Annotated in this window: 107 protein-coding genes, 2 tRNA genes, 3 rRNA genes, 4 pseudogenes and 1 riboswitch (1 of these 117 cut by a window edge); of the genes and pseudogenes, 82 read left to right on the forward strand and 34 right to left on the reverse strand. The window is 62.5% G+C overall.

The features are described from left to right. Window positions 1-184: the 5' portion of a dolichyl-phosphate-mannose--protein mannosyltransferase gene (locus O6R08_RS02290; protein WP_271418564.1), read on the reverse strand. 1,346 nt of this gene lie to the left of the window's left edge; the window shows 184 of its 1,530 coding nt (coding positions 1-184); its start codon is at window positions 182-184; its stop codon lies beyond the left edge, outside the window. Window positions 185-298: 114 nt separating this feature from the next. On the opposite strand from O6R08_RS02290, the pseudogene rsmI reads away from it, so the two are divergent. The 5 genes and pseudogenes from rsmI to O6R08_RS02315 all read left to right on the forward strand — a co-directional run. Continuing rightward, a pseudogene (rsmI, locus tag O6R08_RS02295) lies at window positions 299-1,132 on the forward strand (16S rRNA (cytidine(1402)-2'-O)-methyltransferase); the annotation flags it as partial. Window positions 1,133-1,242: 110 nt separating this feature from the next. After that, complete coding sequence (locus tag O6R08_RS02300; RefSeq protein ID WP_271418565.1) at window positions 1,243-2,151, forward strand: TatD family hydrolase; 909 nt, start codon at window positions 1,243-1,245, stop codon at window positions 2,149-2,151. Next, window positions 2,148-3,044, forward strand: coding sequence for a 16S rRNA (adenine(1518)-N(6)/adenine(1519)-N(6))-dimethyltransferase RsmA (gene rsmA / locus O6R08_RS02305; protein ID WP_271418566.1), 897 nt, complete (start codon window positions 2,148-2,150; stop codon window positions 3,042-3,044). Before O6R08_RS02300 ends, rsmA begins: the two co-directional genes overlap by 4 nt. Before the next feature lie 23 nt (window positions 3,045-3,067). After that, window positions 3,068-4,036, forward strand: a complete 969-nt coding sequence (locus tag O6R08_RS02310; protein WP_271418567.1) for a 4-(cytidine 5'-diphospho)-2-C-methyl-D-erythritol kinase — start codon at window positions 3,068-3,070, stop codon at window positions 4,034-4,036. After that, the gene (locus O6R08_RS02315) at window positions 4,033-4,554 is read left to right on the forward strand and encodes a MarR family winged helix-turn-helix transcriptional regulator (RefSeq protein WP_271418568.1); all 522 of its coding nucleotides are present in this window, start codon (window positions 4,033-4,035) and stop codon (window positions 4,552-4,554) included. The genes O6R08_RS02310 and O6R08_RS02315 overlap by 4 nt, the downstream gene beginning before the upstream one ends. Here O6R08_RS02315 and O6R08_RS02320 read toward each other — a convergent pair. Next, window positions 4,536-5,168 (reverse strand): TetR/AcrR family transcriptional regulator, encoded by a 633-nt coding sequence (locus O6R08_RS02320; RefSeq protein WP_271419177.1) that lies wholly within the window; start codon window positions 5,166-5,168, stop codon window positions 4,536-4,538. The two genes, O6R08_RS02315 and O6R08_RS02320, sit on opposite strands and share 19 nt — an antisense overlap. Window positions 5,169-5,298: 130 nt before the next feature. Between O6R08_RS02320 and O6R08_RS02325 the strand changes: the two genes are divergently transcribed. The 5 genes from O6R08_RS02325 (at window position 5,299) to pth (ending at window position 9,182) form a co-directional block, all read left to right on the forward strand. Further along, a tRNA-Gln gene (locus tag O6R08_RS02325) sits at window positions 5,299-5,377 on the forward strand. A gap of 126 nt (window positions 5,378-5,503) precedes the next feature. Beyond that, entirely contained in the window at window positions 5,504-6,802 is a 1,299-nt protein-coding gene (glmU, locus tag O6R08_RS02330; RefSeq protein ID WP_271418569.1) for a bifunctional UDP-N-acetylglucosamine diphosphorylase/glucosamine-1-phosphate N-acetyltransferase GlmU, read from the forward strand. Window positions 6,803-6,834: 32 nt separating this feature from the next. Next, entirely contained in the window at window positions 6,835-7,767 is a 933-nt protein-coding gene (locus O6R08_RS02335) for a ribose-phosphate diphosphokinase (RefSeq protein WP_271419178.1), read from the forward strand. Window positions 7,768-7,971: 204 nt separating this feature from the next. Then, complete coding sequence (locus tag O6R08_RS02340) at window positions 7,972-8,583, forward strand: 50S ribosomal protein L25/general stress protein Ctc (RefSeq protein WP_271418570.1); 612 nt, start codon at window positions 7,972-7,974, stop codon at window positions 8,581-8,583. Further along, a complete protein-coding gene (gene pth, locus O6R08_RS02345) occupies window positions 8,580-9,182 on the forward strand; it encodes an aminoacyl-tRNA hydrolase (protein WP_271418571.1) in 603 nt (200 codons plus the stop codon). The genes O6R08_RS02340 and pth overlap by 4 nt, the downstream gene beginning before the upstream one ends. 3 nt (window positions 9,183-9,185) lie before the next feature. Here pth and O6R08_RS02350 read toward each other — a convergent pair whose 3' ends face one another. Further along, window positions 9,186-10,340: a PrsW family intramembrane metalloprotease gene (locus tag O6R08_RS02350; RefSeq protein WP_271418572.1), complete on the reverse strand. Its 1,155-nt coding sequence runs from the start codon at window positions 10,338-10,340 to the stop codon at window positions 9,186-9,188. Window positions 10,341-10,429: 89 nt separating this feature from the next. On the opposite strand from O6R08_RS02350, the gene mfd reads away from it, so the two are divergent. From mfd to O6R08_RS02415, 13 genes are all read left to right on the forward strand, one after another. Then, window positions 10,430-14,002: a transcription-repair coupling factor gene (mfd, locus tag O6R08_RS02355; RefSeq protein WP_271418573.1), complete on the forward strand. Its 3,573-nt coding sequence runs from the start codon at window positions 10,430-10,432 to the stop codon at window positions 14,000-14,002. A 233-nt stretch (window positions 14,003-14,235) separates the two neighbouring features. Then, entirely contained in the window at window positions 14,236-14,958 is a 723-nt protein-coding gene (locus O6R08_RS02360; protein WP_271419179.1) for an ATP-binding cassette domain-containing protein, read from the forward strand. Beyond that, window positions 14,955-16,223: a DUF7224 domain-containing protein gene (locus O6R08_RS02365; protein WP_271418574.1), complete on the forward strand. Its 1,269-nt coding sequence runs from the start codon at window positions 14,955-14,957 to the stop codon at window positions 16,221-16,223. The genes O6R08_RS02360 and O6R08_RS02365 overlap by 4 nt, the downstream gene beginning before the upstream one ends. A gap of 88 nt (window positions 16,224-16,311) precedes the next feature. After that, window positions 16,312-16,830 carry a hypothetical protein gene (locus O6R08_RS02370; RefSeq protein ID WP_271418575.1) on the forward strand — a complete coding sequence of 173 codons (519 nt, stop codon included), beginning with the start codon at window positions 16,312-16,314 and terminating at the stop codon, window positions 16,828-16,830. A 75-nt stretch (window positions 16,831-16,905) separates the two neighbouring features. Beyond that, window positions 16,906-17,436 (forward strand): hypothetical protein, encoded by a 531-nt coding sequence (locus tag O6R08_RS02375; protein WP_271418576.1) that lies wholly within the window; start codon window positions 16,906-16,908, stop codon window positions 17,434-17,436. A gap of 9 nt (window positions 17,437-17,445) precedes the next feature. Further along, complete coding sequence (locus O6R08_RS02380; protein ID WP_271418577.1) at window positions 17,446-18,078, forward strand: MazG family protein; 633 nt, start codon at window positions 17,446-17,448, stop codon at window positions 18,076-18,078. A 126-nt stretch (window positions 18,079-18,204) separates the two neighbouring features. After that, a complete protein-coding gene (locus O6R08_RS02385; protein ID WP_271418578.1) occupies window positions 18,205-18,741 on the forward strand; it encodes a hypothetical protein in 537 nt (178 codons plus the stop codon). A gap of 80 nt (window positions 18,742-18,821) precedes the next feature. Continuing rightward, the gene (gene eno, locus O6R08_RS02390) at window positions 18,822-20,102 is read left to right on the forward strand and encodes a phosphopyruvate hydratase (RefSeq protein ID WP_271418579.1); all 1,281 of its coding nucleotides are present in this window, start codon (window positions 18,822-18,824) and stop codon (window positions 20,100-20,102) included. A gap of 299 nt (window positions 20,103-20,401) precedes the next feature. Beyond that, complete coding sequence (locus tag O6R08_RS02395) at window positions 20,402-20,854, forward strand: FtsB family cell division protein (RefSeq protein WP_271418580.1); 453 nt, start codon at window positions 20,402-20,404, stop codon at window positions 20,852-20,854. A 7-nt stretch (window positions 20,855-20,861) separates the two neighbouring features. Continuing rightward, entirely contained in the window at window positions 20,862-21,386 is a 525-nt protein-coding gene (locus O6R08_RS02400; protein ID WP_271418581.1) for a DUF501 domain-containing protein, read from the forward strand. Window positions 21,387-21,398: 12 nt separating this feature from the next. Continuing rightward, entirely contained in the window at window positions 21,399-22,331 is a 933-nt protein-coding gene (locus O6R08_RS02405) for a Ppx/GppA phosphatase family protein (protein WP_271418582.1), read from the forward strand. Window positions 22,332-22,342: 11 nt separating this feature from the next. Beyond that, window positions 22,343-22,415: transfer RNA gene (locus tag O6R08_RS02410), tRNA-Leu, on the forward strand. A gap of 142 nt (window positions 22,416-22,557) precedes the next feature. Next, window positions 22,558-23,388, forward strand: coding sequence for a Bax inhibitor-1/YccA family protein (locus tag O6R08_RS02415; RefSeq protein WP_271418583.1), 831 nt, complete (start codon window positions 22,558-22,560; stop codon window positions 23,386-23,388). A 51-nt stretch (window positions 23,389-23,439) separates the two neighbouring features. Here the strand turns inward: O6R08_RS02415 and O6R08_RS02420 are convergent, their stop codons facing one another. Further along, complete coding sequence (locus O6R08_RS02420; RefSeq protein ID WP_271419180.1) at window positions 23,440-24,069, reverse strand: NUDIX hydrolase; 630 nt, start codon at window positions 24,067-24,069, stop codon at window positions 23,440-23,442. A 142-nt stretch (window positions 24,070-24,211) separates the two neighbouring features. Beyond that, window positions 24,212-25,051, reverse strand: coding sequence for a hypothetical protein (locus tag O6R08_RS02425; protein ID WP_271419181.1), 840 nt, complete (start codon window positions 25,049-25,051; stop codon window positions 24,212-24,214). Between the two features lie 801 nt (window positions 25,052-25,852). On the opposite strand from O6R08_RS02425, the gene O6R08_RS02430 reads away from it, so the two are divergent. The 3 genes from O6R08_RS02430 (at window position 25,853) to rrf (ending at window position 30,984) form a co-directional block, all read left to right on the forward strand. Continuing rightward, a 16S ribosomal RNA gene (locus O6R08_RS02430) occupies window positions 25,853-27,377 on the forward strand. 285 nt (window positions 27,378-27,662) lie between these two features. Beyond that, window positions 27,663-30,749, forward strand: a 23S ribosomal RNA gene (locus O6R08_RS02435). A 118-nt stretch (window positions 30,750-30,867) separates the two neighbouring features. Next, a 5S ribosomal RNA gene (gene rrf, locus O6R08_RS02440) occupies window positions 30,868-30,984 on the forward strand. The 16S, 23S and 5S rRNA genes sit together here, the layout of an rRNA operon. Window positions 30,985-31,114: 130 nt before the next feature. Here rrf and O6R08_RS02445 read toward each other — a convergent pair. After that, a complete protein-coding gene (locus O6R08_RS02445) occupies window positions 31,115-31,618 on the reverse strand; it encodes a GNAT family N-acetyltransferase (RefSeq protein ID WP_271418584.1) in 504 nt (167 codons plus the stop codon). A gap of 259 nt (window positions 31,619-31,877) precedes the next feature. Here O6R08_RS02445 and O6R08_RS02450 point away from each other — a divergent pair, with 259 nt between their 5' ends. Further along, entirely contained in the window at window positions 31,878-33,806 is a 1,929-nt protein-coding gene (locus O6R08_RS02450; RefSeq protein ID WP_271419182.1) for an OPT family oligopeptide transporter, read from the forward strand. A 62-nt stretch (window positions 33,807-33,868) separates the two neighbouring features. Here O6R08_RS02450 and rarD read toward each other — a convergent pair whose 3' ends face one another. From rarD to msrA, 3 genes are read right to left on the reverse strand one after another with little or no spacing between them, the layout of a single operon-like run. After that, window positions 33,869-34,759, reverse strand: coding sequence for an EamA family transporter RarD (gene rarD, locus O6R08_RS02455; RefSeq protein ID WP_271418585.1), 891 nt, complete (start codon window positions 34,757-34,759; stop codon window positions 33,869-33,871). Between the two features lie 57 nt (window positions 34,760-34,816). Beyond that, entirely contained in the window at window positions 34,817-35,680 is an 864-nt protein-coding gene (locus O6R08_RS02460; protein WP_271418586.1) for an aldo/keto reductase, read from the reverse strand. Window positions 35,681-35,712: 32 nt separating this feature from the next. After that, window positions 35,713-36,345, reverse strand: a complete 633-nt coding sequence (gene msrA, locus O6R08_RS02465; RefSeq protein WP_271418587.1) for a peptide-methionine (S)-S-oxide reductase MsrA — start codon at window positions 36,343-36,345, stop codon at window positions 35,713-35,715. Window positions 36,346-36,494: 149 nt separating this feature from the next. On the opposite strand from msrA, the gene O6R08_RS02470 reads away from it, so the two are divergent. Both O6R08_RS02470 and O6R08_RS02475 read left to right on the forward strand, forming a co-directional pair. Continuing rightward, on the forward strand, window positions 36,495-38,114 hold the full coding sequence (locus tag O6R08_RS02470) for a sodium-dependent transporter (RefSeq protein ID WP_271418588.1): 1,620 nt from the start codon (window positions 36,495-36,497) through the stop codon (window positions 38,112-38,114). Then, complete coding sequence (locus tag O6R08_RS02475; RefSeq protein WP_271418589.1) at window positions 38,111-38,215, forward strand: methionine/alanine import family NSS transporter small subunit; 105 nt, start codon at window positions 38,111-38,113, stop codon at window positions 38,213-38,215. The genes O6R08_RS02470 and O6R08_RS02475 overlap by 4 nt, the downstream gene beginning before the upstream one ends. A 23-nt stretch (window positions 38,216-38,238) precedes the next feature. Here the strand turns inward: O6R08_RS02475 and O6R08_RS02480 are convergent, their stop codons facing one another. Beyond that, window positions 38,239-38,922, reverse strand: coding sequence for a uracil-DNA glycosylase (locus tag O6R08_RS02480; protein WP_271418590.1), 684 nt, complete (start codon window positions 38,920-38,922; stop codon window positions 38,239-38,241). A 101-nt stretch (window positions 38,923-39,023) separates the two neighbouring features. On the opposite strand from O6R08_RS02480, the gene O6R08_RS02485 reads away from it, so the two are divergent. Beyond that, window positions 39,024-40,259, forward strand: a complete 1,236-nt coding sequence (locus O6R08_RS02485; RefSeq protein ID WP_271418591.1) for an AI-2E family transporter — start codon at window positions 39,024-39,026, stop codon at window positions 40,257-40,259. A 27-nt stretch (window positions 40,260-40,286) separates the two neighbouring features. Then, window positions 40,287-41,270 carry a hypothetical protein gene (locus tag O6R08_RS02490; protein WP_271418592.1) on the forward strand — a complete coding sequence of 328 codons (984 nt, stop codon included), beginning with the start codon at window positions 40,287-40,289 and terminating at the stop codon, window positions 41,268-41,270. A 70-nt stretch (window positions 41,271-41,340) separates the two neighbouring features. Here the strand turns inward: O6R08_RS02490 and greA are convergent, their stop codons facing one another. Both greA and O6R08_RS02500 read right to left on the reverse strand, forming a co-directional pair. Beyond that, the gene (gene greA / locus O6R08_RS02495; RefSeq protein WP_271418593.1) at window positions 41,341-41,847 is read right to left on the reverse strand and encodes a transcription elongation factor GreA; all 507 of its coding nucleotides are present in this window, start codon (window positions 41,845-41,847) and stop codon (window positions 41,341-41,343) included. Window positions 41,848-41,868: 21 nt separating this feature from the next. Beyond that, complete coding sequence (locus tag O6R08_RS02500; RefSeq protein WP_271418594.1) at window positions 41,869-42,306, reverse strand: DUF4307 domain-containing protein; 438 nt, start codon at window positions 42,304-42,306, stop codon at window positions 41,869-41,871. A 26-nt stretch (window positions 42,307-42,332) separates the two neighbouring features. Here O6R08_RS02500 and O6R08_RS02505 point away from each other — a divergent pair, with 26 nt between their 5' ends. Together O6R08_RS02505 and O6R08_RS02510 are read left to right on the forward strand one after the other, a co-directional pair. Then, the gene (locus O6R08_RS02505) at window positions 42,333-42,542 is read left to right on the forward strand and encodes a GNAT family acetyltransferase (protein ID WP_271418595.1); all 210 of its coding nucleotides are present in this window, start codon (window positions 42,333-42,335) and stop codon (window positions 42,540-42,542) included. Between the two features lie 57 nt (window positions 42,543-42,599). Beyond that, window positions 42,600-44,615 carry a thioredoxin domain-containing protein gene (locus O6R08_RS02510; RefSeq protein ID WP_271418596.1) on the forward strand — a complete coding sequence of 672 codons (2,016 nt, stop codon included), beginning with the start codon at window positions 42,600-42,602 and terminating at the stop codon, window positions 44,613-44,615. Window positions 44,616-44,634: 19 nt separating this feature from the next. Here the strand turns inward: O6R08_RS02510 and uppS are convergent, their stop codons facing one another. Further along, window positions 44,635-45,456 carry a polyprenyl diphosphate synthase gene (gene uppS, locus O6R08_RS02515; protein WP_271418597.1) on the reverse strand — a complete coding sequence of 274 codons (822 nt, stop codon included), beginning with the start codon at window positions 45,454-45,456 and terminating at the stop codon, window positions 44,635-44,637. Window positions 45,457-45,609: 153 nt separating this feature from the next. On the opposite strand from uppS, the gene trhA reads away from it, so the two are divergent. The 3 genes from trhA to O6R08_RS02530 all read left to right on the forward strand — a co-directional run bounded on the left by trhA (window position 45,610) and on the right by O6R08_RS02530 (window position 48,383). After that, window positions 45,610-46,278, forward strand: a complete 669-nt coding sequence (trhA, locus tag O6R08_RS02520; protein ID WP_271418598.1) for a PAQR family membrane homeostasis protein TrhA — start codon at window positions 45,610-45,612, stop codon at window positions 46,276-46,278. Between the two features lie 146 nt (window positions 46,279-46,424). Continuing rightward, the gene (locus O6R08_RS02525; RefSeq protein ID WP_271418599.1) at window positions 46,425-47,774 is read left to right on the forward strand and encodes a PhoH family protein; all 1,350 of its coding nucleotides are present in this window, start codon (window positions 46,425-46,427) and stop codon (window positions 47,772-47,774) included. A gap of 93 nt (window positions 47,775-47,867) precedes the next feature. After that, window positions 47,868-48,383, forward strand: coding sequence for a DUF4245 domain-containing protein (locus O6R08_RS02530; RefSeq protein WP_271419183.1), 516 nt, complete (start codon window positions 47,868-47,870; stop codon window positions 48,381-48,383). 17 nt (window positions 48,384-48,400) lie between these two features. Here the strand turns inward: O6R08_RS02530 and O6R08_RS02535 are convergent, their stop codons facing one another. The 3 genes from O6R08_RS02535 to O6R08_RS02545 form a co-directional block, all read right to left on the reverse strand. Continuing rightward, window positions 48,401-48,637, reverse strand: a complete 237-nt coding sequence (locus O6R08_RS02535; RefSeq protein WP_271418600.1) for an exodeoxyribonuclease VII small subunit — start codon at window positions 48,635-48,637, stop codon at window positions 48,401-48,403. Further along, entirely contained in the window at window positions 48,634-49,881 is a 1,248-nt protein-coding gene (gene xseA / locus O6R08_RS02540) for an exodeoxyribonuclease VII large subunit (protein WP_271418601.1), read from the reverse strand. Before xseA ends, O6R08_RS02535 begins: the two co-directional genes overlap by 4 nt. A gap of 305 nt (window positions 49,882-50,186) precedes the next feature. Continuing rightward, window positions 50,187-53,039: an alkaline phosphatase family protein gene (locus O6R08_RS02545; RefSeq protein ID WP_271418602.1), complete on the reverse strand. Its 2,853-nt coding sequence runs from the start codon at window positions 53,037-53,039 to the stop codon at window positions 50,187-50,189. Between the two features lie 148 nt (window positions 53,040-53,187). Between O6R08_RS02545 and O6R08_RS02550 the strand changes: the two genes are divergently transcribed. Then, window positions 53,188-54,159 carry a 4-hydroxy-3-methylbut-2-enyl diphosphate reductase gene (locus O6R08_RS02550; RefSeq protein WP_271418603.1) on the forward strand — a complete coding sequence of 324 codons (972 nt, stop codon included), beginning with the start codon at window positions 53,188-53,190 and terminating at the stop codon, window positions 54,157-54,159. A 5-nt stretch (window positions 54,160-54,164) separates the two neighbouring features. Here the strand turns inward: O6R08_RS02550 and rmuC are convergent, their stop codons facing one another. Further along, on the reverse strand, window positions 54,165-55,376 hold the full coding sequence (gene rmuC / locus O6R08_RS02555; protein WP_271418604.1) for a DNA recombination protein RmuC: 1,212 nt from the start codon (window positions 55,374-55,376) through the stop codon (window positions 54,165-54,167). Between the two features lie 78 nt (window positions 55,377-55,454). Here rmuC and O6R08_RS02560 point away from each other — a divergent pair, with 78 nt between their 5' ends. From O6R08_RS02560 to O6R08_RS02570, 3 genes are all read left to right on the forward strand, one after another. After that, window positions 55,455-56,735, forward strand: a complete 1,281-nt coding sequence (locus O6R08_RS02560; protein ID WP_271418605.1) for a M18 family aminopeptidase — start codon at window positions 55,455-55,457, stop codon at window positions 56,733-56,735. A gap of 55 nt (window positions 56,736-56,790) precedes the next feature. After that, entirely contained in the window at window positions 56,791-57,864 is a 1,074-nt protein-coding gene (gene ychF, locus O6R08_RS02565; RefSeq protein ID WP_271418606.1) for a redox-regulated ATPase YchF, read from the forward strand. 413 nt (window positions 57,865-58,277) lie between these two features. Beyond that, window positions 58,278-59,462 carry a hypothetical protein gene (locus tag O6R08_RS02570; protein WP_271418607.1) on the forward strand — a complete coding sequence of 395 codons (1,185 nt, stop codon included), beginning with the start codon at window positions 58,278-58,280 and terminating at the stop codon, window positions 59,460-59,462. 199 nt (window positions 59,463-59,661) lie between these two features. Here O6R08_RS02570 and O6R08_RS11385 read toward each other — a convergent pair whose 3' ends face one another. Continuing rightward, on the reverse strand, window positions 59,662-59,988 hold the full coding sequence (locus O6R08_RS11385) for an IS3 family transposase (protein ID WP_408640123.1): 327 nt from the start codon (window positions 59,986-59,988) through the stop codon (window positions 59,662-59,664). A gap of 97 nt (window positions 59,989-60,085) precedes the next feature. Then, window positions 60,086-60,247, reverse strand: a complete 162-nt coding sequence (locus tag O6R08_RS11390; RefSeq protein WP_408640124.1) for a hypothetical protein — start codon at window positions 60,245-60,247, stop codon at window positions 60,086-60,088. Between the two features lie 916 nt (window positions 60,248-61,163). Between O6R08_RS11390 and O6R08_RS02580 the strand changes: the two genes are divergently transcribed. The 16 genes and pseudogenes from O6R08_RS02580 to O6R08_RS02650 all read left to right on the forward strand — a co-directional run bounded on the left by O6R08_RS02580 (window position 61,164) and on the right by O6R08_RS02650 (window position 74,686). Next, the gene (locus tag O6R08_RS02580) at window positions 61,164-62,180 is read left to right on the forward strand and encodes an autoinducer 2 ABC transporter substrate-binding protein (protein ID WP_271418609.1); all 1,017 of its coding nucleotides are present in this window, start codon (window positions 61,164-61,166) and stop codon (window positions 62,178-62,180) included. A gap of 84 nt (window positions 62,181-62,264) precedes the next feature. Further along, a complete protein-coding gene (locus O6R08_RS02585; protein ID WP_271418610.1) occupies window positions 62,265-63,818 on the forward strand; it encodes a sugar ABC transporter ATP-binding protein in 1,554 nt (517 codons plus the stop codon). After that, window positions 63,808-64,812 (forward strand): ABC transporter permease, encoded by a 1,005-nt coding sequence (locus tag O6R08_RS02590; protein ID WP_271418611.1) that lies wholly within the window; start codon window positions 63,808-63,810, stop codon window positions 64,810-64,812. Before O6R08_RS02585 ends, O6R08_RS02590 begins: the two co-directional genes overlap by 11 nt. Next, the gene (locus O6R08_RS02595; RefSeq protein ID WP_271418612.1) at window positions 64,809-65,882 is read left to right on the forward strand and encodes an ABC transporter permease; all 1,074 of its coding nucleotides are present in this window, start codon (window positions 64,809-64,811) and stop codon (window positions 65,880-65,882) included. Before O6R08_RS02590 ends, O6R08_RS02595 begins: the two co-directional genes overlap by 4 nt. A 1-nt stretch (window position 65,883) precedes the next feature. Then, window positions 65,884-65,979 (forward strand): annotated as a pseudogene (locus tag O6R08_RS11395) (hypothetical protein); the annotation flags it as partial. Then, window positions 65,980-66,897, forward strand: a complete 918-nt coding sequence (locus O6R08_RS02600) for a LacI family DNA-binding transcriptional regulator (protein ID WP_271418613.1) — start codon at window positions 65,980-65,982, stop codon at window positions 66,895-66,897. 17 nt (window positions 66,898-66,914) lie between these two features. Then, window positions 66,915-67,868 (forward strand): sugar phosphate isomerase/epimerase family protein, encoded by a 954-nt coding sequence (locus tag O6R08_RS02605; protein WP_271418614.1) that lies wholly within the window; start codon window positions 66,915-66,917, stop codon window positions 67,866-67,868. A gap of 1 nt (window position 67,869) precedes the next feature. Further along, complete coding sequence (locus O6R08_RS02610; protein WP_271418615.1) at window positions 67,870-68,571, forward strand: L-ribulose-5-phosphate 4-epimerase; 702 nt, start codon at window positions 67,870-67,872, stop codon at window positions 68,569-68,571. A gap of 30 nt (window positions 68,572-68,601) precedes the next feature. Next, on the forward strand, window positions 68,602-70,209 hold the full coding sequence (locus tag O6R08_RS02615; RefSeq protein WP_271418616.1) for a xylulokinase: 1,608 nt from the start codon (window positions 68,602-68,604) through the stop codon (window positions 70,207-70,209). A 75-nt stretch (window positions 70,210-70,284) separates the two neighbouring features. Next, on the forward strand, window positions 70,285-70,644 hold the full coding sequence (locus O6R08_RS02620) for a hypothetical protein (protein ID WP_271418617.1): 360 nt from the start codon (window positions 70,285-70,287) through the stop codon (window positions 70,642-70,644). Window positions 70,645-70,922: 278 nt separating this feature from the next. Continuing rightward, complete coding sequence (locus O6R08_RS02625) at window positions 70,923-72,197, forward strand: ATP-binding protein (RefSeq protein WP_271418618.1); 1,275 nt, start codon at window positions 70,923-70,925, stop codon at window positions 72,195-72,197. Window positions 72,198-72,352: 155 nt separating this feature from the next. Then, a complete protein-coding gene (locus O6R08_RS02630; RefSeq protein ID WP_271419184.1) occupies window positions 72,353-72,580 on the forward strand; it encodes a type II toxin-antitoxin system RelE/ParE family toxin in 228 nt (75 codons plus the stop codon). Further along, window positions 72,577-72,705, forward strand: a complete 129-nt coding sequence (locus tag O6R08_RS02635) for a helix-turn-helix transcriptional regulator (protein ID WP_271418619.1) — start codon at window positions 72,577-72,579, stop codon at window positions 72,703-72,705. The genes O6R08_RS02630 and O6R08_RS02635 overlap by 4 nt, the downstream gene beginning before the upstream one ends. A 135-nt stretch (window positions 72,706-72,840) precedes the next feature. After that, window positions 72,841-73,002, forward strand: coding sequence for a hypothetical protein (locus O6R08_RS02640; protein WP_271418620.1), 162 nt, complete (start codon window positions 72,841-72,843; stop codon window positions 73,000-73,002). A gap of 628 nt (window positions 73,003-73,630) precedes the next feature. Next, entirely contained in the window at window positions 73,631-74,419 is a 789-nt protein-coding gene (locus tag O6R08_RS02645; protein WP_271418621.1) for an acid phosphatase, read from the forward strand. A 9-nt stretch (window positions 74,420-74,428) separates the two neighbouring features. Continuing rightward, the gene (locus O6R08_RS02650) at window positions 74,429-74,686 is read left to right on the forward strand and encodes a hypothetical protein (RefSeq protein WP_271418622.1); all 258 of its coding nucleotides are present in this window, start codon (window positions 74,429-74,431) and stop codon (window positions 74,684-74,686) included. Window positions 74,687-74,989: 303 nt separating this feature from the next. Here the strand turns inward: O6R08_RS02650 and O6R08_RS02655 are convergent, their stop codons facing one another. Beyond that, window positions 74,990-75,208 carry a cupredoxin domain-containing protein gene (locus tag O6R08_RS02655; protein WP_271418623.1) on the reverse strand — a complete coding sequence of 73 codons (219 nt, stop codon included), beginning with the start codon at window positions 75,206-75,208 and terminating at the stop codon, window positions 74,990-74,992. On the opposite strand from O6R08_RS02655, the pseudogene O6R08_RS11400 reads away from it, so the two are divergent. From O6R08_RS11400 to O6R08_RS02665, 3 genes and pseudogenes are all read left to right on the forward strand, one after another. Further along, window positions 75,166-75,354 (forward strand): annotated as a pseudogene (locus O6R08_RS11400) (transposase); the annotation flags it as partial. The gene O6R08_RS02655 and the pseudogene O6R08_RS11400 overlap by 43 nt on opposite strands. A gap of 71 nt (window positions 75,355-75,425) precedes the next feature. After that, window positions 75,426-76,022 carry a hypothetical protein gene (locus O6R08_RS02660; protein WP_271418624.1) on the forward strand — a complete coding sequence of 199 codons (597 nt, stop codon included), beginning with the start codon at window positions 75,426-75,428 and terminating at the stop codon, window positions 76,020-76,022. A 240-nt stretch (window positions 76,023-76,262) separates the two neighbouring features. Beyond that, a complete protein-coding gene (locus O6R08_RS02665; RefSeq protein WP_271418625.1) occupies window positions 76,263-76,691 on the forward strand; it encodes a hypothetical protein in 429 nt (142 codons plus the stop codon). 54 nt (window positions 76,692-76,745) lie between these two features. Here O6R08_RS02665 and O6R08_RS02670 read toward each other — a convergent pair whose 3' ends face one another. Continuing rightward, complete coding sequence (locus O6R08_RS02670; RefSeq protein ID WP_271418626.1) at window positions 76,746-77,138, reverse strand: NUDIX hydrolase; 393 nt, start codon at window positions 77,136-77,138, stop codon at window positions 76,746-76,748. A 373-nt stretch (window positions 77,139-77,511) separates the two neighbouring features. Here O6R08_RS02670 and O6R08_RS02675 point away from each other — a divergent pair, with 373 nt between their 5' ends. The 3 genes from O6R08_RS02675 (at window position 77,512) to O6R08_RS11405 (ending at window position 78,345) form a co-directional block, all read left to right on the forward strand. Continuing rightward, a complete protein-coding gene (locus O6R08_RS02675; RefSeq protein WP_271418627.1) occupies window positions 77,512-77,715 on the forward strand; it encodes a CopG family transcriptional regulator in 204 nt (67 codons plus the stop codon). Beyond that, entirely contained in the window at window positions 77,712-78,143 is a 432-nt protein-coding gene (locus O6R08_RS02680; RefSeq protein WP_271418628.1) for a type II toxin-antitoxin system death-on-curing family toxin, read from the forward strand. The genes O6R08_RS02675 and O6R08_RS02680 overlap by 4 nt, the downstream gene beginning before the upstream one ends. Window positions 78,144-78,216: 73 nt before the next feature. After that, window positions 78,217-78,345, forward strand: a complete 129-nt coding sequence (locus tag O6R08_RS11405; protein ID WP_408640145.1) for a hypothetical protein — start codon at window positions 78,217-78,219, stop codon at window positions 78,343-78,345. 165 nt (window positions 78,346-78,510) lie between these two features. Here O6R08_RS11405 and O6R08_RS02685 read toward each other — a convergent pair whose 3' ends face one another. After that, entirely contained in the window at window positions 78,511-78,762 is a 252-nt protein-coding gene (locus O6R08_RS02685) for a hypothetical protein (RefSeq protein WP_271418629.1), read from the reverse strand. Window positions 78,763-78,813: 51 nt separating this feature from the next. Here O6R08_RS02685 and O6R08_RS02690 point away from each other — a divergent pair. Both O6R08_RS02690 and O6R08_RS02695 read left to right on the forward strand, forming a co-directional pair. Next, window positions 78,814-78,906 (forward strand): annotated as a pseudogene (locus tag O6R08_RS02690) (hypothetical protein); the annotation flags it as partial. 19 nt (window positions 78,907-78,925) lie between these two features. After that, window positions 78,926-79,147 carry a hypothetical protein gene (locus O6R08_RS02695; RefSeq protein WP_271419409.1) on the forward strand — a complete coding sequence of 74 codons (222 nt, stop codon included), beginning with the start codon at window positions 78,926-78,928 and terminating at the stop codon, window positions 79,145-79,147. Window positions 79,148-79,193: 46 nt separating this feature from the next. Here the strand turns inward: O6R08_RS02695 and O6R08_RS02700 are convergent, their stop codons facing one another. Then, window positions 79,194-80,288, reverse strand: coding sequence for a Fic family protein (locus tag O6R08_RS02700; protein WP_271418630.1), 1,095 nt, complete (start codon window positions 80,286-80,288; stop codon window positions 79,194-79,196). A gap of 381 nt (window positions 80,289-80,669) precedes the next feature. Here O6R08_RS02700 and O6R08_RS02705 point away from each other — a divergent pair, with 381 nt between their 5' ends. Then, a complete protein-coding gene (locus O6R08_RS02705) occupies window positions 80,670-80,969 on the forward strand; it encodes a type II toxin-antitoxin system death-on-curing family toxin (protein ID WP_271418631.1) in 300 nt (99 codons plus the stop codon). Window positions 80,970-81,066: 97 nt separating this feature from the next. Here O6R08_RS02705 and O6R08_RS02710 read toward each other — a convergent pair whose 3' ends face one another. Together O6R08_RS02710 and relB are read right to left on the reverse strand one after the other, a co-directional pair. Beyond that, complete coding sequence (locus O6R08_RS02710) at window positions 81,067-81,351, reverse strand: type II toxin-antitoxin system RelE family toxin (protein ID WP_271418632.1); 285 nt, start codon at window positions 81,349-81,351, stop codon at window positions 81,067-81,069. Then, entirely contained in the window at window positions 81,351-81,563 is a 213-nt protein-coding gene (relB, locus tag O6R08_RS02715; RefSeq protein ID WP_271418633.1) for a type II toxin-antitoxin system RelB family antitoxin, read from the reverse strand. The genes O6R08_RS02710 and relB overlap by 1 nt, the downstream gene beginning before the upstream one ends. A 363-nt stretch (window positions 81,564-81,926) precedes the next feature. Between relB and O6R08_RS02720 the strand changes: the two genes are divergently transcribed. The 4 genes from O6R08_RS02720 to O6R08_RS02735 all read left to right on the forward strand — a co-directional run bounded on the left by O6R08_RS02720 (window position 81,927) and on the right by O6R08_RS02735 (window position 86,553). Further along, the gene (locus O6R08_RS02720) at window positions 81,927-83,333 is read left to right on the forward strand and encodes an MATE family efflux transporter (RefSeq protein WP_271418634.1); all 1,407 of its coding nucleotides are present in this window, start codon (window positions 81,927-81,929) and stop codon (window positions 83,331-83,333) included. Between the two features lie 90 nt (window positions 83,334-83,423). Next, entirely contained in the window at window positions 83,424-84,617 is a 1,194-nt protein-coding gene (locus tag O6R08_RS02725; protein WP_271418635.1) for an ABC transporter substrate-binding protein, read from the forward strand. A gap of 2 nt (window positions 84,618-84,619) precedes the next feature. Further along, window positions 84,620-85,720 carry a FecCD family ABC transporter permease gene (locus O6R08_RS02730; protein ID WP_271418636.1) on the forward strand — a complete coding sequence of 367 codons (1,101 nt, stop codon included), beginning with the start codon at window positions 84,620-84,622 and terminating at the stop codon, window positions 85,718-85,720. Window positions 85,721-85,782: 62 nt separating this feature from the next. Continuing rightward, a complete protein-coding gene (locus tag O6R08_RS02735) occupies window positions 85,783-86,553 on the forward strand; it encodes an ABC transporter ATP-binding protein (protein WP_271419185.1) in 771 nt (256 codons plus the stop codon). A 123-nt stretch (window positions 86,554-86,676) separates the two neighbouring features. On the opposite strand, the gene O6R08_RS02740 is transcribed toward O6R08_RS02735, so the two are convergent. Both O6R08_RS02740 and O6R08_RS02745 read right to left on the reverse strand, forming a co-directional pair. Beyond that, the gene (locus O6R08_RS02740) at window positions 86,677-87,081 is read right to left on the reverse strand and encodes a DoxX family protein (RefSeq protein ID WP_271418637.1); all 405 of its coding nucleotides are present in this window, start codon (window positions 87,079-87,081) and stop codon (window positions 86,677-86,679) included. Between the two features lie 54 nt (window positions 87,082-87,135). Beyond that, window positions 87,136-87,816, reverse strand: coding sequence for a hypothetical protein (locus O6R08_RS02745; protein ID WP_271418638.1), 681 nt, complete (start codon window positions 87,814-87,816; stop codon window positions 87,136-87,138). A 340-nt stretch (window positions 87,817-88,156) separates the two neighbouring features. Between O6R08_RS02745 and O6R08_RS02750 the strand changes: the two genes are divergently transcribed. After that, window positions 88,157-88,783 carry a DJ-1/PfpI family protein gene (locus O6R08_RS02750; protein ID WP_271418639.1) on the forward strand — a complete coding sequence of 209 codons (627 nt, stop codon included), beginning with the start codon at window positions 88,157-88,159 and terminating at the stop codon, window positions 88,781-88,783. On the opposite strand, the gene O6R08_RS02755 is transcribed toward O6R08_RS02750, so the two are convergent. Further along, window positions 88,749-89,351, reverse strand: coding sequence for an HAD-IA family hydrolase (locus O6R08_RS02755; protein WP_271418640.1), 603 nt, complete (start codon window positions 89,349-89,351; stop codon window positions 88,749-88,751). The two genes, O6R08_RS02750 and O6R08_RS02755, sit on opposite strands and share 35 nt — an antisense overlap. A gap of 117 nt (window positions 89,352-89,468) precedes the next feature. Here O6R08_RS02755 and O6R08_RS02760 point away from each other — a divergent pair, with 117 nt between their 5' ends. Beyond that, the gene (locus O6R08_RS02760) at window positions 89,469-90,131 is read left to right on the forward strand and encodes a peptidyl-tRNA hydrolase (protein ID WP_271419186.1); all 663 of its coding nucleotides are present in this window, start codon (window positions 89,469-89,471) and stop codon (window positions 90,129-90,131) included. Window positions 90,132-90,154: 23 nt separating this feature from the next. Beyond that, complete coding sequence (locus O6R08_RS02765) at window positions 90,155-90,673, forward strand: glycine cleavage system protein R (RefSeq protein ID WP_271418641.1); 519 nt, start codon at window positions 90,155-90,157, stop codon at window positions 90,671-90,673. Window positions 90,674-90,753: 80 nt separating this feature from the next. On the opposite strand, the gene O6R08_RS02770 is transcribed toward O6R08_RS02765, so the two are convergent. Further along, complete coding sequence (locus O6R08_RS02770) at window positions 90,754-93,051, reverse strand: family 20 glycosylhydrolase (protein WP_271418642.1); 2,298 nt, start codon at window positions 93,049-93,051, stop codon at window positions 90,754-90,756. 344 nt (window positions 93,052-93,395) lie between these two features. Between O6R08_RS02770 and tpx the strand changes: the two genes are divergently transcribed. Then, window positions 93,396-93,899 carry a thiol peroxidase gene (tpx, locus tag O6R08_RS02775; protein WP_271418643.1) on the forward strand — a complete coding sequence of 168 codons (504 nt, stop codon included), beginning with the start codon at window positions 93,396-93,398 and terminating at the stop codon, window positions 93,897-93,899. A 214-nt stretch (window positions 93,900-94,113) separates the two neighbouring features. Next, a complete protein-coding gene (locus O6R08_RS02780) occupies window positions 94,114-95,349 on the forward strand; it encodes an alpha-amylase family protein (RefSeq protein ID WP_271418644.1) in 1,236 nt (411 codons plus the stop codon). Between the two features lie 3 nt (window positions 95,350-95,352). On the opposite strand, the gene O6R08_RS02785 is transcribed toward O6R08_RS02780, so the two are convergent. After that, window positions 95,353-96,483: a nucleotide sugar dehydrogenase gene (locus tag O6R08_RS02785; protein ID WP_271419187.1), complete on the reverse strand. Its 1,131-nt coding sequence runs from the start codon at window positions 96,481-96,483 to the stop codon at window positions 95,353-95,355. 235 nt (window positions 96,484-96,718) lie between these two features. Here O6R08_RS02785 and O6R08_RS02790 point away from each other — a divergent pair, with 235 nt between their 5' ends. From O6R08_RS02790 to O6R08_RS02810, 5 genes are all read left to right on the forward strand, one after another. Then, window positions 96,719-97,681: an alpha/beta fold hydrolase gene (locus O6R08_RS02790; RefSeq protein ID WP_271418645.1), complete on the forward strand. Its 963-nt coding sequence runs from the start codon at window positions 96,719-96,721 to the stop codon at window positions 97,679-97,681. A gap of 70 nt (window positions 97,682-97,751) precedes the next feature. After that, window positions 97,752-98,004, forward strand: a riboswitch (cobalamin riboswitch). A gap of 80 nt (window positions 98,005-98,084) precedes the next feature. Continuing rightward, window positions 98,085-99,995 (forward strand): methylmalonyl-CoA mutase small subunit, encoded by a 1,911-nt coding sequence (gene mutA / locus O6R08_RS02795; protein WP_271418646.1) that lies wholly within the window; start codon window positions 98,085-98,087, stop codon window positions 99,993-99,995. Continuing rightward, window positions 99,992-102,181, forward strand: a complete 2,190-nt coding sequence (scpA, locus tag O6R08_RS02800; protein ID WP_271418647.1) for a methylmalonyl-CoA mutase — start codon at window positions 99,992-99,994, stop codon at window positions 102,179-102,181. Before mutA ends, scpA begins: the two co-directional genes overlap by 4 nt. Before the next feature lie 147 nt (window positions 102,182-102,328). Then, a complete protein-coding gene (meaB, locus tag O6R08_RS02805; protein WP_271418648.1) occupies window positions 102,329-103,375 on the forward strand; it encodes a methylmalonyl Co-A mutase-associated GTPase MeaB in 1,047 nt (348 codons plus the stop codon). A 220-nt stretch (window positions 103,376-103,595) separates the two neighbouring features. Continuing rightward, entirely contained in the window at window positions 103,596-105,116 is a 1,521-nt protein-coding gene (locus O6R08_RS02810; RefSeq protein ID WP_271418649.1) for a S8 family peptidase, read from the forward strand. A gap of 57 nt (window positions 105,117-105,173) precedes the next feature. On the opposite strand, the gene O6R08_RS02815 is transcribed toward O6R08_RS02810, so the two are convergent. From O6R08_RS02815 to O6R08_RS02830, 4 genes are all read right to left on the reverse strand, one after another. Further along, window positions 105,174-105,389: an RNA-binding S4 domain-containing protein gene (locus O6R08_RS02815; protein WP_271419188.1), complete on the reverse strand. Its 216-nt coding sequence runs from the start codon at window positions 105,387-105,389 to the stop codon at window positions 105,174-105,176. Between the two features lie 45 nt (window positions 105,390-105,434). Then, a complete protein-coding gene (locus tag O6R08_RS02820) occupies window positions 105,435-106,196 on the reverse strand; it encodes an amino acid ABC transporter ATP-binding protein (RefSeq protein ID WP_271419189.1) in 762 nt (253 codons plus the stop codon). A gap of 35 nt (window positions 106,197-106,231) precedes the next feature. Continuing rightward, window positions 106,232-106,954 (reverse strand): amino acid ABC transporter permease, encoded by a 723-nt coding sequence (locus O6R08_RS02825; RefSeq protein WP_333907915.1) that lies wholly within the window; start codon window positions 106,952-106,954, stop codon window positions 106,232-106,234. Window positions 106,955-107,201: 247 nt separating this feature from the next. Next, window positions 107,202-108,128 (reverse strand): ABC transporter substrate-binding protein, encoded by a 927-nt coding sequence (locus tag O6R08_RS02830; RefSeq protein ID WP_271418650.1) that lies wholly within the window; start codon window positions 108,126-108,128, stop codon window positions 107,202-107,204. Between the two features lie 468 nt (window positions 108,129-108,596). Here O6R08_RS02830 and O6R08_RS02835 point away from each other — a divergent pair, with 468 nt between their 5' ends. The 3 genes from O6R08_RS02835 to O6R08_RS02845 all read left to right on the forward strand — a co-directional run bounded on the left by O6R08_RS02835 (window position 108,597) and on the right by O6R08_RS02845 (window position 113,077). Next, complete coding sequence (locus O6R08_RS02835) at window positions 108,597-109,280, forward strand: ABC transporter ATP-binding protein (protein WP_271419191.1); 684 nt, start codon at window positions 108,597-108,599, stop codon at window positions 109,278-109,280. 68 nt (window positions 109,281-109,348) lie between these two features. Continuing rightward, entirely contained in the window at window positions 109,349-111,451 is a 2,103-nt protein-coding gene (locus tag O6R08_RS02840; protein WP_271418651.1) for an ABC transporter permease family protein, read from the forward strand. 255 nt (window positions 111,452-111,706) lie between these two features. After that, window positions 111,707-113,077: an alpha-L-fucosidase gene (locus tag O6R08_RS02845; RefSeq protein ID WP_271418652.1), complete on the forward strand. Its 1,371-nt coding sequence runs from the start codon at window positions 111,707-111,709 to the stop codon at window positions 113,075-113,077. Window positions 113,078-113,238 lie beyond the last annotated feature (161 nt).

Consider the following 113,238-nt stretch of genomic DNA (forward strand, 5'->3'; position numbering starts at 1 on the left):
TGGCTTTCGCAGCGTCAGGCCAGGTGCCCTCATAGCCCTGGTGGAGCATTGTCCAGGCGTCCTTGGGGTAGTAGGTCTCGTCAAAGACGAGGTTGCGGGGAAAACCGACATTCCACACCCGCAGCAGGAAAGCCACCGCGGTGATGAGGGCCGTGACGACCCAGCTCGTGTACTCGTCGGTCATTCGTCCGTCATCGAGACGCTCGATGGTCGACAAAGATCTTCTCGCTGCTGCCACATCGCCATCGTAGAGGGTTGGTGGGACGTCACCGTCGCCACGGCGTGGGACGATGGTGAGGTGAACCAGACACAACCGGGACGAGTCATCCTTGCGGGCACCCCCATCGGGGACCGTCGCAGCGCCTCGCCGGCCCTCATCGAGACCTTGCGTGACGCCCGCATCATCGCTGCCGAGGACACCCGTCGACTGCGCGATCTGCTGCGCCGCCTCGACGTCGAGACTTCTGCCCGGGTGGTGTCCTATTTCGAGGCCAATGAATCGGCCCGAACCTCTGAGCTTATCGACTGTCTTCTCGACGGAGACGACGTCGTCGTGGCCACCGATGCCGGGATGCCCTCGGTCTCCGACCCGGGATACCGACTCGTCACCGCAGCGATTGAGCACGGCATCGTCGTCACCTCGGTACCCGGACCCACCGCCGTGACGACCGCCCTGGCCATCTCGGGAATGCCGACTGACCGGTTCTGCTTCGAAGGATTCCTGCCGCGCAAGGCGGGGGAGAGGCGTCGTCGTCTGGCAGAGCTTGCCTCCGAGCCGCGCACCACCGTCCTCTACGAGGCTCCGCATCGGCTCGCCGATCTGCTTGACGATGCTGCCGAGATCCTCGGCACCGACCGACGTGCCGCAGTGTGCCGGGAATTGACGAAGACCTACGAGGAAGTTCGCCGCGGCACCCTGGCAGAACTGGCTGAATGGGCCCGCGGCAACGCTCGCGGCGAGATCACCATCGTCATGGAAGGCGCCAAGGCGCGTGCTGTGAGTCTTGACGAGGCCGTCGAGATGGTTGCCGACCTCACTGACGACGGCGTCAAACCGTCCAAGGCCGTTTCCCAGGTGGCACGGTCCACCGGTATCGACCGCCACGATCTCTACGATGCCGTCCAGAACGCCGCGATCATGCAGACCGCATCGACTAGCCACAGCGCCTCGACCGACCAGAACGCCTCGACCGACCAGAACGCCTCGACCGACCAGAACGCCTCGACCGACCAGGAGGAATCGTGAACGAAGCCATCCGAGAGGTCCTGGCCGAGGCGGGCTTACCGCCCCTGCCTGAGCCTCTGGCTCGACCCGTGGTGGATGCCCACACCCACCTCGACACGGTGGCCGACATCGCCCATCTCGATCCGGAGATCAGCCTGGCGGCCGCCCGAGAAGTCGGGGTGAGCCACATCGCCCAAATCGGGTGCGACGTCGAGGGATCCGAGTTCGCCGAGAACCTGGCGCGTACCCACGCCAACGTCATCGCGGCGGTGGCCATCCACCCCAATGACGCCGCTCGCATGGGGCGCACGAAGATCGGCCCCGCCCTCAAGCGCATCGACGAACTCGCCGGGGCCGGGGACCATGTTCGGGCCATCGGCGAGACTGGCATCGACCACTTCGGCACGGCTGACGAGGAGGGGCAGGCTCTGCAACGCGAGGTTTTCGCCGCCCACATCGCCATGGCCCACGAGCACGGACTGGCCTTGGCGATTCACATGCGCGATGCCCGCAACGGTGGCCAGACAGACGGCCCGACCCAGGGGCGTCAGGCCCATGACGACGTCGTCGACATCCTCAACTCAGAAGGCTGGCCGGAGCGGGTCATCATGCACTGCTACTCCGGCGACGCCGATCTGGCGCGAACCTGCCTCGAGCACGGTGCCTACCTGTCCTTCTCCGGGACCATCACCTTCAACTCGGCAGCTCCCCAGCGCGACGCCCTGGCAATCGCTCCCGATGATCGCATCCTCGTCGAGACCGACGCCCCCTTCCTCACACCGGTGCCACGTCGAGGCAAGCGCAACGGGCCCTACCTGCTGGCCCACACCGTCCGTTTCGTGGCCCAACAGCGTGGTTGGGGCGAGGCCCAGGCCTGCCAACAACTGGCTGACAACGCCTTTGCCGCCTATGGAGGAGCCTGGTGACCGGAACTGGATTGCTTGACCCGGCGTCGATCCGACGCATCGCCGACCAGATCAGCCTGAGACCCACGAAGACTCGCGGGCAGAACTTTGTCCACGACGCCAATACGGTGCGTCGCATCGTCTCCCTGGCCCAGGTGGGTCCAGACGATCGTGTCATCGAGGTCGGCCCAGGGTTGGGATCACTGACCCTCGGTCTGCTGGAGACCGGCGCCCACGTCGTCGCCGTCGAGATCGACGAGGTACTGGCCACGCAGCTTCCCCACACTGTCGCCGAGAGGATGCCCGAGGCCGCTGACAGGCTTGAGGTCATCGTCTCCGACGCCCTCGACGTCGACGCCATCCCCGGCGCCGACCCCACCGCCCTGGTGGCGAACCTGCCCTACAACGTCGCCGTCCCGGTGCTGTTGCACATGTTGGCGATCTGTCCGCAATGGTCGACGGGTGTCGTCATGGTGCAGTCGGAGGTGGCCGACCGTCTGGTGGCTGCCCCCGGATCCAAGATCTACGGGGTTCCCAGCGCCAAACTGGCCTGGTATGCCGAGGCGACCCGGGTGGGAAACGTCCCCCCGACGGTCTTCTGGCCGGTGCCCAATGTGGATTCTGGGTTGGTGCGGATCACGAGGCGACAACCTCCCCAGATCGACGGACAAGACCCCCGAGCCACGCGCTCCCAGGTCTTCCGTGTGGTCGATGCGGCCTTTGCGTCGCGACGCAAGATGCTGCGTTCGGCGCTGGCTGGTCTGTGTGGCGGTTCGACGGCGGCCTCCGAGCTCATCAGCGCTGCCGGGATCGACCCGACCGTGCGCGGCGAAGCTTTGGACATCGTGGACTTGACCCGCGTCGCGCAGACCCTGGCTCAGGCCGGCGCCCTCGGTGAACCCGGCCATGCGTGACCTTCTGCCGGTACAGTAAGTACATGATGATGGACGATCCTTTCGACCTGCTGCGTCCCACGACCGTGACGGTGCGGGTCAGTGCCAAGGTCAATCTGGCGCTGGGGGTCGGTACTCTGGCGCCTGACGGTTTTCACCCGCTCGCCACGGTCTTCGAGGCGATCGGGATTTACGACGACGTGACGGTGACTCGTCGGGCCGACAAGCGCATCACCCTCACTGTGTCGGGAGAGGACGCCGACCAGGTTCCCACCGACGAGACGAATCTCGCATGGCGCGCCGTGGAGATGGTGCGCGAGGGATTCGCCCTGGATTGGGGGGAGAGCGACCACGGCGTCGACATTCACATCGACAAGTCGATTCCGGTCGCCGGTGGCATGGCGGGTGGGTCTGCTGACGCCGCCGGGGCTCTGCTCGCGGCGGCCACGTTGTGCCGTCTTCCCGATTCTCCCGAAAGTTTGCAGCCGTTGGCCGAGGAGCTCGGCTCTGACGTGCCGTTCTGTCTCATGGGCGGGGTCGCTCTGGGGCAGGGACGCGGCGATCAGCTCGCCCCGGTGATCTGCCGTGGCCGGCACCGTTGGGTCATCGCCACCTCGAACCAGGGGTTGTCCACCCCGGCCGTGTACCGACGTTTCGACGAGATGGGTGGCAGTCCGGGGGCAGACGCCGTTCCCAACGACCTCATCTCAGCTCTCACTCGCGGAGACCTCGACGCCGTCGCGGCCACCATGAGCAATGATCTCCAAGCCCCCGCTGTCGACCTGCGTCCTGAACTTGGTGAGGTACTGGCAGTCGGAAAGGAAGCGGGAGCCCTCACCGGACTGGTCTCGGGTTCCGGGCCGACCTGTGCCTTCCTCGTGCGCGACGCAGCCGGGGCCAAGAAGGTCAGCGCCGCCCTGTCTGCCCTGCCGCAGGTCAATCGCACCAGGACGGCCCGCGGACCGGCTGCCGGGGCCCAGGTGCTGCCGGGGCCGGTAGGAAGTTTCGCATGACGAGCTCGCCCCACCATGAGGACCCGACCGACGCCGTTGACGTCATCATCGCGGCATGGGCCAGGGAACGCCCCGACCTGCCCGTCGAGGTGATGGAGGTGTGGTCGCGCGTCACGAGGCTGGCACGCCGTCTCGATCGAGACCGCTCCAAAGCCTTCGCGCAATGGGATCTGGAAGGCTGGGAGTTCGACGTCCTGGCAGCCCTGCGACGCTCCGGAGAGCCTTATCAACTCAGCCCCGGACAGCTCCTCAACGAGCTTGAGGTGGCATCAGGGACGATGACGAACCGGATCACCAGACTGTCCGACCGTGGCCTGGTGCGTCGCCTGCCTCACCCCAAGGACGGTCGGGGGGTCATTGTCGAGCTCACCGACGCCGGACGAGATCAGGTCGACGGAGCTCTGGCAGCCTTGCTGGAATCCGAGGGACGTCTCCTCGACTCGATGGACCCCCAGGCTGTCGAGCACCTGGGGCAAGGGCTGCGCGCGGTGCTGGCTGGTCAGGAAGATCTGGACTGATCGTCGTGCCTCTCCCCGTGGCGGGTCAGACGCGGGTTTTCCGACACCCGTGTCAGCCCGTTGAAGGCCAGGTCCACCAGATGAGCGGCGACAACCTCCTTGGCCGGCTCCCGGGTGTCGATCCAGGCCTGTCCTGCCATGCCCACCATCCCGGTGAGGGCTTGGGCATACAGGGGTGAGAAGGAGGCGTCGAAGCCGTGACGGTTGAAATTGTCGGCGAGGATCCCCTCCGCCCATGCCGCGACATCAGACAGGATCGAGGCATAGGAGCCAGTCGTCGATCCGACTGAGGAATCTCGGGAGATGATGCGGAATCCGTCGGGGCGATCGTCGATGTAGTCGAGCAGGGCCAGTACTGCGGATTCCAGGGTGCGACGTGGCCCTTGCCTCGGTCGCGTCATCGCAGCATTGAGGCACTCCTGCAAGAGTCGAACCTCCCGGTCGACGACGACGGCATAGAGCCCGTCCTTGGACCCGAAGTGCTCGTAGATGACAGGTTTGGAGACCCCCGCGGTGGCAGCGATCTCCTCCACGGAGGTGCCGGCGAGGCCGTTGTCAGCGAAAAGGCGACGCGCCACGCCGATGAGCTGGTCGCGGCGCTGTCCGCTGGTCATCCTGGCCCGGGAGCGCCTGGACGGCGGGGATGCGGGCATCGACATCATGGCATCGAGCCTACTTGGCCCTGGCACATGGCTGAATCGCGGTCCATGCTCTAAGGTTGGATGGTCTCGGTTCGCCGAGCGTTCCCCGGTTGGTCTGCCGGCAGGGCCCGCCTGACTTTGAATCAGGATCAGCGACGCAGGTTCGACTCCTGCCCGGGGAGCCGATGGTTGAGTCATCCCTCGTCAGGACGCTCACCAATCCCTGTCGACCCTCCTGGCGGTGCGGTCCGAGCCAGCGACGGCTAAAGTTGTCCGTGCATGACGCATCCGAGCCTGGGGGGAGCACCGTGACGTCCAGCCCGTCCACCGAACGAACCAAGATCGACGGAGTGGCCGCCGTGATCGTGTTGGCTGCCGGCGGCGGGACCCGCATGAAGTCCTCCACGTCGAAGCTGCTGCACGAGGTCGCCGGTCGTCCCATGCTGTCGTGGGCGGTCGGGGCGGCCCGTGGGCTCAACCCTGAGCACCTCGTCGTGGTCGTCGGACATCGCCGCGACCAGGTCGAGGCCCACCTTGCCGAGGATGCCCCCGACGTCACCACCGCCGTCCAGGCCGAGCAGAAGGGCACCGGACACGCCGTGGCATGCGGGCTCGAAGGTCTGGGCGATCTTGAGGGTGAGGTCGTCGTCACCTACGGCGACGTCCCGATGCTCACCGCCGAGACCCTTCAGCAGATGGTCAAGGCACACCGGGAGGGGCGCAATCTCGTCACCGTCCTCACCGCTGAGGTCGAGGACCCCACGGGGTATGGACGCATCTTGCGCGACGGGGAGGCCGTCGTCGGAATCGTGGAGCACAAGGACGCCAACGAGGCCCAGCGAGCTGTCCGCGAGATCAACTCCGGCATTTACGTCTTTGACGCCCAGGCCCTGCGTGAAGGGGTCTCCAAGCTGTCCAACGACAACGCCCAGGGCGAGTACTACCTCACCGACGTCGTCACCATGGCTGCCGATGGCACCGTCGAGGTCCCCGGTCGCGGCCGGGTTGGTGCCTTCCGTACTGACGATGTGTGGCAGACCGAAGGGGTCAACAACCGGGTTCAGTTGGCCCGCATGAATGCCGAGGTCAACCGACGCATCGTCACCGCATGGATGGGCGCTGGGGTCACCGTCATTGATCCGTCCTCCACCTGGATCCAGCCCGACGTCGATCTTGGCAATGACGTCACGTTGTATCCAGGGGTTTTCCTCAACGGAGCCACGACCATCGCCCCGGGGGTCACCATCGGACCGGACGTCACCGTCACCGACTCGGAGATTCGTCAAGGGGCCAGGGTCACCCGATCCGAGGTCACCCTCGCCGTCGTCGGTGAGGGAGTGCGCGTCGGACCGTTCTCCAATATTCGTCCCGGCTCTGTCCTGGACCGCAACGCCAAGGTCGGGGCTTTCGTCGAGACCAAGAACACCCACGTCGGAACCGAGGCGGCCATACCCCACATGGCCTACGTTGGTGATTCCGAGGTGACCGCAGGATCCTCCGTCGTTGCCGGATCCGTCCTCTCCCGGGAGCAGGCCGCTCCCGCCACCGACTCGGACGCCATGTCCGACAGCCAAGATCACACTCTTATCCCGGAGGCTGACCAGTGAGCGGAACCACCCGTCCGAACAACAAGCACCTCATGATCTGCTCAGGACGGGCTTATCCCGAACTCGCCGAGCAGATCGCCGCCGAACTCGGCGTCGACCTGGTTCCCTCGCGTCAGGTCACCTACGCCAACTCCGAGATCTACGTGCAGTTCCAGGAATCCGTGCGTGGTTGTGACGCGTTCGTCATCCAGTCCCACAGCGCCCCGGTCAACGAGGCCATGATGGAGCAGCTCATCATGATCGACGCCCTCAAGAGGGCCTCGGCCAAGCGCATCACCGTGGTCTCCCCGTTCTACCCCTACGCCCGCCAGGACAAGAAGCACCTGGGTCGTGAGCCCATCTCGGCGCGTCTGATGGCCGACCTCTACCACGCTGCCGGTGCTGACCGGATCATGTCGGTCGACCTGCACGCCGCCCAGATCCAGGGATTCTTCGACGGCCCCGTCGACCATCTGTGGGCCCTGCCGGTGCTGGCCGACTATGTTGCCTCCAAGTACGACAACTCTGACATGGTCGTCGTGTCCCCGGACGCCGGCCGTGTGCGTCTGGCTGACATGTGGACCGACAAGATCGGTTGCCAGCTCGCCATCATTCACAAGCGTCGCGACCCGAACAAGGCCAATGAGACGACCACCCATGAGGTCGTCGGTGAGGTCGAGGGCAAGACCTGCCTGCTCGTCGACGACATGGTCGACACCGCTGGAACCATGTGCCAGGCTGCCTTGGCCCTCAAGAAGCATGGCGCCAAGCGCGTCATCGCCTCCGCCACTCACCCGATCCTGTCGGATCCGGCCGCTGAGCGCATCAACAACTCCCCGATTGAGGAGCTCATCGTCACCAACACCCTCAAGATTCGTGAGGACATCGACATCCCTTCGATGACGGTGCTGTCCATCGCCCCGCTCATCGCCAAGGCGATTCAGGAGGTCTTCGAGGACGGTTCGGTCACCAGCTTGTTCCGCTGACGCCGGTATCGGTGTGCACAGGCCCGGTGACGACGCAGCTCACGGGAGTCAGCCAGGCTGACGGGTGTGTGTTTGGTCTCAGGTCCGACGGTGGCGTAGAGTGGCCCCGCTTGGCGAGGGACCGCAAGGTCCGTGATCGACTGGCCGCCCAACAGGGCATCCTCTCGTCGAGCCGTGTCACGTCAACGAGAAGGAGAAGCCGCCATGGCAGACATCATTCACCTCAAGGCCGAAGAGCGTACCGAATTCGGTAAGGGTGCTGCTCGTCGTATTCGTCGTGAGGACAAGGTTCCCGCCGTCATGTACGGCCACGACCAGGACCCGATCCACGTGACCCTTGAAGGCCACGCCACCCTCCTCGCCCTGCGTACCGAGAACCCGCTGCTGTCGATCGAGATCGAGGGCAAGGAGCCCATGCTCGCCCTGCCGAAGGACATTCAGCGTGACGTTCTCAAGGGCTTCGTCCGTCACGTCGACTTGCTGGCCGTGCGTCGCGGCGAGAAGGTTGACGTCAATGTCGCCCTGCGCATCACCGGAGAGTCGGCTCCTGGCACCATCGCCATGACCGAGTTCAACGAGATCGAGGTCGAGGCCGACCTGCTGAACATCCCGGAGGCCATCGAGATCGACGTCACCGGCCTTGAGGCTGGCGTCACCGTCTACCTCGGCGACCTCAAGCTGCCTGAGGGCACCGTCCTCAAGGGCGACCCGGAGGCCGTTGCCGCTACCGTCGTGTTCCCGGAGACCGAGCCTGCTGAGGACGAGGAGTCCGAGGGTGAGGACGCCGAGGGCGAGTCCGAGGCTGCGAAGGAGTGAGCCGTTCCTGGCTCGTGATCGGGCTCGGCAACCCGGGCCCGCGCTATGACGGTACCCGACACAACGTCGGGGCAGACGTCATCACCGAGTTGTGCCGTCGGGCCGGCGAGAAGCTCTCGTCGGCCCGCGGGCAGCGAGCCGAGCTGGCCCGCATTCGCATCGGCTCGGCTGGCGTCGGTGTCCCGGCTGCCGACGCCCAGGTCGTCACCGTGATGCGCAGCCGCACCTACATGAATGAGTCGGGTGTCGCCGTACGCAAGGTTGCGGATTTCACAGGCATCACCCCCGATCACCTCATCGTCGTTCATGACGAGATCGATCTCGACCCGGGCCGTCTGCGCCTCAAGTGCGGTGGCGGGGACAACGGACACAACGGGTTGAAATCCATTCGCGCCCACCTCCACACCGGTGAGTTCATCCGGGTGAGGGTTGGGGTCGGTCGTCCTCCGGGCCGTCAGGACCCGGCCGATTGGGTCTTGGCTCGTGTGCCTGCCAAGCAGCGCGCTGACCTGGACGTGCAGGTGGCTCTGGCCGCCGACGCCGTCGAGACGATCATCACCGAAGGCCTGACTGCGGCCCAGAACCGCTTCAATTCCTGACTCTCACCAATTCTGCGGGGGCTGCATCGGTGGGAACTGCGGCATGGCGGGCAAGCGGCCCAACTTGTCGGGGCGTGCCCGCAGCCATTCCGAGAGCTGATCGCGCCGACGCACCAGCTCGGGGCCTCCCTGACCCTTGGCGATGCGGTGCTGGCTGAGAGCGGCTTCCGTGACAGCGGTGATGGTCCGCTTCTGGCTGCGCTTGGCCGCCCGACCGTGTTTGCCCGAGTCAGCAAGCACAGCGCGACGCTTCCGCGGATCGGCGACCATGTCTGCCTCGGCGGGAGTCACCAGGCCGGCCTCGACCATGAGTGGAAGCTGGGAGCGCACCGCCTCGGACTCCTTGCGACGGTTACGAGTCGTCATGACGACGGTTCCGACGAACACCGGGACGAAGAGCACCACGTAGATGAGGATCATCGCCGTCAACTGGCCGTTGGTGCCGAGCCCGAGGGCAGATGCGGCCAGCGTTGGGCCACCGTTCCACAGACCGTGCAACAGGCAGGCGACCACATACCCCACGATGACCTTCCAGAATCCGCCCTTGTTGCGCCAAGCCCAGATGCCCACGGCAGTGGCTGTGGTGTAGAGGGGGTGACCGAAGACGCCGAATCCGGTGCGCACCAGGGTCATGACGACGAGGTCTTCTGCCCCTTCGGCGCTGGCGAAATATCCCAGGTTTTCCACGAACGCGAAGCCCAAGGCGCACACCCCCGCGTAGAAGATGTGGTCGGTGAGCGAGGTGAGTTCGAGTTTGCGGTCCCCGGTGGCGATCAGCAGGAAGACCGAAGCCTTGGCGAGCTCTTCGACGATGGGAGCGACGACGGCGAGGGTGGTGAATTTGTCCGCGGGGATCGCTACCTCGACGATTAATGAGAAGATGACGACTGCCGACCCTCCCCAGATCAATGCCATCATGGTGAGACGAATGGGTTCTGGCTCCCATCTGTCAAGCCATCGGTAGCACAGCAGGCACACGATGAGGGCTGCGGTCGAGGGGATCGCGCCGATGATGAAGTGGGAGGGCGATCCGGCGCCGATGACGGCCACCATGAGGAGGATGACGATCGCCCCGACAATGGTGATGACGAGCGGCAGGACTCCGCGGCGACGAACTGGTTTGGGGGCGAGGGGGTATTGAAGCGGTGGGGTGCTCACGGTGTTATGTTAAAGGATGGCCAGTCAGGTAGAACAGCCCAGAATGTGACGGTCGTCTCTTTGTCAGTGGTACCACGTACTCTGTCTGGGTGACTTCTGGCGGATTGACCTCCCTTTTGTCCCGCGAGCCGGTGCTCTCCCGTTGCGTCGAGGATGCTGTGACCCGACGTACCCCCACTCTTGATGTGCAGGTGGCTCCTTCTGCCCGCCCTGCGGTGGCGGCTGTGCTCAGCCAGGGGCTCACTGGTTCTGGGCGGCTGCCAGTGCTGCTGGTGACAAGCACGTTCCGGGAGGCCGAGGAGTCGGTGGCCACCCTCAAGACGTGGCTGCACCCCGATGACGTCTGTTATTACCCGTCCTGGGAGACCCTGCCTCACGAGAGGTTGAGCCCGCGCACCGACACCGTTGGTCGCCGGATGGAGGTGCTGCGTCGGTTGTGCGGCACTGAGGGCGAGATGCCGAAGGTCGTCGTCGCCCCGGTGCGATCCCTGCTCCAGCCCCAGGTGGCAGGTCTGGGACGCATCAAGCCGGTCCGCCTGGCGGTGGGGCAGGAGCACGACCTCACCGAGCTGGCGGCAGAGCTTGTCAATGCCGCCTACAGCCGGGTTGACATGGTGGAACGCCGTGGCGAATTCGCCGTGCGTGGCGGCATCCTCGACGTCTTCCCCCCGGTGCTGGAACATCCGGTGCGTATCGACTTCTTCGGTGACCAGATCGAGGAGATGACCTCCTTCGCGGTGGCCGATCAGCGGTCCACCGATGACACCCATCAGGAACTCATCTGCGCTCCGTGTCGTGAACTCATTCTCACCGACGAGGTCCGTTCCAGGGCCAAGACCCTGCTGCCCGACCATCCCGAACTGGCAGACATGCTGGAGCGGATCGGCGACGGTCAGGCAGTTGAGGGGATGGAGGCCCTCATGCCAGCCCTGGTTGATCAGATGGAGCTGCTCGTCGACGTCCTTCCCGAGCACGCCATGGTCGTTCTGTCCGATCCCGAGATGGTGCGGTCCCGAGCCGCAGACCTGGTCCGCACCTCCGAGGAGTTCCTGGGAGCGGGGTGGGCGGCTGCCGCGGGTGGTGGGCAAGCCCCCATCGACCTGGCAGCTTCCGGTTACCGCAGCCTGGCCGATGTGAGGGCCCACTGTCTCGAGCGAGGCATGGCGTGGTGGTCGATGTCCTCGTTCAGCCTCGACGCTCCTGCGGCCGACGTCATTATTGACGATGTTACTGACGATGACGTGGTCACGAGCGCCCCGCACACCGTCAACCCACATCTGCAGGCCGTCGAGCCGTGGCGCGGAGACGTCGAGGCGGCCGTCAAGGATCTCACCGCCAGGCTCGATGACGGCTGGACGGTCGTGCTGTGCGCCGAAGGTGAGGGCATCGCCAAGCGCATGAGAGAGCTGTTCGGTGAACACCAGGTCGCGGCCAAGCTGGTCGACGAGGTCGACGCCGACATCACCGAGCCATGCGTCCAAATCCTGCGGCTGCATCAGCGGCACGGGTTTGCCGCAGAATCCCTCAAACTGGTGGTGGCCTCCACCGGAGACCTCGTGGACTCCCAGGACCCAGCCGTCAGTGGCGAGCGACGGATGCCCCGACGACGGCGCAATCAGATCCAGCCACTGGAACTGACTTCCGGTGATCTCGTCGTCCATGAGCAGCACGGTGTGGGGCGATATGTGGAGATGGTGCAGCGTACCGTCGGTGGCGCCACCCGCGAGTACCTCGTCATCGAGTACGCCCCCTCCAAGAAAGGCCAGCCCGGCGACCGTCTCTTCGTCCCCGTCAACTCCTTGGACCAGGTGACCCGCTACGTCGGTGGCGACGCCCCGAGCCTGGATCGCATGGGTGGTGCTGACTGGCGTAAGCGCAAGTCCCGTGCCCGCAAGGCTGTCCGTGAGATCGCCGCCGAACTCATCAAGCTCTATGCCGCCCGACAGGCCACCAAGGGCCACGCCTTCGGTCCCGACACCGCCTGGCAGCGGGAGTTGGAGGACGCCTTCGCCTACGTCGAGACCCCTGACCAGCTCACCACCATCGCCGACGTCAAACACGACATGGAGCAGGTCGTGCCCATGGACCGTCTGGTGTGTGGAGATGTTGGTTATGGCAAGACCGAGATCGCCGTGCGGGCCGCCTTCAAGGCCGTCCAGGACGGTAAGCAGGTGGCCGTCCTCGTGCCGACGACGTTGCTGGTCCAGCAACATTTCCAGACTTTCACCGAGCGTTATGCCGGGTTCCCCGTCAAGGTGGCGGCCCTGTCGCGCTTCCAGACCGACGCCGAGGCCCGCGAGACCTTGGAAGGGCTCAAGCGCGGCACCGTTGACGTCGTGGTCGGTACCCATCGTCTGCTGGCCAAGGAGGTCGAGTTCAAGGACCTCGGCCTGGTCATCGTCGACGAGGAGCAGCGCTTCGGCGTTGAGCACAAGGAGGCCCTCAAGCGCATGAGGGTCAACGTCGACGTCCTGGCGATGAGCGCCACCCCGATCCCACGCACCTTGGAAATGGCGGTGACGGGCATCCGCGAGATGAGCACGATCGCCACGCCACCGGAGGAGCGTCACCCGGTGCTCACCTTTGCTGGCCCCTATGACGAGGGACAGGTGGTCGCGGCCATCCGTCGCGAGTTGGCTCGTGAGGGCCAGGTCTTCTACATTCACAACCGGGTGCAGTCCATCGAGAAGACGGCCGCCAAGCTGCGCGAACTCGTCCCGGAGGCGCGGATCGTCACCGCCCACGGGCAGATGAACGAGAAGCAGCTTGAGCAGATCATGGTGGACTTCTGGGAGCGCCGCGCCGACGTGCTGGTCTGCACCACCATCGTCGAGTCGGGTATCGACATTTCCACTGCCAATACCTTGCTCATTGATCGTGCTGACCTCATGGGCCTGTCCCAGCTCCACCAGTTGCGTGGCCGTGTCGGACGCTCCCGGGAGCGCGGTTACGCCTACTTCCTCTACCCGGCTGACAAGCCGCTCTCCCAGACCGCCCATGATCGCCTGGCGACGATGGCCGCTCACACCGATCTGGGAGCTGGCATGGCCATCGCCATGAAGGATCTGGAGATCCGCGGCGCAGGGAACCTGCTGGGCGGCGAGCAGTCCGGTCACATCGCCGATGTCGGATTCGACCTCTACATCCGTCTGGTGGGTGAGGCGGTCGCAGAGTTCCGCGGTGATGCCAGCGGCGCCGAAGAGTCGGAGATGCGTATCGAACTACCGGTTGATGCCAATCTTCCGGTCGACTACGTCGAGACCGAGCGGCTCCGTCTGGAGATGTACAAGAGGTTGGCCGAGGTTCGCAGCGATGAGGAGGTCGACGCCATCGCCGCCGAGCTCGTTGATCGATACGGTCCGATGCCCGAGCCGGTTCAGGCTCTTCTCGGGGTGGCGCGATTCCGCCTCCTGTGTCGCAGGGTAGGTATCCACGAGGTGGTCCCGTCTGGACGCAACATCCGGTTCTCGCCGGTCCATCTGCCGGAGTCAGGAGTCATGAGGCTCAAGAGGCTGTATCCGGGGTCAGTGGTCAAGGAGACGGCCGGGTTTGTCATGGTGCCCAAACCGACTACCGCGCGGATCGGTGGCCAGGTGCTTGGGGGACAGCAGCTCCTCGACTGGGCGGGAGAACTCGTCAGAGGTATACTGCAGATACGGTAGGCGCCACGCCAAGGCGCAAAATAGTTGACAATGCGCCGGAATACTCGTTATTCTTCATGGATCGATGGTCGTATTACAGCAAGGTGTGACTGTGAGACCCAAGTGTTCCTTGATTGAGAGTGATTTTCGATGAATAAACGAGTGCACAGTGGTGTCACTGCCTTCGATGACGATCAGTTGTTGATGTTTCACCAAGGTCGAGTGCTATGAAACGCGCACTGTTGGAATCTGAGGTGAAGATCGAAGGGGTTTACTTTTCCTACGGTCGACGCAATGAGATTTTCCGTGGGTTTGACTGTGAGCTTCATGGTGGGAAAACCGTCCTTCTGGGCCCCAATGGTGCTGGGAAGTCGACGTTGTTTCGAATCATGGCAGGAATCCTTAAACCATCTGCAGGAAGGGTAGTCCTGCCTGATTCCCCGGGACCCGTGTCGCCCTCGCGGTCACAGGTCGCACTCATGCCCCAGGACGTACCACCGATACCCGGACTCCGTGTCGATGAACAGGTGGCCTATTCCGGCTGGCTGGCGGGACTGTCGCGTCGAGATGCGCAGAGTCGGGCCGTGGAGGTGCTGGCAGCGGTCAACCTCTCTGACAAGGCATCCTCGCGGGCCTCGCGCCTGTCAGGGGGACAGTTACGCCGTGTCGGTCTTGCCCAAGCTTTGGCGGTGAACCCGCAGGTTCTCCTGTTGGACGAGCCGACCGCAGGTCTCGACCCAGCTCAACGCCATTCCTTCCGAGAGGTTCTCAAGTCGGTGCCATCTGGAGACCAGGTCGTCGTCGTGTCAACCCATCTGGTCGACGACATCGAGGACCTCTACGATCGTGTGGTCGTCATGAATGAGGGCTGCGTCATCTTTACAGGAACGCCCGATGAGTTCATCAATCTTTCGGAGCCGGGTCCCAACCGTGCCGAACGTTCCTACCTTGGCCTCGTCGGATCGGAGCGGACATGACCTGGTTGACGCGCATCCGGGTCTCACCAGGTATCTGGCTGGCGCCGGTCATGGCTCTCATCTCCATGGTTCACTTCGACGTCCCGGCCACCACGGGATACGCCCTCGCATCGGCCACCCGCGACGCCTACAGTCTGCTACTCGTTGCTGCGCTCTCGTGTGCTGCCGGTGCCTGGGAAGGTCATCGGCTCCAAACCGGTGGGGTGCTTTCCGGAGCAGCGCGTCGGTCTCGGTTTGCGATCATGGCAGCCCCATGGGCCTCTGCGGTGGTCGTTCCCACCGCCTTGGACGTAGTGATCTTCATCCGTGACGGGGCGTTCACCAGTATTGACGCCGTGCCCGTCATCGTGACGACCATCGGCACTGTGTGGGTGTGGGCCTTGGCTGGAATGGCGGTAGGGGTCGCTGTGCGTCCCGCGCTGTCGGTGCCACTCAGTCTCACGGTTCCGGTCCTGTGGCTCATCATGCTTCCAGCCAGTGAGACCTTGTGGCTGCGACATCTGACCGGAGGCTGGCCCTCATGTTGCAGGGTCGACAGCACGCTGTCGTGGCGTGCCATTTTGGCGACGTGGACGGTGCTCGCCAGCGTGCTGGCGGCAAGTCTCCTCGTGTTGTGGACACGTGGTCGTGCCGTGGGTCCCGGTCCTCGTATGGTCGCCGGATTGGTGGCCGTTCTGGTCGCGAGTGGCCTGGTGGGTGGTGCCAGCATGGTTCGGGGGATGGGCCCCGATCCCATCGCGCCGCGAACCCATGGTTTGCATTGTGACGTGGTGGACAAGGCAAAGGTCTGTGTGTGGCCCGAGCACGAGGCTGCCGCCGCCAGGTTCAGGACCGTTGTGGCCACGGTGTTCCCGGTCTGGCGGCAGGCAGGCGTCACACTGCCCGAGGTCATCACCGAGGCGAGCCCCCCGGATTCCGCATCATCGCGTTCGCCCGATGGACGAGTCGCGTACGTCTATCTTGGGCGAGCATCCCCAGCTCCGGACGAACTGTTGGGGGCCTTGACGACTGATCTTGCCACGGCACCATGTCTGGAACGTGAGAACGTCGAGTTCCCAGAGCGGGCCACGGACGACCAAGGGCGTTACCGAGCGTGGCTGCAGTTGTCGGGTGCACGGGCCTTGGGTCTGTCGGAGAAAGACGTGAGGGATGAGAACATTCCCACAGACCAGTGGCACTGGGCGCAGGAAGTCCTTACACAGCCTGATGCCCAGCAGACGAAGGCGGTGAATGTTGTTGCCACGAGATTGTCCTCGTGCCGGTGAAGGTGGTCGGGGCGGTCGGCAGTGAGGTGCCATGATTTGGTGGTGTAAAAACCGCGGCGTCGCAATTGTGTTGGCGTGCTCGGTCGGTATGGCAGTCCTGGTGGTCCTCACCGGAAGGTCGATTCGCGATATTCCGGTCATCTTCGGAGGGGTGGCCCTACGTGCGCCGTTGGTATTCTTCGGGTCGCTCGTCGTCCTCCTCGCCCATGGCTGGTCGGTGGACAGGGCGTCAGTCGAGCCGGAGTTCGTTTCCCGGCGCCCCGTCCGGTGGGCCGACGTGCTGCTCGTCGTGGTGGCGAGTCTGCCTCTGCTGGCCACGTCGCTGGTGCCCGGGCTTGAGGAGGTCGGTCTGGTGACGTCGCGCAATGCCGCGACGGGCATGGGGCTGACGCTCCTGTGCGCTCGGCGCCTACCGAGGGATGTTGCGTCGGTGCCAGGAATCGTCATGTTCCTTGCCGGGGCGCTTACGGGGCGTTCTTATGGACGTGAGGCGTGGTGGAACTGGGCGGTGACGTCCAGTACGAGTCCGGTAGGTGCACTGTGGGCCGCGCTTGCCATCATCGCGGGCTCATGCGTCACGATCGTCCCGCAGGTTCGGCGCCGGTGACCGCCGAGGCGTAGGATCGCGATGGTAGACGTCCCCGCCGCGCCAAGGATGCGGCGTTGATCCCCAGGAGTGTTGATGTCCCTGTCGCGTTCGAAGATGACTCGCGTGGTGGCTGCTGGTGCTGCCGGAGCGCTCGCTGTGGTGGGCTTGTCGGGCTGCAGCAGCCAGAGCCCGTCGACGGCGATCGCCGCCGGGTCCCGGACGATTTCCATGAAGACCTTCGACGAGGCCGTCGATCACTGCGGTGACCTGGCTCAGGGAGGCGCCCTGAGTCCGCGTCAGGTCATCGCATCCACGCTTGCCCAAGGGGCGGTCGGGGAGCAGATCCTGTCCGACACCGGACGCGGCCTCAACACCGCCCAGCGCGACCAGATCATCGCCACCAATGGCCTCACCGTCCTCACGAAGGATCCGGTCTGTCGAGACCTGGGTCGGTCTCTGGCGGCCATGTACCACGTCGTCAACAGCGACGGTCAGGACAAGGCGCTCGAGGAGATAACCGCAGTCGACGTCTCGGTCAATCCGCGGTTGGGTACCTGGGACGCCAGGAACCTTGCGGTTCATGGCAGCTCTTCACTGTCCGACCCCTTCACGTCTGGCTCCTGACCCGCGTCGATGGCATCGCAGGACTCCCGACCGAAGGCTGATTTTGCCGACCTCGTCGCTGTCATGGCGAGGTTGCGTGACGAGTGCCCCTGGGATCGCAGCCAGACCCATCGCTCCCTCGTCACCTACTTGATCGAGGAAACCGGGGAAGTCGTCGACGCCATCGAGGCCGGCACTGACGACGACCTCGTCGAGGAATTGGGAGATCTGCTGCTCCAAGTGGTCTTTCACGCGCGCATCGCCGAGGAGGAGGGCGTCTCCGACATCGCGGAGGTCATCGGCGGGATCGTGACCAAGCTTGTGGCTCGTCACCCGTACGTTTTCTCCGACGAGGAGGTCCCAGACGACCTTGACGCCGCGTGGGAGGCCCGCAAGGCAGTGGCGAAAGGACGTACCTCCAGTCTTGACGGGATCGCACACTCCTTGTCGAGTGTGGCCCGCAGCGCCAAGGTCATCTCGCGTGCGCGCAGCCGCGGTGTCGACGTCGAGTTGCCTGACGATCCCATCACCGCAGAGGAAACCGGCGATGAGCTTCTGTCACTCATCGCCAGAGCCCATGCCAGCGGGGTTGACGCCGACCAAGCCCTGCGTGACCGGTTGCGCAGGCTTGAGGGCGATATCCGAGACGCCGAAAGGCACTGACCCATACTCGGTTCACACCGTCCTTGGTGATCCAGGGGAATCTGATCGCCTCTGTCCGCCGAACCCCCACGTGGTGTCGGGATGCGGACACCACTACGGTTGTCCGAGAGACGCAGGAGGTGAACGATGCGACGAACCCTGGCAATGGTGCTCGCCGTCGTCGTCACCGCGTCTGCATTGACCGGTTGCGAGGGCAATGACAATGACCCCGCTGGACTGACCGAGGTCTCGGACTTGCCGGAAGGCCCTGCGGCCACGGCTTCTGCGTCCACCACGGGCCCAAAACCGACCCCGCAGGAGATCAATCCCAACGCCGAGGCGACGGCAACCCCACGCAGGGGAGGCATGAAGGACTACATGCCAGGCCTGACCGGCATCGTCAGTGATCGCGTCGTCACGGGGACCACCTCCCAGACCATCGTCGGCAAGGCCGGAACCATCACCGACTACTACTTCCTGTGTGACACCACTGACGCTCAAATCACCGTGACCGAGAACGACGATTCCGCCCAGTCCACTCCGTGCCATGAGGGTTATGCCCATCTCAGCTACGGAAAGCGGGCACACGACGAGAAGATCGACGTGCTCATCGAGGCTCCTGATGACGTCACCTACGAATTCGTCATCACCGAAAACCCTGCTGACAGCCACGACAGCAAGTGACGGGCCCTGGGATACCGCTGTTTGGCAGGCTTCGATACGCTTTGAAGCGGACGCAAAGATCCTCTCTGAAAGGTTGGTCCATGGCAACCATCGAATTCATCGAAGCCCGTGAGATCCTCGACTCCCGCGGCAACCCGACCGTTGAGGTCGAGATGATCCTCGACGACGGCACCGAGGCTCGCGCTGCGGTTCCCTCCGGCGCATCGACCGGCCAGTTCGAGGCCGTCGAGCTGCGTGATGGCGACAAGAAGCGCTACTCCGGCAAGGGTGTTCTCAAGGCTGTTGAGAACGTCAACGAGAAGATCGCCGAGGAGGTGCTCGGCTGCGACGCCAGCGAGCAGCGCATCATCGACCAGATCATGATCGAGCTCGACGGTTCTGACAACAAGGGCACGCTGGGCGCCAACGCCATCCTCGGCGTCTCCCTGGCTGCTGCTCATGCCGCCGCTGACTCGGCTGGCCTTCCGCTCTACCAGTACCTGGGCGGACCGAACTCCCACGTGCTCCCCGTTCCGATGATGAACATCCTCAACGGTGGCGCCCACGCCGACTCCGACGTCGACATCCAGGAGTTCATGATCGCTCCGATCGGCGCTGAGTCCTTCAAGCAGGCTTACGAGTGGGGCGCTGCCGTCTACCACTCCCTCAAGAAGGTCCTCAAGGACAAGGGCCTGGCCACCGGCCTGGGTGACGAGGGCGGCTTCGCCCCGAACCTGCCCAGCAACGCTGCCGCCCTGGACCTCATCATCGACGCCATCAAGGCTGCCGGCTTCGAGCCCGGCAAGGATGTCGCCCTCGCCCTCGACGTCGCCGCCTCCGAGTTCTTCGAGGACGGCAAGTACAACTTCGAGGGTCAGGCCAAGTCGTCTGCCGAGATGATCGAGTACTACGAGGGCCTTGTCGCCAAGTACCCGCTGGTCTCCATCGAGGATCCGCTGGACGAGGAGGACTGGGACGGCTGGGCTGAGTTCACCAAGAAGCTCGGCGACAAGATCCAGATCGTCGGCGACGACCTGTTCGTCACCAACCCGAAGCGCCTCGCGAAGGGTATCGAGACCAAGGCCGCCAACGCCCTGCTCGTCAAGGTCAACCAGATTGGCTCCCTCTCGGAGACCATCGACGCCGTCGAGCTGGCCCACCGCAACGGCTACCGTTGCATGATGTCGCACCGTTCCGGTGAGACCGAGGACACCACCATCGCTGATCTCGCCGTCGCCCTGTCGACCGGCCAGATCAAGTCCGGTGCCCCGGCCCGCGGCGAGCGCATCGCCAAGTACAACCAGCTGCTTCGCATCGAGGAGGAGCTGGGCGATTCTGCCGAGTACGCCGGCGCTTCTGCCTTCCCGCGTTTCCAGGCCTGATTGACGCCACAAGGCGCTGATTGCAGCACCTGACACGACACGACCGTCCCGGTATTTCCGGGGCGGTCGTGTCATGATGGACCACGATGGCCAGCACACCGAGCAAACGACATCGTCCCTCCGGAAGGTCCCAGCGACCTGCCGGGAGGCGAGAGCGCCCATCCACCCTGAACCGTTCAGCCCCGAAGAACCGCGAAAACTACGAGCGCACCACGCGCCCGGAGCCTTCACAACACAGCGTTCCCCAGGACGACAACGATCAGCCGCGACGATTCGGTCTGACATTGCGGGCAGTCGTCATGGGAGCTGCAATCCTGATGGTGCTCATCATGATCACGCCGAGCCTGGGAATTTACTTCTCCCAACGCTCCCAGCTCGCTCACATCCGAGACGAGGAGGCGCAAACTCATGCCTCCATCTCGGCTCTCCAGGACGAGACCAAGCGGTGGCATGACCCCGATTACGTGCGTGCCCAGGCGCGAGCTCAACTCGGCTGGGTGATGCCGGGGGAGACCGGCTATCAGGTCATTGGAGAGGACGGCAAGGTCATCGGTTCCACGACCTCACTGGACGAGAAGGATCCCGCGACACAGGCCAGCGCGGACGCCCACTGGTGGCGGCAAGCCGCCGAATCGATCCAGGACGCGGACCATCCTGCACCGCCCACCGCCACACCGGGGGCGATGACCACCCCGGCCATGACCTCGACTGCCTCGGCGAGACCATCGTCCCCGAGTCCGTCTCATCGATGAGGTGACCATGTTGGAAGAATTCACGCAGGACGACCGTCAGGCCGTTCGGGACCAGCTTGGTCGCGAGCCACGAGGTGTCGCCGGGGTGGCCTGGCGATGTGGTTGCGGCAAGCCTGGGGTCATTGCGACCGAGCCCAGGTTGCCCAACGGCACTCCCTTCCCGACGACCTATTACCTGACCTGCCCGCGGGCCGCCTCCCTCATCGGCACCCTCGAGTCGTCTGGGCTGATGTCTCGGATGACTGAACGCCTGGGCGAGGATGAGGAACTGGCAGACCAGTACCGGCATGCCCACGAGGCCTACATCGCTGATCGCACCCGGATCGGCGAGGAGGCTGGTCTTGACCCCGTCCCCGAGATCGACGGGGTCTCTGCCGGTGGTATGCCGACCCGCGTCAAGTGCCTGCATGCCCTGGCTGGTCACGCCCTGGCTGTCGGCCCGGGGGTCAATCCGTTTGGTGACGAGGTCGTCGCCGAGCTGGGGGAGTTCTGGTGCAACCCATGTTCGCCCGAACACCACGACCCGCAGTGACAGGAGGACGACATGACTGACCATCGCACCGTCGCAGCCATCGACTGCGGGACGAATTCCATCCGTCTGCTGATTGCTACGGCAGGCCCTGACGGCGGTCTCGTCGAGCAGGCGAGGGATCTGGAACTGGTCAGGCTCGGCCAAGGGGTCGACGCCACCGGCGCCTTCCACCCTGACGCCCTGGACCGCACCTTCGCGGCCTGCCGCACCTTCGCCCAGACGATCGCCGAGTACCACTGCGACCAGATCCGCTTCGTCGCGACCTCGGCCGCCCGTGACGTCTCCAACCGGGATGAGTTCTTCGCTGGGGTGCGTCAGGCCCTGGGCGTCGACGCCGAGGTCATCGCAGGCACCGAGGAGGCGAGTCTGTCCTTCGCCGGGGCAATGTCGGGGATCCGGGTGAGCGAGGAGCCCGTCCTTGTCGTCGACTGCGGCGGCGGATCCACCGAGCTGGTGTTGGGTCATGGCACCACCATTGACTCCCAGGTGAGCCTCAACATTGGCTCCGTGCGCCTGCGCGAGCGCTTCCTGCACGACGATCCGCCCACTGCCACCCAGAGAGACCAGGCCCGCACGTACGTCCGGGAAATGCTCGTTGCGTGCCCGGTCGACGTGGCCGCCGCTCGCACCGTCGTCGGAGTCGCCGGAACCGTGACGAGCCTGTCAGCCATCCACCAGGGCCTCACCCAGTACGACCGAGCCAAGGTCCACAGGTCGGTGCTGACAGCCGATGAGGTGTCAGCCCTGACAGACAAACTGCTTGCGTCGACGGTCGACGAGGTCGAGCAGATGGGGCCGTTGAAGAGGCGCCGTGCCGAGGTGCTCTGCGGTGGTGCCCTCATCATCGACGAGGTCTGTCGCCAGGCGACGGCAGGTGAACTCGTCGTCTCGGAGACCGATATCCTTGACGGCATCGTGCTGGCGATGCTGGCGCAGGGGACGTGATCTTCTCCCCAGCCCCCGTAGCCCAACGGCAGAGGCAGACGGCTTAAACCCGTCCCAGTACGGGTTCGAATCCCGTCGGGGGCACTTGGACACGGACCAGTGACGTGGTGGCTACGACCCCGGTCGTCGGTGTGGATTGCATGCTGGTCCTGCGGTACGGGGAAGGTTTCACGTTTCCGCAGCGTTGCTTACACTGGATGTCATCACGATTTCACAGGAGGGTCACATGGCCAACCCGGTCTTCAGCCGATCTGAGGTCTTCCAGCCGCATGGCAATCCCTATGGTCAACCCAACTATGCCGGTCAGGGCTACGGGTCGCAGTACGGCATGCCTGGACAGCCCGGCGCCGAGTGGGGGGCGCTGCCCGACATGCAGGAGCAGCGCACTGAGCCCGCCATGACCTTTGACGACGTCCTCGGTCGCACGGGACTGGTGCTGCTCATCATCGCTGCTGTCGGCGCCGTGAGTTTCACCATGATCGGGCCGGACGTCAGGACCAGTGGGTTCGCCTTGGTCGTGGGCTCCATCGCCGCATTCGTCACGGCCATGATCGTGAGCACCCGGCGCAAGGTTCCCGTTGCGGGTGTCATCTTCTACTGCCTGTGTGAAGGCTTGGTCCTGGGTTCCATGTCGGCCATCTTCGAGGCCCTGTATCCGGGGATCGTCGTGCAGGCCGTCGTGGGCACCTTTGCCGCCGCCGGGGTGACCTTGGCTGCTTACAAGTTCTTCAACATTCAGGTGACGTCGCGTTTTCGCCAGGTCGTCATCATCTCGACCTTCGGCTTCGCCATGGCGATGCTCCTCAACCTCGTGCTGATGCTTTTTGGAATCAGCCTCGGCCTGGCCAGCTTCGGCCCCATCGGCATTGCGTGTTCGGCTCTGGGTGTCGTGTTGGCTGCCATGAACCTGGTGGTCGATTTCGACTACGCCGAACAGGGTGTGCGCAACCAGGCTCCCGTCTCTGAGTCCTGGCGAGCTGCTTTCGGCATCGCGGTGACGATGGTGTGGCTCTACACCGAGATTTTGCGGATCCTCAGCTACTTCCGAGCTGACTGATGAACGTCAGAAGGGGCCCGGTCCTTGTTGGACCGGGCCCCTTCGTCATGCTCAGGTACTGGGAACGTCGCGCAGATGCGTTTCCAGACACATCCGGGTTGCCGCTCCCCACGACAGTCGACGCCATCGCCACAGGGGGATCCATTGGGCCGACTGGGTGGTGCCGCCGACGTCGATGACATAGGGGTCCGTGGGGTTCTCACTCGTGGCCGAATAGATGATCCGCAGAGCATGGAAGTCTTCCAACACCCCCGAGGGGGACCGTCCGATCCAGTGGTCTGACTGCAAGTCGATGATGCGGTTGAGACGGACTCGTTGCCCGGACTCCTCCATGACCTCCCGGGTGACGGCTTGGGCGGGGGACTCCCCAGGTTCCAGACCACCACCAGGCAGTGCCCACAGGCCCGGGACAGCGGTACGAGGAGAGCATTCGGTGCCCAACAGCCCTCGACGTGACCTCACGACGGCGTAGGCGGCAATGCGCTGGTAGGGACGAACGGATTCGTCGTCCTGGCGATCCTCGGAGAGATCTGGCACGCCATCGCGGGTGCGGGGCGGCTGGGATGTCGGCGTCCTGGCCCCGACATGGGCCGTAACGACGATCTCGTCGTCAACCCGATCAGCGGACAAGTACTCCTTGATGACCAAGCCGTGACGCCACAGTTCAACGTGCGGATTCATACCGTGACGGACGCGGAAGGCATGGGTCTGCCCACTGCCTGGCGTTCCGACTGCGGTGATGAGCACACTTTCATTCAACCACCTTGGTCCTAGGAAGCGGTTCACCTCCGTGACGAGCTGAATCGACCGGGGGTTTGAGGAGCTACTTGATCTGGTCGGTGACGTCGACGCCGTGGGTGTCAAAGGCCGTGGAGACGCCGTCGACGGTGATGCGCATGATGGGGGCGTCAAGCTTCTTGTCCACGGCAATGGTCCATGCCATGTCCGAGGGTTCCTCACTGGTGCCGAATGCTGCCTGTTCCATGATGTCGACGATGACCCGTGGTTTCAGGAGAGTGGGGGAGAAGGTCTCGGTGGCATCTCCCTTGCGCTGGACGGCCCACGCCGGCATGTCGGCAGACCGAGTGCGCCTCATGACGATGCCAGACGTGGCGGTGGGGGTGTCGACCATGACTCCCTTGCCCGGCTGGTAACTGATCTGGCCAACCTCCTTGGCTCCAGCCACGGCGTCGGCCAAGGCCTCGGTCATGTCGGGGGCGGTGGCAAAATCGAGGTGGCTGATGACTGACCCGTCGCGTCGGAAGAAGACCGTCCGACTTTCGGGTTTGGTCGAGACCGTCATCAAGACAGTGCCTTCGTTGTACTCGACGATCTGCAAGTTCTGGTTCATGTGAGACCCAGACACCTTGGCTGCCTCGCGCAGGATCGAGGGCATCTTCTCGACGGCGAAATCGTCAGGATTGAAGGGACGCGACGCCGTCTGTGTGCTCTGGGTGGCAGAGGACTCAATCGTCCCGTTCTGCCAGGTCCACACCGTGGGAGTGCTGCCAGTCTGGACGGTGATGCTCAGGGCTTTCTTGGTGATGTCCACCTTGGTGATCGGGCCATTGCCTGACGCGGCTACCAGTTCGTCAATGATCGCCCGGGTGTGGATGCCGTCGAGCGGGGATATCGAGGCCGTGACCTTGGAGGATGGGACCAGAGCGATACGGCTGGGCTCGTCCGAAGGAGCAGTAGGCGACGAGGAGTGACATGACGTGCACAGGCACAGCGTGGTCGCGCTGACGATCACGCTGGCAACTTGGCGAAACCCTTTGGCTCTAAACGTCACGGAGTGAGTCTATGAGTAGTGGTGGGCTGGCTGACGACGGATGGCTCCTACCTCCCGTGACGACGCACGTATCACTGACGTGTACCCCGGGCATCGCGGACCGGGTGCGACGTCTCGTGACTTTCAGTGACATGCCGCTGACTAGGGGATATGGCGGTTGGAGGGGTTGGGTTTGCGTTGGTGTGGGATTGTGTGTAATGTTTTCCGAGCTGCCGGGGGCTGCGTGATGTGGTTTCTGGATGGTATCCATGCTGGATCCCTGCTTGTCGGGTTTGACGGTGGGTGTGGGTTTCGGTAAGGTTGATCGGGTCGCTGCCTTTGTGGGTGGTGGCGTGGTTTGGCTGGTTCTGCTGGTTGGCTTTTGGCTCTGCGGTTTTGTGGGGTTGGGGTTGGTGTGGTAGGGTTGGTCGGGTCGCCTTCGGGGTGGTTCTGCCTGTTGTGGGTGGGGTTGTTTCGTGTGGGTGTGATGTTTGAGAACTCAACAGTGTGTCTTTGATAGTCAATGATTTTTTTGATGCATCGTTTTGGATGTGTCGGATTTTGTTTATGAATTCCTTTGTGATTCTGGACATGACTAAATTGTTTTTTGGTTAGTGTTTGGGGTCAGTGTTTTGGATTCTCTTGTGACACCGTGGCCTGCACCTTTTTTGTGTGTGGGTGGGTGATATTTTTTCATTGGAGAGTTTGATCCTGGCTCAGGACGAACGCTGGCGGCGTGCTTAACACATGCAAGTCGAACGGAAAGGCCCCTTTGGGGGTACTCGAGTGGCGAACGGGTGAGTAACACGTGAGTAACCTGCCCTTGACTTCGGGATAACTTCAGGAAACTGGGGCTAATACCGGATAGGAATCCTTGCTGCATGGTGGGGGTTGGAAAGCTTTGTGCGGTTGGGGATGGGCTCGCGGCTTATCAGCTTGTTGGTGGGGTAGTGGCTTACCAAGGCTTCGACGGGTAGCCGGCCTGAGAGGGTGACCGGCCACATTGGGACTGAGATACGGCCCAGACTCCTACGGGAGGCAGCAGTGGGGAATATTGCACAATGGGCGGAAGCCTGATGCAGCAACGCCGCGTGCGGGATGACGGCCTTCGGGTTGTAAACCGCTTTCACTCATGACGAAGCCTTGTGGTGACGGTAGTGGGAGAAGAAGCACCGGCTAACTACGTGCCAGCAGCCGCGGTGATACGTAGGGTGCGAGCGTTGTCCGGATTTATTGGGCGTAAAGAGCTCGTAGGTGGTTGATCGCGTCGGAAGTGAAAACTTGGGGCTTAACCCTGAGCGTGCTTTCGATACGGGTTGACTTGAGGAAGGTAGGGGAGAATGGAATTCCTGGTGGAGCGGTGGAATGCGCAGATATCAGGAGGAACACCAGTGGCGAAGGCGGTTCTCTGGACCTTTCCTGACGCTGAGGAGCGAAAGCGTGGGGAGCGAACAGGCTTAGATACCCTGGTAGTCCACGCTGTAAACGGTGGGTACTAGGTGTGGGGTCCATTCCACGGATTCCGTGCCGTAGCTAACGCATTAAGTACCCCGCCTGGGGAGTACGGCCGCAAGGCTAAAACTCAAAGGAATTGACGGGGCCCCGCACAAGCGGCGGAGCATGCGGATTAATTCGATGCAACGCGAAGAACCTTACCTGGGTTTGACATGGATCAGGAGTGCTCAGAGATGGGTGCGCCTCCTTGTGGGGTTGGTTCACAGGTGGTGCATGGCTGTCGTCAGCTCGTGTCGTGAGATGTTGGGTTAAGTCCCGCAACGAGCGCAACCCTCGTTCACTGTTGCCAGCACGTTATGGTGGGGACTCAGTGGAGACCGCCGGGGTCAACTCGGAGGAAGGTGGGGATGACGTCAAGTCATCATGCCCCTTATGTCCAGGGCTTCACGCATGCTACAATGGCCGGTACAAAGAGTTGCGAGCCTGTGAGGGTGAGCGAATCTCGGAAAGCCGGTCTCAGTTCGGATTGGGGTCTGCAACTCGACCCCATGAAGTCGGAGTCGCTAGTAATCGCAGATCAGCAACGCTGCGGTGAATACGTTCCCGGGGCTTGTACACACCGCCCGTCAAGTCATGAAAGTCGGTAACACCCGAAGCCGGTGGCCTAACCTTTGTGGGGGAGCCGTCGAAGGTGGGACTGGTAATTAGGACTAAGTCGTAACAAGGTAGCCGTACCGGAAGGTGCGGCTGGATCACCTCCTTTCTAAGGAGCAGTATTTTTCGTGGCATCGCTGGGTGTGCCCCTGTTGTGGGGGTGGCTTGGTGGTGTTGTGCTTCTTGTGGAACATTGGCGTCCTGCTGCTGCTGTGTGTGGTGGTGGGGTTGGGGGCATGCTGTTGGGGTTCTGGGGTATCACGCGTGTGTGGTGGCCTGGTGCGGATCATCGTTCAGCTGGCATTGTGTGTTGGTTGTGTGGTGGTGTCGTGTGGTGGTTGAGAACTGTATAGTGGATGCGAGCATCTTATAGTTTTTGTGTCTTGTGCTGTGTGTGCAAGTTGTTAAGTGCGATCGGTGGATGCCTTGGCACCAAGAGCCGATGAAGGACGTTGTAACCTGCGATAAGCCCTGGGGAGTTGGTTAACGAGCTGTGATCCGGGGATGTCCGAATGGGGTAACCTGGAATGTCCGGAGTAGTGTCCGGTGACCCTGCCCTGAATGTATAGGGGTGTGGGAGGTAACGCGGGGAAGTGAAACATCTTAGTACCCGTAGGAAGAGAAAACAACCGTGATTCCGTGAGTAGTGGCGAGCGAAAGCGGATGAGGCTAAACCGTGTGTGTGTTCAAGCCGGCAGGTGTTGCATGTGCGGGGTTGTGGGGGCCGTCGTGGTTCTGCTGCCGCAGGATTGGCCAGTGATAAATGTTGCGTGAAGGTGAAGCGTCTGGGAAGGCGTACCGGAGTGGGTGAGAGTCCCGTAGCTGTAAGCGTGGCACTGGTGAGGGTTTCCCCAAGTAGCGTGGAACTCGTGGAATTTCGCGTGAATCTGGCGGGACCACCCGTCAAGCCTAAATACTCCTTGGTGACCGATAGTGGATCAGTACCGTGAGGGAAGGGTGAAAAGTACCCCGGGAGGGGAGTGAAATAGTACCTGAAACCGGTCGCATACAAGCCGTCAGAGCCTTGTGGGGTGATGGCGTGCCTTTTGAAGAATGAGCCTGCGAGTTAGTGATGCGTGGCGAGGTTAACCTGTGTGGGGGAGTCGTAGCGAAAGCGAGTCCGATAAGGGCGTTAGTCGCGTGTTCTAGACCCGAAGCGGTGTGATCTATCCATGGCCAGGATGAAGCGTCGGTAAGACGTCGTGGAGGTCCGAACCCACTTCAGTTGAAAATGGAGGGGATGAGCTGTGGATAGGGGTGAAAGGCCAATCAAACACCGTGATAGCTGGTTCTCCCCGAAATGCATTTAGGTGCAGCGTTGCGTGGTTCTTGTCGGAGGTAGAGCACTGGATGGTCTAGGGGGCCTATCAGCTTACCGAAATCAGCCAAACTCCGAATGCCGGCAAGTGGAGCGTAGCAGTGAGACGGCGGGGGATAAGCTTCGTCGTCGAGAGGGAAACAGCCCAGATCATCAGCTAAGGCCCCTAAGTGGTAACTCAGTGGAAAAGGATGTGGAGTTGCGTAGACAACCAGGAGGTTGGCTTGGAAGCAGCCATCCTTGAAAGAGTGCGTAATAGCTCACTGGTCAAGTGATTCCGCGCCGACAATGTAGCGGGGCTCAAGTTATCCGCCGAAGCTGTGGCACACCCTGATGGGTGTGGGTAGGGGAGCGTCCTGTGCGAGGTGAAGCTGCCGGGTGACCGTGTGGTGGATTGTGCGGGAGTGAGAATGCAGGCATGAGTAGCGAATGACGGGTGTGAAACCCGTCCGCCGATTATCCAAGGGTTCCAGGGTCAAGTTAATCTGCCCTGGGTGAGTCGGGACCTAAGGCGAGGCCGACAGGCGTAGTCGATGGACAACCAGTTGATATTCTGGTACCGGCTTGTCACCGTCCGTGTCGAGGTGTGTGATGCTAAGCGTGCGAGCCTGCTGTCGCCTGGTCTTTGATTGGGTGGTGGTGTGGTGAGTGTGTGAACCGATCATGTAGTAGACAAGCTGCGGAGGGACGCAGTGAGGTAGCTCATCCCCGGCGATGGTTGTCCGGGGCTAAATGTGTGGACCGTCTGGTAGGTAAATCCGTCAGGCATTGTGGTTGAGGCATGATGGCGAGCCCACTTTGGGTGGGTGAGTGAGTGATCCTGTACTGCCGAGAAAAGCTTCGTGAGCGAGGTGGCTGGTCCGCCCGTACCCTAAACCGACACTGGTGGATAGGTAGAGTATACCGAGGCGATCGAGAGAATCATGGTGAAGGAACTCGGCAAAATGCCCTCGTAACTTCGGGATAAGGGGGACCTGATCTGTCTTGGGCCTGTACGGTCTGGTGGCAGTGAGGGGCGCAGAGACCAGGGGGAAACGACTGTTTACCAAAAACACAGGTCCGTGCGAAGTCGTAAGACGATGTATACGGACTGACTCCTGCCCGGTGCTGGAAGGTTAAGGGGAACTGTTAGCGTGAGCGAAGCGGTGAACTTAAGCCCCAGTAAACGGCGGTGGTAACTATAACCATCCTAAGGTAGCGAAATTCCTTGTCGGGTAAGTTCCGACCTGCACGAATGGAGTAACGATTTCCCTACTGTCTCCACCATGAACTCGGTGAAATTGCATTACGAGTAAAGATGCTCGTTACGCGCAGCAGGACGGAAAGACCCCGGGACCTTTACTATAGTTTGGTATTGGTGATTGGGACGACTTGTGTAGGATAGGTGGGAGACTGTGAAGTGGCCACGCTAGTGGTTGTGGAGTCATTGTTGAAATACCACTCTGGTCGTTCTGGTTATCTCACCTTGGACCGTGATCCGGTTCAGGGACAGTGCCTGATGGGTAGTTTGACTGGGGCGGTCGCCTCCTAAAAGGTAACGGAGGCGCCCAAAGGTTCCCTCATCCTGGTTGGTAATCAGGTGTCGAGTGTAAGTGCACAAGGGGGCTTGACTGTGAGACTGACAAGTCGAGCAGGGACGAAAGTCGGGACTAGTGATCTGACGGTGGCTTGTGGACGCGCCGTCACTCAACGGATAAAAGGTACCCCGGGGATAACAGGCTGATCTTGCCCGAGCGCTCACAGCGACGGCATGGTTTGGCACCTCGATGTCGGCTCGTCGCATCCTGGGGCTGGAGTCGGTCCCAAGGGTTGGGCTGTTCGCCCATTAAAGCGGCACGCGAGCTGGGTTCAGAACGTCGTGAGACAGTTCGGTCCCTATCCGCTGCGCGCGTAGGAATCTTGAGAAGGGCTGTCCTTAGTACGAGAGGACCGGGACGGACTGACCTCTGGTGTGCCAGTTGTTCTGCCAAGAGCATGGCTGGTTGGCTACGTCGGGTCGTGATAACCGCTGAAAGCATCTAAGCGGGAAGCACGCTTCAAGATCAGGGTTCCCACAGAAGAATCTGGTAAGGTCCCCGGTAGACTACCGGGTTGATAGGCCAGACGTGGACGCATCGTAAGGTGTGGAGCTGACTGGTACTAATAGACCGAGGACTTACACACAATCCCGGCACACACACAATTCTTTCTGATCGCGTCGCATCCACTATACGGCTCCCAACCCCCACCATCAGCACGGGGGCCACGAGCCACACCCCCACAAGGGGGTGCCCACTGTTTTTCCGGTGGCCATAGCGGAAGGGAAACACCCGGTCCCATACCGAACCCGGTAGTTAAGCCTTCCAGCGCCCATGGTACTGCACGAGGGATCGTGTGGGAGAGTAGGACGCCGCCGGAAACCCAACCCAACAAATGGGGGTGTGTGGACACAAGAATCATTCTTGTGTCCACACACCCCCATTCTTTATCGCTTCTAGTCAGTCGGCCACTCCAACCAGCACACCAGCCATACATGATTGAATACGGATTCAGCGTGATGGAGACACCACTGGATTCCCGTCGACGCGAAGCATCGTCAAACGGTCGGCATTACTTGACACATCAACGAACCCAGCCCTACGGAACATGGCGACGGCAGGCTCATTCTCGGCCTCGACGCTGAGGCTCACTGACCGTACGTCGTGGCGTGTGCACTCGTCGAGGAGGCTTGCCAGGAGAAAACCTCCGTGGCCCTGGCCTCGCTGCTGTGCAGAGACCGCGATCATCAATTCTGGGATGCCGGGGGCGACGAAACCATACCCGGGATCGTCGGCCGGAAGGTTACGTAACCAAGCAGCCCCGACCGGAGAGTCGTCGACGAGGCAGATCATCCCAATCTGGTCGGGGGTCCACCCGTCAATGTAATGGGCGATGGCTGGGTTCGTTCGGCAGTCCTCGACACTCAATGGGCCCGCCACCCCGCCAATTGCATATCGCAGTACATGGACCATGAAAGGAAGGTCTGGCGCAGTTGCGCGTCGCGTGGTGGCCATGACCTCATGGTATCGGTACGTGACGAGCCTGCATTCCTTCGCCGCCAAGCGTTGAAGGAGCTTTACGGTTATGTCACGTGCAACGTTTGGTGTATTCGGGGTGCCCCGTACGGGAATTGTCTCACATAGCTGTCGCCTACCCACTGTGTGGGACTTAGGGTGGCATAGTGGTTGAATCAGTCTAGGGAAGAAGGGGAGTATGGCTGACCTATCGGGCGCGTCTGCGCCGGCCCAGCCTTCCGGGTTTTCAGTACGTGAATTGACCCTCCGGGGCATCATCCTCGGTGGCCTCATGACATTGGTCTTCACCGCAGCGAACGTATATCTGGGCCTCAAGGTCGGCCTGACCTTCGCCACCTCAATTCCGGCAGCCGTCATCTCAATGGCCGTGTTACGCCATTTCAAGGGACATTCGGTCGCAGAGAACAACATCGTTCAGACGATTGCCTCGGCTGCCGGAACCCTCTCGGCCATCATCTTCGTCCTGCCCGGCCTCATCATGGTGGGGTGGTGGACGGAATTCCCGTACTGGACGACGCTGGCGATCTGCCTGGTGGGCGGCATTCTCGGCGTCATGTACTCCATTCCGCTACGCCGAGCCCTCGTCACCGGCTCCGATCTGCCATACCCGGAGGGCGTCGCTGGCGCCGAGGTCCTCAAGGTCGGCGACTCCGCCGGTGCAGCCGAGGCCAACAAGGTGGGTCTGCGCGTCATCATCGTCGGCTCCCTGGTGTCTGCTGGATACGCGCTGCTGTCTGACCTCAAGCTGGTCAAGTCAGCCCTCACCAAACCGTTCAAAGTCGGCAACAGCAGTGGCTCAATGGTTGGCGTCAGCATGTCGATGGCCCTCATTGGTGTTGGCCACCTCGTCGGTGTCGCCGTCGCCGCAGCCATGCTCGTCGGCATCGTGATCTCCTACGGCGCGATCCTGCCCTGGCGAGTCTCGGGCAAGGTCGGCGGCGACCTTGACGTCATCCAGGAGGTCTTCACCAGTGACGTCCGCTTCGTCGGCGCCGGCACGATCGGTGTGGCGGCTATCTGGACCCTCATCAAGGTCATCGGCCCCATTACCAAGGGCATCAGCGATTCCATCCGCTCCTCCAAAACCCGTCACAAGGGCGGCGAGGTCCCGCTGACCGAGCGCGACCTTCCGGTGTCGGTCGTCCTGACCGTCGTGCTCGTTTCCATGATCCCGATCGGTGCCATGCTGTGGGGCTTCGCCCACGACATGGTGGTCTCGAAGTCCATGACCGGCGTCATCATCGTCAGCCTGGTCTTCATCCTGCTCGTCGGCTTGGCCGTCGCCTCCGTCTGTGGCTACATGGCCGGACTCATCGGCGCGTCCAACAGCCCGATTTCGGGTGTCGGGATTCTCGTCGTTTTGGTGGCCGCTCTGCTCATCAAGCTCACCTACGGTGCCGTTGGTGGCCACGAGACGGTCAAACTGGTGGCTTACACCCTGTTCGTGGCGTCGATTGTCTTCGGTATTGCCACGATCTCGAATGACAACCTGCAGGACCTCAAGACCGGCCAGTTGGTTGGATCCACCCCGTGGAAGCAGCAGGTCGCTCTCATCATCGGCGTCGTTTTCGGATCGGCGATCATTCCGCCGGTCATGCAGCTCATGCAGACCGCCTTCGGTTTCCAGGGTGCCCCTGGTGCTGGGCCGAATGCTCTGCAGGCCCCGCAGGCCACCCTCATCTCGTCGTTGGCCAAGGGAGTGTTCGGTGGCTCCCTGGACTGGGGTCTGATGGGGATTGGCGCCCTGGTCGGCGTCGGCGTCATCATCGTCGATGAGATCCTCACTCACACCACCAAGAAGTTCTCCCTTCCCCCGCTGGCCGTCGGCATGGGCATGTACCTGCCGATGACCCTGTCGCTGACCATCCCGATCGGTGCTGGCCTCGGCTGGCTGTTCGACAAGTGGGCGGCACACACCAGTGGTGACGTCGAGGGCAAGAAGCGAACCGGCATCCTGTTGGCCACCGGCCTCATCGTCGGCGAGTCCATCTTCGGCGTCATCTACGCGGCGCTCATTGCTGCCGCCGGCTCCGAGGACTCCATCGCCATCGCCCCCGAGTCGTGGGACAGTGGCGCTGGAATCGTCGGTGTCATCGTCTTCGCGGCGGCCATTGCGATCCTGTACCAGTGGACCAAGCATCAGGCGCGGGAGCGCGTCGAGTCGTGATCCGAAACGACGTGGGGGCCACCGGGACCATCCGGTGGCCCCCTTGTCGTGGCGTGACGGCGTCATTGTGTGCGTCTAAGCGCACGGACGATCCCTTCTGTTGAAAACATCACGACGGCAACCCAGACGAGGGCGAAACCGACCCAGCGTTGCCAGGGCATCTCTTCACCGAAAACACACAGCCCGACGACGAATTGCAGGATCGGCGAGATGTACTGCAAAATCCCCAGGGTCGTCAGGGTGATACGGGAGGCCGCATAGGCGAACATCAGCAGCGGAACAGCCGTCATGAGGCCGGCGCTGACGAGCACCAGACTGTAGGCGCCGGTGAAGGTGGACCTTCCGTGGGCAAGCAACCACCCGATGTACACCAGGGCCAGGGGAGTGGTGGCCAGAGTCTCGACGGTGAGCCCGACGGTGGGCTTCACACTGACCCCGAGCACCTTCTTGACCAGGCCGTACAGTCCGAAACTCACCGCCAGACCCACTGAGATGAGGGGCTTGGAGGAACGACCCAGCATGAGGACGACAACGGCGATGGTGCCGACGCCAAAGGCGGCCCACTGGGAGGCGCTGAGTCGTTCTCGTAGCACCAGCACACCCAGCAGGGCCGAGACGAGCGGGTTGATGAAATACCCCATCGCTGCGTCAAGGGTGTGACCGGCATTGACCGACCAGACATAGAGGGTCCAGTTGATCAGCACCAGGTGGCCAGCCAGTACGAGACCCCACATGGTGCGGCGGTCGTGGGCCACAGATGCGAGTCCACGCCAGCCCTTCCCGATCGTCAACAGGATGGCGCAGCAGACGAAGGACCACACCACCCGGTGAGCAATGATCTCGAAGGCCCCGGAACGCTCCAACAATCGGAAGTAGAGGGGAAAGAACCCCCACATGATGTACAGGGCGATGCCGGTCGTCAGTCCCCGTCTTGCCTCCACGTCGTCATGCACCTGGGGATCATGTCACGATCACTGGGTGTATGCGCGTATTTGCCGCAGGGTGGAACGTCAGGGAAGCTGGGCAAGCTCCTCATCAAAGAGGGAAAGATCGACAGCCTTCAAGGAGTCCAGGATCGTTTCCGAGCGGTGAGAACCCGGGATGGGAATGACGTGTTCTGCCTGGGCGAGCTCCCAGGCCAGGATCACCTGCGCCCGACTGACGCCACGGGCATCAGCGACCTGCTGGAAGGCGGCGAAGGCGTCCTTGTCGAGGGGACGGCGGTAGCCACCCAGCGGGCTCCACGCGACGAAAGCCAGGCCAAGCTCCCCGCACAACTCCAGCTCGGGCCGCGAGGACAGGAAGCTGGGGGAGAACTGGTTCTGCACGGCCACCAGACGATCGCCGAGAATGCTGTGGGCCAACCGAATCTGGTCGGGGTCGGCGTTGGAGATGCCGGCGGTTCGGGCCAAGCCGTCGTCGAGAATGCCTGCCAGGGCTCTCACCATCTCCTCGTACTCGACCTTCGGGTCGGGACGGTGCAGGTAGAGCAGGTCGATCTGGTCGGTGCGCAGTGCCTCGGCCGAAAGCTTGGCATCACGGCGTAGCCGCTCCGGGGACCCGTCGACGTCCCACACGGCTTGCCCAGCGTCGTTGAAGCAGCGGAAATGGCCGACCTTGGTGGCGACCGAGATCCTCGAGCGGTCACCATTCCAGGACTCCAGGGCGTCGGCGACGAGCTTCTCGCCGTACTGTTCCTCGCCACCGGAGGTGTAGTAGGCCCACGCGGTGTCGATGTGGGTGCATCCGGCGTCCAGGACGTCGTGGAGGACCGTGATCGCAGTCTCGCGGTCCGGGCGCCCCTCGATCGACAACGGCATCGAGCCGTAAGCGATGGCAGAGACGCGGAATGGTCCTATCGTGCGGTACTTCATGTGTTCAGTCCTCCCCGGGGTGGTCATCCCCATCATGCTTGCGCGAGGCACACCCCGGTGGCATGTACCGGACAGTAACCGAAAGGATTGTTCTCGAGATACTGCTGATGTTCGGCCTCAGCCAAGTAGAACTCCACGCCATCGGCCATCGCGATCGTCGTCGTGATCTGCCCGTACCCTGCCTCGAGCAAGTTGGCCTGGAAAACACCCTTGAGGGCGGTGGCAGCCACGAACTGCTCGCTCGTGGTGCACCAGATCGCCGAGCGGTACTGGGTGCCGACATCATTTCCCTGACGCATTCCCTGGGTCGGGTCGTGGTTTTCCAGGAAGAGGGTGAGTATCTCCTCGGTGGAGATCTGCTCGGGGTCATAGGTGACGCGGACTGTCTCGGCATGACCGGTGCGTCCGGTGCACACCTGGCGATAGGTGGGATTGGGGGTGAAACCACCCATGTAACCGACGGCGGTCTGCCGCACACCCTCGGTGTTCCAGAACAGTTTCTCCGCTCCCCAGAAGCAGCCCAGGGCCAGGTAGATCGTCTGCGAACCGGGGAAGGAACGGTCGAGCCGGTCACCAGTAACACGGTGGAAGAAGGGCATCTCCAGCACCGGGGTCTGACCTGCGGGCAGAGCGTTGTCGGGGGAGACCATCTCGTTGTTGCTCATGTGTCCCTTTCCTCTCGACGTCGACACGGGTGTATAACGACCAACACCCTTCACCAATTCCTGCCATCTCAGTGTGTGGTCCATAATCCGGTCTCGTCTCCTCACCATGTGAGACTGTGGGGCAAAGTTCACCGCTGGAAAGGATCACCATGTCTGACCCCGAGCAGCCTGGCGCGACCGTTGCAGGTCAAGGAAACACCACCGGGAAGGCCCGTCGCCGTGAGAGTTTCACCGGCCGGGGCGCCTTCCTCATCGCTGCGATCGGCTCTGCCGTCGGGCTGGGAAATATTTGGAGGTTCCCTTACGTCGCCTACAGCAATGGTGGAGGAGCCTTCATCGTGCCCTACCTCATTGCCCTGCTCACCGCAGGTATCCCGCTGCTCTTCCTCGACTACGCCATCGGACACAAATTCCGCGGTTCTCCTCCCATGGCTCTGCGTCGTCTCAACAAGCACACCGAGGTCATTGGTTGGTGGCAGACCCTCATCTGTTGGGTGATCGTCGTCTATTACGCCGTCATCATCGCCTGGGCCATACGCTATGTCGGATTCTCGGTGACGAAGGCTTGGGGAGACGACCCCGAGGGATTCCTGACTGGCAGCTTCCTGCACGTGGCCGGCAACGTTGACGTGGAATTCCACTTCGTGCCTGGGGTCTCCTGGCCCCTGCTGCTGCTGTGGATCGTCGTGCTGGCCATCATGGCCACCGGAGTCGAGAAGGGCATCACCCGCGCGTCATGGGTCTTCATGCCGATCCTCGCGGTGATGTTCATCGCTCTGGTCATCGTCGCCCTCACCCTTGACGGCGCATCGACCGGTCTTGACGCCCTGTTCACCCCGTCGTGGGACGCCTTGGGTAACTATCAGGTGTGGATGGCCGCCTACGGCCAGATCTTCTTCTCCCTGTCAGTGGGATTCGGGATCATGGTTACCTACGCCTCCTATCTCAAGCCGAAGTCGGATCTGACAGGTTCCGGCTTGGTGGTCGGTTTCGCGAACTCGTCGTTCGAGATCTTGTCGGGTCTGGGCGTCTTCGCCGCTCTGGGTTTCATGGCAACCGCGTCCGGGAAGCCGGTGAGTGAGGTCGCTGGTTCTGGGATCGGCCTGGCCTTCATCGCCTTCCCCAAGATCATCAGCGAGGCTGGCACTGTCGGATCGGTCATGGGCGTGCTGTTCTTCGTCTCCCTCGTCTTTGCTGGTATCACGTCGATGATCAGTCTGCTCGAGGTCGTCGTTGCCGCCTTCCGTGAGAAGACCGGCATGCACCGAGTGGCGGCAACCTGGGTCATCGGTGGGGTGACGGCTGTCGCGTCGATCATCCTCTTCCCGACCACGACCGGCCTCAACCTGCTCGACGTCACCGACCACTTCATCAACAACATCGGCATCGTCGGCGTCTCGCTGGTGGCCTGCCTCGTTGTCACCTGGGTGCTGCGCAAGCTCCCAGTGCTGCGCGATCACCTCAACGAATACTCCTCGTTCAAGGTCAACACGGTGTGGATGACCCTGGTCGGCGTCGTCGCCCCGCTGGTCCTGGCCGGCCTGTGGATCACCGAAATCCTCACCGTCTTCCACGAGGGATACGGCGGAATGCCCGACAATTTCGTCGCACTGTTCGGATGGGGAATGTCGGCCCTCGTCGTCGTCATGGCAGTCGTGCTGTCCCTCATCCCATGGCCGAACCGATCGGCCATTCACCACGAGCTCACTCACGAGGAAGAGCTCGCCCGAGAACATGCCCGAGTATCCCAGGAAGGAGCCCTGTCATGAGTGGGTCTGCCATCGTCATGATGATCATCGCCATGGTCACGGTGTGGGGCGGGTTGGCTGCATCGGCCATCTCCCTCTTCCGCCATCCTGAGCAGGACTGAGGCGCAACCGGGGCCGGCCACGATCAATGGGAGGACAGATCCCAGTCGATCGGGTCGGCCCCTTGTTGTACCAGCAAGGTGTTGGTGCGGCTGAAGGGCCGGGACCCGAAGAAGCCGTATCGGGCCGACATGGGGGAGGGGTGCGAGGACTTGACGATCGGGACCCCGCTCAACATCGGTTCCAGGGATTGCGCGTCACGTCCCCACAGGATCGCCACCAGCGGCCCACCGCGATCCACCAGGGCTTCGATGGCGGTCTGGGTGACTTCTTCCCACCCCTTGCCGCGGTGTGAGGCAGGACGACCAGGCTGGACAGTGAGGCATCTGTTGAGCAGCAGTACCCCCTGTTCGAACCAGCCGGTGAGATCACCGTGTTCGCAAGGGGTGATTCCCAGGTCCGACTGCAATTCGGCGTAGATGTTCTGCAAGGATCTCGGCAGCGGGCGCACGTCACGCTCCACCGAGAAGCTCAGCCCCACAGGGTGTCCTGGGGTGGGGTAAGGGTCCTGGCCGACGATGAGTACTCGGACATCGGCCATGGGGCGGGAAAAGGCGCGCAGGATGCGATCGCCGTGGGGCAGGAATCCTCGACCGGCTGCAGTTTCGGCGCGCAAGAAATCGCCCATGTCGTGAATGCGTGGTTCCACCCCCGCCAGCGCCTCTGCCCAGTCGGGGGCGACTAGTTCGGCAAGGCGACGAGCTACCACGGTGACCTCCACACGGATGCGTTCAGATGACGTGCTAGACGCTACCCTGTGAGCACGCGTTGCGGGGCCACCGTCCCGTCACACAATCCCGGAAGGACACCATGAAGCTCTTCGGCTCGGGCAAGAAGGCCCCAGACTCGACGCCGGTCCCTCCGCCTGCTGACGGCGAGGGTGAGACGATCGACGCCGCTGTTGCCCAGGGGGTGGCCGTGCCACCTCCACAACCGGTCACATCGACGGTCACCATCGCCGAAGACGTTCCGGGCGGGCTGCGTACTGCTGCTGGCTGGTGTTGGCGGCTCATCGTCATTGCTGCCTTCATCTATGGGCTCTACCAGGTACTTCACGCTGCGTCCGAGGTGTCAGTGCCCGTCGCGGTCGCTCTCATGCTGACGGCGGCCATGTGGCCTCTGGCGAACTGGTTGTCGCGCCATCACATCCACCGTGGGATCGCTGCGGGAATCTGCTTGTTGTTGCTCATCATCCTGGTCGGCGGGGTGTTCACCCTCGTCGGCGCCCAAATTGCCATGCAGTGGCGGGAACTGGGCACCCAGTCGGTGGCCAGCTTCAAGCAGGTGCTGGCGTGGTTGGCCGACAGCCCCCTGCACACCAACAAGGCCCAGCTCAACGACCTCATGCACAAGGCCGAGGCAGCCATGGCTGGTTCCCAGGGGCGCATCGCCTCGACTGCTGCGGCAGCCGGGACCCAGATCGGTCGATTCGCGGCCGGGCTCGTCATGGCCCTCTTCGCCACCTTCTTCTTCGTCTACGAGGGCGACACACTGGCTGAGAGGTCGGCGGTCCTCATCCCTCGTGAGCACCGCGCCAAGATCCTCGACGCGGCCAAGCGGGGCTGGGTTGCCCTGGTGGCATACGTCCGCGCCGCTGTCATCGTCGCTGCCGTGGACGGTCTGGGAGCCGGCATCGGCGCAGCCATCATCGGCTCCTCCATGTCGGTGGCCATCGGTGCCCTGACCTTCATCCTCGCCTTCGTCCCGATCGTCGGGGCACTGACGGCAGGCATCGTCGCGGTGGGTGTGGTGCTGATAACTCTCGGGTTCGGCAAGGCCGTCATCATGCTCATCGTCTTCGTCGCCGTCATGCAGATCGAAGGACACGTCCTGCAGCCCTTCCTGCTAGGTAAGGCCGTCTCGATTCACCCGCTCATCGTGCTGGTCGGTATCGCTGTCGGCGCCATCATCTCCGGAATCGTGGGGGCCCTGTTCGCCATTCCGCTCGTGGCCTTCGGTGTCGCCTTCATCAAGGCTTTGAACCCGGAGACCCCGCCAGATGAGGTCCCGCCCGCCGAGGACGACCTCGCTGCCGAACACGCGTGAATTGGGCTCGCCCGTACAGTTGGTGTCATGAGCGCTGATATCACCGCCATCCTCGAGGACCTTGCAGCCGGGAGGATTGACGCCGCCGAGGCCAACCGCCGTATCGCTGCTGCTGGGCAGGAGCAGCCCCCGTCCGGGAGTACGAGCGGACCCGGTGAAGGTGCCGGTCCTCGCCGTGGGGCATCCGAGGAGGAGACCTCCGGGGCCGACAAGGGCCCGCTGGGTGGCTTCACCATTCCCCCGGAGGCCAAGGAGGGACTCCGGTCGGCCTGGCGTGTGGTCTCCGGGGTGGCGGGGAGCGTCGGTGAGACAGTGGCATCGACGATGTCGCCCGGGCCACGTCGCGCCAGCGGGCAGAGCGAACCAGACAAGACCGTTGATGCCGCCTCCGACCTGGACCGCGTTCGTCTGACCTGCACCGGACGTCGCATCCGCGTTATCGCAGACCGCGCGATTTCCGGCCTGCAGATCGAGGGCAAACACACGCGCAGGCGTATCGGACGAGTCGTCGAGGTCAGTATCGACGGCCACATCGCTCCCGATCTGGGAGTCCTCAAGCGATTCCGTCTGCCGGCAGACATGGACGGGATCAAGGATCTTGGTCTGGGCCGGGAGGTGACCGTGCGGGTGCACCCCGATTTGCCACTGGACATCGAGCTGTCAGGTGGTTCGCTGCACACCACTGGTGTGGCACACCTCGGTCGAGTCCGCGTCACCGCTGGGGTCGCCCAGATCGATGGCGTTCATCAGCTGGAGGACGGTCTGTTCCAGGCCGGAAATGGCACCATCACCGGATGCATCGACACCGGTCGCTCCCAGATTCGCGTCGAGTCGGGGAATGTGCTGGTCAAGCTGCTCGGAGGGTCCAACGTCGCGGTTCGCGGCAAGGCTCAGACCGGCATGATCTCCTGGCCTGAGGGTGGAGACGTCGACGAGTACGTCATGGGCAACGGAGCTGCTCGTCTCGATCTGACCTGCCTGGTCGGTCGGATCGCAGTCCGCGCGATGTGAGCGCTCACCACAAACATCATGAGGGCGGGGTGCGTTGGCACCTCGCCCTCATGACATCTGTGACAGCTCGTCACTCCTCGAACGGCTCGACATCAAGGATCGTCACCTTGATCGTCTTGCCATTGGGAGCCTTGTACTCGGTCGATTCTCCCTTGGAATGGCCCAGAACGGCACCGCCAAGGGGGGACTGCGGGGAGTAGACGGAGATGTCGACGGAATCGTCGAGCTCCATCACCTGTCGGGACCCCAGCAGGAAGGTGTCAGTGTCGGACTCGTCGTCGAAGTAGCAGACGGTCACCTTGGAACCGGGCACGACTTCGTCCGGGGAGGACGGGGCTTCGCCCACCTCAGCGTTACGCAGCATCTGCTCCAACTGACGGATGCGGGCCTCGGCCTGCCCCTGCTCCTCGCGGGCAGCGTGGTAGCCGCCGTTCTCGGAAAGGTCGCCCTCGGAACGAGCATCGGCAATCTTGTTGGAAATGATGGTGCGGCCTTCGCCCTTGAGGTACTCGAGCTCTTGAGTGAGCTTGTCGAAGGCCTCTTGGGTCAGCCACACAGTATCTTGGGAGTCAGGCATTTACCTATCCTACCGCGTGTGTCACCTGATGGGCCCGCACTCGGCCAGCTCAGCGGTGACAGCGCGCGAGAAAGTCTTGACGCTGGCGTGGATCGTCTCGTCCTTCGATGAGCTCGCCGGGAACCTCACCGTCGTCTCCCCGACGCGCACATGGTCAGCACCGGTGGCGACCAGGACGCAGGAGCCCTCGACGGAGGGGTCGGGACGGTGCAGGTTGATGGTGACGTCGACGCGGGTGTCGGACACCGCCTGGTATCCGTGCAAACTTGCCCGGACCGGCTGATCAGCGTGATGAAGCCCCGCCCACACCGTCCACCCGATGAGGATGACGGCCAGCACCAGGATGAGAACCACCCACGGGGTTCGATTCTGCTTGGGGTAGCGGTTGGCGATGCGTTCGCGGTCCTCGTCGGTGAGGGGCTGATCCTCGCTGTTGATTGGGGTTGGCACGTGGCCCATTGTGCCGCAGGGCGTAGGCTGTCACCATGACAGTTCTTGCAGCCCAGCTCGTGAGTACCGGACTCGCCAACTTCTTGTGCTGCTTGGCCCTGGCTGTTTTCGGTGTCGTGGCGTGGATCAGTATTCGTCGCAACATCCGAGGCATCGACTTCGACGAGGTGCCTTGCGGGCCTGCCCTCAAGGAGGTCCATCACGAGGATGCCAAGGGGTCCCCGACCGATTCAGCCACGCACTGACGTTTCCTCCGGGGTCCACTTGGCCCACAGCAGGGTTGTGCTCGTAGGCTGACCACCATGCCCAACCACCTTGGTGAGTCCACCAGCCCGTATCTGCTCCACCACGCCGCGAACCCCGTCGACTGGTTCCCCTGGGGCCAGGAAGCATTCGCCGAAGCACGCCGTCGCGACGTGCCGGTCATGGTCTCGGTGGGGTACTCGAGCTGCCACTGGTGCCACGTCATGGCATTTGAGTCCTTCTCCGATCCGGATGTGGCTGAGGTCGTCAATGCCAATGTCGTTGCCGTCAAGGTTGATCGTGAGGAGCGTCCTGAGGTTGACGCCGCACTGATGCAGGTGACCCTGGCGATGACCGGACAGGGTGGCTGGCCCAACACCGTCTTCCTGACCCCTGACGGCAAGCCTTTCTTCGCCGGCACCTACTTCCCGCCGGTGCGCCGGGGTGCTCAGCCCGCCTTCGTGGAACTCGTCGAGGCTCTCGGCCAGGCGTGGCGAGAGCGTCGTGACGAGGTGGTGTCCTCGGCGCAGGCCATCGTCGACCATCTGCGCCCTGTCGAGAAGGCCTCCCAGACCCCACGCCCCAGCGCCGGGGAGCTCATTGACGCCGTCGGAACCGACTACGACATCGTGCACGGCGGGTTCGGGGGACCGACGAAATTCCCGAACGCCACCTTGTTGGACGCCTTGCTGGTCAAGGGTGACCCGACCAGCCTCGACATGGCTCAGAACACCTGTGAGCATCTGGTCCGTGGTGGCATCTTCGACCAGGTCGGGGGCGGTTTCCACCGTTACTCCACGGATTCCCAGTGGGTTGTGCCCCATTACGAGAAGATGCTCTACGACAACGCGCTGCTGTTGGGAACCATGGCCCGCTGTTGGCGTCGTACCGCCGATCATGACCCGGATCGACGCGCTCTGTACTCCCACGCCGCCCGTCGCACGGTGTCCTGGCTGGGCAGGGAGATGCGCCTGCCGAACGGCCTGTACGCCGCTGGGCTCGACGCCGATTCCGACGACGCGGCGGGTCACACGCGCGAGGGCATCTACTACCTGTGGAATCAGGACCTCATCACCGACGCCCTGGGACCCGAGGAGGCCGAGTGGTTGCGTCCGCTGGTGCACCTGGAGCCCTTTGACGAGAACGGTTTGGGCACCCTGCAACTGCGCGGACGGGTCGAGTGGGAGCGCATCAACGCCGACATGGACACCCTGCTGGAGGCTCGTGAACGTCGCAGCGCCCCGGCACGCGACGAGAAGGCCATCACCGCATGGAATGCCATGCTCATTGACGGTCTCGTCGAGGCCGGGATGATTCTGCGCGAATGGGCCTGGGTGCGGCAGGCTCGCGATCTGGCGGAGGCGCTGTGGTCGGCCCATTGGAATGACGGCGACCTGTTACGCACCTCCTTCCACGATCGTCCGGGAGCCCCGGCTGTCTGCGAGGATCACGCATGGTTGGCTCTGTCCTTCGCAGGTCTGGCCGGTGCGACGGGGGAGTCAGTGTGGCTTGAGCGCGCCGTCGAGGTCCTCGAGAAGGCCGTGATGCGCTTTGGTGCTCCCGATGGCAGCTTCCTGGATGCCGAGGGGTCGGACTTGCTGACGGTGACGGCTCACACCCTGACTGACGATGCGTGCCCCAGCGCGACAGCCGTCATGGTGATGGCGCTTCGCCGGGTGGGTCTCATGGCCGAGCGTGACGACTTCATCAGCCGTGCCGACGAGGCCTCCGCAGCCTTGCTGCCGGTGGTGGCGTCGACTCCACGGTTCGCAGGGTGGGCGCTGGCCGACTTCCTTGTTGCCGATGAGTCCCGTCGTGGTCTCAAGCCGGCGGGTGTCGTCATCGCTGACACCCAGGAGGAGCCCACGGATCTGGCCGCAGCAGCCTGGCGCATGGCCCCGGCAGGATCGGCGATCATGCGTCGCGTCGGGGAGGGATCCGGGTTTGGTACGTGGTTCGAGGATCGAGCCCCACGTGACGGCCAGCCGACGTGTTGGGTGTGCCGTGGCACGGTGTGCTTCGAGCCGGTGACCGATTACCTGGAGCTCAAGGACCCGCTCTGGCGGCGAGCGTGACCTCATGGACCCCGGCGGGTCAGCGACCGTAGCGCCGCTCCCGCTGGGTGAAGGAGCGCAGGGCCCGCAGGAAGTCGACTCTTCGGAAGTCAGGCCACAACGCCTCACAGAAGTAGAACTCGGAGTGGGCGCTTTGCCACATGAGGAAGCCCGACAGTCGCTGCTCGCCTGAGGTGCGAATGATGAGATCCGGATCGGGCTGGCCGCGGGTGTAGAGGTGGTCCTCGATGTGGTCGATCTCGAGGGTTTGCGCCAGCTCAGCCAGGCTGGTGCCCTTCTCGGCCTCCTCGGCAAGCAGTGAGCGTACGGCGTCGCGCAGCTCGTGACGCCCGCCATAGGCCACCGCGACGTTGATGTGCATGCCGACGTGATCGGCCGAGGTGGCACCGGCGCGGCACAGGGACTCGGCCATGTCGACGGGGAGCAGATCGAGGTCCCCGACTGCTTGGACCCGCCAACGTGGATTGTGTGCCAAGGAGTCGACGAGGGATTCGATGACCTTGAGTAGCGGCCCGAGTTCCCCTGTCTCGGCGCGTTGCAGGTTGTCGGTCGACAGCACCCACAGTGTGATGATCGGGATGCCGACGGCGTCGCACCAGGCGCAGAACTCCCGGAGGCGATCCGCGCCGGCCTCGTAACCGGCCACCAAGGGCTGCCCTGGGGCGTTGAGACGAGCCCAGCGGCGGTTGCCGTCAGCTAGTACGGCGACGTGCTGGGGAAGGCGATTGCGATCGAGTTGATCGAGCAGTCTCGCTTCGTAGGTGGTGTACAGCAGCCCGGACGGGTGTATGCGGTCGAGGGTTTCACTGACCTTCGACAGACGGTGGTCCAGACTGCTCATGAGTCCAGAGTAGTCAGTGCTCGGTACGAACGGGCAGTGGCTCCCCTTGGGGAGGTCGAGATCGAGTCGCGGGCAGGCCTTGCCGGCAGGATAGGGTGGAGGTAGAACCTACCGAACCGTAGGTTTGTTCAGGGGAGGGGAGGACCGCGCGTCATGGTGCGTCATGGCAACAGCGGCGAGGATCGCGGTACTGCGCTCCCCAAACCAAGGTTGCGAGGATGGGTTCACACCGTGATGGCCCCGCTGATCTTGTTGGCCGGAGTTGGCCTCATGATCGCCACCCCGACGTGGGGTAACCGGTTCGCCGTGGCGATCTGGATGCTCACCGGGCTGGAACTCTTCGGCAATTCGGCGATCTATCACCGAGTGAGGTGGGGGGAGAAGGTCAAGGACGTCCTGCGGCGCATTGACCACGCCAACATCGCGGTGTTCATTGCTGGCACGTACACGCCGTTGGCGGTCTCGCTGACCACGGGTGCCTCCCGAGTGATCCTGTTGTCGATCATCTGGGCCTGTGCCCTGCTCGGGGTGGCCTTCCGGTTCGTGTGGAACGGCGTGCCCAGATGGGCGTCGACCCTCCTCTACGTCGTCATGGGGTGGACCGCTCTGTGGTGGCTACCGCAGTTCTGGCGTGTCGGTGGGCCGGCAGTCGTCATCCTGATCCTTGTGGGAGGGGTGTTCTACACCATCGGGGCACTCGCCTACGCCCGTCAGAAGCCCAACCCGTCACCCACCTGGTTCGGCTTCCACGAGGTCTTTCACAGTTGCACCGCGATTGCCGCGATCTGTCATGCGGTTGCCATTGGCCTTGCCGTCATCTGACCGGCTGGTGAACTCTGGGCAAATGGCCGAAACGCCTGCTTCGCTGCCACTGGTTGGGCTCTAGGTTTGATGTCAGAGGGGCCGCTTCCGACGCCTCGACGACGTTTCCTTCCTCGATGCGACCTCTCACGTAACGGGAGGTTTTCGTGTCCGTCCGTCCAGAAGGCTTCGAGCGAGCCTACAGCCCGATCCCGGCGGCACCTGAGGGGAGGCGGACATACGTCATCGACACATCGGTGCTGCTGTCCGACCCTCGCGCCCTGCTCAACTTTGCCGAGCACCAAGTGGTGGTGCCGATCGTCGTCATCACAGAGTTGGAGGGCAAACGCCATCACCCGGAACTGGGACATTTCGCCCGCGCAGCGCTGCGAATCCTCGACAAGTTGCGCCTCGACAACGGCGGTCTCGTCGGTCCAGTGCCGGTCAATGATGAGGGAGGCGAACTGCTCGTCGAGCTCAACCACTCCGACCCGAATGGCCTGCCCGACGGATTCCGTCTCGGTGACAACGACACCCGGATCCTGGCGGTCGCCCAGAATTACCGGCTGGCCGGGCATTCCGTGGTCCTGGTGACGAAGGATCTGCCGCTGCGGGTCAAGGCCTCGGCCATCGGTCTGGAAGCTGAGGAATACCGGCACGAACTCGTTCCCGGCAGTGGCTGGACCGGGATGGTCACTCTCGAAGTTCCCGACGAGATGATCTCGACCCTTTATGAGGAGGGTCACGTCGTCGACTCGATCTTCGATGAGATTCCCGTGCACTCCGGACTCGTGCTCGAGGGGCCGAACGGCAGCGCCCTGGCCCGCAGGATGCCAGACGCCTCGGCCCGGCTCATCCCGACCGACCAGGAAGCTTTCGGTATTCGCGGCCGTTCGGCCGAACAGCGGGTTGCCCTTGACATGCTGCTCGATCCGCAGGTCGGCATCGTCTCCATGGGGGGACGTGCCGGTACCGGAAAGTCAGCCCTCGCACTGTGTGCAGGCTTGGAGGCGGTGCTGGAGCGTCAACTGCACAAGAAGGTCATGGTCTTCCGGCCGCTCTACGCGGTGGGTGGCCAGGATCTGGGCTACCTGCCGGGCGACGAGGGTGAGAAGATGGCCCCTTGGGGTCAGGCAGTCCTCGACACCCTCACCAGCGTCACGAACAACTACGTCATCGAAGAGATCATGTCGCGTGGCATGTTGGAGATTCTGCCGCTGACTCACATCCGTGGCAGGTCTCTCCATGACGCCTTCGTCATTGTCGATGAGGCCCAGTCCCTGGAGCGCAACGTGTTGTTGACGGTGCTTTCGCGAATCGGGCAGAACTCTCGGGTGGTGCTCACCCACGACGTTGCCCAGCGCGACAATCTTCGGGTCGGTCGTTATGACGGTGTGGCAGCCGTCGTGGAAAGGCTGCGAGGACACGACCTGTTCGGCCACGTGACCCTCACCAGGTCGGAGCGTTCACCCATCGCCGCGTTGGTGACATCGATGATGGAGGACATGGTCGCCTGATCGTAGGGTCGCCTGATCGTCCGAGGGGACGGTGTGCGGCGTATCTGAAACAATCGGGGCGTGGCACCCAACCCCAGAGCCGGCATCAAGGACATGTTCTTGTCCCTGGCCGTCATCCTCGTCCCTGTGTTGCTCATCGTCTGGTTCTTCACCAAGACACCTGACGAGCCGAACATCCAGCAGGTCGACTGGAAACCCATGGTGGCCTCGGCGCGCACCCATGCCGGGTACCCAGTGCTGGCTCCCAAGGAGGTGCCCGAGGACTGGCGACCCACCAAGGCCAGGTACGCCAACAAGGGGGATCGCTGGGTGGGAGACACCGTTTCTGCGGGGAACCGGTGGGAACTGGGGTTCCTCACCAGCGAGAACGTCTACCTGGCAGTGAACCAGTCCGATGAGCCGGCCCGAGCATTCGTCGCATCGGTGACGCGATCGGCGAGCGAGGAGGGGAAGGTCAAGGCAGGCCAGTACACCTGGACGAAGATGGTCAGCCCGGACGGTCGTACCCGTGCTCTGATGACGAAGGTCGGATCATCAACGGCCGTCATCGTGGCAGACGCCGACTACCGGGTCTTGGCCGACTACGCGGGCATGCTGACGACGTCCTGACCCTGGCCGGTGGTGGGTCAGTCCTGGGAGTCCTCGGCCTGCGAGCGTGCTGCCTCGATGCGGGTGCGCGCCCCGTCCAGCCAGGTTTGGCAGATGTCGGCGAGCTTCTCGCCGCGTTCCCACAGCGTCATGGTCTCGGCCAGGGAGATGCCGCCAGACTCCAGCCGAGTGACGATGCTCACCAGCTCGTCGCGGGCGGCTTCGTAGGGGATCTCGGGCTCTGCGGTGGTCGGCTCAGGCTGCTGGGCGCTCATGAATCCTCCTGGGGCTGGGGTCGGTCGGGGGTGCGTCGGTCAAGGGAGTTGACGGTGACGCCGAGGGTGCCGTCGGACAGGTACACCGACAGAGCCGCTCCCGGACTGGTGTGGTCGACGGAAGCGATGGAGCCGCCGTCGGAGTCGGCAAGGATGGCGTAACCGCGGTCCAAGGTGGCCTTGGGAGACATGGCGCGGACGCGCTCGAGCATGTGATTGACGTCGCGGCTCTCGGCGTCCAGGGCACGATTGGTCGCCAGCCGCAGCCGTTGCAACGCCGAGTCGAGTTTCTCGGCAGCAATGTCAAGGGTGGCTGCGGGGTTGACCATCACGGGGCGGGAACGCACCTGGGCGAGGTGGGCGGCCTCGGTGTCGACCCATCTCGCGACGGCCTGTCGAAGCCGAGTTCTGGCCATGTCGATGGCTTGGGCTTCCTGCGATGCGTCCGGGACGATGAGCTTGCCGGCGTCGGTCGGCGTGGAGGCTCGCAGATCGGCGACGAGGTCGAGGATGGGATTGTCGCGTTCGTGACCGATGGCGGAGACGACCGGGGTTCGGGTGGCATAGACCGCTCGTACCAGGGCCTCGTCGCTGAAGGCAAGCAGGTCTTCCAAGGATCCGCCACCGCGGGCGATGACGATGACGTCAACAGTGGGGTCGGCGTCGAGGTCGGCGAGCGCCGCGATGATCTGCTGGGCTGCCATGGGTCCTTGTACCAGGGTGTTGCGCACCACGAATCGGGCGGCCGGCCAACGCAGGGTGGCGTGACGCTGAACGTCGCGTTCGGCATCAGAACCGGCCCCGGTGATGAGCCCGATGCCCCGTGGCAGGACGGGGATCGGCTTGTGCAAGGCGACGTCGAAGAGTCCCTCGGCCTCCAGCAGACGCTTTCGCCTCTCCAACTGAGCCAGCAGCTGGCCCTCGCCGGTGGGAGTGATCTCGGAGATCTCGAAGGAGAGCCGGCCGCTTCGTGACCAGACCGTCGGGCGGATGAGCGCGGTGACCGTCATGCCCGACTCGATGGGTCCGGCAGAGTCGAGGACACGTCGATGGCAGGTCGCGGTGGCAGAAATCTCCTCGCTGGGATCCCGCAAGGTGAGGAACTGGGTGGGGCCGGAACGTCGGGTGACCTCGATGACCTGGGCCTGCACCCAAATGGCCCCGCAGCGTTCCACCCAGCCCTTGACGGCGTTGACCACCCACGCCAGTGAGCGAGGGTTGTCAGCGGTGTTCGGCTCGGCCATGGTTGACACGCTATCTGAGGGTGACGACGCTGTGTCATCAGGGAGATGTGCCCCGCAGCGAACAGGTGTGCCATGACGGGAAGTACCTGCGGCACCGCGGCTTGGGGAACTCCTGGGTCTTCTACGGGGTAATCGTGCCGAGGCTCATGATGATGTGTTCCTGGGGGCGCGGCTCAGAGGGTGCGGTGATCCAGCGGCGCGGTGTTGTAGAGGCATGGTGATCCAGTGGCATCGATAAGTCCGGGCCGTCTCCCGCGAGGGGAGACGGCCCGGGCGTCATGAATGGACCCCATCAGATCATGTGATCAGACTCCGGTGTGCGGCAGGCCATGGCCGGTGCTGCTGGTTCCACCGTTGCTGGCAGAAGGAACGGCAGCGGTCGGAGTAGAGCCGACAGGTTGGGGAGTCGGGGTAGAGCCGACAGGTTGGGGAGTCGGGGTAGGTGCTGGCGTCTGGGAAGGTGCCGGGGACGGCTCAGCAGCGCAGGAGTCGATGCCCTTGGCCGGGTCGAACCTCTCGTCGTCACCGTCGGGGGCCCACACTGGGAATCCCTCAGAATCCTTGGTGTAGGTACCCACCTCGTCGAGGTCGACGTCTCCGGGTTCGACCTCTTCACCCTCGTCGTCGTCATCATCGTCGTCATAGACGGGAGGACCAGACTGGATGACGGAGTGCTTGGGCTCAGGCATCGTAGAATCGGCGCCCTTGACAGCCTTCCAAATGGCCTTGTTGAAGACCTGCTCGTCGATGGTGTCCTCCTTCTCGGTGCTCTGCTCACCGGACTCACTGGCCAGCGGGGCGTCGGGGCCATTGACCTTGGTCATGTCGTAGGTAGGGCGAACGGCCTGGTACGGCGTGAAGTCGGGCTTGTCGGTGAAGGCAGCCGACATCGGGGTGGAGAAGGCGTCGAACTGGGTCAGCGGCCCAATTCCGAGGATTCCCTCCATGGTGCGCAGCATGGAGACCGTCGAATAGAAGGTGGAATCGACTCCGCCGGTACGGGTGTAGGGGCTGATGACCTCACCGATGGTGCGATGGGCGTCGACGTGGTCGGGGCCGTTCTGGGCGTCATCCTCGGTGAGGAAGATCGCGGTGTCCTTCCAGATGGGGGAGTTGGAGACGGCCTCGACGAGCTGCCCGACGGCCTGGTCGTTGTCGGCGACATAAGCCTGCGGGGTCGGGGCGCCAACCTTGGTGGCTTGGGTGTGGTCATTGCCCAGTCGGACGAACTGGACCGTCGGAACCCTCCCGTTCTTCACCTGTTCGTTGAAGTCAGACTTCCACTCGTCGACTCGGGACTGTGGGCCACAGTTCTTGGCCATCGGTTTGAAGGAATTGGCCGAGTCAGGGCAGGCGAGGGACCAGCCGATGTAGTCGTGGTCGGTGTTCGGGTCGAGCACTTCCTTGTCGGCCGCGTGAGCCTTTCCGTCCTTGTCGCGCTGGGTGAAGAACCCGTAGTTACGGAAGCTGATGTTGTTGCTCGACAGGTGCTCCCAGAAGTAGGCGTCATGCTCCTTGGCGCGGGCCTCTGGGTCGTTGTGTTCGCTGGGGTATGGTGCGCCGCGCCCGGAGTAGTTCGACGGCCACATCTCCTCCGACCACGGGTTCGAGTTGGCCTGGGAGACCCAGTTCCAGCCGTTGGCCGAGACTTCGGCGTCAGCATAAAAGTTGTCGAAGGTGACGAACTGGCGTGCCAAGGCTCGGGTGTTCGGGGCTGATTCCTCGCCGAAGAGATTGAGGGAAGGGTCGGCATTGCCGCGGCCGTTGGAGCCCAGTTCCTGGTCGAAGGTGCGATTCTCGCGAACGACGTAGATGACGTGTTTGATCTTGCTCGACTTGGTGCCGATCTGGTTGGGAACGACGCTGCTACGAGCCGGGTCGTGGGCGGTGTTGTTCTTCTCGACGGTGGCCGTCAGCTTGGCCAGGGCGGCGGCATCGGGCTCATCGACGGTCGACAGAAGGCCCTTGATCATGGACCCGGAGTACTGGTCCTCCGAGGGACCGTTGGGGTCGGTCGGGTTCGGGCGGCCCGGGCCGTTGTTGGGTCCAGCGCCCAGCCCTTTGGCTGAGATGATGCTCAGTTTGCCGTCATGGTTGACGACCTGGGTCGGGTACCAGCCGGTCGGGATGTCTCCTGCGACCTTGCGGGTCGCTGTGTTGATGACAGCGACCTCATTGTGACCGGAGTTGGTGACGTAGAGGCGCTTGCCATCCTTGGAGAGGGTCAGGCCGGTGGGGTTGGCGCCGACGAGCTGGGAGCCGTCTCGGTTGAGGGGGATGGTGGCCGTCTGACGATGGGAGGCCACATCGACGATCGAGATGGTGTCGGCGTCACCGTTGGCGACGTAGAGGGTCTTGCCGTCAGGTGTCAGCACCGACTTGTTGGGGTGGAAGCCCACGTCGATCTTATGGGTCGCCAAGGGCTGTGACTTGGTGATGTCTACCTCAGCGACGTCCGACCCTCCCTGGGAGGAGACGAATGCTTTGGTGGAGTCCTTGGAGAGCGTCACCCAGACCGGACGGTGGCCGATATGGGTGGTCTGCACCTTGTTGGTTGCGAGGTCAATGACCGAGACTGCGTCGGCAAGCTGGTCTGCCACGACGAGCCGCTTGCTGTCCTTCGTGACGGCCAGGCCAGCCGGGTACAGGTTGACTTTCTTGCGTTTGGGGCTGATTACCGGCATCTGGATGGCCGTCGTCTCCACGAGCTTGCCACAGTCGAAGTGGTACGTGCGGATCTTGTGGTTGCCGGCGGCGCTGGCGAACAGATGCTTGCCGTCAGGGCTGAAGGCCAGACCCATGTACAGGCTCTCCGGAGACTTGTATGGGATAGTCTGAATGACCTTGCCGGAGGCTGTTTCGATGACCTGCAGGGACTGAGTTCCCTGGCCGTTGTTGCTGACAACGAGGTACTTGCCATCAGGGGAGAGGACCTCGTTGAGAGGGAGGTCGCCGAGGGTGGTGAGCCGACCGGCCGGGGTGAGGGGCTGGCCGACTGTGGTGCGGCCGGTGGATTCCGATGTGGGTCCGGCCTTCTCATCGCTGGGGGCGGCATGGGCTGGAGTGAAGGTGACGGTGGTTGCTAGTGCGGTGAAAATAACGTACGCCGAGGCGAGGCCACGACGCAGTCGTCTGGATGCGTGTCTGTCATCGCTCATGGTTCAAAACTTAGGAAATCGAAGTAGCGGATGACATCCACGAACGTGCACCTCCGGGGAACTTTGGGTGAACGTGTTGACGCCGAGTCCTCCGTGAGCGAACTCGCGGCAATTCGCCCGATGACGGCCTACCCGTAGACTCGGGGGCATGGCTGTTTCGGGGGCTGACATTGACAAGAAGCTGTATCTCGCTGCGCCGCGCGGTTACTGCGCAGGCGTCGATCGCGCGGTTGTGACTGTCGAGAAGGCGCTGGATGCTTACGGCGCCCCGGTGTACGTGCGCAAGCAGATCGTTCACAACCGTCATGTCGTGGAGACCCTGGAAGAACGAGGCGCTGTCTTCGTTGACGAGCTCGACGAGGTGCCCGACGACGCCCTGGTCGTCTTTTCGGCCCACGGCGTGTCTCCTCAGGTCAAGAGCGAGGCGAAAGATCGTGGTCTGCGGACCATTGACGCCACCTGTCCGCTGGTGACGAAGGTCCATCACGAGGCCAAGAGGTTCGCCGGCGACGACACCCAGATCTTGCTCATCGGCCATGCTGGCCACGAGGAGGTCGAGGGGACGACAGGTGAGGCTCCCGAGAACATCACCTTGGTGCAGACCCCTGGGGATGTCGACGAGCTGCAGTTGGACCCCGACCGTCCAGTGGCATGGCTGTCCCAGACGACGCTGAGCGTCGACGAGACGGTGGAAACCGTCGACCGGATTCGTCAGTTGCACCCTCAGCTCATCGACCCGCCATCCGACGACATCTGTTACGCCACCCAGAACCGCCAGCACGCCGTCAAGCAGATGGCCCCCAAGTGCGACCTCGTCATCGTCGTGGGCTCGAAGAACTCGTCGAATACCGGCCGTCTGGTCGAGGTGGCCCTCGAATCGGGGGCCAAAGCCTCCTACCGGGTCGACAATGCCGGCGAGATTGAGCAGTCCTGGCTCGACGGGGTCACCAGCATCGGTGTCACCTCGGGGGCGTCTGTGCCCGAAACCCTCGTCCAGGGTGTGCTCGACCTACTCACCTCGAAGGGCTGGCCGCAGGCCGAGGAGGAGACCCTCATCGAGGAGTCGCTCTCCTTCGCCCTGCCACCGCAGTTGCGCAAGCGCCGCACGGCGGGCAACTGAGGTTGTCAGGTGGGGGAGACCGTCTGTTCTGTCAGCTCCGGTGCGGTGAGCGGACGTACGGACTCCTCAATGGGTGCAGGTGAGGGGATGTCCTCGTCGGTGACCCCCAGATCCTCGAACCGCCGGGCTTGGACGAGGACCCGTGTCTCCATGCCACCCAGCAAGGTGTTGTAGGTGCGCACCGTCGAGGTGAGGGATCGCCCCATCTTGTCGAGGTTCCCGGCCAGGGTTCCGAGCCTCTTGTGCAGGTCGCGTCCCAGTGCCGCGACCTCGGCCGCAGACCTTGCGACGGCCTCCTGCCGCCACGCCAGGCCGACCGTTCGCAGCATCGGGATGAGGACCGAAGGGCTTGCCAGTACGATTCCTCGTTGGTTGGCGTATTCGTGCAGATCGGGCATCTCCTGCAGGGCGACTTGGAGGAAGGCATCGGACGGCAGGAAACAGACCACGAATTCCGGGGAGTCCAGGTCCGTGCGCCAGTACTCCTTGGCCGACAGTTGGTCGATGTGGGTGCGCACGTGGTGGGCGAATCGTGCCATCTGGGCGGCATATTCTTTGGGATCCTCGCACTCGGCGGCGTCAAGGAAGGCCGCCAGCGGTGTCTTCGCGTCGATGTGGATGCACCGGCCTCCCGCGAGCCTCACCGTCATGTCAGGGCGCTGGGGAGTGCCTTGCGCGGTCGTCGTCTGCTGGGTCTGAAAATCGCAGTGTTCCACCATTCCTGCCACCTCAGCGGTGCGCTGTAGCTGCATCTCGCCCCAGGTGCCGCGCACCTGCGGTTTACGCAAAGCGGTGACGAGGCTGGCGGTCTCCTTGCGCAGGTTCTCCCCGGCGTTACTCACCCCGGCGACCTGCTCGCGCAGGCTTGCCGTCATGGCCGTGCGTTCCTGTTCCACCTCGGCCAGACGCCGGTCCAACCGTTCCAGAGCGAGGGACACAGGGGCGAGCAGACGCTGGGCGTCATTCATCGTCCGTTGAGCTGCCCGGGTAGCCCGTTCGTCCTGGTCAGCCATGGATTGAGCCGCGAGCGCCTGGAACTGGGTGGCCAGGGCATCGCGGTCGGCGGCGACCTTCTCAGCGGCTTCCAGACGCTGCGCGGCCACACTCGCCGTTGACGTGGCCTCGGCCACGCGCTGGGAGGCGCGCACCTGTGCGATGAGCCATCCCAGGGCCAGACCGATGACCAGTCCGATGAGCCCGACAATGATGTTTGTCATGGCACGAGAGTCCCAGCAGCCTCCGACATGTTCGACGACGACCGTGTTCCATCGCACAGAACAGTCGGTAATGGTTGAATGGTCGCCATGGCTGACACCGTGACTTCGGACCACATCCGCGACATCATTTCCTTCGTGGAGGCGTCTCCCACGTCGTATCACGCCGCTGCCGAGCTGGCCCGACGCCTTGACGAGGCCGGGTTCCAGCAGCTCGACGAGACCACGCCTTGGTCGTCGGTTGAGGGACGTTGCTACGTGGTCCGCGACGGCGCGGTCATCGCGTGGATCACCCCTGAGGCGATCACCGACAAGGTTGGCGTCAGGATCGTCGGATCCCACACCGACTCCCCGTCCTTCAAGCTTAAGCCGAATGCCACCGTCACCAATCAGGGCTGGCAGCAGGTCGGCATGGAGGTCTACGGCGGGGGACTGCTCAACTCCTGGCTCGACCGCGATCTGGGCCTGTCCGGCCGTCTCGTCACCAAGGACGGCCAGGTCCATCTCGTGGCCACCGGGCCGATCCTGCGCATCAGCCAGCTCGCCCCGCACCTGGACCGCACCGACAACGACGACCTCAAGCTGGATCGTCAACGTCACCTCATGCCGATCCTGTCTGTGGGTCGTCCCGACCTCGACGTCGAGGACTTGCTGTGTGAAGAGGCCGGGATCAAGCGTGAGGACCTCGCCTTCCACGACATTTACGCCCACCTGACCCAGTCCCCGGCCGTCATTGGTCCTTACGGGGAGTTCCTGGCGAGCCAGCGGATGGACAACTTGTCGTCGGTGCATTCCTCGGTGGCGGCATTCGTCGACGTCAAGCCCACTGACGATGTGGCGATCATGGCCTGTTTTGACCATGAGGAGGTCGGCTCCTCGACCCGATCCGGGGCCTGTGGGCCCTTCCTTGAGGACGTCCTGGTGCGCATCGCCGAGGGTCTTGGCATGACCGGTGCGGCTTACCGGGCGATGATCGCGAGGTCGTCGTGCGTGTCCTCGGATGCCGGCCACGGCGTGCATCCCAATTACGTCGAGAAGTTCGATCCGGCCAACCATCCGCTGCTCAACGAGGGGCCGCTGCTCAAGATCAATGCCAATCAGCGGTATGCCACTGATGGTGTGGGCGGGGCGTTGTGGAAGCGTGCCTGCGCGACGGCCGGTGTTCCGACCCAAGAGTTCGTGTCGAACAATTCGGTGCCGTGCGGCTCGACGATTGGCCCGCTGACGGCGACGAGGCTTGGCATGCTGACCGTCGACGTCGGTGTTCCGTTGATGTCGATGCACTCCACCCGTGAGCTCGCCGGCGTCAGGGACTTGGAGTTCATCACCGCTGCCCTGGCTGCGTACTGGCAGGGAGCCTGAGATCAGACGGTGTCGCCGTCGCCCGTGTCGGAGGCGGCGACTACGATGACTCGACGTGGCACTTACCATTGGAATCGTCGGTCTTCCCAACGCCGGCAAGTCGACCCTGTTCAACGCGCTGACCAAGAATGACGTCCTGGCGGCGAATTATCCCTTCGCGACCATTGAGCCCAATGTCGGCGTGGTCGGGGTTCCGGACAAGCGCCTGGACGTGTTGACGGAGATGTTCCATTCCGCCAAGACCATCCCGGCGACGGTGTCCTTCGTCGACATTGCTGGGATCGTCAAGGGTGCCAGTAAGGGCGAGGGGATGGGCAACGAGTTCCTCTCCAACATTCGCGAGGCTGATGCCATCTGCCAGGTGACCAGGTGTTTCGCTGACGACGACGTCACCCACGTCAATGGGCACGTGGATCCCTCCGACGACATCGAAACCATCACCACCGAGCTGGTGCTGGCCGACCTGCAGACCATGGAGAAGCAGCTTCCGAAACTGCAGAAGGAAGCCGCTATCAAGAAGGAGTCGCGTCCCAAGGTCGAGGCTTGGGAGCAGGCCAAGAAGGTGCTCGAGGAGGGCAAGACGATCTTCTCGGCCGGGCTTGACCCCGAGCCGCTGCACGACCTGTTTCTGCTGACGACCAAGCCCTTCATTTACGTCTTCAATTGCGATCAGGACCAGCTGGCTGACGACGAGTTCAAGGCGCGCATGTCGCAGCTCGTGGCGCCGGCAGAAGCGATCTTCCTCGACGCTGAGTTCGAGGCCGAGCTGGCCGAGATGGAGTCCGAGGACGCTGCTGAATTCCTCGCCGACGCCGGTATCGAGGAGCCCGGTCTGGACAAGCTCGCCCGTGTCGGTTTCGACACCCTTGGTTTGCAGACCTTCCTGACTGCCGGCGACAAGGAGTCCCGCGCCTGGACGATCCACAAGGGCGATGCCGCTCCCGAGGCTGCCGGCGTCATCCACACTGACTTCCAGAAGGGGTTCATCAAGGCCCAAGTGGTGTCCTTTGACGACCTTGTCGAGTACGGCGGCGAGAAGGAGGCCCAGGCGGCTGGAAAGCTGCGTCTCGAGGGCAAGGACTACGTCATGCAGGATGGTGACGTGGTGGAGTTCCGATTTAATGTTTGATAGCGGGGCCTTAGCCGGCCCACTGCTAAGAATCATTTTGGACTCTTAAAGGCCTTTTCTGGTCGTCCGTCGTGTCGCATGGGGTAAGAGACATTGCTTACGTGTGAGCGCGAAGCCAAAGGGTCACGTAGTCGGCGCAGGGATGGCCGCTCGTTGATTCCGGCACACCTCGCAGACACTCACCGACATTGACCCGACGTCACTCGCCGACTTCGGGCATCTAGTCGAAACGTTCGTCGTTGGGAAGTTACACAAGCAGGCCTCTTGTTTGGAGGAGCCGGTCGCGTTCGGAGACTGGCGCACGAGTGGTTTGTACGAATGGATTGGATGTCGGAGCTTGGAACAATAATTGTCCCATGCATATTGGGATGTTACTTGCCCTCCTGGTTGTCTGTGTAGTCGTCAGGATCGCGATGATGAAGTTGAAAGCTGCGTTCGCTCGTGATCACCTTCGAGGTCTCGCGGCCACGAAAGAGGTCAGCTTTATGACTGCAGCACTCGCCGTAGCGGCCATGGTTATCGTTCCGAGGTCTGTGTCAGTGATCTCCTTCGTAGCGGTCATCGCGATGATCACGTGGTATGTGACGCGCAGATTGCTCCAAGGAGCCGAGCGCGAGGGCTCCACAACAGTGCGCGAGCAAGTGCGATATTGCTGTGATAAGACATGGCAAGAGACAAAGTCCAAGGCCAAACGATTCTTCACGCTTGCCGCGCCTGGCGGGTGGCGAGAAGTTCGTATCACTGCCGACAGCTTCGACAATGCTGTCTCTATGTCTACAGTGATCTGGATCATAGGGGTGATATACATCGCAATCGTTGTTGTCGTATTGGTTGCGACGTTTGCGAGTTTCGCTGGTGTGAATGATGCAATCCTATCTGCAGTATTCTCTGCTGCAATCAGCTACAATATGTTGGCGATCAGCTGTCTTCTCACTGTCTCAGCATTCTGTTGCATCGCGTTCCTATCATTTCTCCGGCGGATCGCATTCCTGCAGTCGCACTTGGGAGTCGGCTCGTGTCTGCGTTGCATCGCCACATGGATTGGATACGGTGGAGCAGTTGGTGCCGTTATGGCCTCGCTTGTGCCTCTCGCGGGGCTAGTAGTGACGATCCCCACGCAGCCGGCAAAGAGCGCCGCAATACTTAACGCGATCACGCCTCGTTCGATGCTGGATTATCCTGCCGCCGGAGCTGTCGCAGGCTATGCGTTCGGTCTTATCGTCGCGATAGCGTCCCTGTTTCCAGATTCCAAGAACAGTTGGCTTCGACGCGTCCTGTGTCCAGGACTGTTCGTCGTGGTTTTTATCGGATTGAGCCATTTCCGGGGTGGCCCCCGTGGGCTCCTGCGACCAGTTATTGACGCCGCCGCTTTGCAATCCGGGTTCAGCAGTACTTTCTGCACCGGCGCCGCACCGACAGATATTGCTTCGGGAAGTATTGGCGCGAAGGCGTGGGTCATCACGGCAATGGACCGATGCGGTGGCGGACTTCTCATCTCGACCTCAGCTATTGGATGGGTCGTTGGCATAGCAGCTTTTTTGGTCGGCGGCAGCCTATTCATTAGCGATATTTGTGGTAGGGCGCGGTCGGAAGAATGACCAAGACGAGATTCTAGTCCGGGGTGCTCCGCCCCATCTCAGTGATAGACCAGTTTGTATTGAAATAAAACAAACACCGCTAATGTCGATGTATCCGGCAGAGTTTAGGTTTAAGGCTAGTTTTGATCCGGCGGAAGACTAGCCGACTTCTTCGTAATCGATAAGGTAGCCGGCATGGTTCACCTGTTTGTTTTGGGCTTCATCTTTGTCGCTGAGTTGGATTTCGTGGAAGAGTATCTACAGGGCATGGGAGTGGTTGAAGAAGAATTATTCGGATAGCATATTTCTGGACTTCGGTTGGAATACGGGTGGCATGATCCTGGGGTGGGGTGAACCGGTCCGTAATAGTTGGATTCGTTTGAGTATAGGGCTGAGCCGCGAGGACTTGTCTTCGGTATTGAACTGGGGGCAGGCTCTTGTTGGTGTCGTGGTGTCGGTGGTAGTTGAGCCAAGCCGGGTAGTCGGCCAGCTCGGCGACGAGTTGGCCGACTGTGGTGAAGGCGCTTGAGCCGTAGAGCTCGTCCATGAGGTGACCGAAGAAGCTCTCGATCGCGGCTTTTGTTCAGGCCGTTCTTCCGCCGTGACATTGAGCCGGTCGTCCTGGCTCTCTCGAGGATGGTGTGCTATGACCGGTGCTGGTATTGGAAACCTTGATCGGAATGGACGATGGGGTGATCGCCCTGCCGGATCCGGGCGGGTGCCTGTTGCAGACAGCTGTGGGTTAGTTTCAGGGTTAGTGATTGGGCGATGGTCGCGGCGATAATCTGGCGGTCGAAAAGCTCCATGGCTGCCGAGAGGTAAACCTTATCGTCGCCGAGGTGGAACTTGGTGAGGTCGGTGACCTATTTCTGGTTCGGGTCGATCATGGTGACGTCACCCTGGAGCACATTGGGAAACGTTGTGGTGACTTCGTCTTCTGCCGAATTCTGGGTCGCTGGCCGTCATTTTGGTCGGCCTCTGGGCCTGTCCTCGCCTTGTGACCTGACACACCGCGCCCAAGCACAACCAAGCCGCAGGGGCTCCAACTCGTACTCGATGGCAAGATCAGTCTTCGACTTGACATCGAGGAATCGCATCGCGACCGCGACCTTGACTTCGAACGGGTAACTCCGTTGTCGTCGCCGGCATGAATAACGTCGTCCCGCCTCACATCCGCCAATGCTGGTAGGCGTCCTGATCGGCCAGCGTGCCACTCCAAGACGGCCAGCCACAGCAGTGTCGGCCCAACCAGCCTTGAATAACTCTACGTCAGCCAACCGCTGCATCCCGTTAAGACGATGCCTCGCAAACATGACACTCCCCCGGAAACAACGACTGACTTCTCAGTCAAACTTCCGGGGCCCAGTTCAGTTCTCCTCCCACATGTCCCGGGATCCCATCAACGCATCACGGGACTCCCGTCACAGTCCTGACAGCCGTACAGCTCCAGACCGTCTACCCCTGCCAGCTCACCGTCAGTAATGATCCCGTCGGTCGCGCAGCTCGGCGTTGAGCATCCAAAGTCGTGCAGCTTGTTAAGAGCGGCGAAGAGCACAGGGCGGGTCAGGTTCCAGGCCGTATGCCACCACGGCCACGTGAGGTCTTGACATGTGCGTCTCGGTGGTGAATAGTATCTGCCATCTTTGAATCGCTTCAAAGTTGTTGTCGATTCCGCGTGCCACCCTCTTGGCACGCAAGGCCAAAGCTGTCCGGAAGGAAATCATGAAGCGTCGACATGGTCTCGCGGTAGCGAGCCTCGCAACCGCCTTCGCACTCGCCGCCACTGGCTGTGCCGGCGGTAACAAGTCCGCCACCTCAGGGGAGTCCACCTCGGACGTCTCGGTGGCTTTCGTCCCGAAGATCCAGGGCATCCCGTTCTTCGAGGCGATGAACAAGGGTGGTTCTGACGCCGCCAAGGAGTTCGGGTTCAAGTGGGTCTACAGCGGCCCCACCACCGCCGATCCTGCCGCCCAAGGCGACGTCGTCCGTTCTCTCATGCAGCAGAAGGTGAGCAGCCTGATGGTCGCCTCCAACGACCCTGACTCCATGGGGCCCCTACTCAAGGAGGCGCAGGACAAGGGCATCAAGGTCGGCACCTCCGACACTGACGCTCCGGACTCGGTGCGTGAGGTCTTCGTCACGCAGGCCACCGAGGACGGCATTGGTTCCGCCCTCCTCGAGCAGATCGCCAAGCCCATCAACGGCGAGGGTGAGATCGCCATCGTGTCCTGCGGTCAGACCGCCTCGAACCTGAACGCATGGATCAAGGTCGTCAAGACCAAGGCTGCCTCGGATTACCCGAAGATCAAGATCGTGGACACGGTGTACGCTGACGAAGACCAGGCCAAGGCAGTAACCATGGCCAAAGACCTGATGAATGCCAACCCCAACCTCAAGGGCATCATCGGCCCTTGCACCACTGCGGCCCCTGGCGTCGCTCAGGCTGTCCAGGAGTCCGGCAAGACCGGCAAGGTGTTCACGGTTGGTGTCGGCACGCCCAAGGCCATGCTGCCTTACCTGACCGACGGTTCCTCCAGCGCATCTGTGCTCTGGAACGTCGAGGATCATGGCTACCTGACCGCCTGGGCCGGCTTCCAGCTGGCCTCGGGCAAGAAGTTTGAGCCCACCCAGGACGTCGGCCGACTCAAGGGCGTCAAGTACGACGAGTCGACCAAGACTCTGCTGCTCGGGGAGCCCCTCATCCTGACCAAGGACAATGCGGGCAACTTCAACTACTAGTAGTCCCAGGGTGGATTGAGCCACCCAGTTGAACCAACCACGGTGGGGCGCGGTCTCCGCGCCCCACCTTCACAAGGATGTGAAATGGCAGCACCAGTGACGGAGGCCACCAGGACGGGTACGCCCGTGCTCGAGGTATGCAACATCGACAAGAGGTACGGCGGCGTTCACGCACTCAAGGACGTGAGCTGGAAGGTCTACCCGGGCGAGGTCTGCGGCCTCGTGGGAGAGAACGGCGCCGGCAAGTCCACGCTGATCAAGATGATCAGCGGGGCGGAGTCTCCCGACACGGGGACGGTCCTCGTCGACGGCAGCGAGTTAGCCCATGGGGATACGAAAGCCGCGCTCGCAGCGGGTGTTTCGGCCGTCTATCAGGAGCCACAACTGTTCGCTGACCTGACCGTCGCCGAGAATGTCTTCCTCGGTCGCGAGCTCACCAAGGTGGGGCGCGTCGCGTGGGCCGAGCAGCAGCGGCGTGTGGTCGATCTCCTGGCCCGTCTCAACCTCAGCCCGGACATCATGCACACCCGCGTCGGAGATCTTGCGGTGGGAGAGCAGCAGCTGGTCTCCATCGCCAAGGCCTTTGTCGCTGACGTCCGTCTCCTGATCCTCGACGAGCCCAGTGCCATCCTCACCAACCGCGACATTGAACGTCTCTTCGCCACGGTCCGCAGGCTCCGTGAGGAGAACATCGGTGTTATCTACATCTCTCACCGGTTGGACGAGCTCACCGAGATCACGGACCGCGTGACGGTGATGCGCGATGGCGCGATCGTTGGTGACTACCCGACGGAGGAGATGTCGCCCGCGAAAATCGCCAAAGCTATGGTGGGGGACAAGTTCCAGGTCGCCGACCGCGGCGAGCGTCCCAGCCGCGCGAGCGACGAGGTCATCCTGTCGGTAAAGGACCTTGGCTGTGGCGACCGTCTGCAGTCGGCCAACTTCGAGTTGCACCGCGGTGAGGTCCTCGGAGTGTACGGCCTGATCGGCTCAGGTGCTACCGAGCTTGCCCGTTGTCTTTTTGGCATCTTGAGGCCGGACCACGGCGAGATCGTCGTCGACGGCGCCCCCCGCAGCTTCACCTCTCCACGCCGCGCCATGGATGCGGGGATCGCCTTGCTGCCGGGCAATAGAAAGACGCAGGGCGCTTTTCTTCCCAAGTCGCTCGCCTTCAACCTTTCGTCAAACCATCTGCGCTACTTCTCCAAGGGCGGTGTCTTCGACCACAAGCGCGAGGAGTCCGTGATGCGGGAGATGATCGATCGTCTCCGCATCAAGGCTCCTGGTCCCGACACCGTGATCGGGGCGCTCTCCGGCGGCAACCAGCAGAAGGTCGTTATGGCGCGTCAGCTCGTTGAGGAAGCCAAGATCTTGGTCGCCGAGGAGCCGACGCAGGGCGTCGATGTTGGCGCCAAGGCTGAGATTCACCGGCTCATCCTCGACCACGTCGCCGAGGGGCATGCCGCCCTGGTGCTCTCCACGGACCTCGAAGAGATTCGTTTCCTTTGTGATCGCATCATCGTGCTGCGACGAGGCGTGACCGAGCAGGATCTACCCGGAAACGTCTCTGCTGCCCGCCTGCTGTCCGCGGCGTCGGGCGAGACTTCGGACGAGGAGGTTGTCAAAGATGAGCAGTGACACACAAGCCGTGAGTGGCGTCAAGGCCACACCGAAGCGGCGCCGCCCCTGGATCGAGGGTCAGGAGATCGTCCTAATCGGAGTGACCGCAGCCCTGTGGATCATCATGGCGATCGTCGCCCCGACCTTCATCGAGCCGAGCAGCGTCTTCTCCATCTTCTACGGTGTGGCTCCCATCATCGTGATGGGCGTCGCCATGACAGCGATCATGTGCACGGCGGGGATTGACGTCTCTGTGGGCTCCATGCTCGCCGTGGTCATGGTGGTGGTCGGGCGAATGCTGCGTGACCTCCACGTCAGCGCGCCGGTCGCCATCCTTGTCGCGATTATCGTGGGTGCCCTACTGGGTGCCATCAACGCCGCGCTCATCTCATTCGGGCGAGTCCCCGCGATGGTCGTGACCTTCGGCACCCTCAACGTCTTCCGTTTTGTAGCGCTTCAAATTTTCGGAGACACCCAGCTGGCTGGAGTGCCGAATACGCTTGGCTTCCTTGGAGGTGGCGTTGACGCCTCTTTCCTCGGCATACCGAACGCCATGTGGTTGGCCTTGCTGATCGCCCTGCTCGCGTGGTTCTACATGCGTGACTGGGCAACGGGCCGTCATATTTATGCCATTGGCAATGATCCCGTCGCCGCCCGACTGGCTGGCGTGAAGGTCCAGCGCAGGGTGTTCGAGCTCTACGTCTTCAGCGGCATCGCCGTCGGTATTGCCGGCGTCATGTTGATCGGCAACGGCGGACTTGTCCAGCAGAATATCGGTACCGGTCTCGAGATGTCCGTCATCGCTGCCTGCGTCATTGGCGGCACGTCGGTCATCGGCGGCCGAGGCACCGTCTTGGGGACTGTGTTGGGAGCCATTCTGGTGTGCAGCGTTCAGGCGGCCGTCACGCACCTACACCTCCCCAGCCAGCTCACACAGCTCTTCGTGGGTGTCATCATCATCATCGCGGTCGGGGTTGACCTGGCCCGTCAGGCAAGGAGAAACCGCAAGTGAGCACCACTCCTGCAGACGTGGCGGTAGCCACGCAGCCCAAGAAGGAATCGACGGGTGCGCGCTTGCTACGCATCGCGCTGACCGAGCGCGTCGCGGCGCTGGCGGTCCTGACCGTGATCCTCGTCATCGTGTTCTACCTGTTGGGGAACAATGGCAACCTGTATGCCCCCTTCGACCTTTCCTACATGGTGTCCTCGCTCCAGGCCTTCGTCCCTGTGGCCCTGCTCGCCTTGGCGGAGATGTTCGTCATCACGTCCGGCCGTTCCGGCATCGACCTGTCCGTCGGCGCCATGGTCTCGTTGTGCGGCCTCGTCTTCGGCGCGCTAGTCCAGCACGCTGGCATGCCGGTCCTCCTCGCGGCCCTTGTGGCGATCATTGTCGGCGGGTTGATGGGTCTGCTGAACGGCGTCCTCGTGGGCTATTTCGGCTTCCCACCTCTCATCGCCACGCTGGCGACCTCGTATGCGTTCGCTTCGATCGCGATGGTGGCCAGCGGCCAGGCTCCCATCTCGGGGTCGAAAATCGCCGCCACGCACGAGCTCACCCGCAACCTTCCGCTGTTCGGAGACGTGGAGCTGCCGATCCAGGTCCTGACCTTCCTCTTGCCCGCGATGGTGATCTCCTGGTTCATGCTGGAACACACGACGTGGGGGCGCTCGTTGCTGGCCATTGGCACCAATGACACGGCCGCCGCTTACGCCGGGCAGAGTGTCCGCTGGACGAGGGCTTCGGCCTACATGGCCTCCGGGCTCCTGTCCGGCGTGGCAGCCGTCGTCAACGTGGCTCAGTTCGCCTCCGCTAGGCCTGATGCCGGCACGAGCGGTAACGGCATGGCTCTGCCTGCCATCACGATCGCGGCGCTCGGTGGCGTCCTGATTTCCGGTGGTCTCGCTCGGGTGAGTGGTGTTATGACAAGCGCACTGCTCATCACGTGGCTGAACGCGGCCCTCCTGATCTCCTTCCAGGGAAGCCTCGGCCCCCGCACCCAGCTGCTGGCGCTCGGTCTCCTGCTGATCTGCTCTGTCCTGCTGAACAGCTACGCCGCGCGACGGTACGGACTTCGAGCCTGACATGAGGGAGAGGAATAACGCGAGCATCTATTCGGTGGCGCAGGCCGCTGGGACCTCGGTTGGTACTGTCTCGAACGTCATCAACCATCCTGAGCGCGTGAGCCCTGCTCTTCGAACTCGCGTGGAGGCTGAGATGGCGCGGCAACGCTACTGGCCGCGACCGGCAGCGCGGGCGCTGGCCCGTCAGCGTTCACGCCTCGTCGGGGTGGTCGTCTTCGACATCTCCAACCCCTTCTTCTCCCACGTGGCCAATCTCATGGACCAAGAGGTCCAGGCGGCGGGCAACTCGCTGATGCTGGCCGGGACCCAGCAGTCCAACCAGGCCGAGCGGGCCGCCTTGGAGAGCATGAGCCGCGCTGGGGTGGATGCTTTCGCCGTGTGCACCTCGGGCGGCAACTTCGACCTTCTCAACCGCCTCCAGGAGCGAGGTCACCCCGTTCTCCTCTTCGCTCAGCGCAGCGAGGACGAGAGGATCAAAGCGGTCACCATCGACGACTTCACGGGCATGGGACTCATTGCCGGCCACGTCGTGGACCGGGGCGCCCATAGGATTTGCTTCATCGAGGAGCCCATTCACGCGGTCCAGCACCGCGATCGCTGGGCGGGGTTCGTGGCCGCTCTGGATAGCCGTGGCCTGGATCCGGACCAGGTGCGCAGGGTGCCCGCTTCCGGTCCGACCTGGGACGGCGGTTTCCAAGTCGTGAGCGAGATCCTCGCGCAACCTCGGTCCATGTGGCCGGATTGCATCGTGTGCCTGAATGATTACACCGCCATCGGTGCATGCCGGGCGGTCCGCAGCGCGGGGTTGGTGGTCGGCCGGGACATCCTCGTTACCGGCTATGACGACATTCCCTACGGCGCGGTTCTCGACGTGCCGCTGACGACCATCCGGCAGCCCTTTGACGAGATGAGCGGTTACCTTACAACCCAGCTACTTGAAGCTGCCGAGCGCCGCGATGTCGCGGTGGAAGGCCGCCTGTTCACGCCCGAGCTCATGATCCGTGAGTCGGCATAACCATGAAAGGGAGACCCATGCAAAACGTCGACGCCTGGCGCGAGGAGATCCGTAAGGAGTACCTGACTGCCAAGAAGCAGGACCCGGCTCGTTTTGAGCCGAGGTTGAACATGTCCTGGTCCAACTGGGGATTCGGGCTGGAAGACCTGGATGACTCGTGCGCGCGGCTCAGCGCCAACGGGCTGGAATATATCGAGCTGCACGGCAATCACTATGGCAATGACCTCGGCTATCAGGTCGAGGAGACCAAGGCCGTCCTGAAGCGTCATGGCCTCAAGACCTCCGGTGTGTGCGGGATGTTCTCTGATGACAATGACCTGTCGTCGAACCGACCCATCCAGCAACAGGAGGCCATCGACTACATCCGTCGCGAAGCCCGGTTCACGGCCGCCATGGGTGGCCACTACCTGCTGGTCGTGCCGGGCGCTGTGGGTCGCTCCCAGGCCTACGACGCCTACGAGATCGAGCGCAGCTACCGCGCGCTGCGCCTCGCTGCCGATGTCTTCACCGAGACCGGTGTCAAAGCTGCCATCGAGCCCATCCGGTCGGCCGAGGTCTCCATCGTCCACACTGTGCAGGAGGCCGTCGAGTACATCGAGCGGGTAGACCACCCCGGCGTCGCCCATATCAACGGTGACGTCTACCACATGCAGGTCGAGGAGCCCAACATTCCCCGTGCGATCCTGGAGGCGGGCAAACGACTGGTGAACCTGCACTTGGCGGACTCGAACCGTCGTGCTCTGGGCGAGGGGTCCATGGACGTCGACACCATGATCATGGCGCTCTATCTCATCGGACACAACGCGCCCGGCCGGTTCGTCACTCCGGAGCCGCTCGGTCCCGGGGCTGGCCCCTACCCTGCGCGCAACGGCATGCCCGACCCGAAGGCGCTCGATGCGCTCGTCGGGCAGACTGTCAGCTATTTCCGTGAGCGTGAGGATGCCGTCCGCGCCATGACCGAGGAGAACTGACATGCTGCGGTTGGCGGAGCTCTCGCCCGACGTCCAGGCAGCAGTGGCCCAGACCCGGGACAACGTCGCGGCGTTGCACGCCGAGCTGCCGCGCTGGGGCCTGGTGGTCTGGACCGCCGGCAACGTGTCCGAGCGTGTCCCCGGGGCCGACCTCTTCGTGATCAAGCCTTCGGGCGTGACCTACGACCAGCTGACGCCGGAGGCAATGGTTGTCTGCACCCTGGACGGGGCGAAGATCGACGACGGAACCGCAGCATCGCTAGCGCCGTCGTCGGACACGGCAGCCCACGCTTACGTCTACCGGCACATGCCCGAGGTTGGAGGCGTCGTCCACACCCACTCCACCTATGCCACTGCCTTTGCGGCCCGCCGCCAGCCCATCCCCTGCGTCCTGACCATGTGTGGTGACGAGTTCGGGGGAGAGATTCCGGTCGGCCCGCTCGCGATCATCGGCGACGACTCCATCGGTCAAGGAATCGTGGAGACTCTGCGTGGCAGCAGGTCACCGGCCGTCCTCATGGCACAGCACGGCCCCTTCACAGTCGGCCAGAACGGCAGAGCCGCGGTCAAGGCCGCGGTCATGGTCGAGGAGGTTGCCCGCACGGTTCATGCGGCACTCCAGCTCGGGCCGGTCGAATCCCTGCCCGACAAGATGGTCGACCGGCTCTGGGAGCGATACCAGAACGTGTACGGCCAGCACTGATCTAGTCAATGCACAACGAAAGGTAACCCCATGAAGGAACGCCACCCCGACGAGCAGCGAGACGCCGTGGCCGAAGGGCGGACAGCGCTGGGCATCGAGCTCGGGTCGACCCGTATCAAGGCCGTCCTGATCGACGATCACGGGGATCCCGTCGCAACCTCGACCTTCTCCTGGGAGAACCATCTCGTTGACGGGATGTGGTCCTACGAGATGAGTGACGCATGGCACGGGATTCAGCAGTGCGTGGCAGGAGTTCTTGCGACAGTGAGAACCGAGCAAGGCCTGGAGCTGAATCGCCTGGGGGCCATGGGTGTCTCTGGCATGATGCACGGGTATCTGCCGTTCGACAGTGCGGGCAATCAGTTGGTGCCCTTCCGTACCTGGCGCAACACCAACACCGGCCCTGCCGTGTCCGAGCTGTCGGCTTTGCTCGGCGTAAACATGCCGCATCGCTGGAGCGTGGCACACCTATACCAGGCGGTGATGGACGGCGAGGAGCACGTCTCGCGCGTCGACTTCCTGACCACCTTGTCCGGCTATGTGCACTGGCGTCTGACGGGGGAGCGGATCCTCGGTATTGGCGATGCCAGCGGTATGTTCCCGATCGACGATGCCACCCGCGACTACGACGAGCGGCTCCTGTCTATCGTCGAGGAGCGTCTGAAGGAGCGCGGAGTTCCGCTGCAGCTGCGCGACGTGCTACCACGTGTTGGCTTGGCCGGTCAGCCTGCCGGGGCTCTCACCGCCGAGGGGGCTGCGCTGCTCGACCCGAGCGGCACAATCCAGCCGGGCGTACCACTGTTCCCTCCAGAAGGTGATGCTGGGACCGGAATGGTGGCAACCAATGCCGTCGCGCCGCGGACGGGCAACATCTCCGCGGGGACGAGCCTCTTCGCCATGGCGGTTCTCGAGCGCCCCCTGAGTGCACCTCACCGCGAGCTGGACATGGTGACCACGCCCGCCGGAGATGCAGTGGCCATGGTGCACTGCAACAATGGCACCTCCGACATCGACGAGTGGGTGGGGCTGTTCGGAGAGTTCGCGAAAGCCGCAGGCGTGAATGTGCCTACCGACGACCTCTACGGGATCCTCTACCGCTCCGCGCTGGAGGCGCCATCCGACGCGGGCGGTATCGTGGCCTACAACTACGTTGCAGGCGAGCCCATCACCGACACGACGGCAGGGCGCCCGCTGCTGATGCGGCTGCCCGACGCTCCCATGCACCTGGCTCCTCTCATGCGGGCTCACCTGATGAGCATCATGTCCACCCTGCGACTGGGGATGGAGATCCTCTTCGAGGAGGGTGTCGAGATCGACTGCTGGGTGGGGCACGGCGGCCTCTTCCGAACCTCTGATGTAGGACAACGCCTGATGGCAGCCGCGATGGAAGCACCCGTCGCAGTAGGGACGAATGCAGGCGAGGGTGGGCCGTGGGGCATGGCATTGCTCGCGCTCTACGGCGTGGCTGGGCAGGGCAGGCGGCTGGCCGATTTCTTGGACGAGGTCGTCTTTGTCGACGGCGCGTTTGAGTCGGTTTCCCCGGTCGCCGAGGACGTGGATGGGTTCCACCGTTTCCTCGAGAGGTACCGTCGCGGCCTCCTGGTGGAGAAAGCCGCGGTGGAGGCACTGCCCCACTAAAGTGGGGCCATGACCACGGACATCGACTTCTCGTTCGATCCCACTTGCCCCTTTGCGTGAGCGACCTCCCGCTGGATGCTGGGGGTCGACGGCTGGCGCGTCGTGCCCAGCGACGCGGACACCCCTCTGCTCACCGGCATCCTCGTGGAGCGCTTCGGTGACCGGATCGACCTCGAGACCTTCAATATCACCCATACCAGCCTGGCCACGGCCATCGATGCAGGTGAGTCCGCCAGCAATCCAGGCATCGGCCGCGCCATCGAGTGGCTTGATTGGGCCGACGGCCACGTTTCCGAGGGCCACGACATCCCGCCCATGTCGGAGCCCGCGATCTACCGCATTCAGGTGACCGAGAACATCCCCTGCCATGGGGAGCCGAATGAGCGTCTCAACTCCTTCCGCCAGGCCATGGGGCTGATCGACAGCTGCCTGTAGCCCGCGGCCTGGAACATTCCTTCCTCGCAGCTGACCTGCTGGATGGGCGACGCGCAGCACTACATCTACGGGCTCTTCACGGATGAGGGTGTAGTGCGGGCGGGCGCGACGGGGTGGAGGTGGTCGCGGGGGACGGGTTCCCCGGGTTTAAAACCGCCACCGCTGAAGAACTCCTCGACGTCACCGCTGTGATGACCGGAGGTTTAGTGCTCACGTTCGTCAAGTCCATTCGCTCATGTTTGTAAGGTTTAAAAGCTCACGTCTGCTAAGTTGAGGGCATGGAGCTGGATGGATTTGTTCCCCGTCGCATCAGCGAGCTTCTTGCTGAGCAGATGCGGATCGAGCCGGTGATCGCCCTGCATGGCCCGCGGTCGGTGGGGAAGTCGACGGTGTTGCGCGGCTTCGCCGAGGCGGTTGGCGGTTCGGTGATCGATCTCGACGATGTTGAGGTGCGTGAGGCTGTTCAAGGCAATCTGGCGGCCACTGTGGGAGTTGGAGCCCCGGTGTGTATCGACGAGTATCAGCGCGTTCCGGATGTGCTTGATGCGCTGAAAGCGCGGTTGAATCGTGAGGGGAGCCTTCCAGGGACGGCTGTCGTCACGGGTTCCACGCGTCAGGATGCTTTGCCGGTGACATCGCAGGCGCTGACTGGACGGCTTCATTCGTTAGTTATCTGGCCGCTCTCGCAGGGGGAGCTTGGGGGAGTGCGAGAGAACCTGCTCGAGGTGCTCTCGGGTGATGTCGGTGCTGTTGTCCAGGCTGTTCCGGTGTCAGCTACGACGCGGTCGGAGTATGTTGATCGCGTGTGCTCTGGGGGAATGCCCCTGGCGTTGCGTCGGTCTGGAGCTGCGCGGAGTCGGTGGTTCGACGATTTTGTCCGGGCGTCTGTGGAGCGTGATGCTGTCGAGCTCAGCAAGATTCGTGAGCGTCAGGCGCTTGCGGATCTCTTGGGGTACGTGGCGGGGCAGACCGGTCAGCTGCTCAACGTGACAGCGGCGGCTGAGAAGATCGGCGTTAGTCGCCCCACCGCGGAGGCTCACGTCCGGCTTCTCGAGGACCTATTCCTGGTTGTGCGTCTCCCGGCCTGGGGGAAGACTCTGCGCTCCAGGGTGAATGCCAAGCCCAAGGTTCATGTTGTTGATTCGGGTCTGGCTGCCCGCCTGCTGCGGCTCACTGCGGACCGGCTCACTGGAATTGACCCGACCTCGCTTACGGATTTCGGACACTTGCTAGAGACATTCGTCGTCGGGGAGTTACGCAAGCAGGCGTCGTGGCTCGATGAGCCTGTCGCGCTGGGGCATTGGCGAACGAGCGACGGTGCGGAGGTTGATCTGGTGGTCGAGTACGACGATGGTCGGGTTGTCGCGTTTGAGGTCAAGGCCAGTGAGCGTGCCCGTGGCAAGGATTTCCGTGGGCTGGCTGAACTTCGTGACTTGCTGGGGGCAAGGTTTATTGGCGGCATTGTGCTGACCACCGGTAGCCGTTCGTACACCTACGAGGACCGGTTGCACGTGATGCCTGTTGACCGGCTCTGGACGCCAGTGCCGTCCTGAATGGATGTGTAGATGGTTCTGCGTGCCGGAACTTGGTGGAGTTCCGCTTTAACGGATAGCGTCAATAACGGAACCCGATATGTACTGAGTGTGTGATCAGATCGTTCGGGAGCAAAGATGCCGAACGTCTGTGGCGTCGTGAGCGCGCGTCTTCCATGGATCCCTGGATCCTCCGGGTGGCATTGCGCAAACTGCGTCAGGGTGGGTCGGCGGAGACGCTTGACGATCTCCGCGTTCCGCCTGGTGACCGACTTGAGGCGCTCAAGGGTGACCGGGCTGGTCAGCACGGCATCAGAGTTAATGGCCAGTGGCGGATTTGTTTCAGATGGACAGACGCTGGATCAGAGGACAGACGCTGGATCAGAGGAGGTGGAGATCGTTGAGTACTACTGACAAGATCGGGCCGATACATCCGGGCGGGGTTCTTATGGAGGACTTCATCGAGGGTTTCGGGATTACGCAGCATCAGCTTGCGGTTTCCATCGGTGTTCCGCTGCGGGTGGTGTGAATGTCTTCACGGTGCTGACCCCAGCGCCAGTCGGAGGGTTGCCTGGCATTGGTCAGGTGTAGCATCGCCGCATGCTTGTTGGTCAAGTGCAACCCCGCCCACCGTGGCGGGAGTTGTCACGGAAGGAGGGCCACCATGGCCCATTCACCACATCGGCAGTACAAGGGCTGTCAGCTCTGTAAGCCGCATAAGAACCGTCGCAACGGACGTGCTGCTCGGGAGCCGTGGCCGGTGATCCGCAAGATTGGCCGTAGTCGTCGGCTGCGTCGCGGCGACCTGGGCGACCAGCAGCTTTGATAGCTGCTCAGAACTAACTGGCGATCGCGGAGGCGTCCGGGGGAGCAGTGCGATGAGGACATGGAGTTCTTATTCGCCCTTGACCTCTTGCCGGACGCCTCCGCGCGTCGTCAGAGCCCATTGCGGTGCATAACTTGTGACTGTGGCGTAACTTCGAGGCTTCCCGCCGGCGTCGTTCCCAGGGGCCTTGAATACTGACTGAAAGCGGATTTCCATTTAAGAATGGGAGCAATGAGAGATCGTGCTCGAAATTCATTGTAGTTTCGTATAACACTCAATGTTTGGTTAATAGTAGTTAACGAACTGTTCATGAGGTCCAATAAATGGGCGCTTGGTCTGTGGAAGTGATAGAAAACTCTAAACTGCCTCGCATGACATCGTCTGCTTCAGACGAACGTGCCGTACGTCCGAAACGTAACTACTCCAAGAAGTCCAGAGCGGTTTCGGCTGCGGCCGCTGTCGCAGCCTCGACCATCATTGCTACCACCGCGCAGGTAGCGCCCAGTGCCCAGGCGGTAGGCAATGACTTCGATAGGACGGCTGTCTCGCTGAGTTCCAGCGCAGCTTCCCGAAGCCGGTTCCTCACGATGGTGCTCCGACCCCGGAGCCTTTTGATCAGACCTGGTTGGTGGGCTACATCTCGGATGTCTCTTCGTACAAGTTCGGTATCTACTACGACGTCGTCGATGGCTACAAGGATCTCCGTGGCAATCATCCTGATGTCATCAACGAGAACGACGAGAAGGCCGTTCAGATCAATAATGCCGCAGAAAAAACGCCCGAACGCGTAAAGCAGGCTCAGCAGGACGCAGTTGCACCTAAGCAGGGCGTTCTTAACGCCGTTTCTGACTCCCTGGGACCTGAAGCCAGAAAAGCCCTTCGTGAGTCTCTGAAGGAACACCGCTTGCCGAAGACTGAGTTCCTTCTTGGTCACGGTTACTTTGCTCGCGCTGGCGGGCTTGCCAGCTCCACCTTCGCTGAGAAGCAGATCTTTCATGTTCAGCGTCCGGTCGTCAAAATGCCCGACAGGATCCACAAGTATCCGATGGAGGGCACAGATATCTACCATGTGAAGGGCCAGCCGTCATACCCGTCAGGCCACGCAAACCAGGCGTCCTGGATCACTGCATGTCTGGCGATGATGCTGCCGGAGATGGGATCGCAGATTCTTGATCGCGGAGCGATCTCTGGTGAATCCCGAGTCATTCTCGGCGTCCACGCCCCGCTTGATGTGATAGCAGGGCGCATGTCTGGACAGGCTGCAGCCGCCGACCGCTGGAATGATCCGCATATGCGTGAAGCTCTGACGCAGGCCGGTGCGGAGCTGCGTGCGGAGCTTGAGTGGCGTACAGGAAAGTCCATCGAGCAACTCGCTGCCGAGAATCCGAAGTCCGCGAAGGACTCCGTTTCCCACTAGACCAAACTGATGACTTACGATTTCAAGCCGGTCTATCGTGTTGGCGATCCGATGAATGTCCCGGTAGCCGCGCCGGCGCTTCTCGAGACTCGCTTCCCGAAGCTCAGCTACGACCAGCGTGCTGAGGTCATACGCCAGACCGCTCTGCCGAGTGGTTTCCCGCTGGATCAGTCCGGTGATGAAGGTTCGTGGCAGCGCGTCAACCTGGCTGCGGCTTTTGCTGCGGATGTCAGTGTTGACTCATCTGGCAACGTCATGGTCAAGTAAAGTCTCCCACTTTTAGGTCGCGTCTTCTCTGTAGACGTGCTGGAAACCTCATCATCCAGCGCCTTTCGCATATCGCCTTCCAGTCCCTATGAGCATTCCGCTTGTGGGGATCTTGGAAGGCGATATGCATTGACGCTGCCACTCATGTCGTCATGCCTTACATCTCCATGGGCACCGCTGGTCGGTTATGTGGGTTCAATCTTCTATCCGGTTCGGGCAGTGGCTACATGAATGCTGGTGGTCCGCGTCTGGCGGCACACTCGCTGCGGGGAGAGGTACGTGAGTGTTCACTCCAGTGCGGGATTAGACGGGTTTGTTGTGGTTGCTGGTGATCATGCTCGGCCGTTTGAAAGCGGTGTTCACAGCCTGGCTGAACCAGTAGGCCCCGGCCTTCCGTAGCAGTGTCGAGATCGTCGTGATGGACGGGTTGCCCGGTTTCAAGAACGCCGTGGTCGAGGTGATCGGCAAGGTCACCGTCGCTGTCTTGCGGTGGTTCTGCCGAGCTCGCGCAGCTGGGGGCACTGGGCTGTACGCTGCGGCGATGCCGGGCGGACGTGATGGCCTCCTTCGACCGTCCAGATACGTCCAACGGGCCGACCGAGGCCATCAATGGTCGTCTCGAGCACCTCCGCGGCACCGGAGGCTTCAGACTCATCTTCCACCGCTAAATCAGAAGAGCCGTTCCGTTTGGACCAGTAATACCCAGTTTCAGCTGAGCTATGAGTTGTAGGGTTGAGGCATGACTGACAATTTGAAGGCAGAGGCCGAGGTGTTTCGATTGGCAGCGGCCAGATTCGAGATAGACGAAGAATCATGGATTTCGATCCTGCGTTACTTGGGAAACAGGTTGAATGAGCTCGGAGCCAATGTTAATGATGTGGCCGTACAGTTCAGAATTCCACTTTCCTTGGCATCTCGAATTCTTGAGGGAACTGCAAAGCCTGACGAGGTAGCAGCCTGGCGGGCTTCCGCTATGGCTCAGTTGGTTCAAGATGTGTATCACGACATCGACTCTTATCGACACGGGCTTCTTTGTTGTCAAATTGATGATCCCTTAAATATTAGTATATCTGCAACTGGCGTTTCGGAAGAGTTTCGGGACAAGTATGATAGGAGAGCCAAGGAGCTTGGTATATCAATCTGCTGGCTTGAGTCAGAGATATCCTTGCTGGATCTGAAAGATATACTTCCAGAAATTGATAAGCTGGCCGTCGAGGATGGCTTTGATGTCAGTAAAGGCGAGATCGATTTTACTCGGATCGCTCTTTCCACTGAAGCGCCATCAATCCGCCGTGACTCCATTGAGAAATGGTTCCGATGGTTGGATGTTAGATAGAACAGAATACCAATGACGCCGTCGTCGGCGAGTCATGTGGGTACTCATGGATCGGATTTGAGGCGACCGACGATAATGTCGTCGTTCAATGCAAGCGCATGTGGTGACACCAATGCCTTACGATCTGCAATGCGTATTCTATGTACATGGTTTCCGCCACCAGGCTGGCGTCTGAGTCCGATGATCATCGGAGTTGTTATCCCCGATGGGTCTGGGTTTGGGCCTGGGTCTGTGTGGGGGGTGACACTGCCGACGATCATCTGGCGCGCACTGATCGGAATGGGCTTCACCTTGGGGACGCCAGCCGCCTGGCGGGCAGCTGAGCAGATCCCCGGCCCAGGAGTGCAATGTGTCCTGCGGTTGTCTGCCGCAGAGTCGCTCGCTGCCATCACCGCGCCATTCTTGCTTACCAAGCTCGTTTCCAAGCTGCCGCGCGCGTTGCCGAGGATCCTAGCCTGGGTCGGCGTCATCGCTCTCGTGGTCGCAGTGGTTATGAGCATCGTCAACTGGAGCGATGTGGATCCGTTCCACGGCCAGTCCATGACTGGCTGGAGGGTGCTCTGTGGTGGCTGCTACTTGATGGCGGCTCTGTGGGCGATTGCGCTGTCGATCACGCTCGTGGGATATCTCCTGCATCATCCGAGTAGTGGACGTTCTCTCTGTTCGTGACTCGGTGGAGTTCCGCTTCAACAATTAGTTCCCGTCCTGCATCAGTGTTGGGGATTAATTCAGTGCCTGGAGGATACCCTTGGGTCGGAGCGTCGAGGTGTCGTGGTATGAGAGCCAGCTGCATTCGAGGTCTGCTTCGTGGGATCCGAGTGTGTCGAGGTCGGCTGGGTCGGCTGGGGTGACTCGGTAGTAGAACTCGATGGAGTGGTGGCCTACGCCTTTGTGGGTGAAGAAGTTCTCCAGCACGTGGAGACGCTCGCCGACGATGATGAGCAGGCCGAATTCCTCGTCGAATTCTCGCTTCAGTCCGTCGATAAGGGTTTCGCCAAACTCCAAGCCGCCACCCGGCAGAGCCCAGGCATCGTCGCCCACTTTACGTTGCACGAAGACTTTCTCGTTATGGGTCAGTAGGCCGACAACACGGATGCGAATCGTTTGCTGTGGCATGGTTTCCTCCCGGTCGCAAGGTGGAATCATGATCCCATGACTGTTGCCCGGGATCGAGACGCGATCAGTCGCGCCGCGGCGCGGCCCGATGCAGCAGAGCTGGCGTTGTTCGGGTCGCTGGTGAGGATGATGTCCCCGCTTTCGCTCATGGTGACCACGTCCTGGTAACCGGCTTCCCCTAAATCCAGCTAGAGGTCCTTCATGGGCACGCGGTTGTGGACGCCGACGTTGATTCCGCGGGGCATGACAAGCCGGTGACTCTTGCGCGCTTCCCCTCCTAGGGGCCTTGGTAGCGGGATATCGTTCTTGCACTCGGCAGGCGAACACGGCGACGGGACCGCCCATTATGATACCACTTTGGTATCGTCGTCGTATGGCTATGACATTGCGGTTGACGGAAGACGACGAACAGATCTTGACGCGTCTTGCCGAGGAGGACGGGGTCAGTCGTCAAGAGGCGACGGTTCGCGCTATCCGTGAGGTGGCGGCGCGGAGGGGACACGCGAAGAACGTCGCCGATGCGGCGGCGCGGGCGCGGGCCCGGTACGGCGACGTTCTCGATCGGCTGGGAAAGTGACGATTTTCCTCACGGTTGAGGACCTTCTGTCCCTGGCCAAGGACCTGGGTGTTGGCCCGGTCCGTGACGTTGGCTTGCTCGAATCTGCGGCGGCGCGTCCACGAACGTCATTGTGGGGTAGTGACGCCTACCCAACGCTAGAGTCCAAGGCGGCGGCTCTGCTAGATTCTCTGGTGAACAATCATGCGCTGGTGGACGGCAACAAGCGGTTGGGTTGGTTGGCGACAGTGGTGTTCTTGGACCTCAATGGCTGGTGGGTGGAAGCCCCGGACGACGATGCATACAACCTCGTCATCGCCGTGGCGAGCGGTAGGGCTGATCTAGATGAGGCCGCTGCGTCGCTTCGGTCGTGGAGCGTTGATTCTGACTGCTTCGGCAAGCCCCAATCCCGAACAGAGCTAGATTCGCGTCAAGACCGCCACCACTGATCCCATCAGGGGCTTCGCCAAGCAACTTGCCGACAGGAGCCTCGTCGAGGGCATCCTCGGCATCGTCGCGGGCATCGTCGCCGTCCGTTTCCCGTCGGAGAGTGCGGCGGGTCTGATGGTTGTGACAGTTATCTGGGCGGTGCTGTTCGGCATCGCGACGATCATCTGTTCGGTGCAGACCCGTCGGCTCCTTCGCGGATGACCCGGTCCTGGACGGCGCGGGACCTGCCTGACCTCGACGTCAACTTAGCCAGAACCACTCGGGTACGCCGCATGATGAGCGCCCAGAGCGCGCCCGTGACCGGGAAATCTCGCGCTTCGCCCCCCGATTCTGCTAAATCACCCCCGTGTCATTCGCCAGCGGACGCTACCCGAGGGCGGGACGGGGCAGGCCCCGGATGAGAAGGGTGAAGGCGAACCAGATCTCGAAGGCGAAGATGGGGATGGCGGCGACGGGGCCGTTGAGCGACAGCGCGCCCCAGAGTTGGGCGAGGTCGCTCGCTAGGACGATGAGCCCGCCCGCGAGCTCGAGCGTCACGGTCCAGCGCAGCTCGCCGGCGGCCGCGCTTACGGCCGCGCCGGATTCGTCATGGCCAACTCCGCGAGCGATGCCGGGCACTCGGAGAAAGACATCCGCCAGTAACTCATCGAGTCTGGCGCTGTCGACGTGATGGTGGCCGTCGGGCCGAACTTCTTCTACACCGTCACCTTGCCGGTGACGCTGTGGTTCCTCGACAAAGCAAAGGTGGGCAGCGATCGAGAAGACACCGTGCTGTTCATTGATGCTCGGCACCTCTTCCGCCAGATCGACCGAGCACACCGACTTCACCGCCGAACAGATCGAGTTCATCGCCAACATCGTCCGGCTCTATCGCGGCGAAGAGGTGGAGACCGTTGACGGCAGAGGCGACCTGCTGGGGAAGTACTTCCCCGACGGCGAATACGTCGACGTGGGCGGCCTGCGCAAGGTGGCTACCCGTGCGGAGATCGAGGAGCAGGACTGAAGCCTCAACCCCTAGACCCTGACCAGGCCGTTTCTGTGTACTCGTTTTACTCCGGCAGAGGCGTGTGAAAGAGCATGCTGAGTAGCTCGGTGTTGATGAAGAGCACGTGACGGCCTATCTTCTCCTTGGTGATGAGGCCGGAGTTGGCCAGCAGTGTCAGCCAGCGTGAGGCAGTCTGGCGTTGGGCCAAGCCTGCGTCAACGACGTTGTCGATGCGCATATAGGGCTGCGAACAAAGCATCCTGCTCAGGGACACCGCTGGGAGTTTCGGATCGAGTGCGCGGATCGAGTCTTGCAGTGAGGTACGCATGGAATCTGTGGACTCGACGAGGTCGAGCGTCCATGTGGCCGTGGATTCGACGCCTGCAAGCATGAAGAGGAGCCAGGGTTCCCATGCGTCTTCTCGAGTGACGGCGTTAAGCCGTTCGTAGTACGTGTCCTTGTGGCGCAAGATGTGGCCAGACAAATACAGCACGGGGAGCTCCAGGAGACCGGTCTCGATGAGCATCAGCAAGTTGAGAATGCGTCCCGTTCGTCCGTTGCCGTCGAAGAAGGGATGGATCGCCTCGAACTGGTAGTGCGCGAGCGCCATCGCCACAAGCGGGTCGAGACCATGGTCGTCGTGTAAGAACCTCTCCCACGCTGACAAGTGGTCAAGAATGACGTGTTGGCCCTCGGGTGGCGTGTAGATATGCGCACCCGTGCTCGCGTTGCCGATGTACGTGCCAGGTTGATTTCGGATCGCCGCTGGCCGTCCTTGAATGCGTGAGCAGACGTCAATCGCGGTCTGGGTGGTGATGGGCCTCGCAGCCAGAGACTCGTGGCCTGCGCGCAGCGCCTCGCGATACCGGAGTGCTTCCTTGACTTGAGGAGTCATGTCCTGGAGGGCGCCGTTTGCGGCCTTGAACAGTTCGTCGTTGGTAGTGACGATGTTCTCGATCTCGCTCGAGGCCTGAGCCTCCATGAGTGGGATCAGATTGATGAGCATCGTGGGATCGGGAAGTCGGTTGTAAGCCCCGTCGAGTCGAGCGAGTGCCCGGCTGGCAGTGATCGTCGCTTTGAGCACGGCCGGGGTTTCGACGTCAACTGATGGTGGCAGCGCTGGGAGGTCCTGGAACGGCCGGTCGGGGTGGTTCCACATGTCGATAGCGTAACCATATGCGCAGAACGTGTCGAAATTATTGGGAAATTTCGACACGTTGGCTCGACGTGGCGACGACGTGTACATAGTGGGGCTGCACTCCACCCCGTGACCTCACACTACAAATCACACTTCAAGTTTTGCAGTGTGATTTGTAGTGATCGGATGAGTGTGGACGCCGATCCTTTCGTCGGGGGTGCTCCGTGATGCTCCACGGTTCCTGGACTCAGGGACTTTCAGTCCGGCAGCCGTCCGACGTCAGGAGGCGACGATTCGCGCGATCTATGAGGTGGCGGCGCGCAGGGGGCACACGAAGGATGTGGCTGAGGCCTCGGCGCGGGTGCGGGTTCGACACGCCGATATCCTTGATCGGCTGGGTCGATGACGGTTTTCCTTACGGTTGAGGACCTGGGCGTTGGCCCGATCGGTGACGTCGGTTTGCACGAATCTGCGGCGGCGCGTCCACGAACGTCATTGTGGGGTAGTGACGCCTACCCAACGCTAGAGTCCAAGGCTGCGGCTCTCCTGGACTCTCTGGTGAACAATCGTGCGCTGGTGGACGGCAACAAGCAGTTGGGCTGGTTGGCGACGGTGGTGTTCTCGGACCTCAATGGTTGGAGGCCCCGGCCGACGACGCATACGACCTCGTCATCGCCGTGGCGAGTGGTCGGGCTGCTCTAGATGACGTTGCCACATCGCTTCGGTCGTGGTGCGTTGAGCCCGGATCACGCTAGTTCTGCCCGGGCCGTGGTCGAGTTCCGCTTCAACGAATAGTGACTCAGTCGTCGTAGACCTTGTCGCGGCGCCCGATGGAGAAGACTTCGATCGTGGCGACGTTGTCGTGGATGAGTGCGAGGATCCGATAGGAGCCCACGCGGTAGCGCCATTCGCCTGAATGGTTCGCGGTGAGCCCTTTGCCGAAGGCGCGTGGATCGGCGCATCCGTCGAGGTTGTTCTTGATCCACGCGGCGAGGATCTTGGCGTCGAACCGGTCCATCTTCTTCAGCTGCTTGCGCGCCCTCGCGGTCAGCTCGACACGGTATCGGCTGGTCTGAATGGCCATCAGGTGAGTTCGGTGAGGATCTCGTCGATGGTGAATCGCTCGCCGGTGTCCTGCGCAATCGCCTCGCGCAGCTCCTGTAGGTCGCAGGAATCCTCGATCTTCTCCAGGATTGCCGTGCGGGCGAAATCTGAGATCGTGACGCCCTCGAACTGGGCGAACTTGCGGACGAGTTCGGCGTCTTGTTCGTTCATGCGCACTGTCATGGTGCTCATGGGGTTCTCCTCTCACGGTTCTGAATACAGTGTATTCAGAGTGGTGGTTGGGGGCAAGGAGTCGGCTTAAACCTGGATGTAATGACCGGAGAGGTTGGTTGAGTTCTTCACCGGATGTCGGCATCCGTTGTGCCTGTGGCGAATCTGTCCATGACCATGGCATCGACTGTGGAAGGGTCAGCAGCCTTCGGTGTACGGTAGCGATGCAATAAAGGTAAGGGTTGCCTAAAAACCGTTCCGTTGTGTTCCGATGCCCCCCACGTGGGCGGCCCCGGGCGTCCGTCGACAAAGAGAGATCCCCGTGTACCAACTGCGTCACAGACACCTGACCCCGTCAGCCCTGCCTGTATTGGGGCACGCGGCGTGACTGTCGCGCAACAGCGCGAGGCGATCGGCTACGGCGAGGTTTATTCCCTTGCGCTGCCCATCGCCGGTGTGCAGCTCGCAGGGGTAGCTCTGACGACGACGGACGTGTTCATGCTGCAAACCCTGGGCGTGGCCGCCATCGCTGGCGGCGGCTTGGCGATGCAGTTCTACAACCAGATCCGGACGATGTGCGTCGGAATGGTGACAGCTGCGGGCAATCTCGTCGCAGAGGCGGCCGTGCCGTGGAAGCGAGGGGAGCGCGACGGACAGGTGGCCCACGAGGTCCGCCGGGCAGTGCGTAGTGGCATGGCGGTGGGAACTGCCTCGGCCATCCTGGGCGCCGTCCTCGTCATCGCGCTCGGGGCACTCGTGCTCGTCCTCCCGGTGGATCAGCACGTCGCACATCTCACCTTCGCGATGACGCTCACCCTGGGTCCCGGTCTGTTGCCCATGGTCTGGCTCAATGTCCTCAGACAGTTCGCCGTGGGAATGCGACGACCCGGCTCATTGCTCGTGGTCACGCTCATCTCCATCGGGGTGAACGCCGGCGCCAACGCCTTCTTCCTGTGGGCTGTCTCGGCTCTGGGGTGGTCCGCGGCTTGGGGCACGGCCGGCATTGGCGCATCCACCGCGTTCGTTCAGGTGTTCACCCTGTGTGCCTTCGCCTGGACGCTGCGCCGCGACAGTGAACTGGGCCAGCTGTTCGCCTTCATCCCCCGCAAGGGGGATATGGCTGCCATCCGCGAACTGGTGAGACTCGGAATCCCGGTGTCCCTCACCTACGGGTCAGAGGCCGCGATCACCACCATCGCCGGTCTGGTCATGGGGGTCGTCGGACCCGTGGCGCTGGCTGCGCACATGGTGGTCAACCAACTCGCCTACATCGTCTACCAGGTGTGCATCGGCTTCTCCCACGGTGGATCCGTGCTCGTCAGCGGAGTCAAGGGCCAAGGCCGCGACATTGTGTCGCTGGTGACGCGGAGGGTTTTGCTGTCCGTGTGGGCATATCTCAGCCTCATCGCTGTGATCTGGCTCACCCTGGGTTCGTTCGTCGTGAAGCTCTTTCTCGGCGGCGCGTCCCGGGACACCCTTCGTATCGCCACGGTGTTGCTGTGCATCGCTGTGCTCCAACAATTCGCCAAGGGCAGTCAGAACGTCCTGGTCGGCCTGCTTCGCGGCCTCAAGGACACCACCTCTGGACTTAAGGCAACCCTGTGGGGTTACTGGGCGGTTGGAGTCCCGGCTGTGGTCCTCCTGGGGCTGGTAGCCCGCTGGGATGCCTACGGCGTGTGGATTGGTCTGATCCTGGGGTTTGGGACGACCGCCATCCTCCTCGCCCGTACCCTCACGATCCGTATCTCGCAGCTCGACCAACCCAGCGAGGCGGTGGTGGCAGCCTCCTGAACACTCATTGCCCCTGCTTCCCAGTCGACGTTTCTTGACTCCTTCCAGAGGGTCAGCAAATCCGCCACCGCTACTGAAAGAAGACATAGCATGACCACTATCGCGTCCCCCTTGCCTCGCCGGTCGAGGACATTCACAGCCCTCGTCGCCCTTGTTATGGCGGCTGTCGTATTCCTCTCTGCGTGCACGAGCGGGCACACGGAGGGTGCGGCGCAAACGAAGCCGACCGAGACGGTGACGGACGCGTTGGGCCGGAAGGTCGAGGTTCCTCGGGATGTCGATCGCATCCTCATGGGAGGCCAGAAGATGCTGTACACCACAGCCCTGCTCAACCCAGACAATCCGACGGACAAGATCGTCGCTTGGCCAGAAGACCTCAAGGAAAACGACCTCGCCACCTACAAGCGGTACTCGAAGGAGTTCCCGGCAATTAGCACTATCCCCACGACTGGCGAGATCTACAACAACACGATGTCCCTCGAGCAGGCTCTCGAGTCGCGTCCCGATGTCTTCGTGGTGAACGCGGGCGTCTTTGACGCCGCCAAGGACGCCGGAATCATCGACGGGCTCGAGAAGGCCGGGGTGCCGACGGTGGCCGTCGACTACTTCATCGACCCCGTGAAAAACACCGTCCCGAGCATCCGTCTCATGGGCAAACTCCTGAATCGCGAGGACAAGGCCGAAGAGTTCATCACATACTACGAATCCAAGGTCTCGACGGTGACCTCGCGTCTGAAGAAGGCGAAGGCCAGGCGCACGCCCACGTTCCTGTGGCGCGCTCCCGGATATTTCGACTGCTGCTCCACCTTCGCCAAGTCCAACCTCGCGCAAATTGTCAATCTGGCCGGCGGGGACAATCTGGGTGACAGCATGATCAAGGCGAAGCAGGGCCAGGTGTCCCCCGAGGCTCTCGCTGGCCAGAACCCGCAGGTCATCATCGCCACCGGCGCGGACTGGGCCCAGGGCAAGACCCCGGTCAAGTCCGGCGCGTATGTCCCGCTGGGCTACGACGAGTCCCCGGAGGCCGCCGCGCGTGACCTGCGAGCGGTCGTCGACAAGCAGGCCGCCGTGCGAAAGACCAACGCTGTTGCGAATAAGCGAATCTATGCCGCGTGGCATCACTACTACGACTCGCCGTACAACTACCTTGCCGTGGAGATGTTTGCCAAGGCGATGCATCCGGAGCTGTTTTCCGACATCGATCCGGACGCGGAGGTCCGCGAACTGCATGACAAGTTCCTGCCCGTCGAGGCGACCGGCACGTTCTGGACAGGTCTGAAATGACCATGACGAGCGCTGACGGCGGCACCCGGATGGTCGGCGCAGCCGCGGAGGGCAGCGCCAGCGCAACCGCGCAGTGGTACCGACTCAGGGGACGCCGCAAGACGGGGATTATCGTGGGCCTTGTCGTCCTCCTGGTCGCCGTATCCCTCGTGGATTTCCTCCTCGGTGGCGGCTCGATGCCAGCTCGAGACGTTCTGGCCACGGTGATGCATCCGGCGCAGTCTCGTCCCATAGATCACGAGATTGTCTTCGATATTCGCTTGCCCATGACTGTCACCGCGGTGCTTGTCGGAGGGGCTCTCGCGGCTGCCGGGTCCCAGATGCAGACGATTCTCGGCAACCCACTGGCAGAGCCCTACACCCTGGGCGTGTCCGCCGCCGCCGGCTTCGGCGCCGCACTGGCAACCGTCTCCGGGTTCACGGCGACCGACATCGGCGCAGCGCTGGGCATGGCGGGCACCGCGTGGCTTTTTGCGATGCTGGCGTGCGGAATCATCCTGTTGTTCTCCCGATTCCGCGGACCCGGTGCGGAAACCATGATCTTGCTCGGCATCGCCATCGTCTTCTTCTTCGATGCGCTCCTGGCTCTCATGCAGTACCTGGCCTCCGAGACTCAGCTCGAGCAGGTGGTGTTCTGGACGATGGGCAGCCTCACGCGCGCAACCTGGCCCCAAATCGCGCTGCTGTCCGTCGTGACGGTCGCGGGTCTGGTGTTCTTCTATCGCAACGCGTGGAGCCTTACTGCTTTTCGGATGGGCGATGATCGCGCCCGCGCGCTCGGCGTGCACGTCGACGCGATGCGGACCGTCACTCTGCTCGTCGTCTCGTTCATAGCCGCTACTGCCGTCGCCATGGCCGGAACCATCGGGTTCATCGGGCTCGTCGGGCCCCACGTCGCGCGGATGATCGTCGGTGAGGATCAGCGTTACTTCTTGACGACCTCGGCCATCGCGGGATCTCTGCTCCTCGTCGGTGCGTCCGCCGTCTCGAAGATCATCCAACCCGGGGTGATTCTTCCCGTCGGGATCATCACCGCGATCGTCGGTGTGCCCGTCTACGTCCTGATCATCACCAGTAAGAGGGGGACGCTGTGGGCCTCTTAGGTTCAGACTCTGCGACGATCGAGGCCGGTGCGGCGCCATCCGGCCACTCCAGTCGGGACGTGATGTCGGCTCCGGTCCATGCGCCGGCGATTCGTGTGCGCGGGATCGACTTTTCGTACGGTCGCGCGCAGGACCCCGTGTTGACCGGCATCACCCTTCCCGACATGGACGCAGGCACCATCACGTCGCTGATCGGCCCCAACGGTGCTGGCAAGTCGACGCTGCTGCGCTGCATCGCGGGACTGGAAAAATGTGGTGGTGACGTCGCCACGGATCGGGTCCTGTATTTGCCGCAGGACCCTCCACCGGCGAGCTCACTGACCGTGTTTGAGAGCGTCATGGTCGCTCGCCAGCAGGCCTTTAAAGGACTGTGTGGTTTGCGCGTCACATCCGCCGCCCTCCGGGATGTCTCCGAGGTCATCGAGGTGTTGGGCCTGGGTCCACTGGCCGCGCGCACCATGGCGCAGCTGTCGGGAGGGCAGCGACAATTGGTGAGTTTCGCTCAGGCGGTGATTCGCAGACCGTCAGCCCTCCTGCTTGACGAGCCCACGAGTGCGCTCGACCTGCGAAATCAGCTGTTGCTGTTGGATCGCATCCGGCAAGCGGCCAAGGACATCCCCGCCGCGGTCATCATGACCGTCCATGATCTGGGGCAGGTGGCCCGTTTCAGTGACCAGGTGGTGGTCCTGTCCTGCGGTCGCGTTCACTCGGTGGGCGACCCTCGTGATGTCATCACGCAGGACATGCTTCGCGAGGTCTATGGAGTCAATGCCACCGTGTACTCGACAGCCGATGGCGGTATAGCGGTCGAGGCCTCGCAGGCTCTGTCGTAAAGCGGGCCTACCCGGCCGACCACATGCCGGTTCGCACCAGTTGGCAGCCGTATCGTTCATTCCTCGGGGATGACGTCTGTCACGACCCCTTCTGGCAACGGCGTGGTGTCTGGTGCGACGTCCTCAGCAGTTCTCCGCTACTTCCCGGGCCTGTTTGATCAGCAGGGCCTGCAGCGGCAGCCGCCCCAGGGAGATCACCTGCCACTTGGGCTCGCGGTCACGCCACTGACGCGCCATCTCGAGGTTGCCGGGGAACACGGCGACGAACAGAGCTGCAGCGGCACGTCCTCCCAGGCTGCGAGTGCGCGGACAGGCCAACAGGGCCGCCGTCGCAAGTTCGGCAGCGCCGGATCCGTACGTCCAGGAGCGTGGTTCGCCCGGGATCTCGGGGGGAATGATGCTGTCGAAGGGTTCCGGCTTGAGGAAGTGCAAGGTCCCGGCTCCGGCACACAGCGCCGTCAAGAGACGAGCGGTGTGATGAGCGTGTGCGGCCTTGTCAGAGGATTTGTGTGAGCACTTGCAGAACATGCTTCAAGGCTACCCCGAGGTCCAAGCTGCGGCCGTCCACCGCGTCAGCATCCGTCAGCTGGCGTTCTTGTACACGAACTTGATCTTGACGTTGGGGTCAATACCTTCCGCTATGCCGCGGTAGAACTTCTCGCACTGAGCCTTGAGGGTCTTGCCGTTTTCCTTGACTTGCTGCTGCTCGGTGGCAGGATTCAGGACCTCCGTGATGGCCTTCGCTGTGTCGATGTCGGCAGTCACGAAGCTCAGGGCGCCATCGTTCTCGGCGGCCTTCTTGAACTCCTCGTTGCTGTGGCCGATGAACTTGAACGGCGGTACCGTCACCGTGATGTGGGTCGGGTCCTCGCGCTTGACCTTGACGGCCTGGCCGTCAACACCGAGCTGAGCGTCATAGCCGTACTGAATGAACTGGGTCTTCGTGGTGCCCCAGATCTCATGGCCACCGAGGGTCCTGGCCTGGTCCTTCTGCAGGATGCCCTCCATCCTCATACTGAGCAAGATGACGTCTCCCTTGAGCTCCATGGACTCCACGACGCGTCGATCCGTCGTCTTCTCAGAAGTTCCGGCGACGTCGCCGAACCCGGGCCAACTCCGATGGGATCCCCACATGATGACGCCTCCGCCGAGGAGAACCCCGATCAGGAGGAAGCTCAGTGCTCCCTTGACGCCAAATCCCTTCGGCTTACGACGAGAATGGGCGGTGGCACCGTGACTGGCGGCTGAGGACGTCTTTGACATGGGAAATCCTTCGAGACAAGGTGGCACGCGGTTATCGCACGACTCAGTGTGCCAAGCTGCATGATATTACTGTCGGCCTTCTCCACCCCAATGGTGGTGGGAGCTGACCTCGAGCTGAGCAGCGGCAAGCAGCCCCGACCAGTCCTCCTAGTAGGTTCTCCTGACGAGCATCCTGCGGCAGACAGCAATCATCAGTGAACTCCTGGAGAGCAAGGCGTTTGGGGTATTCAGAGCCGGACTGTCATTCATCGCCGAATGGACGCGATGGCGCTGGGGTAAACACTCGAATACCGATCATGTAATCGCTGGGACACGCCTGCTGTGCAGATACCCTTGCCCCATGAGTCGACAGATCGGTGTCCTCCTTTTCGACGGCTTTGAACTTCTCGACGTCTTCGGCCCGGTCGAACTGTGGAGTCGGTTGTCGGACCGGTACGAGGTGACGTTCTGTGCGGTCGAACCCGGCCCGGTTCGCAGCAGTCAGGGGGCGACGGTCATGGCCACCGAGGGCACGGATTCCTGCGTCGGCTGCGACATCGTTCTGGTTCCAGGCGGACCGGGGACGCGATCCCTGGTTGCCGATCACGCCTTCCTGGCCCGGCTGCGTGGATGGGCGGCTCCCGCATCCATCATCTCGTCGGTGTGTACGGGTTCCGCGATGTTGGCTGCGGCTGGCCTGCTGGAAGGCTACCGGGCGACCTCGAACAAGATGGCCTACGCATGGGCGTCCTCCCACGGCCAGGACGTCAGGTGGGAACCACGAGCACGATGGGTGCACGACCGTGACCGGTGGACCTCCTCAGGTGTTGCTGCGGGCATGGACATGACGGCTGCCCTCATCGAGTATCTGGAAGGCAAGGAGACCGCCGAGAGGGTGCTTCAGGAGGTCGAGTTGGAGGTACAGACAGACCCCGACCGTGATCCGTTCGCTGTCACAGACGATCGAGCAACTGCGTCAAACCGCTGATCGTTGTGGTGTTCGGGTAAGGCTCGGAAGACAGTAGGAATCCCTCGATCCCGGCGGCTTGAGCAGCGTCGATGTCAATGGGACGATCGCCCACGGCAATGACCTCGGACGGGCTGAGTCCGTGACGCTCCATGAGCACCGTGTTCATCTGGGGGTCTGGCTTGCGGGCGAAACCGTCAGGGGCGCACACGAGGTCGTCCACCTGCACTCCTAGGGCATGGAAGAGGTTCTCGGCGCTGGTGCGATCACGATGAGTGGCGACCAGGTTGAGGCCACCACCGCGCCGCACGGCCGTCATGACCTCTGCTGCTCCAGCCATGAGTGGGGCAGGATCGTGCACCCACTTCTTTTTCAACAAGGTGTAGGCATCCTCGAGCAGCTCGGAGGAGACGTCATAGCGTTGTGCCAAGACCTCGATGGCGTGGGCAATCGACTCGGACCTGAGCCGGGCAACTTCAGACAACTGCTCCTCGGTCGGTTCGGGCCACACGACCTCCGCGAGTGTCTGGTCGACCTGCGGGTAGGTGTCGACCAGTGTTCCTCCCATATCCCAGATGATGCTCTTCACACCGACGAGTCTCGCAGATATTCATCCGTCAAGCCGACCGCCCCTGTTCTTGATGAAAGACTGGCGAGTAGCCTGCCACGAGTGACCACACCCGAACACGAACCCGATCCCTGGGCGATGCAATTGGTACTGCTTCGCGACAGAATCCACCCCGCTCGCCAGGTTGATGCCTGCGAGGCGGCTGCCCGTGCCGTCGTCTTTCTGCTTGACGACCCTCGAACGCAACCAGGAGGGCCGTGGCACGACGCCGTCCAGCAGTGGTCCGACAAGCGCATACGCAAGATCGTCCGGCGAGCTTCCGGGAAGAGATGGGACGACGTCCAGGCTCTTGACGGGGTCACCGTCAGTCAGGATCCACCGGCCGACGCTGCTCCCCGAACCGGCCCAGCCATGGTGCGAGCCTTCGTCCCTGCCCCTGTGCGTCCCCAGCCCAAGCCGATAGACAAGCTTCAGGTCTCCGGCACGAACCTTCCTACTGACGGTCTTTCCGCCACATCGGATGCTGTGGTCACCATTGAGGTGAATCCTCGCATTGAGATGACGACCGGCAAGGCTTGTGCCCAGTGCGGCCACGCCGCCCAACTTGCTCATGAGGCGATGACTACTGGCAACGATGATGACCGGCGCGCACTGGAGGAGTGGCGCCGTGACGGGTTCCGCGTCCGCGTCGTGACCCCGACCCTCGAGCATTGGGACGCTGACGGGGCCCGAGTGAGGGTTATTGATGCCGGATTCACAGAGTTCGACGGACCTACCGCGACCACCCGGGCACAGTGGTGACTCAAGCCACGTAGACTCGTGCCATGTCGCAGCTCCTTCTGACCGCGGTCGGCGCGGACCGCGCCGGACTTGTCTCCGACTTGTCTGAAATTGTCGCCAGCCATGACGGCAACTGGCTCGAGAGCCGCATGGCACGTCTCGCCGGTGCTTTCGCCGGAATCGTCCTCGTCGATATCGACGAGGACGAGGTTGAGCCCCTCAAGGTTGACCTGTCACACCTCGAAGCCAAGGGTCTTCGTGTCACCGTCACCGACACCACCCCACACCACGACAGTGACGAGGCCCTCCTGGTGGTTCATCTCGTCGGCCACGATCATCCCGGGATCATTCACGCGGTGACGGCAACGATGGCTCGTCTCGGCGTCACCATTGACGACCTGTCCACGGGCCTGCGTGAGGCGCCGATGGGTGACGGCATCCTCTTCGAGGCTCAGGTGCAATGTCGCATCACCAACGCGACGACTGTTGAGGACCTCCGCTCGGAACTGGAATCCGTGACCACTGAGATCATGGTCGACATTGATCTGGTCGATCCTTCCTGATCCCGTCGTTGCACAGCCGGCAACACCGCACAGGTCGCGCTGTCGCCCGACCACGTGCGGTGTTCCCATCTGGGCTGGCACTACGCACCGGAGTGTGGAAGCTGCGAGGCGTGTGTACCAGTCGTTCCATGACTCTTCGAATGGCCTGTGACGTGGATCACGCCGGGGTCAGTCCCACCACCAGTAGTGCCATGCTTGCCGGAAGCCGGTGAATGGCCGTCGTTTCCGGTGCCCGTTTCTCCGGGGTTGGCCGGGTTGTCGGGTTGCGCTGGCGGGGGTGCCGCAACTGTCACGAATTGATCACCGGAAAGGCTGAGCGGAGCAGTGCGATCCGATACGTTCAGTGGTTCTGGTGTGCTCAACGACAGGCGGTAGACGCCCGGGGGAGTGCCCTCGGGAATCGTGGCGTACACGCGAATGAGGGAATTCATGACACGACCGGTCGTGCGACCCTGGTCAGTGAAGTGATAAGCCGTGGGCATCTCGGTTGTGACGGCGACTGGCACCGGGGTCAATCCTGTTGCCGTGTCGTGTTTTTCCGTCACCGGCGTGAGGGTGCCCTGCAGGTTGGTCGGTGCTTGAGTGGCACCTGGCAGAGCGAGCAGGCCCACGAGATGACGCCCCGGCAGGGCGTAATCCACCTCGACAGGTGCATAGGACGATGCCCAGGGGGATATGAGCGCGTCGAGGTGGAAGGACGTGCCGCGAGTGAGATGAACGGTCGAGCGCAGCGACTCACGCATCTTGAAATCAGTGAAAGATCGCTCGGACTGCGGGGTCCACGCCACCTCTGCGGTTGCTTCCAGGCGCGGGAACATGACCGACTGTTGGTCGTGTTCGGTGCGCATGTGCTCATTCCACAGCGCGGCTTCCACGCCGGCTACGTTCTCCTCTGCTACGCCCGACATCTGAGTTGGATCCCAGTTGTAGAAACTCTCGATGGTGCAGCCGTTCTCGCCGCACGCCCAGCTCGGGCCGGGCAAGTCAGCTGAAGGCTTTTGCGGCAGATAAGCATGCTTCACGTGGGACATGATGACCTTGGCATGCTTCGAGGAAATAAAGTTCGCCAGACGTCCACCCTGGTTGGGCTCATCGGCGGTCCAGTGCTGGACGTAGCTGCCATCGGGTAGCTGAGCGCTGGCGTCCTGGGCCGGCTGAAGTGCCTCGTTCCAGACGATGGCCGCGTGATGATTCGCGGTGAGCATGTCCGACACTCGCTTCATGTACGACTGGTAGGGCTCCTTGGCTGTCTTCGAGGCCTCGTCGCCACCAATGTGGAAAACGGGCACCCGTACTTCCGGAACACCCGAGCGGGCCACTCCTTCGTCGATGTAAGAGTTCAGGCGTGATACCACGTGAGAAAGGAAGGTGTAGGTGGCTTCGTTACCCGGGTCCAGGGTGGTGCGATCATCCTCCTGGTAAGCGCGCACGCGATCCTCGCCGCTTGCGGGTTTGGGATAAGAACCGGATGAGTTAAGTTCAGCGATGGCATGCAACATGGCATTGGCGTGACCAGGGCCGTCGATTTCTGGCACGATTCCGACGCCGTGGCGGGCGGCATAATCCACGAGGTCGATAAACTCCGCCTTCGTGTAGTAGCCAGTACGCCCAGCAGAGGGCGCTAATTTCGAGTGGCCGGCCATGTAGGAGGTTACCCCAGAACGTTCGGTGAGCTGTGCGTAATCGATGGTGTCGTCGGCAGCCTTGCCCTCGTTGTCAATCTCGACACGCCAGCCCTGATCATCGCTCAGATGCAGATGAAGAGTATTGAGTTTCACCGCGCTCATGTCGTTGATGATGCGTTTCACCTCGTCGACCGGGATGAAAGAGCGAACCGGGTCGATCATGAGACCACGCCAGCTGTAGCGCGGCTGGTCGGTAATGAACACCTGCGGCAAAGTGGGGGAGGCGGCAAGTGTGGTTGGAGCCTGTGCCCATGGCCCCAGCATCTGGGTGAGGGTCTGCACCGCCCAGATAGCGGCGCGGGTGCCAGCGGCTTTGATGGTGATACCGGTCTTGGTCACTGAGAGTTGATAGGCCTCTCCTCGCTGTGCGCCTGTTCCAAGGGAATCGTCCTTGGTCATGGTGATTGGGCAGTCATGTCCGCGTAGCAGCGTCAAACCGTAGGCCTTGCCAATATTGGCCCGAAGAATATCGATCGCCGGCGTGAACTGCTCTGGCGCACTGACACAGGCTCCGGCAGGGATTGTGTAAGAAGCCCCGTCATCAGCGAACTTGGCAGAGGCAGGCAGGGGAAGGAGGTTGAGGTGAGCCGGATTAGAAGCAGCCATTTTTCCAGATACCTGCATTTTCCAGTCCGAAGGTGGGGGTTCATGGGCGCTGACGGGCGATGCGACGCTGAGAGCGAGAGCGCACACTGCTCCGATGCTGACTAGTGTCCGTCGCCAACGCGCGAGTGAATGGTGCACAGCGAGTCCTTTCTCACCGATATGGTGCTACGGCCTGATGATGCCGTTCCTCTTTGACATCGGCCCGTCTGACATGGGTCCGCGCACGAACAGGCAACAACGGCATTGCCGCCCGGACGGTGCTGGTGTCAACGTGCCTTGAGCACCGTCTCAGCTTACGCGGTTTAGCTAGGGGATGTTGCCAAGTGATGAGTTCTGTGCGGGCCCTGGATAGGGCCCCAGAGCTGTTCACTGGGGACTGAAAGCCGTCCGGACCCTCGGCGTCAGTCCCCTCATCCGCATAGAGTGTGAATATGGCCACTACTGCTCTTAAGGGACAAACCGTCAACACCGTCGCCGACCTGCCTCAGGTCGGATCCGATCTTCCGCCGTTCACCCTTGTCAAGCCTGATCTGTCGGAGCTGACCAGCGACGAGCTCAAGGGCAAGAAGCTCGTCCTCAACATCTTCCCGAGCATCGACACTGGTGTCTGCGCGACGAGCGTGCGTACCTTCAACGAGAAGGCTGCCGGGCTCGACGACACCATCGTGCTGTGCGTTTCCCGTGACCTTCCCTTCGCTCAGGCCCGTTTCTGCGGGGCTGAGGGTATCGAGAACGTCGTCGTCGCCTCGGCCTTCCGTTCCCACTTCGGTAAGGATCTCGGTGTCACCCTCGCTGACAGCCCGATGCAGCATCTGCTGGCCCGTGCTGTCATCGTCGCAGACGCCGAAGGCAGGGTGACCTACACCCAGCTGGTCGACGAGATCACCACTGAGCCTGATTACGACGCTGCTCTCGAGGCCGCCAAGCAGGCCTGACTCAGCTCATTTTCGGGGGCGTCCCGACTGCATGTCGGGACGTTCCTGCCGGCCACGGAGGGTCTTCCTCATCACCGGGTACTCCTGTCAAGGCACCGAGTTCATCGTCACCGCTGCGCCTCATGCAGCCCCTTTTCGCCGCAGGCCTCGACCACGACTGACATGATGGAAGGGTTGCAGTCGACCGGCTGCGGCAACGGCGAACGGAGGCATCATGGCGCGACGTCCCGGATGGGTTGATCATCTCATCGGTTGGCACGTCTATCCCCTGGGATTCGTGGGAGCTCCCATGCGACTCGAGTCCTCTGAGGTGAGCCATCGTCTCTCGCACGTGGAGGCCTGGCTCGATCACGCTGTCTCTCTCGGGTGCTCTGGCCTGGCCCTGGGGCCGATCTTTGTGTCGGCTGGCCACGGTTACGACACCTTGGATTACTTCACCATTGACCCGCGTCTTGGTGACAACGCTGACGTCGACCATCTCCTAGCCGCCGCCCACTTCCGTGGTCTGTCGGTGCTCCTTGACGGGGTGTTCAACCACGTCTCACGTCGCCATCCGGTCGTGCAGGATGCCCTGGCTGCCGGCCCGGACTCTGAGGCCGGACGCATGGTCCGCTGGCGTGACGGCCAGCTCGACGTCTTCGAGGGCCACGGCGACCTCGTCACCCTCAACCACGACGACCCGGGCGTGCGCGACCTCGTTACCCGGGTCATGAACCATTGGTGTGACCGTGGCGTCGATGGCTGGCGTCTGGACGCGGCCTACTGTGTCAATCCGGAGTTCTGGGCCGCGGTCCTGCCTTCGGTGCGTGACAAGCACCCCGACGTATGGATTTTCGGAGAGGTCATCCATGGCGATTACGCCGGAATCGTCAAGGCGTCCGGCATGGACTCGGTGACCCAGTACGAACTGTGGAAGGCCATCTGGTCGTCCATCGAGTCCCGAAACTTCTTCGAACTCGACCACGCTCTTGGCCGTCACAACGAGTTCTGCGCCTCCTTCACCCCGATGACCTTCGTCGGGAACCACGACGTCACCCGCATTGCCTCGAAGGTGGGGCAGGATGGTGTGATCGTCGCGACGGCAGTGCTGGCCACCATCGGCGGCATCCCGCTCATCTACTACGGCGACGAATTGGCATATCGCGGCATCAAGGAGGAACGGTTCGGAGGGGACGACGACATCCGGCCGGTCTTCCCGCCCAGCCCAGCGCAATTGTCGGACCTCGGTGCCGAAACCCTGCGCGCCCACCAGGATCTGCTCGGTCTACGGCGTCGACACCCCTGGCTCGTCGACGCTGTCACCGAGTCCCTCGACCTCACCAACGAGCGCTACGTCTATCGCAGTGGGGTCCCCGGAACCGAACCCCTCATCGTCGAGCTCGATGTGCGCGATGGCTGCTCGGCTCTCATCCGCGAAGCCGGCCAGGTCATCTGGTCCAGCCGAGCCTGAGACTCAGTCACCGCCGAAGATGTCTCGGGTGTAGACCTTCTCGGCGACGTCGGCCAGCTCCGGGGACATCCGATTGGCGATGATGACGTCGCAGTCGGCCTTGAAGGCGTCGAGATCACGGGTGACCTTCGAGCGGAAGAACTCGTCGCCCTCAAAGGTCGGCTCGTAGACGATGACCTCGATGCCCTTGGCCTTGATGCGCTTCATGACACCCTGGATCGACGAGGAGCGGAAGTTGTCCGACCCTGCCTTCATGACCAGACGGAAGATTCCCACTCGCTTCGGATCCTTGGCGATGATGTCGGAGGCGATGAAGTCCTTGCGCACCGTGTTCGAGTCGACGATGGCCTGGATGAGGGTCTGGGGGACGTCCTGGTAGTTGGCCAGCAGCTGACGGGTGTCCTTGGGCAGACAGTAACCGCCGTAACCAAAGGACGGGTTGTTGTAGTGGTCGCCGATGCGCGGGTCAAGACAGACGCCGTCGATGACCTGGCGGGTCGACAGCCCGCGCTGGGAGGCATAGGTGTCGAGCTCGTTGAAGAAGGAGACCCGCATCGCCAGGTAGGTGTTGGCGAACAGCTTGATGGCCTCGGCCTCGGTGGCCCCGACGAAGAGGGTTGGGATGTCGGTGTCGAGGGCCCCGGCGGTCATGAGGTCGGCAAACAGGTGTGCCTTGGCCGAGTCCGACCCGACGACGATCCGTGACGGATGAAGGTTGTCGTAGAGGGCCTTGCCCTCACGGAGGAACTCCGGGGAGAAGATGATGTCAAGCCCGGGACGCTGCGCGCGAACCCCCTCGACGAAACCCACCGGAATCGTCGACTTGACCACGATCGTCGCCTCGGGTGCGAGCTGCTGGACGAGGTCGAGTACTGCGTCCACGCTCGAGGTGTCGAAATAATTCTGATGGGGGTCGTAGTTCGTCGGGGTGGCGACGATGACGAAGTCGGCACCGTCATAGGCCTCACGCGGCTCGGTGGTGGCCTTGAGGTTCAGCTCGTGGTGGGCCAGGTACTCCTCGATGAGGGGATCGACGATCGTCGTGTGTCTGTTGTTGACCGCTTCGACCCTTTCGGCGTCGATGTCAATGGCGACGACACTGTTGTGCTGGGCCAGCAACACGGCATTGGCCATGCCGACATAGCCCAGTCCTGCGACGGCGATTTTCACGGGAGGTCCTTTCGGTGGGTTCCCACGAGTTTAGATCGGCGACTTTACGAGATGGTGACGACCCCGTAGAGGCTCATTGGTCGGTTTGGTGACGGTCGTCAGATGCAGGATCACGGCGATAAGGGTGGACTTTTGCGCGGTGTCGAAAACCTGGCAGTGGAAGGTCAATATGCTGTACTCACGACCTCGGGGAGGAACTATGGACACCATCACCATCACTGCCGACGACGGAGCCGACATCGACGTCCTTGTCTGGCGCCCCGAGGCTGCGTCAGGGCGCCCTACCAAGGGATTGGTGCAGTTGTGTCACGGCATGGCCGAGTACGCGGCTCGCTATGACCAGATCGCCCGGTTGCTTGCCGGCGACGGATGGCTCGTCGTGGCCAATGACCACCGTGGCCATGGGGCGCGCGCCGCGGCCACCGGCGAGCTCGGAACCACCCCTGATCGTGGTTACCACCAACTGCTCGACGATCTGTCCGCCGTCGCCGACCACTTCCTGGCCGAGGTGGAGGGCAAGCCGTGGTTCCTCGTCGGGCACTCGATGGGGTCGTTCCTCGCCCGTGTGCTGGCCGCTCGTCGCGGGCGCGAGATGGCCGGTCTGGTCGCCATCGGTACCGGCTTCTCCTTGGGGCCGTTGAGCGCCGTCGCTACTGGACTGGCCCAGGCCCAGGTGCTCATGGTGGGGGAGGATTCCCGCAGCCCGTTGCTCAACACCCTGTCCTTCGGGTCCTTCAACCGGGCCTTCCAGCCGGCTCGCACCGACTACGACTGGTTGTCCCGCGACGTCCGCGTCGTGGACGCCTACATCCATGACCCGCTGTGCGGCTTCGTGTGCACCGCAGCCTTCTACCGCGAACTCGTCCGACTTATTGAGCTCGCCAATTCCACCGAGGTCTTCCGGGCGACTCCGCCGACTCTGCCCATTCTGCTGATGTCAGGGGCCAAGGATCCGGTAGGCGATTCCGGAAGGGGAGTTCGCCAGGTGGCGCGTCAACTGCGCGACGCGGGTGTACACGATGTCAACCTCGTCGTTTACCCTGGGGCGCGCCACGAAATCCTCAACGAGGTCAACCGTCGACATGTCCACGCCGACCTGCGTGACTGGATTGACTCCGTCGCTGCCCGACCTCGAACCCCTCAGGTTCGAAATGCACGGTGAGAGGCCGTTCACGCACATCTCGCACGATCGTGCACATGTACCCCCAGCGTGCGCAGTCGATCGTGCGCGGCCTAGTATCGGTAGTGCTGGTGCCGAGAAATCCCGATTCGGGGTCTCAAGGCGGTAAGAGGGAATCCGGTGAAACTCCGGAACTGCCCCGCAGCGGTGAGTGGGAACGACATCACCATCGTCGCTCCACTGGTCCTCGGACCGGTGGGACGTCGATCAAGCACTGGGCTCCGGCCTGGGAAGCGGTGACGTAGGACTCGTCGGCAGACGAGGTGCCCACGAGTCCGAATACCTGCCAGAGTATGTGGTGCACTCCGCGTGTGTCACAGCGTCCGAGGTCTCGAGGGCCGGCCGAGGTCGTCCAACCATCCACAGCGGAGCAGGAGTCTGACGAATGACTGATCCTGACAACCTCGCATCCACCTCCGTCGAGGACAGGATGCCCGAGGAGTTGAGCCTGGCCGGGGACTTCCCGAAGGTCACCCACGAAGAGTGGGAGGACGCGGTCCTCAAGGTCTTGAATCGGGGTCGCCCCGAGGGCAAGGAACTCAACATCGAGCAGGGAATGAAGCGCCTCGAGCCGACGACGGTCGATGGCATCAAGATCGAGCCGATGTATCGGCTCCCGGATTCTCGCGAAGAGCTCGGCGCACCGGGCGTGCCGCCCTTCACCCGAGGCACCACGATCCGTACCGGCAGCATGGACGCATGGGATGTTCGAGCCCTTCACGAGGATCCCGACGTCGAGTTCACCAAGAAGGCCGTCATCGCCGACCTCGAGCGTGGCGTGACGTCCCTGTGGCTGCGCGTCGGTGCCGACGCCATCAAGCCCGAGGACATTGCCGGCGACCTCAAGGACGTGCTGCTGGACCTGGCCAAGGTCGAGGTCTCCAGCCGCGACGACCAGGAGGCTGCCGCCGAGGCCCTCCTCAAGGTGTACGCCGATTCCAAGATTGAGCCCGACAAGCTGTCGTTCAACCTCGGTCTGGACCCGATCGGCTTTGCTGCCCTCAACGGTGGCACCCCGGATCTGTCCACCATGGCCGAGTGGGTCAAGAAGACCGAGAACTACAAGAACTCCCGCGCCTTCGTCGTTGACTCCACGATTTACCACAACGCTGGTGCCGGCGACATCCACGAGCTCGCCTGGGCCATCGCCACCGGTGTCGAGTACGTCCGCGCTCTCATCGAGCAGGGACTGACCGCCGAGCAGGCCTTCGACGCCATCAACTTCCGGGTGACCGCCACCCACGATCAGTTCCTGACCATCTGCCGTCTGCGCGCCCTGCGCACCCTGTGGAACCGCGTCGGTGAAGTCTTCGAGGTGCCGGCCGCCAAGCGTGGTGCCCGTCAGGAGGCCGTCACCAGCTGGCGCGAACTGACCCGTGACGATCCCTACGTCAACATCCTGCGCGGCACCATCTCGACCTTCGGCGCTGCTGTTGGTGGCGCCGAGGCCGTCACGACGCTGCCCTTCGACGCTGCCATCGGCTTGCCGAAGAGCGACTTCTCGCGCCGTATCGCCCGCAACACCGGCATCATCCTCGCCGAGGAGTCCAACATCGGTCGCGTCAATGACCCGGCCGGTGGCTCCTTCTACGTTGAGGCCCTGACCAAGAAGCTGGAAGATGCTGCTTGGGCCCAGTTCCAGGCTGTCGAGGCCGCCGGTGGCATGGTCGCGGCCCTCACCGGCGACCACGTCCGAGCCGAACTCGACACGCTCAACACCGAGCGTGCCAAGCGTCTGGCCACCCGTAAGCAGCCGATCACGGCCGTCAGTGAGTTCCCGCTGCTTGACGCCAAGAGCGTCGAGACCAAGCCGTACCCCGAGGTTGCCGAGCGTAAGGGTCTGGAGTGGCACCGCGACGCCGAGGTCTTCGAGGCTCTCGTCGATCGTTCCGCCACCTGCCCCGAACGTCCGAAGGTCTTCCTGGCCTGCCTGGGAACCCGTCGTGACTTCGGACCCCGCGAGGGATTCTCCGCCCCGGTGTGGCACATCGCCGGCATGGAGACCCCCGAGTGCGAGGGAGGCACCACCGAAGAGGTCGTCAAGGCCTTCAAGGAGTCCGGTGCCGAGGTCGCCGACCTGTGCTCGAACGCCAAGACCTATGCGGCCCAGGGCCTCGAGGTCGCCAAGGCCCTCAAGGAGGCCGGCGCGAAGCTGGTCTACCTGTCGGGTGCCTTCAAGGAATTCGGTGATGACGCTGCCGAGGCCGAGAAGGTCATCGACGGGCGCATCTACCTCGGGATGGACGTCGTTGACGCCCTGACCACCACTCTGGACACGTTGGGAGTTGCCAAGTGACCACCCTGCCTCGTTTCGATTCCATCAACCTCGGAGACTCTCCGGTCCCTGCCGACGCGCAGGAGCAGTTCGCCAAGCTGGCCGCGGCCGCTGGTGAGCAGGAGGCCTGGGCCACTCCGGAGCAGATTCCGGTTGGCCACCTGTACTCCGAGGACGTCTACGCCGACATGGACTGGCTGGACACCTACGCCGGTCTGCCTCCGTTCACCCACGGCCCGTACGCCACCATGTACGCCTTCCGTCCGTGGACGATTCGTCAGTACGCCGGATTCTCCACCGCCAAGGAGTCCAACGCGTTCTACCGCCGCAACCTGGCCGCTGGCCAGAAGGGTCTGTCGGTCGCCTTCGACCTGCCGACCCACCGCGGCTACGACTCCGACAACCCGCGTGTTCCCGGCGACGTCGGCATGGCCGGTGTGGCTGTGGACTCCATCCTGGACATGCGCGAGCTCTTCGCGGGTATTCCGCTGGACCGCATGTCGGTGTCCATGACGATGAACGGCGCCGTGCTGCCGATTCTCGCCCTGTACGTTGTGACTGCCGAGGAGCAGGGCGCCAAGCCCGAGCAGCTCGCCGGAACGATCCAGAACGACATCCTCAAGGAGTTCATGGTTCGTAACACGTACATCTACCCGCCGCTGCCCTCGATGCGGATCATCTCTGACATCTTCGCCTACACCAGCGCGAACATGCCGAAGTGGAACTCCATCTCGATCTCCGGCTACCACATGCAGGAGGCCGGCGCGACCGCCGACATCGAGATGGCCTACACCCTGGCTGACGGCGTTGACTACATCCGCGCTGGCGAGTCGGTGGGGCTGAAGGTTGACCAGTTCGCACCGCGTCTGTCCTTCTTCTGGGCCATTGGCACCAACTTCTTCATGGAGGTTGCCAAGATGCGCGCGGCCCGCATGCTGTGGGCCAAGCTGGTCCACCAGTTCAACCCGAAGAACCCGAAGTCGATGAGCCTGCGTACCCACTCGCAGACCTCCGGCTGGTCGCTGACCGCTCAGGACGTGTACAACAACGTCATCCGCACCTGTGTGGAGGCCATGGGAGCTACCCAGGGACACACCCAGTCCTTGCACACCAACTCCCTCGACGAGGCCATCGCCCTGCCGACTGACTTCTCCGCCCGTATTGCTCGTAACACCCAGCTGTTCATCCAGCAGGAGTCGGGCACCTGCCGCGTCATTGATCCGTGGAGCGGTTCGGCCTACGTCGAGAAGCTCACCCTCGAGCTGGCTCGCAAGGCCTGGGGCCACATCCAGGAGGTCGAGAAGGCCGGCGGCATGGCCAAGGCCATCGAGAAGGGCATCCCGAAGATGCGTATCGAGGAGGCCGCTGCTCGTACCCAGGCTCGTATCGACTCTGGCCGTCAGCCCCTCATCGGCGTCAACAAGTACCGTCTCGACGAGGAGGAGCCCCTCGAGGTCCTCAAGGTCGACAACACCCAGGTGCTCAAGGAGCAGAAGGCCAAGCTGGAGCAGCTGCGTGCCAACCGTGACGAGGAGGCCTGCCAGGCCGCCCTGGAGAAGATCACCTGGGCTGCTGCCAACCCTGACCCGAGCGATCCCGACCGCAACCTGCTCAAGCTGTGCATCGACGCTGGTCGCGCCAACGCCTCCGTCGGCGAGATGTCCGACGCACTGGAGAAGGTATTCGGGCGCTACACCGCTCAGATTCGTACCATTGAGGGTGTGTACAGCAAGGCAGCCGGAAGCACCGAGTCGAGCAAGAAGGTCCACGAACTCATCAAGCAGTTCGAGGAGAAGGAAGGCCGTCGTCCGCGCATCATGATCGCGAAGATGGGCCAGGACGGTCACGACCGTGGCCAGAAGGTCGTCGCGACCGCCTATGCCGACCTCGGCATGGACGTCGATGTCGGCCCGCTGTTCCAGACCCCCGAGGAGACCGCTCGACAGGCTGTTGAGGGCGACGTCCACGTCGTCGGTGTCTCCTCGCTGGCAGCCGGACACCTCACCCTGGTGCCGGCCCTGCGCAAGGAACTGGACAAGCTCGGCCGCTCCGACATCATGATCGTTGTCGGTGGTGTCATCCCGACCCAGGACTTCCAGGAGCTCGTCGACGACGGCGCGGCCGCCATCTACCCGCCTGGTACCGTCATCCCGGATGCTGCCGTCGAGCTGATGGAGAAGCTGCTCGCAGCTCACAACGACGACTGAGCCTGGCTCGGTCCACGAGATTGAAGGGTGGCCCCTGGAACCCCGCGAGGTTCCAGGGGCCACCGGCATCCACGGCTGACAACCACCGGCTATGGGTCCTCAGCGGTGAACGTTGCTCGTGGGCGGTACGGTAGACATACCCGCCCGATGAAGGAAATGGTGATCATGCCGATCGACGTCCACGAACTGGTTGAGCAAGTCCTGGCAGGTAGCCGCCAGCACATTGCCAAAGCGCTGACTCTGGTGGAGTCGAGCAAACCGGCCCATCGTGAGAAGGCGCGTGAAATGCTGCGTCTGCTGGCTCCGCACACCGGTGATGCCATTCGGGTCGGCATCTCGGGCGTCCCTGGCGCTGGCAAGTCCACCTTCATCAACGCCATGGGCACCAAGCTCATCGATGAGTTCAACTACAACGTTGCCGTCCTGGCCGTCGATCCCTCCTCGACTCGTACCGGCGGCTCGATCCTCGGCGACCGCACCCGCATGGGGGATCTGTGCAACCGTGACGAGGCTTTCGTGCGACCCTCGCCCTCGGGTGGCCACCTGGGTGGCGTTGCCCGGGCCACTCGCGAGGCCATGATCGTCATGGAGGCTGCCGGCTACAACGTGGTTCTCGTCGAGACTGTCGGCGTCGGACAGTCCGAGGTTGCCGTGGCCGGGATGGTCGACACCTTCCTCATGCTGTCCGTCGCGGGTACTGGCGACCAGTTGCAGGGCATCAAGAAGGGCATCCTGGAGTTGGCGGACGTCGTGGCAGTCAACAAGGCCGAGGGCGACAATGCCGCCAACGCGCGTGTCTCCGCCCGGGATCTGTCGATCGCCATGAAGCTCGTCTCCTCCGACGCCGACAAGCGCCGCGTCCCGGTGCTGACCTGCTCTTCCTACACCAAGGAAGGGCTTGACGACGTCTGGCAGGCCGTTGTCGACCACCGCGCTTACCTTGACCAGGACGGCTCCTTGCAGGTTCGCCGTATTGAGCAGCAGCGTGAGTGGCTGTGGAACATGGTCCGAAACGAGATCCTCGAATCCTTGGACACCGATGCTTCCGTCCAGCGGGTCGCCGAGCAGATTGAAGCCGGGCTGGGCACCGAGGCCACCAACGCCTTGGAAGGTGCCGAGCAGATCTTGCGGGCCTTTGCTCGTGCCGTCCCCAGCCTGCCGTGGGCGCAAGGAGAGATGACCAGCGGTTCTTGACCGAACATTACCGGAGAAGCATCTAGTCGGGAAAGGTGAGATTCTCGGTCTTCTCGGTGCTTTGTTGGGGACGCATGGAGACTAAAACACCGACTTTTGTCCGCTCCAGAAGGGTTTTCTCTATCAGTTTCTGAGAGCTTTTACGGTCTTGGCTCGTGGATGACCCCTTGTCACAGTAGGTTGTGATTTCCCAATCAACCTACTGAGAGGAAGTGGATGCATGACATCACGTCGTATCACAACCTTGTTACTCTGCGCGGTCACTGGCGTATCTCTTGCCGCTAGTGCTGTCCCCAGTAATGCGGCTGATGGCTTCGCCACTGCACCACTGCGCACTTCTGAATCTGTGAAGACCACTAGCGAGTTCGTTGTTCACCTCAAGGGCGCTTCGACTTCTACCCGCAGCGTGTCCCACGCTAATTCCGCTGATCGAGCGCACCTGAAGTCTCTGCGAGGAACCTTTGAGCATGCTGCCAAGGCGCGCGGGACCCGCGTGGTGGGTTCCATGGCCCGAGCCAACCATTCGATGTCGGTGCAGACGTCGAAGGGGCTCGACGCCAAAGCTGCCAAGGCATTCAAGACGGAGCTGGAGCGGAACCCTGAGGTGGAGTCCGTTGAGCCAGTTCTCCACATGACGATTAACGAGCGGAGCGAGACGAGGGGCCGCACCGCAGCGGTTTCGTTCACTCCGAACGACCGGTACTGGGGCCGTCAGTGGGGCCTGAACTCCGACAAGGGCATCGACGCCCCGGGAGCGTGGTCGACCAGCATTGGTTCTGGGGTGACGGTCGCCGTCATCGACTCCGGCATCATTCGGCACCCTGACCTGGATGACAAGCTTTTGCCGGGCTACGACTTCATCTCCAACCGTTACGTTGCTGGCGATGGCGACGGTCGAGATGCCGATCCTTCTGACGAGGGCGACTGGACTCGGGCCGGCGACTGCGGTCCCGGTAGCCTCCCTCACGATTCCTCCTGGCATGGTAGCCACGTTGCCGGCATTATTGGGGCTTCGACGAACAACGGTCGCGGTATCGCAGGTGCCGCCCCTGATTCCAATATCCTTCCGGTGCGCGCTCTGGGGCACTGCGGTGGAACTGACGTCGACATCGCCGACGCCATCACCTGGTCCGCGGGTGGTGAGGTCCCCGGCGTTCCCACCAACCGCCACCCCGCCAAGGTCATCAACATGAGCCTGGGGGGCCGTAGCTCCTACTGCCCGACGAGCTACCAACGCGCCATTGATTACGCCAGGTCCCGTGGTGCGACGATCATCGTCGCTGCTGGCAACGAGAATATGGATGCCAGCAAATCGACCCCCGGAAACTGCCGCGGCGTCGTTGTTGTGGGAGCGACCGGACAGACTGGCGCTAGGTCCTACTTCTCAAACTGGGGCTGGACCGTTGACCTTTCCGCTCCTGGTGGAGACGATTACACCGGCGACCTGATCCTCTCGACGGTTAATACTGGCAAGACGACCCCGCAGGCCCCGGCCTACGGCTACATGGAGGGCACCTCCCAGGCTGCCCCGCACGTGTCTGCGGTTGCCGCCCTCATGCTGTCTGCCAACCCGAACCTCTCCCCGGATCAGATTGAGGCGATCCTCAAGCAATCGGTGAATTATGCTCGCTGCGACGCAGCGTGTGGCACGGGTATCGTCGACGCCCGCAAGGCCGTTGCGTCAGCCAGAAACGCCTACAGAAACGGCGGCTACCGAAGCGGCTACCTTTTGCACCGCTGAGAGCAGAACGTGGCCCGGACCGTACGGTCCGGGCCACGTCTTATGTCGGGTTCGTCATCACCAGGGAACGTCGGGCTCGGTGAGATCGACGGTCTCGGTGACGGTCTGGCCGCCGCTGGTGACACTCACTTCGTCGCCGGGATGAAGTTGGCGTCCACGCCGAGTTTCAACCTCTCCGTTGACGCTGACGTGCCCCGAAGCGATGAGTTCACGAGCCTGACCGCCAGTGTCGGCGAGGTTGGCGAACTTGAGGTACTGGCCGAGCCTGATCATCTGGTCGTCATGCACACCGTCAGTGTGTCACCTCGACCGCACAACTCACAGCACGGAATTGATGAATCCCTGCAGACGCTGCGATTTCGGGTGATTGATGACGTCGGTGGGGGAGCCTGCCTCGACGACGACACCCCCGTCCATGAAGACGACATGGTCGGCAACCTCGCGGGCAAATCCCATCTCGTGGGTGACGACGATCATCGTCATGCCCTCGCGCGCGAGATCCTTGAGGACGCTCAGCACCTCACCGACGAGCTCGGGGTCGAGGGCCGAGGTCGGCTCGTCGAAGAGCATGAGTTCGGGCTTCATGGCCATCGCGCGGGCAATGGCGACGCGCTGCTGCTGGCCACCGGACAGCTCGGCGGGGTAGTGGTCAGCGCGATCAGCCATGCCGACTCGCTCCAACAGGGACATGGCCAGCGGCTTGGCCTCCTCCTTGGACAGTCCGGACACGTTGACAGGCGCCTCCATGACGTTTCCCAGGGCAGTCATGTGAGGAAAGAGGTTGAATCGCTGGAACACCATGCCAATGCGTGCCCGCTGGGCTGCGATGTCCTTGTCGGAAAGCCGCTTGAGGCGTCCATCCGGTAGGGGATCGTGCTCGTAGCCGATACGCTGTCCACCGACCCAGATCTCACCGGCCTCAAAGGTCTCCAACTGGTTGATGCAGCGCAATAGCGTGGACTTTCCCGAGCCGGAAGGCCCAAGGAGGACGCACACCTCCCCGGATGCGACGTCGAGGTCAATTCCTTTGAGGATGTGGAGTGGCCCGAATTCCTTGTGCAACCCCTTGATGCGCACCATCGGTTCGGTGCCTGCAGACTCTGCTGTGGATGTGCTCACTGCTCGACCTCCAGGGCGATGTTCTTGTGCGTGGTGCCGGCTGCCTGGATGGCGGCCTGGCGACGCAGCCGCTTCGATGAGGACTTCCCGTTGAGACCACGACCGAAGTACTGCTCGAGGAAATGTTGCCCGATCATGAGGACACTCGTCATGACGAGGTACCAGAAGGCGGCGACGATGAGCAACGGTATCGGTGCGTAGATGCGGTTGGCGATGGCGTTCGTGGCGTACTGCAGGTCGAGGGTGAAGGGCACGGCCAACACCAAGGAGGTCGTCTTGAGCATGCCGATGGTCTCGTTGCCCAGCGGCGGGATGATGACCCGCATGGCTTGGGGAATGATGATGCGGCTCATGATGAGGGACGGCTTCATACCCAGGGCCTTTGCTGCCTCCGTCTGTCCCGCATCGACCGACTCCAAACCGGCACGGATGATCTCGGCCAGGTAGGCTCCCTCGTTGAGGCCCAGGCCGATGATGGCAGCAGCCAGGGCGGTGACGACCTTCTCGGTCTCGGCGCTGGCCAATTGGGGACCACCGAAAGGCACTCCGATGGACATCGTCGGGTACAGCACGGCCAGCAGTCCCCAGAACACCAACTGGGTGTACACCGGGACGCCGCGGAAGACGAAGATGTAGGCCCACGAGACAGCGCGCAGCACCGGGTTGCGGGACTGCCTCATGATGGCCGTGAGGAGGGCTACTGCTGTTCCCAACAGCATCGCGGCGAAGGTCAGCAGGATGGTGTAGCCGATGCCGGTGACGATTTTGACGTCACGTAGGTATAGCCACACCACCGACCACTGGTAGTTGGGGTTCGTGACGAGTCCCTGGAGGAAGATCAGTACCAACAGGGCAACGATGATGGCCGCGATCCAGGTTCCCGGATGTGCGACGTCGCGTGCCCGGATGCGATTCGGGATGTTGGCGTGGTGGTGTGCCACCGTAGTGCCTTTCACTCGGGTGCGATCACGGCTCAGGGTTGACCTCGGAGGTCTTGATGAGACCGTCCTCGGTGCCCCATGAGGCCAGCAGCTTCTTCATGGTCCCGTCGTCGATGAGTTTTTGGGTAGCCACCTGGATGGCTTTGGAGAGTCCGCCGTCATTCTTGGCGGTGACGACGCCGAACAGGGATGCGTCAGTGATGCCGCCGAGAGCCTCGAGTTTGGAGGTCTGTTTGATGGCATAGGCAGTGATGACCGAGTCGGCGTAGAGGACATCGGCTTTGCCACCGACGACGTTCGTGGTGGCGTCGGACTGGGATACATAAGAAAGCAGGTCAATGGGCTTCTTGCCGGCCTTGGTGCACTCCGTCGACTTTTGCTGGGCGGCGGTCTCCTGGGCAGTACCGGTCTGTACCGCCACGGAGTGTCCACACAGATCGTCGGGGGAGATCTTCTTGGGGTTTCCCTTCGGGACGGCCATCGAGAACCCAGCTTTGAAGTAGGAGGTCATGGTGACCTGTTTCTGGCGCTCCGAAGTGATGGTGAAGGAGGAGACGCTGAGGTCGTACTTGGATCCGATGGCAGGGATGAGGCTGGGGAAGGCCGCATTGGCGGTCGTCACTGTTAGGCCCATGAGCTTGCCGACAGCAGTGACGTAGTCGACGTCGAAGCCGACGACGGTTGAGCCGTCAGTGTCGATGAACTCAGCAGGTGCGTAGTTGGCGGCCGCGCCGTTACGGAGGGTGCCGGATTTCTTGATGTCGTCGGGGACCATCGCTGCGATGGTGGGATCAGTCTTGATGGAGTCGATGATCTGGGCATTTGACGGGGTGCCGGGCTTGCTGGACTCCGCCTTGGGGGTCGCAGACTCCTCGGAGGCATGGGTACATCCGCTGATGGCAAGGGCTACGACGGCCAGGGTGGCACCGGCGGCATGGCGCAGAGTTTTCATGGGACGGTCCTTCGCTACGGCGGCGTCGGGCGACACCGCATGATGCATAATTATGCGTCTTGAAGCATAAAGTCAAGTTGGGGGTGCGGGAGTGGGGGCAAGGGGGGCATGCGTAGATGGGGATCTCTGGGGTCGGTTGTACGAATGGACAGTGTTCCGTAGGCGAAAGAATGCAATAGTGACGAACTTGTTTGTGTCGGCGTTGCGAGAGTTATAATGACATGGCGTCACTGGATCAAACTCGGGTCATGTCAATGTTCGCCAGCAAGGGTATTCGTGGACGAGAATCGGATACGTGAATATTGGTGGCAAGGTGAGCGTCAATTCTGATGTGAGCCCCGGGGATACTCTGCGTGCGGCAGATCTTCGGGTCCAGGTGTGCGCCGAACATTGGTATGGTGACCACTGCGTCGAAAGACTGTACCGCGAGTGATGACCGCGCTCTGGCGCCCATGGATCGGATACCTGATGGCTGATCGATATTCATTGACTTGTTATGACTTGGTTGTCCAGTTCCCCCATGCGAGCCGACCCGCATTGGATGGTGTCTCGCTGGTTATGTCTCCGGAATCGGTGAACGTGATCGTCGGTGCTTCTGGCTCGGGAAAGTCGACATTGTTGATGTGTCTTGCTGGTTTGGAGGCGCCGACCAAAGGACGGGTCGTACATGGGGATGTCGACGTATACAGGCTGGATGACAGACAGCGTGCAGCGTGGCGGTTGCGAACGATCGGCTTGGTGTTTCAGAACTCTGAGCTGGTTCCCGAGCTCACATTGCGTGACAACATTGCCCTGCCTCTTGAGCTCCTTGGCACTGGGCGTCGGGACGCACTGAAGCGCGCCGACCACCTTGCCGAGATCCTTGACCTCGGTGAGAGCAGCAAGCGACGACCCAGTGAAGTGTCAGGAGGCCAGGCGCAGCGTGCAGCCGTGGGTCGTGCCCTCGCGCACCGTCCGGCGGTCGTCCTGGCCGACGAACCTACTGGCGCCTTGGACACGACGAACCGCCATGCCGTGATCGGTCTGCTCGACGATCTGGTTCGCGCTGAAGGTTCCACCTTGGTGATGGTGACCCATGATGAGCACACGTTGCCGAAAAACGCCCGGATCATTCGCCTGGCCGATGGACAGATCATGGGAGACGCGGCGTGACAGGCTTGCGTCTGGCGTTGCGATTGAGCCGTGGAGCAAGCCGTCATGATCTGATTCGATCACTGGTGATGGTTGTGGGCGTGGCCCTGGCAACACTGGGGCTGGCGGTGGGTATCACCATGCCCCGCGTCACCGTCCAGCAGCAGGAAGTACGTGATGCCCGGACCCCCATCCTTGCTCCGGGCAAGCTGGAAAGCGGGCATACCGGCCTCAAGGTGCAGGAATTACAGGTCGACGGCACACCCTGGACGAGTTTCGTGGTGAACCACCCTGCTGGTTTGCTGCCTCCTGGACTGAAGCACTGGCCTCAACCGGGTCATACCATCGTTTCCCCGCGTCTGAAGTCGCTGATGGACGCCGGGGTCGTGAAAGTTTCCAGCTTGGGCACGGTCGATCCGGTGGTGATGGATCGGGCCGCCTTGGCCTCACCCGACGAGTTGTTCTCGGTTACGACCACCCCCGATCAGGCTGGTTGCCGCGAGCTGAAGGGCTTCGGCGTGACCGGGACAGATGATTCTGGGGTGTTGTCACCTACTGCGTGGATCGAGATGATCGGACTGGTTGGGCTGCCGGCAGCCATGTTGTTGTGGACGTCGCTGAGTCTGTCGGCTGCCTCGCGGCGTGACCGATTCACGACGCTGGTGCGCATGGGATGCGACCCCGACTGGTGTGGCCGGGTCTTCGCCGCCGAAGTTTCCGGGACCGCTGGCTTGGGGGCTCTGCTCGGGTTGGCGCTGTTCATTCCTGTTCAAAAAGCCCTCGGAGCCAGCGGGGTGCTCGGGCTAACCTGGTGGCCCTGGCAGGCGAGGCTGAGATGGCAGGCGTGGCTGGTCATCGTCGTCATCATGATGATCATGAGCGGTCGGTTGGCCCGGCGTACCCTGCGAAGGTTGCTGGCTTCACGCCGCCCCCCGCACCGCAGCGCCCGGCTTGAGACAGTGCGTCATCTTCTCGGGATCGTTGGTCTTCTCCTCGTCGTGGCTGCGATCGGTCTGGAAGGCTGGATGTGTCTGACGATGGCGTTTGCTCATGACGGCCAGCGCCTGGGGGACCAAGGCGCTGGATACATCATGGGTGGGGCGGTGCTTGGAACTCTCGGCGCCGTCATGTCAGCCCACCTCATCGTCGTATGGTGCGCCGGTCGCGAGCATCTGAGACTGCCCACTCGTCTCGGGTTGGCCCTGGCCAGAGCCTACTACCGGGGTTCTGTTGCGATGGTGGTCGCGTTGGCGATCATGGTCGGCCTGGCCGGGGTTGGATCGGGGTTCCTCATTTCTGGTACCCACTCCACCGAGGGGGATCCCCGTCATGTCCTCGTCCAGGTTCCCTTCGCCGATCGGACCGCCACCGAACAGCAAGCCCTCCTGCGCATCACCCGGCCACGACGCATGATCTACATGACGACCGATGACCGTGCCCTCGTCGCCGCATCCTGCGCCGATTTGGCCGCTTTCGATCCCGACCCGCAACCCTGTCCAAGGATGCCGGCTACGAGGCGAGACGCGCCATCGACATGGACCTTTGGTTACGACAAACACACGACGGCCCGGACCATCAAGCCCGTCAGCTACCTGCCCGTCACCTACGGTGATGACGCCCTCCTTGCTCGCACCGACCCGAGACTGGCAGGCCTCACTCCCGACTACGTGGAGTTCACCGCAGACTCCACAACTGGCGATCTTGATCGGTTAGTGGATCAACTCCACGCCACCGCGCCGTCCTATGAGGTCCAGGCCGGGGCTGAGAACTCCGACACCCGGCGGGCGTTTATCCAACAACATGGAATCGTGCGTAGCGGCCTGGCGACCGGATTCCTGCTGATCCTGGTGGCGTGCACTGTCGCGTTTGTCGAACTGCGATGGCGAATGCGACGCACCATTGCTGCTCAACAAGCCGTGGGTACCCCCGCCCATGTCCTGCGAAGGTCCTTCCTGGTGCAGATGATCGTCACGATCCTGCCGGCCCAGTCGATGTCACTGGTAGTTGGAGTTCTGGCTGGTTGGGCGATCAATGCCGCGATCGGATCAACCGACGCGAATCAGTCCTTCGACCTCTCCATCGCGGCGCTACCCGTCACGATGTGGGCAGTCAGTGTGCTCGCCATCGTGGTCACTGCTGTTGCGGCCGGCGCTCCCCGTTTTCGGCTGTCAGCTCTGAGGGATACCACGTAGACAACGGAGTGATAGCCATCCGGCTGGTGCGACACCACGGTCCTCGCTCGGAACCGCCGACCGAATCGTGCTCGCTGACGTCATCGCCGTCAGAATTTCCATATTCTTGGTGTTCGCCGCGTCCCAGCGCCACGTCACCGGTGGTACTGAGGAAGGCGAATCGAAGGTCTGAACCATGCCACTGCCACCCATCCACATAACGTACCTGTGACACTGAGCTGCTACGCCGTTTCCGTTAACACAAGGAAGTGAACCATGACCGACAATGTCGATCTCGATCCTGCAGAGCTGGAGGCAGCCGGGGCACTGGGAGGGTCTGAGGACCCCGGATACCAGTGGCCGACTGACCCCCTGGTCGTCAAGAACCTCAAACACTGGCAGGACCTCACCTTCGGGGTCATCATCCACTGGGGTATCTACTCCGCCATTGGTCAGGGAGGGTCGTGGTCCCTGCATCGTGACGACCTCGGCTGGTTCACCGACAAATCGCCTCAATTTCCAGGCGACCCGAGCGACGACGCCGGTTATCAGGACTGGTACTACGACCAGGCTAGAACCTTCCGAGGAGAGGACTTCGACGCATCCCAATGGGCCCAAGCCTGCGCTGACGCCGGGATGACGTACTGCATTTTCACGACGAAGCACCACGACGGGTTCTGCATGTACGACTCGGGTTACACCAACCTCAAGGCGACGTCAGAATCGTCGGGTCTACGTCGCGACATCCTCCGCGAGGTCGTCGACGCCTTCCGAGACGCAGGACTGGAAACCGGCGCATATTTCTCCAAGGCCGATTGGTCCCATCCCTGCTACTGGGACCGTTCCCAGCCGATCCATGATCGTTTCCACAATTTCGACATTGAGGCTCAACCACAGCGCTGGCAGCGGTTCGTCGATTTCACCATGGACCAGATCACCGAAATTCTCTCCAACTACGGCCCGATGAATGTGCTGTGGCTCGACGCAGGTTGGGTTCGCGCTCCCGAAGAACCCATCGGTATTGACGACATTGCCGCCCGGGCACGCGAGGTCCAGCCCGGAATCATCGTCGTCGACCGGGCGGTCCACGGACCCCACGAGAACTATCGGACCCCGGAGCAAGAGATTCCTGCAGATGTCATCGACCATCCGTGGGAAGCCTGCATGACGCTGACCAGGGAATGGTGCGCCATGTCGCCCGATGACCCCGCCAAGCCGACGAGTGTGATCATCGCGAACCTCATCAAGATCGTCTCGCGAGGCGGGAACTATCTACTCGGCATCGGCCCTGACGCCACCGGCCACATGCCCGACTCGGTGCGTCGCGGACTCCAGGAGATCGGACAGTGGATGGACGTCTGTGGCGAGGGCATCATGGCTGCTCGTCCTGCTGCCCCCGAGATCACTGCTCAGGGTGACACCCTCGAGTGGTATCTCACGACGGAGGACTCCCATCTGTTTGCATGGGGTGTCGCCAATGCGGATGTCGTCGCCGCAGATCGTCTCATCGTTGATGGCCAATACCGCCAGGCTCGTGTGCTCGGTGGGCCAGTCTTGGACACCCAGATCAGTGACGGACGCACTGTCATCGACGTTCCCGCGTCCCCCACCCACTACGCAGTCGGAGTGGAGCTCATCGCAGACTGAGTGGTGCGCATCCCATCCATGTGCGGCGGGTGGGGACAGCCTTTGAGTACAGACGAACAAGCGCCCGGACGAACCGTCCGGGCGCTTGAGGTGTGGCGATCAGACGCCAGTGTGCGGCAGAGCGTGACCGCGGCCGTCAGCCGGGGCTGAGGCACTAGGAG

The organism is Cutibacterium equinum (genome assembly GCF_028021195.1).
In the GTDB taxonomy this organism is placed as follows: Bacteria; Actinomycetota; Actinomycetes; order Propionibacteriales; family Propionibacteriaceae; genus Cutibacterium; species Cutibacterium equinum.

What these genes read in the sequence shown, in the direction of transcription:
- msrA (WP_271418587.1), bottom strand. Translation starts at nt 36,345, where the DNA reads ATGAGCAACAACGAGATGGTCTCCCCCGACAACGCTCTGCCCGCAGGT.
- O6R08_RS02640 (WP_271418620.1), top strand. Translation starts at nt 72,841, where the DNA reads ATGGCCCATTCACCACATCGGCAGTACAAGGGCTGTCAGCTCTGTAAG.
- O6R08_RS02710 (WP_271418632.1), bottom strand. Translation starts at nt 81,351, where the DNA reads ATGGCCATTCAGACCAGCCGATACCGTGTCGAGCTGACCGCGAGGGCG.
- O6R08_RS02580 (WP_271418609.1), top strand. Translation starts at nt 61,164, where the DNA reads ATGAAGCGTCGACATGGTCTCGCGGTAGCGAGCCTCGCAACCGCCTTC.
- O6R08_RS02415 (WP_271418583.1), top strand. Translation starts at nt 22,558, where the DNA reads ATGGCCAACCCGGTCTTCAGCCGATCTGAGGTCTTCCAGCCGCATGGC.
- O6R08_RS02835 (WP_271419191.1), top strand. Translation starts at nt 108,597, where the DNA reads ATGGCTGATCGATATTCATTGACTTGTTATGACTTGGTTGTCCAGTTC.
- O6R08_RS02570 (WP_271418607.1), top strand. Translation starts at nt 58,278, where the DNA reads ATGATGAAGTTGAAAGCTGCGTTCGCTCGTGATCACCTTCGAGGTCTC.
- O6R08_RS02625 (WP_271418618.1), top strand. Translation starts at nt 70,923, where the DNA reads ATGGAGCTGGATGGATTTGTTCCCCGTCGCATCAGCGAGCTTCTTGCT.
- O6R08_RS02740 (WP_271418637.1), bottom strand. Translation starts at nt 87,081, where the DNA reads ATGTTCTGCAAGTGCTCACACAAATCCTCTGACAAGGCCGCACACGCT.
- O6R08_RS02615 (WP_271418616.1), top strand. Translation starts at nt 68,602, where the DNA reads ATGAAGGAACGCCACCCCGACGAGCAGCGAGACGCCGTGGCCGAAGGG.
- O6R08_RS02530 (WP_271419183.1), top strand. Translation starts at nt 47,868, where the DNA reads ATGTTCTTGTCCCTGGCCGTCATCCTCGTCCCTGTGTTGCTCATCGTC.
- O6R08_RS02365 (WP_271418574.1), top strand. Translation starts at nt 14,955, where the DNA reads ATGACCTGGTTGACGCGCATCCGGGTCTCACCAGGTATCTGGCTGGCG.
- tpx (WP_271418643.1), top strand. Translation starts at nt 93,396, where the DNA reads ATGGCCACTACTGCTCTTAAGGGACAAACCGTCAACACCGTCGCCGAC.
- O6R08_RS11385 (WP_408640123.1), bottom strand. Translation starts at nt 59,988, where the DNA reads ATGGACGAGCTCTACGGCTCAAGCGCCTTCACCACAGTCGGCCAACTC.
- O6R08_RS02705 (WP_271418631.1), top strand. Translation starts at nt 80,670, where the DNA reads ATGACGGTTTTCCTTACGGTTGAGGACCTGGGCGTTGGCCCGATCGGT.
- O6R08_RS02830 (WP_271418650.1), bottom strand. Translation starts at nt 108,128, where the DNA reads ATGAAAACTCTGCGCCATGCCGCCGGTGCCACCCTGGCCGTCGTAGCC.
- O6R08_RS02405 (WP_271418582.1), top strand. Translation starts at nt 21,399, where the DNA reads ATGACTGACCATCGCACCGTCGCAGCCATCGACTGCGGGACGAATTCC.
- O6R08_RS02340 (WP_271418570.1), top strand. Translation starts at nt 7,972, where the DNA reads ATGGCAGACATCATTCACCTCAAGGCCGAAGAGCGTACCGAATTCGGT.
- O6R08_RS02550 (WP_271418603.1), top strand. Translation starts at nt 53,188, where the DNA reads ATGGCTGTTTCGGGGGCTGACATTGACAAGAAGCTGTATCTCGCTGCG.
- O6R08_RS02585 (WP_271418610.1), top strand. Translation starts at nt 62,265, where the DNA reads ATGGCAGCACCAGTGACGGAGGCCACCAGGACGGGTACGCCCGTGCTC.
- O6R08_RS02725 (WP_271418635.1), top strand. Translation starts at nt 83,424, where the DNA reads ATGACCACTATCGCGTCCCCCTTGCCTCGCCGGTCGAGGACATTCACA.
- O6R08_RS02790 (WP_271418645.1), top strand. Translation starts at nt 96,719, where the DNA reads ATGGACACCATCACCATCACTGCCGACGACGGAGCCGACATCGACGTC.
- meaB (WP_271418648.1), top strand. Translation starts at nt 102,329, where the DNA reads ATGAAGGAAATGGTGATCATGCCGATCGACGTCCACGAACTGGTTGAG.
- O6R08_RS02815 (WP_271419188.1), bottom strand. Translation starts at nt 105,389, where the DNA reads ATGATCAGGCTCGGCCAGTACCTCAAGTTCGCCAACCTCGCCGACACT.
- O6R08_RS02760 (WP_271419186.1), top strand. Translation starts at nt 89,469, where the DNA reads ATGCAATTGGTACTGCTTCGCGACAGAATCCACCCCGCTCGCCAGGTT.
- O6R08_RS02610 (WP_271418615.1), top strand. Translation starts at nt 67,870, where the DNA reads ATGCTGCGGTTGGCGGAGCTCTCGCCCGACGTCCAGGCAGCAGTGGCC.
- O6R08_RS02475 (WP_271418589.1), top strand. Translation starts at nt 38,111, where the DNA reads ATGAGTGGGTCTGCCATCGTCATGATGATCATCGCCATGGTCACGGTG.
- xseA (WP_271418601.1), bottom strand. Translation starts at nt 49,881, where the DNA reads ATGGCCGAGCCGAACACCGCTGACAACCCTCGCTCACTGGCGTGGGTG.
- O6R08_RS02560 (WP_271418605.1), top strand. Translation starts at nt 55,455, where the DNA reads ATGGTCGCCATGGCTGACACCGTGACTTCGGACCACATCCGCGACATC.
- greA (WP_271418593.1), bottom strand. Translation starts at nt 41,847, where the DNA reads ATGCCTGACTCCCAAGATACTGTGTGGCTGACCCAAGAGGCCTTCGAC.
- O6R08_RS02750 (WP_271418639.1), top strand. Translation starts at nt 88,157, where the DNA reads ATGAGTCGACAGATCGGTGTCCTCCTTTTCGACGGCTTTGAACTTCTC.
- O6R08_RS02420 (WP_271419180.1), bottom strand. Translation starts at nt 24,069, where the DNA reads ATGAATCCGCACGTTGAACTGTGGCGTCACGGCTTGGTCATCAAGGAG.
- O6R08_RS02630 (WP_271419184.1), top strand. Translation starts at nt 72,353, where the DNA reads ATGGATCCCTGGATCCTCCGGGTGGCATTGCGCAAACTGCGTCAGGGT.
- O6R08_RS02730 (WP_271418636.1), top strand. Translation starts at nt 84,620, where the DNA reads ATGACGAGCGCTGACGGCGGCACCCGGATGGTCGGCGCAGCCGCGGAG.
- O6R08_RS02320 (WP_271419177.1), bottom strand. Translation starts at nt 5,168, where the DNA reads ATGACCAGCGGACAGCGCCGCGACCAGCTCATCGGCGTGGCGCGTCGC.
- O6R08_RS02510 (WP_271418596.1), top strand. Translation starts at nt 42,600, where the DNA reads ATGCCCAACCACCTTGGTGAGTCCACCAGCCCGTATCTGCTCCACCAC.
- O6R08_RS02620 (WP_271418617.1), top strand. Translation starts at nt 70,285, where the DNA reads ATGCTGGGGGTCGACGGCTGGCGCGTCGTGCCCAGCGACGCGGACACC.
- mutA (WP_271418646.1), top strand. Translation starts at nt 98,085, where the DNA reads ATGACTGATCCTGACAACCTCGCATCCACCTCCGTCGAGGACAGGATG.
- O6R08_RS02395 (WP_271418580.1), top strand. Translation starts at nt 20,402, where the DNA reads ATGGGAGCTGCAATCCTGATGGTGCTCATCATGATCACGCCGAGCCTG.
- uppS (WP_271418597.1), bottom strand. Translation starts at nt 45,456, where the DNA reads ATGAGCAGTCTGGACCACCGTCTGTCGAAGGTCAGTGAAACCCTCGAC.
- O6R08_RS02470 (WP_271418588.1), top strand. Translation starts at nt 36,495, where the DNA reads ATGTCTGACCCCGAGCAGCCTGGCGCGACCGTTGCAGGTCAAGGAAAC.
- O6R08_RS11390 (WP_408640124.1), bottom strand. Translation starts at nt 60,247, where the DNA reads ATGGAGCTTTTCGACCGCCAGATTATCGCCGCGACCATCGCCCAATCA.
- O6R08_RS02650 (WP_271418622.1), top strand. Translation starts at nt 74,429, where the DNA reads ATGACTTACGATTTCAAGCCGGTCTATCGTGTTGGCGATCCGATGAAT.
- relB (WP_271418633.1), bottom strand. Translation starts at nt 81,563, where the DNA reads ATGAGCACCATGACAGTGCGCATGAACGAACAAGACGCCGAACTCGTC.
- O6R08_RS02380 (WP_271418577.1), top strand. Translation starts at nt 17,446, where the DNA reads ATGGCATCGCAGGACTCCCGACCGAAGGCTGATTTTGCCGACCTCGTC.
- O6R08_RS02485 (WP_271418591.1), top strand. Translation starts at nt 39,024, where the DNA reads ATGAAGCTCTTCGGCTCGGGCAAGAAGGCCCCAGACTCGACGCCGGTC.
- O6R08_RS02535 (WP_271418600.1), bottom strand. Translation starts at nt 48,637, where the DNA reads ATGAGCGCCCAGCAGCCTGAGCCGACCACCGCAGAGCCCGAGATCCCC.
- O6R08_RS02695 (WP_271419409.1), top strand. Translation starts at nt 78,926, where the DNA reads ATGCTCGGCACCTCTTCCGCCAGATCGACCGAGCACACCGACTTCACC.
- O6R08_RS02310 (WP_271418567.1), top strand. Translation starts at nt 3,068, where the DNA reads ATGATGATGGACGATCCTTTCGACCTGCTGCGTCCCACGACCGTGACG.
- O6R08_RS02500 (WP_271418594.1), bottom strand. Translation starts at nt 42,306, where the DNA reads ATGGGCCACGTGCCAACCCCAATCAACAGCGAGGATCAGCCCCTCACC.
- O6R08_RS02660 (WP_271418624.1), top strand. Translation starts at nt 75,426, where the DNA reads ATGACTGACAATTTGAAGGCAGAGGCCGAGGTGTTTCGATTGGCAGCG.
- O6R08_RS02370 (WP_271418575.1), top strand. Translation starts at nt 16,312, where the DNA reads ATGGCAGTCCTGGTGGTCCTCACCGGAAGGTCGATTCGCGATATTCCG.
- O6R08_RS02820 (WP_271419189.1), bottom strand. Translation starts at nt 106,196, where the DNA reads ATGGTGCGCATCAAGGGGTTGCACAAGGAATTCGGGCCACTCCACATC.
- O6R08_RS02375 (WP_271418576.1), top strand. Translation starts at nt 16,906, where the DNA reads ATGTCCCTGTCGCGTTCGAAGATGACTCGCGTGGTGGCTGCTGGTGCT.
- O6R08_RS02670 (WP_271418626.1), bottom strand. Translation starts at nt 77,138, where the DNA reads ATGCCACAGCAAACGATTCGCATCCGTGTTGTCGGCCTACTGACCCAT.
- O6R08_RS02845 (WP_271418652.1), top strand. Translation starts at nt 111,707, where the DNA reads ATGACCGACAATGTCGATCTCGATCCTGCAGAGCTGGAGGCAGCCGGG.
- rmuC (WP_271418604.1), bottom strand. Translation starts at nt 55,376, where the DNA reads ATGACAAACATCATTGTCGGGCTCATCGGACTGGTCATCGGTCTGGCC.
- O6R08_RS02810 (WP_271418649.1), top strand. Translation starts at nt 103,596, where the DNA reads ATGACATCACGTCGTATCACAACCTTGTTACTCTGCGCGGTCACTGGC.
- O6R08_RS02315 (WP_271418568.1), top strand. Translation starts at nt 4,033, where the DNA reads ATGACGAGCTCGCCCCACCATGAGGACCCGACCGACGCCGTTGACGTC.
- O6R08_RS02735 (WP_271419185.1), top strand. Translation starts at nt 85,783, where the DNA reads ATGTCGGCTCCGGTCCATGCGCCGGCGATTCGTGTGCGCGGGATCGAC.
- O6R08_RS02785 (WP_271419187.1), bottom strand. Translation starts at nt 96,483, where the DNA reads ATGGCCAATGCCGTGTTGCTGGCCCAGCACAACAGTGTCGTCGCCATT.
- O6R08_RS02335 (WP_271419178.1), top strand. Translation starts at nt 6,835, where the DNA reads ATGATCTGCTCAGGACGGGCTTATCCCGAACTCGCCGAGCAGATCGCC.
- O6R08_RS02780 (WP_271418644.1), top strand. Translation starts at nt 94,114, where the DNA reads ATGGCGCGACGTCCCGGATGGGTTGATCATCTCATCGGTTGGCACGTC.
- O6R08_RS02505 (WP_271418595.1), top strand. Translation starts at nt 42,333, where the DNA reads ATGACAGTTCTTGCAGCCCAGCTCGTGAGTACCGGACTCGCCAACTTC.
- O6R08_RS02385 (WP_271418578.1), top strand. Translation starts at nt 18,205, where the DNA reads ATGCGACGAACCCTGGCAATGGTGCTCGCCGTCGTCGTCACCGCGTCT.
- O6R08_RS02605 (WP_271418614.1), top strand. Translation starts at nt 66,915, where the DNA reads ATGCAAAACGTCGACGCCTGGCGCGAGGAGATCCGTAAGGAGTACCTG.
- trhA (WP_271418598.1), top strand. Translation starts at nt 45,610, where the DNA reads ATGGTGCGTCATGGCAACAGCGGCGAGGATCGCGGTACTGCGCTCCCC.
- O6R08_RS02460 (WP_271418586.1), bottom strand. Translation starts at nt 35,680, where the DNA reads ATGAAGTACCGCACGATAGGACCATTCCGCGTCTCTGCCATCGCTTAC.
- O6R08_RS02590 (WP_271418611.1), top strand. Translation starts at nt 63,808, where the DNA reads ATGAGCAGTGACACACAAGCCGTGAGTGGCGTCAAGGCCACACCGAAG.
- O6R08_RS02825 (WP_333907915.1), bottom strand. Translation starts at nt 106,954, where the DNA reads ATGCTGTTGGGAACAGCAGTAGCCCTCCTCACGGCCATCATGAGGCAG.
- eno (WP_271418579.1), top strand. Translation starts at nt 18,822, where the DNA reads ATGGCAACCATCGAATTCATCGAAGCCCGTGAGATCCTCGACTCCCGC.
- O6R08_RS02490 (WP_271418592.1), top strand. Translation starts at nt 40,287, where the DNA reads ATGAGCGCTGATATCACCGCCATCCTCGAGGACCTTGCAGCCGGGAGG.
- O6R08_RS02840 (WP_271418651.1), top strand. Translation starts at nt 109,349, where the DNA reads ATGGTTGTGGGCGTGGCCCTGGCAACACTGGGGCTGGCGGTGGGTATC.
- O6R08_RS02675 (WP_271418627.1), top strand. Translation starts at nt 77,512, where the DNA reads ATGGCTATGACATTGCGGTTGACGGAAGACGACGAACAGATCTTGACG.
- O6R08_RS02400 (WP_271418581.1), top strand. Translation starts at nt 20,862, where the DNA reads ATGTTGGAAGAATTCACGCAGGACGACCGTCAGGCCGTTCGGGACCAG.
- O6R08_RS02765 (WP_271418641.1), top strand. Translation starts at nt 90,155, where the DNA reads ATGTCGCAGCTCCTTCTGACCGCGGTCGGCGCGGACCGCGCCGGACTT.
- O6R08_RS02445 (WP_271418584.1), bottom strand. Translation starts at nt 31,618, where the DNA reads ATGGCCACCACGCGACGCGCAACTGCGCCAGACCTTCCTTTCATGGTC.
- O6R08_RS02700 (WP_271418630.1), bottom strand. Translation starts at nt 80,288, where the DNA reads ATGTGGAACCACCCCGACCGGCCGTTCCAGGACCTCCCAGCGCTGCCA.
- O6R08_RS02745 (WP_271418638.1), bottom strand. Translation starts at nt 87,816, where the DNA reads ATGTCAAAGACGTCCTCAGCCGCCAGTCACGGTGCCACCGCCCATTCT.
- O6R08_RS02545 (WP_271418602.1), bottom strand. Translation starts at nt 53,039, where the DNA reads ATGAGCGATGACAGACACGCATCCAGACGACTGCGTCGTGGCCTCGCC.